This is a genomic window from Limnohabitans sp. (assembly GCF_034680285.1).
Lineage (GTDB): Bacteria > Pseudomonadota > Gammaproteobacteria > Burkholderiales > Burkholderiaceae_C > Limnohabitans_A.
Map to the genome: position 1 here is coordinate 283811 of NZ_JAXITC010000001.1, position 92075 is coordinate 375885.

A 92075-nucleotide genomic window follows, 5' to 3' on the forward strand; every position below is an offset into this window, starting at 1 on the left:
TGAGCCATGTCCTCAGGCAATTCGGAACGAAGATCAATGGTTTGCCCGGTGATAGGGTGAACAAAGGCCAAGTGCCAAGCGTGCAAGGCCTGACGCGCCATTCCAGCCGCCTTGGCACCACCGTAAACAGCATCTGCCAACAAGGGATGACCAATGTGCGCCATGTGCACCCGAATTTGGTGAGTGCGCCCCGTATGCAAGGTGCACTGCACCAAGCAGCCAAATGTATTTTGATCCAGCACCTCAATGGTCGTTGCAGCCGTTTTGCCCGCCTGGTAAGACAAATCGACCACGGACATGCGCAAACGGTTGGTCGGATCGCGCCCAATGGCCGCCTCCACCTTCGTGGGGGAAGGAGAAGTCCAAGATTTGTGCGCAATGGCCAAGTATTGGCGCTTGACATCTCGAGCGGCAATCAATTGAACCAGCGCATCCATGGCTTGGCGGGTACGGGCCACCACCATCAAGCCACTGGTGTCCTTGTCCAGTCGGTGAACAATGCCTGCCCTTGGCACATCCTTGGCCAAAGGGTCCAGTGCCAACAAACCGTTGAGCAAAGTGCCGCGCCAGTTGCCCGGGGCAGGATGCACCACCAAACCCGCCGGCTTGTTGATCACCCGTAAATGAGCATCTTCGTAGACCACATCGATGGGCATGGCTTCGGGCACAAAGGCCTGCGACTGAGGCGTTGCGCGCAACGTGACTTGCACCTGGTGCCCCAAACGGACTTTGGTCGACACTTTGGTCACCACACGACCGTCGATCAGGGCGTCACCTTGCTCGATCAATTGCTGCAAATAACTGCGTGAAAACTCAGGCACCATTTGGGCCATCGCTTTGTCCAGCCGCTGCCCGTGCAAATCGATCGGCACTTGGCTGGTGCGCACTTCCTCTTCCGAAACCTCAAGCGCACGCTCACCCTCGTCCATCAAGCCAGCGAGGTCATCCATTCCAGGGTCGGTCGATATAATCAAAGCGTTTAACAGTTCAAGGGTGTCACAGATGCGAAGCTTCAGATTATCGACGGTTCCCGCTGGCCTGGTTTTGGCAATGGGACTGCTCCTGTCGGGCTGCTCCAACACCCCCAAAGACGTCACTGCAGCTTGGACACCCGAAAAAATCTACGCCGAGGCACGAGACGAAGCCAACTCTGGCGCATGGGACAAAGCCATTGGCTACTACGAAAAGCTCGAAGGTCGTGCAGCGGGCACCGTGTTGGCGCAGCAGGCCCAGATCGACAAGGCATTTGCCCAATACAAAACCGGCGACAAAATTCAGGCCATTGCCACATTGGACCGCTTCATCCGCTTGCACCCCGCAAGCCCCGCGTTGGACTATGCCCTCTACCTCAAGGGCTTGGTCAATTTCAATGACAACCTGGGTCTGTTCTCATTTTTGACCCAGCAGGACTTGTCCGAGCGTGACCAAATGGCGGCGAAAGCCTCTTACGAGGCCTTCAAAGAGTTGACATCCCGTTTTCCCGACTCCAAATACAGCCCCGAAGCACGCCAACGCATGATGTACATCGTCAACGCACTGGCTTCGTACGAGGTGCATGTGGCGCGCTACTACGCCAGTCGAGGTGCCCACGTCGCGGCGGTCAACCGTGCGCAACAAGCCATTTCAGAATATCCGGGCGTGCCAGCTGTCGAAGAGGCTTTGGCCATTTTGGTGAGCTCTTACGACGCTTTGGGCATGAGCACTTTGCGTGACGATGCCAAGCGTGTGTTGGAGAAAAACCACCCACAGTCCACCATCCTGAAAGCAGGCGGCGTCAAGAAAACGTCCCCTTGGTGGCGTCTGTGGTGAGCTGAAGCAAAGTCTCCAAAAACTCTGGGTGCCCATTCAATCGGCGCATTTCAGGCAAACCCCTTACCAACCTGCGGCCATAAGACATGGTGGCCAAACGGGTGTCGCACACCACGAGTACGCCCCGGTCGGTTTCACTGCGAATCAAACGCCCAGCACCCTGTTTGAGGGAAACCGCTGCTTCTGGCAATGCATGGTCAGCAAAGGCGCTGCGGCCTTCACGGGTAATGCGTTGGCTCCTGGCTTCAAACAAAGGGTCGCCTGGTGGGGGAAACGGCAGCTTGTCGATGACCACCAACTGCAAGGCTTCCCCGGGCACATCAAAGCCCTCCCAAAATGAGGCCGAAGCGACCAGCACACAGCCTGCGCGACCATCGCCTGCGCCCTCCCTGAAACGCTCCATCAAGCGGCGCTTGGGGCTTTGCCCTTGCACCAAGACCTCCACATTCGCGGCTGGGTCCATGCGGGTCTGCAAATACTCACCAATGCTGCGCATGGCATTCAAGGTGGTGGTCAGCACCAAGGTTCTGCCGCCCAACAGCTGCACCGCCTCCACGACCAGCTGTGCCACATGCCCTGCATGACCGGGGTCACCCGGTTTTGGCAGATGTTCGGGCACATACAGGGCGGCTTGCCGCGTGTAATCAAAGGGGCTGGTAACTTGCATCACCTGCGCAGAAGTCAGACCGCAAGGCTCGGTGAACCAGCGCAAACTGGGCTCATCGCCCAAGGTGGCCGATGTGAAAATCCAGGCGCGCTGCCCGACACCCGACCCCACACCGGCTGCAGCCCCTGCCATGTCCTGTGGCCCGTGTCGGGGGTCACCCGCCATCAATGCCTCGAGGGAATCGGGATCGACGGCAGTGGGTTCGGCTTCGCCGGAAGGCCTGAGCTGCGCTGGACGCGTCAGTGCAGAAAAGGCTTGGGCGATGTCTAAAGGTGATTCGATCAAGCGCAGCTGCGCGCTGACTTCGGCCCATCGGACACCCTCAGGGTCAGGGACCTGGGAAAACAAATGCGCTTTTTGAGCCAGTTCGGTAGCCCGTTCGTGCAAACGCTGGAAGTCTGGGGCCAATTCGGTGACCATTTCCAAACCCGTTTGCAACTGCCCTAAAGACTGAACCAATTGCACAAGTGCGCTTGACCAATCTTCTGGTTCCACGCCTTCAGGCATTTCCTCCGTCCATCGCAAACGCACCGAGCCACGGTGCATGCCTGCTGCCAAACGCAAATCGCAAGAGGCTTTTTCCAGCTGATCTGCCAAAGCATGCCAATCCACCAAGCCACGCGCCAATTGCAGGCCAGTGGCCAGCACATCGCGTGACAACTCCAGCAATTGAACCGTCGACAATTGCTTGCCCAAGAAGTTCACGCCGATCTCGTTGAGCTGATGCGCTTCGTCAAATACCGTCACCCGCACCGTCGGCAACAACTCCGCCACACCGGATTCACGCACTGCCATGTCGGCAAAAAACAGGTGGTGGTTGATGACCACCACGTCGGATGCCATGGCCTCTTTTCGGGCCAGGTTGACATGGCATGCGCGGTAGCTGGGGCAGCTCGACCCCAAGCAGTTGTCGCGTGTGGATGTCACCAGGGGCCACAAGGAAGAGCGCTCATCCAAACCCGTCAACTCGGCCATGTCCCCCGTACGGGTGGACTGGGACCAGGTTTCGATCTTGGCCAGTGCCTTCTGTGCGCCCGGCTGGGCAGACTCTGCACTGTGACGGGCTTGCTGCATGCGGTGCAAACACAGGTAATTGGAACGGCCCTTGAGCAAGGCCACACGAATGGGCAGACCCAGAACCTCGACCAGACGCGGAATATCCCGTGAAAACAATTGATCTTGCAGTGCCTTGGTGGCCGTGGACACCAGTGCCCGCTGGCCACTGAGCAAAACCGGCACCAAATAAGCATAGGTCTTGCCCACACCCGTGCCCGCTTCGACCACCAACTGCCCACCCTGCTCCAAAGTCTGGGTGACCGCCATCGCCATGTCGGTTTGCCCCTCCCGAGGCTGAAAACCGAGTACCGCTTGGGCCAGCGAACCATGACTCGACAAGGTTTCTGCCACCCTTTGTTGCAACAAGCTCAAGCGGGCTCCTTGGGATCGATCATCCATTGCAACTGCGCCATTTGGTCGCGTAACGCCAGCCGCCTTTTTTTCAAGCGACGGAGCATCAACTCGTCCAGCGGCAAAGGGGCCATAACGGCTTGGTCAATCAATGCGTCCAAGTCAGCGTGTGCCATTTGGCACTCGATCAATTGACGCTGCGGTGAGCGCAGATCTTGCGACAGTTTGTCGCTCATGGTTGGCTGCGATTTTCTGGCTGCTTGCCTTCGAGTCGCAAGTCACGCTGCTCGGTTCGCCAAAGACGCTCTTGTGTGTTCAACACCAAGTCTTTTTGGCGCAAAGGCTCCAAGGCGGCGCGGCGTGCTTTGCGGGCGTCGCTCAAGCAATTGTTCACCGCAAACTTTTGCCAACAGCCCTTGGCAGCTTGTTCATAAGTGCTCATGACGACTTGACGGTCTTGTTCAATCGCTTCGCGCTGCACACGGATGAATTCTGGCTCGCCCACCAGACTCTGCGCACCCAACGGCATGCTGGTCAGCGAGTACAAAAACGTCAATGTGGCGAGCGCAAAGTGTTTCATGTGAGATGGGTGTCCACCGTGCGGTGCTCCAAGGCCAAAAATTCGCTGGACTGCATCTCGTGCAGGCGCGATACCGTGCGCGGAAATTCATGCGATATCGGGCCAGCGGTGTAAAGGGCTTCGGGTGCGACCGCAGCCGACATGATCAGTTTGACGCGCCGGTCATAGAGAACATCGATCAACCAGGTAAAGCGCCGCGCCTCAGAAGCCATGCTCACAGGCATTTGGGGCACATTGCTGAGCAATACTGTGTGGTATTGGGTAGCAATTTCCAGGTAATCGTTTTGCGATCGCGGACCACCACAAATGGCACGGAAGTCGAACCAGACCACATCACCCGCTCGTCGCTTGGCGCTGATGTCACGCGCCTCAATGTGCAGCACCGGGTCTTCATCCGGGCCTGTGGCCAGGCGGTTGAAAGCGTCGTTCATTTCGGCGTCAGCCTGTTCACCCAAAGGTGAGTGGTAGAGCTTGACCATCTCCAGCGTGCGACGGCGGTAATCAGTGCCGTTGTCCACATTCAGCACTTGCATCCGCTGGTTCAGCAAAGCAATCGCTGGCAAGATGCGGTCACGGTGCAGGCCATCGGGGTACAAGCCATCGGGCTCAAAGTTGGAGGTGGTGACAAAGCCCACGCCATTGTCGAACAGGGCCACCAAGAGGCGGTGCAAGATCATGGCATCGGTGATGTCGGCCACATGGAATTCATCGAAGCAAATCAGCTGGTAGCGTTTGGCCATGCGCTTGCCCAGCTCGTCCAGCGGATTGACCGTACCTTGGATAACAGCCAGCTCGCGGTGGACTTCGCGCATGAACTCGTGAAAGTGCAAACGGGTCTTGCGCTCAACGGGCACAGCTGCAAAAAAGCAGTCCATCAAGAAACTCTTGCCACGCCCCACCCCGCCAAACATGTAAACCCCCTTGGGAACTTCAGGGTGGCTGAATAACTTACCCAACAGTCCAGAGCGCTTCGACTGGTAGGCGGTCCATTCCTGGGCACAACGCTCGAGGGCTTCGATCGCCCGAAGCTGGGCCGGATCACTTTGATAGCCGCGTTTTTGCAACTCTTCTTCGTAAACTTCACGAACGGACATGGATGGCTTGCTCTTGAGTTCAATAACAAAACCCGGGACCAAGCCCGGGTTTGCAGGGATGAGGAACTTTACCCCAACTCACCCGAAACCACAGTTCCGGGCAGGTCATAGACTTAGAAGTTCAAGCTGCGCTTGTCCACGGCCAAAGCGGCCTCTTTGGTGGACTCGCTCAAGGACGGGTGAGCATGGCAAATGCGGGCAATGTCTTCTGAGCTGGCGCGGAATTCCATGGCCACCACAGCTTCGGCGATCAACTCAGAAGCCTGTGGGCCCACGATATGCACGCCCAAGATTTCGTCCGTCGTAGCGTCCGCCAGCATTTTCACCATGCCGGTGGTGTCGCCCAAAGCGCGGGCACGGCCGTTGGCCAAGAACGGGAACGAGCCCGCTTTGTAAGCCACGCCGTCGGCCTTGAGCTGCTGTTCGGTGCGGCCGACCCAAGCGATCTCGGGGCTGGTGTAGATCACCCAAGGGATGGTGTTGAAGTTGACGTGACCATGTTGGCCCGCGATGCGCTCGGCCACAGCCACGCCCTCTTCTTCGGCTTTGTGCGCCAGCATCGGGCCGCGCACCACGTCACCCACCGCCCAGACGCCGGGCAAGTTGGTTTTGCAGTCGGCGTCTACCACCACCGCGCCGCGCTCGTCGAGCTGCAGGCCCACCGCTTCGGTGTTCAAGCCGATGGTATTGGGCACGCGGCCGATCGAAATGATCAGCTTGTCGGCGTCCAACACCACAGCTTCGCCTTTGGCGTTGGTGTAGTTGACGGTGACGCCCTTCTTGCCGTTGACGATTTCGCCAACTTTCACGCCCAGCTCGATCTTCAAGCCTTGCTTGTCGAATGCTTTCTTGGCTTCTTTGGCGATTTGCTCGTCCACTGCGCCGAGGAATGTGGGCAGACCTTCAAGGATGGTGACTTCTGCGCCGAGACGACGCCAGACCGAACCCATTTCCAGACCGATCACGCCGGAGCCGATCAAGGCCAGCTTCTTGGGCACAGCGCCGACGCGCAAAGCGCCGTCGTTCGACAGCACGTTGACCTCGTCAAACGGGGTGCCGGGCAAAGCACGGGCGTTGGAGCCGGTGGCGATGATGACTTGCTTGGCCGTGATGGCCTCTTCGGCCTTACCCGCCACCTTGATTTCATAGCCGCCCTCAGCCTTGCCGACAAAGCTGCCACGACCGTGGAAGAACGTGACCTTGTTCTTTTTGAGCAGGTACAAGATGCCGTCGTTGTTTTGCTTCACCACGGTGTCTTTGCGGGCGATCATCTTGGCCACATCCATCTTCACGCCTGTGGCGCTGATGCCATGTTCGGAGAAATGGTGGTTGGCGTGGTCAAAGTGCTCGCTGGACTGCAGCAAAGCCTTGGAGGGGATGCAACCCACGTTGGTGCAGGTCCCACCGGGCGCTGGGCCACCGGCTGCGTTTTTCCACTCGTCGATACAGGCGACTTGGAAACCGAGTTGGGCTGCGCGAATGGCTGCAATGTAGCCACCGGGGCCACCGCCGATGACGACGACGTCGAATTGTTTGCTCATGGTATGTGTCTCTGGATGAAAAACGCCCCCTGGGCAGGGGGCATTCAAAACAAGGGGATTTAGATGTCGAACAGCAAGCGGGCTGGATCTTCCAGCGCCTCTTTCATGGCGACCAGGCCCAAGACAGCTTCGCGGCCGTCGATGATGCGGTGGTCATAGGACATGGCGAAATAGTTCATGGGGCGAACCACCACTTGGCCGTTTTCCACCATGGCGCGGTCTTTGGTCGCGTGCACGCCCAAAATCGCGGACTGGGGTGGGTTGATGATCGGAGTGGACATCATGGAGCCGAAGGTGCCACCGTTGGAGATCGAGAAAGTACCGCCGGTCATCTCTTCGATGCCCAGCTTGCCGTCTTTGGCTTTTTGACCAAATTCGGCAATTTTCTTTTCAATCTCGGCAAAGCTCATCTGGTCGGCATTGCGCAGGATAGGCACCACCAAACCGCGTGGCGAACCGACTGCGATACCAATGTCAAAGTAGCCGTGGTAGACGATGTCATTGCCGTCGACCGAGGCGTTGAGCACAGGGAATTTCTTCAGGGCGTGGACAGCAGCCTTGACGAAGAAACTCATGAAGCCCAGCTTGCAGCCGTGCTCCTTCTCGAAACGGTCTTGCATGCGCTTGCGCATGTCCATGACCGGGGCCATGTTGATTTCGTTGAACGTCGTCAAAATGGCGTTGGTCGACTGCGATTGCAGCAAACGCTCGGCCACGCGGGCACGCAGACGGGTCATGGGCACGCGCTGCTCTGGGCGATCGCCCAAGTTGACAGCGGGGGCAGCCACTTGGGCCAGTGCTTTGGTGGGCACGCCTGTGGGGATCACCGCAGCCGTGGACTTGACGCCACCGGCCACAGCCGACAGCACATCGCCCTTGGTCACGCGGCCATCTTTGCCAGAACCAGCCACCGAGCCAGCGGCCAGGTTGTTGTCGGCCATCAACTTCGCAGCGGCAGGCATGGCCACACCAGCCATGTTGCCACCTGTGACGGCGGCAGCGGCGGCCACAGGGGCAGCGGCAACGGGTGCTGAGGCAGCAGCGGCTGGTGCAGCGGCGGCACCGACTTTGCCGTCGGTGTCGATGCGGGCAATCAATTGCTCTGCAGCCACAGTGCCGCCATCGGCCACGAGGATTTCAGAGATCACGCCAGCGGCGGGCGCGGGCACTTCGAGCACGACTTTGTCGGTCTCGATTTCGATCAGGATTTCGTCGGCAGCAACCGATTCGCCGACTTTCTTTTTCCACTGCAGCATGGTGGCTTCAGCCACAGACTCGGACAGTTGGGGGACTTTGACTTCTACGATGGCCATGATATTTCCGTTATGCGTTGGTCGTTTGACGAGGGGTCTGACGCTGAACCTTCAGCGCCAGACTCGGGTTCACTTGGTCAGCACGAAGCCCTTGAGCTTCGCAAAAGCCGCTTCGATCAGTGCTTTTTGCTGGTCTTGGTGCAGGTGTGAGTAACCCACCGCTGGCGATGCGGACGCTGCGCGACCGGCATAACCGAGCTTTTGACCTTCAAGCATGTTCTCGTGGATGTTGTGCTGAATGAAGAACCAGGCACCCTGGTTCTGTGGCTCGTCCTGGCACCACACGATGTCGGTGGCGTTGGGGTACTTTTTCAGCTCAGCCGCGAAAGCCTTGTGCGGGAAGGGATAGAGCTGCTCCACGCGGATGATCGCCGTGTCGTCAGCGCCCTTGGCTTCACGTTGCTTGACCAAGTCGTAGTACACCTTGCCCGAGCAAGCGATGACGCGTTTGACCTTGTCGGCCTTGAGCGTTTTGTTCTCGGGGATCACGGTCTGGAAGCTGCCTTTGGTGAACTCGGACACCGGGCTGGTGGCGTCCTTGTTGCGCAAGAGCGACTTGGGCGTGAAGATGACCAGTGGCTTGCGCAGGTCACGCACCATCTGGCGACGCAACACATGGAAGATCTGGCTGGCCGTGGTCGGCTGCACGATCTGCATGTTGGTGTCGGCAGCGAGCTGCATGAAGCGCTCAACGCGGGCCGAGCTGTGCTCTGGACCTTGACCTTCGTAGCCGTGCGGCAGCATCAAGGTCAGACCGTTCACACGGCCCCACTTGACTTCACCGGAAGCAATGAACTGGTCAATCACCACTTGAGCGCCGTTGGCGAAGTCACCGAACTGGGCTTCCCAGATCACCAAGGTGTTGGGATCGTTGGAGGCGTAACCGTACTCAAAGCCGAGCACCGCTTCTTCGGACAGGATCGAGTCGATGACCACAAACGGCGCCTGCTTGTCAGAGACGTTTTGCAGGGCCACATAAGTGCCCGTGTCCCACTTTTCACGCTTTTGGTCGTGAATGACAGCGTGACGGTGGGTGAACGTGCCACGGCCGCAGTCTTCGCCGGACAAACGCACTGGGTAACCACTGGCCACCAATGAGGCAAAAGCCATGTGTTCGCCCATGCCCCAATCCACTGGCGTGTCGCCACGGCCCATGGCAGCGCGGTCGTCGTACACCTTTTTCACCAACTGGTGTGGCGTGACCGACTCAGGGATGGTGGAGATCCGTTCAGCCAAACGCTTCCATTCGGCCAAGGGGATCGAGGTGTCACCCGCATCGGTCCACTTCTTGCCCATGAAAGGCGCCCAGTCCACGGTGAACTGGGTTTTGAAGTTGGTCAACACGGGTTCGGTCGTGTTCTTGCCGGCGTCCAAAGCCGCGCGGTAAGCCTTGGCCATGTCGTCGCCTAGGGTTTCGCCCAGACCTTGGGTGGACAGTTTGTCGGCAAATAGCTTGCGCGTACCGGGGTGGGTCGCGATCTTTTTGTACATCAGCGGCTGGGTCAACGCAGGGGTGTCCTGCTCGTTGTGACCCAGTTTGCGGAAGCAGACCACGTCCAGCACCACGTCTTTTTGGAACGTCATGCGGTATTCCAAGGCCAATTGGGTGGCCAAAACCACCGCTTCAGGATCATCCCCGTTGACGTGCAGAACCGGCGCTTCGACCATCTTGACGATGTCGGTGCAGAACACGCTGGAGCGCATGTCGCGCGGGTCGGAGGTAGTGAAACCAATCTGGTTGTTGATGATGATGTGGACCGTGCCGCCTGTGGAGTAACCACGGGTTTGGGCCAAGGCCAGGGTTTCTTGGTTCACGCCCTGGCCGCCGAAAGCGGAGTCACCGTGCACCAACACGGGCAGCACTTGCTTGCCCAAGGGGTCGCCACGGCGGTCCATGCGGGCACGCACCGAACCCTCAACCACGGGGTTGACAATTTCCAGGTGAGACGGGTTGAAAGCCAGCGACAAGTGAACGGGGCCACCGGGCGTGGTGACGTCCGAGCTGAAGCCTTGGTGGTATTTCACGTCACCGGCTGGCAGCTCTTCAGGGGCTGTGTGGTCAAACTCGGCGAACAGGTCCGCAGGCAATTTGCCCATGGTGTTGACCAAAACGTTCAGACGGCCGCGGTGGGCCATACCAATCACGACTTCTTGCACGCCTTGGGCGCCGGCTTGCTGGATCAACTCATCCATGGCCGCAATGAAACTCTCGCCCCCTTCGAGCGAGAAACGCTTCTGGCCCACGTATTTGGTGTGCAAATAGCGCTCCAGACCCTCGGCGGCTGTCAGGCGGTCGAGGATTTGTTTTTTCTTGTCCGAAGTGAAATTGGGCTTGCTGCGGATGCTTTCGAGCTTTTGCTGCCACCAGCGCTTTTCAGCTTGGTCGGTGGTGTACATGTACTCGGCACCCAGCGTGCCGCAATAAGTCTCGCGCAGCGCATTGAGCAACTCGCGCAAGGACATGTTGTTCTTGCCGAAAAACGTGTTGCTGGTGTCGAACACGGTTTCCTGGTCGGCATCGGTGAAGCCGAAGAAAGCCGGATCAAGGTCAGGAATGTTGGGGCGCTCGGTGCGCTTCAAGGGGTCCAGGTCGGCCCAGCGTTGGCCCACATTGCGGTAAGCGGCGATCAGCTGCTGAACGGCGGTGCGCTTGCGGCCCATTTCGACATCGGCACTGGCCAAAACGACTTTGGTACCACCGGCTTTGGCGCGTTCGGCAAAAGCGTTGATGACGGGCTGGTGCGGCACATCTTTGGCATTGGAGCCATCGACTGCAGGAACGTGCTGGAGGGCATCGAAGTAGTCGCGCCAGGAGTCTGGGACGCTGCCCGGATTGGCCAAATAATTTTCGTACATCTCTTCGACGTAGGGGGTGTTGCCCCCGAAGAGATGGGTGTTGCCTGAATAGGCAGAGTAGACGGAATTTGTCTCGCTCATATTTCGCTGACCTCCGTTTCCCTCGGGGAAACATTAGTTGGTGGATTGTTACCTTCCGCGACACGGCTGGACCGGTTGGCGGATGCGACTGTGGCAGGGGAAGGGCCTGAGTACAGCGCGCATTGTGCCATGGCTTGTCCGATGTGTAACTTACAGTTGACGAAAGAGTCCCTTTGCAGAATAAAAAAAGGCCCCGACAATGCGGGGCCTTGGGGATCAGCCTTTGATCAGATCCACGATCTGCTGCAAAGCCGCTGGGTCGTCCATGGTGGTCAGGTCACCGGGGTCGCGCCCCTCGGCCACGGCCTGGATCGCCCGGCGGAGCAGTTTGCCGCTGCGCGTCTTGGGCAGGGCCGTGACAAACATCACCCGCGAAGGCCGGGCCACAGCGCCCAGCTGCGAGTCCACCACCTTCATCACCTCGGCCTCCAGCGCTTTGCGGGCCGCAGCATCGGTCAAACCCGAAGTGTCCTTGGCAATCGCAAACGCCATGGCCACCTGACCTTTGAGCTGATCGGCCACGCCGACCACCGCCACTTCGGCGATGTTGGGGTGGCTGGAAATGCTTTCTTCGATCTCGCGGGTGCCCAGGCGGTGACCGGCCACGTTGATCACGTCGTCGGTGCGGCCCAAAATGAAGAAGTAGCCATCTTCGTCCCGCACAGCCCAGTCAAAGGTGCTGTAAACCAGCTTGTTAGGGACGGTTTTCCAATAGGTTTTGACGAACCGCTCGTCGTCACCCCAGATGGTTTGCAGGTTGCCGGGGGGCAAGGGGCCTTCGATGGTCAACACACCTTTTTGGTTGGCGCCGGTCAACTCTTCGCCCGTCTGGTCGTCGACCAACTTGACGTTGTAGCCGTAAATCGCTTTTCCGGGCGAGCCGAACTTGCTGGGCGCTTTTTCAACGCCATTGCAAATGCTCAGAATCGGCCAACCGGTTTCGGTCTGCCAGTAGTTGTCGATGATGGCCTTGCCGCTCAGGCCTTCCGAAATCCATTTGGCCGTGGGTTCGTCCAAGGGTTCGCCCGCCAGGAAGAGTGCCTGCAGACTGGACAGGTCGTACTTGGACAAAAGCGCAGGGTCTTGCTTTTTGAGCACCCGGATGGCTGTGGGGGCGCTGAACATGACCTGGACCTTGTACTTCTCGACCAGGCTCCACCAGATGCCGCCGTCAGGGCGAATAGGCAGGCCTTCGTACAAGATGGTGGCCATGCCACCGATCAGTGGGCCATAGATGATGTAACTGTGGCCCACCACCCAGCCGATGTCGCTGGTGCAGAAAAAGGTGCCGCCGGGCTTGCCTTCAAATACGTTGGGGATGCTGGCGGCCAGGGCCACGGTGTAGCCCCCGGTATCGCGCTGCACGCCCTTGGGCTTGCCGGTGGTTCCCGAGGTGTAAAGCGTGTAGCTGGGGTGCGTGGATTCGACCCACACGCACGGCACGACCGCATCCATGTGCTTGGACCGCTCGGTGGCGTAATCCACATCGCGTCCGGCTACAGGGGTGAAGGCAGCCAGTTTGCGGTCCACCATGATCACGTTGGCCGGTTTGTGGGCCGAGAGCTTGATGGCTTCGTCCAGCAACGGCTTATAAGGTACACCCTTGCCGCCACGGGAGCCGGCGTCGGCGCTGATGATAACTTTGGGCGAGGCGTCCTCGATGCGGGTGGCCAGCGAATGCGACGCAAAACCACCAAACACCACCGAGTGAATCGCGCCCAAGCGCACGCAGGCCAGCATGGCAAAAGCCGCCTCGGCGATCATGGGCATGTAAATCAGCACGCGGTCGCCTTTGACCACGCCCAGGTCTTGCAAGATGGCAGCCATGCGCTGCACTTCGGCGTGCAGTTCACGGAAGGTGTAGGTTTTTTCCTGATCGGTCTCGGTCGAGACGAAGATCAAAGCAGGCTGGTCGGCGCGATCCGCCAAATGGCGGTCCACCGCGTTGTGGCAGAGGTTGGTTTCGCCTCCCACAAACCACTTGGCAAAAGGCGGGTTGCTGTAATCACAGATTTGCTGTGGCGGCACTTTCCAGTCCACCAACTTGGCCTGCTCGGCCCAAAAAGCGTCGCGGTCGTTGATCGAGCGTGCGTGAAAGTCAGCAAAGCTGCCCATGAAAGTCTCCTGAATGCCAGCAAATATGTAAACCGCGAGCTGGGACATCTTGGCAGACGCCCCACTCTTCTGAATTCATAATTATGGTGAAGGGACTTGCAAGAAGCTGACTTGTGAGGGGGAGGCCCCCTCAACTCACATCATTTGAAAAGCGATTGCAGCAGCTTGAAGTCCGGGTGCTCGGCCGTGCGCACCCACTCAAACGCCACCATCTCGGCGGTCACCAATTCGGCCCCTGCCCCGGCCAAGCGGTCGTAAGCAGCATCGCGATTCCGCTCGGTGCGTGAGCTGCAAGCATCGGTCACCACCCACACTTCGAACTCGTCTTCCAGCAAGTCGAGCGCGGTTTGCATGAGACAAATGTGAGCCTCGCAGCCGGCCAGCACAATGGTTTTGCGCTCCTCAGCGCCCGCTTGGGGCTTTTGCAGGTGGCGCGGCAAACTGCGGGCATTGCCACGCGGCGCTGGGGGCGCTTCGGGTTGCAGCCATTCGCCCAAGCCTTCTTCCACAGCGCTGAACTGCATTTTGGCAAGCACCTTGCGGCAGTGGCTGCGAATTTCAGGGGGCATCTCGCCCAAGCGAGACGGGTTTTGTTCGGTTCCCCAAGTGGGCAAATTGAGCGCTTGGGCCAAGGTGGCCAAGCGGGCGGCATTGGCCCACACCGCATCGGCGTCCAACATCACGGGCTTGAGGCGGGCTTGAAAATCCACCAACACCAGTTGGCTTTCGTCTGCATCGATCAACATAAGGGCTCCATTGAGAGTAGCCGTGATTGTCGCAGGCCCGCGCTGGGACAAAGGGGTAGGCATCCGTTATGCTCAGCGCCAACAATCAGCCCTAAAAAAATGAAAACCCAAATTGACCACCTCGTGGTGATGGCCTCCTCCTTGAACGAAGGCGTGCAGTGGTGCGAAGAGAGGCTTGGCATCACCCCGGGCCCCGGTGGCGAACACGAAAAATACGGCACGCACAACCGCCTCTTCAAAATCGCCTCGCCCAAATTCCCATTGGCTTATTTTGAAATCATCGCCATCAACCCGGCGGCCGTGATCCCCAAGCGCTCACAAGTGCCGCGCTGGTTTGACATGGACAACGCGGCTTTGCAAAAAGCCATCGCCCAAGGCCCTCGCCTCATCCACTTTGTCAGCAGCACCGACGACGTGAAAGCCGCCCGCCATGTGCTGCGCACCCAAGGTATTGAGCGCGGGCAAGTCGTGCACGCCAGCCGCAAGTCGGGCAAAGGCACTCTCAACTGGCAAATCACGGTGCGCGAAGACGGCGAACGCCTGTTCAACGGCACCTTGCCCACTTTGATCCAATGGGGCAAACCAGAGGCCACCGATCCGCTGCGCCTGCACCCACGCAACAGTCTGCCGCGCTCAGGCGTGACGCTGCAAAGCCTGAGCGTGAGCCACCCGAGTGCGGCCAAACTGCAAGCAGCCTACGAATCCATCGGACTGGAAGGCATCACCATTGAGGCAGGCGAAGCCAATTTGGTGGCAACACTGCAAACCCCCAAAGGCTTGGTGCAATTGCAAAGCATGGGGATCTGAGTCTCCACCTGAAACGGATCTCAAGGGCCTGATGAGAGGGACCGAATCGGACAGTCAGGATGATGGACGGACGCGTGCGAGACTGAGCACGACCAACTCACAGGGTTTTCACCCTCCCATGGACACTCTCAGAGCCCTAAAGTTGTTTCAAACAACCTGAGACAACCATGACCCAAGACGCCACCCAACACCCCACCCCAACCCCAAAATCCTCGCGCCTGAGAGGGTCTTCGATTGCTTTGCCGCTTCGCCGCAGCTTTGGTGGTTTGTTGCTGGGCTTGGGGGCTTTGAGTGCCGTTGGCGCTTCGGCGCAAACCTTCCCCACCAAACCTTTGCGCTTGGTGGTGACCTTTCCCTCAGGCGGTGCGCCCGACATCTTGGCACGCCTGTTCAGTGAAAAAGCGCAGCTGGGCTTTCCTGTGGTGATTGACAACCGACCCGGAGCGGGCGGCAACATTGGCGCGGACAACGTGGCCAAGTCGCCCGGCGACGGTCACACCTTGGTCATGGGCACCGTGGGCACCCATTCCATCAACGGAGCGCTCTACGAAAAAATGCCCTACGACATGGTCAAGGACTTCAGCCCCATCTCGCTGATCGCCTCCGCCCCCAACCTGCTGGTGGTGAACAACGCCCTGCCCGTCAAAAGCGTGCCAGAGCTGATTTCTTACATGAAGGCCAACCCGAACAAGCTCTCGTTTGGCTCCCCCGGCATCGGCACCTCGGTGCACGTCTCTGGCGAACTCTTCAAGTCGCTCACCGGCACCACCATGGAGCATGTGCCCTACAAAGGCCGTCAATTTGCCATTCCCGACCTGATCGGCGGCAGCATCCAGGTCATGTTTGACAACATGCCCTCGGCATTGCCCATGGCCAAGGAGGGTAAAATCCGAGCTTTGGCACAAACCACCGCCACCCGCTCACCGGCAGCACCCGATGTGCCCACCGTGGCCGAGACGGTGCCCGGCTTTGAGGCCACCACCTGGTTTGCCATGTTTGCCCCGGCCAACGTGCCCCGCCCCGTGATCGACAAGCTCAATGCCGAAGTGCTGCGTGTGTTCAAACTGCCCGAAGTGCAAGAACGCCTCAAAACCCTGGGCCTCGACCCGGTGCTGTCCAGCCCCGCAGAGCTGGCCCGCTACCAGGCGACTGAAATCACCAAGTGGGCCAAGGTGGTGAAGGATTCAGGCGCTAAGGCGCAGTGATGGTCCGAAGCAATCAGGCCACGATGACCTGCTCGCGCAGGGCCTGAATTTGAGCTGAACTGAGGCCCATCCCAGCCAGCACCGCATCGCTGTCTTGCCCCACACCCGGTGCATTGCGGCGGTGACCGCCAGGCGTACGTGACAGCTTGGGCACGATGCCCGGCACCATCAAATCACTCCCGTCGTCCATGTGCACCGTTTGCAGCATGTCACGCGCTTGGTAATGTGGGTCTTGCGCAATGTCGGCCACGGTGTAGATGCGTCCGGCAGGCACACTGGCGCGGTCCAGCGCGGCCAACACCTCGTCCACTGAGAGCTGTGCGGCCCATTGGCCAATCACCCCATCGATTTCGGCCACGCGGGCTACGCGGCCGGTGTTGTCTTTCAAGCCGGGGTCTTGGGCCAGGTCGTCGCGGCCGATTTCGGACATCAGGCGCTTGAAGATGCTGTCGCCATTGCCTGCAATCAGGGCGTAACCACCGTCCTTGCACAGGTAGGCGTTGCTGGGGGCAATGCCGGGCAAAGCGCTGCCCGCTGGGCCACGCACCGCACCAAAAGCGCTGTACTCGGGCAGCAGGCTTTCCATGCAGTTGAACATGGCTTCGTACAAAGCCACGTCGATCACCTGGCCCCGGCCCGAAGTCTTGCGCTCGTGCAGCGCCAGCAAAATGCCAATCACGCCATGCAAGGCCGCCAGCGTGTCGCCCAAGCTGATGCCCACACGCACTGGCACCCGGCCCGGCTCGGCCGTGAGGTGACGAATGCCGCCCATGGCCTCGCCCACCACGCCAAAACCCGGGCGGTCGCGGTAAGGACCGGTTTGGCCGTAGCCACTCACGCGCAGCATGATCAAACGCGGGTTGAGCGCCAGCAAATCGTCAGGCCCCAAGCCCCACTTTTCCATCGCGCCGGGCCGGAAGTTTTCAATCAGCACATCGCTCTCGGCGGCCAGTTGGCGCACGATGTCTTGGGCAGCGGATTGCTTCAAGTCCAGCGCCAAAGACTGTTTGTTGCGCGACTGCACCTGCCACCAGACCGATGTGCCGTCCTTGATCAAACGCCATTGGCGCAAGGGGTCACCCGCACCGGGCGGCTCGATCTTGACGACATCGGCCCCAAAGTCGGCCAGGGTTTTGGCTGCAAACGGGCCTGCAATCAACTGGCCCAGTTCGAGCACTTTCAGCCCGGCCAGCGGGCCAGTGGCCGGTAAAAAAGCTTGGGCGGTGGTCATGGTTTGGCAAATTCGGCATCCACCCAGGCTTGGGCGGTCTGGCGGTTGAGCTTGAAGCTGGCGGCCACCTTGACCTCGGCCAAAGCATCGCCGCCGTCGTCCTGCGCAGTCAGCATGGCGTAGGGGTTGTCCTCGTCGGGAACGATGCGCAACAACACCGTGATGCGACTGTCTTGGCCATTGACGGTGACGCTTTGGTTCAGCTGCGCATGCAACTGCTGCTCGCTGCGGCGCACAAATTCGCTGGCGGTTTTCACCAAGGTGATGAAGGCTGAGCCGTCCAGAGGCTTGGGGTTCTTTTTGTCCCGGCCCATGGTCCAAGGCCCCACGAGCGCTGGTTCACTTTCGCCATCTTTGTACATGGCCACCGCCCAACCATCGTCATCGTCATTTTTGATGACCTGGGCAGTCCACTTTTCGTTTTGCCAACGGCGTGGCTCTTGCACCAGCGGCTGGTCTTGCATCTCTTGCATGTCTGGGGTGTTGTCGTTCATCATTTTCTTCAAATCAAGCGCCGATCATGCCTCAAGGCCGACCTCAAGGTCTCAGGTGCAAAGCCAGCAAAAGTACCTGGCTGGCCCCTTGCTCGCGCAAGAGCGCTGCCGCCACCGTGGCCGTCCAGCGTGTACGCACATCGGTGGCCACCAACAGAACTGGCCCGGCGGGCATAGCGGCATCGGATACCAAGCCAATGCTCGACTCCAGATGCACCACCACCGGGGTGGAGGCCGCATCGTCTGGCGCAGGCCCACCCCTCCAACTGAACACGTCGTGCAAAGGCAAACGGCCCTTTTGGGCAATGTGCTCGGCCAAGCGCCGGTTCGAAGCCATGTCGGGTGCTGGCATGGGGACCACAGACACCGGGCGGGCAGGCCAGGTCTTGGCCCAGCGCCCGAGCAAGGCCACGGCTCCCGCCAAAATTTCGGCAGGCACATCCCCTGACGCAGCGGTATGCAAAGCCTGCAGCTCAGCCACCCAAGCCGGGTCGTCGGCAAAAGCCACGGCGCGGCCGACATCAAAACCTCGGATCGTCCCTTTGCGCCCCACCCCACTGGGCCAACGTTTGCGCGGCTCGATGTCCACGTCCATGCCGCGCAAAAAGTCTCGGGCAGCGATCAGTTTGTCGACTGAAGGCGACAGCCCCGGAAAAGGCAAATGCCCGGTGCACACCGAGCATCGCCCACATGGCGCGGGCGATGGGTCGTCCAATGCGGTTTGCAAATAGGCCATCAGGCATCCCTGGCCATGCGCGTACTGGCGCATGATGCCCGCCTCTTGCTGGCGCACTTGGGCCAACGCGGTCCATTTGGCGCTGTCGTGCACATAAGGCAAACCCGTGGCCCGCCAAGCGCTGCCGTCTTTGTCCACCACGCCTTCCACCGCCAGAATTTTCAGCAGCGCCTCCAGTCGCCCCCGGCGCACGCCCGTGTCGGATTCAATCTCGAGCAAACTGCGCCCATCGTTGCCCAGGCTTTGCAAGACCTTGTCAGCGGTCTGCGGGTCTGGAATCGACGCCGTGGCGAAGTAATCCCAAATGCGCTCATCGGCATCGGACGGCAGCAACACCCCTTCGGCATGCGCCACCGCCCTGCCCGCCCGGCCCACCTGCTGGTAATAGGCCACCGGGGTGGACGGTGAACCCACATGCACACAAAAGCCCAAATCCGGTTTGTCGTAACCCATGCCCAGCGCCGAGGTGGCCACCACCGCCTTGACCTGGTTGTGGCGCAAACGCTCTTCCACTTGCAAGCGCGTGTCGGCGTCGGTCTGGCCCGAATACGCGTCCACCGCGTGACCGCAGCTGCGCAAAAACGCGGTGAGCCGCTCAGCCTCGGCCACCGTCAGCACATACACAATGCCCGATCCGGGCAACTTTTCCAGGGCATCGGCAATCCAAGCGTAACGCTGCAAAGGCGACAAACCCGGCACCACCGACAGCGTGAGCGAGGTGCGGGCCAAGGTGCCACGAAAAGTGACCGTACCAGCGCCGAGTTGCTTGCCAATGTCCATAGTCACCCGCTCGTTGGCCGTGGCCGTGGTGGCCAGCACACTGGCGGTGGGCGTGGACAAAAGCGCCCGCGCCAGTCGCTGGTAGTCGGGCCTGAAGTCAAAACCCCAGTCGCTGATGCAATGCGCCTCGTCGATCACGATCAGCCCCACCCGAGCCAGCAAAGCGCCGAGCCGTGCCGAAAAACGAGGGTTGCCCAGCCGCTCGGGCGAGATCAGCAACACGTCGATGGCGTCGTCATCCAAGCGCCGGAACACATCGTCCCAGTCGTCATTGTTCGTGGAGTTGACCGTGGCCGCCTTCAGCCCCGCTCGCTCGGCCGCACTCACTTGGTCGCGCATCAGCGCCAGCAGGGGCGACACCACCAGCGTGGGGCCAGCGCCTGTGCTGCGGATGGCGTGCGTGGCCGCCCAATACACCGCCGACTTGCCCCAGCCCGTGGCCTGCACCACCAGCACGCGCGAGGCAGGTTGAAGCACGGCCTGCACCGCATCCACCTGGTCGGCACGCGGCACCGCACCCGGCCCGGCCAGGCGGGCCAAGATGGTGAGCATGTGCTGCTGGCCGAATTCGCGGGTATGCGGTACTTGTATCAGCGACTGAGAGGGTGTGTGCATGTGAGCTGATATTCGTTTGATTCGCTCTTTGATCGATCAATGGCCATTGTGCAATGCAGGGTCACTGCAACACAGATACTGAGTCCAAGAGGGTCATTCCTCTACGGGCCACAAACCGCATCGAGAGAAAAGTTTCTTTAAGCCGGCTCAGATGGCGTTTTATCTTCCGGCAAAGTGGCCAACAAAGCCATGCCCAGCAGCATCACCCCAGCCGTGAGCCACAGTGCCCCCTTGAAGGTGCCCGTAGCCTGCGCCATGGCCCCGGCCACCACGGGCGCAATCACTTGTGCCGCGCCATAACTCAAAGTCAGGCGGGCCATGGCTTTGCCCGGGTTGTTGGGGGCCCGTCGTCCCACCAGGGCCAAAGTCAAACTGACGATGCCGATGAACGTGGCCCCGTAACCCAGTGCGCCGCCCAATGCGGCCGCCAATGAACCTGAGAGTGCTGGCAAGATCACCGACACCGTTTGCAAGCCAAAGGCCAACAACAAGGCCCGCGTGTCTCCCCATCGCCGGGCCACCTTGTCCCACAAAAACACGGCTGGCATGGCGGCCAAACCCACCAGAGCCCAAGCCAGAGCGCCCTGCCCGGCCAAGGCCGGTTCGCGTTCGACGATGGCCACAGTGAAGGTAGCGCTGATGACGAAGCCCCAGCCTGCGGCGAAATAGCTACCCGCCATGGTGAGCATCCAGCGGCGTGAGACCTTGGGTGCATCCGTTGCACTGCTCGCGCTGAGCTGCGCAGGTGGCACAGGGGGCCGCCACAACCAGGCAGGGATAAAGAACACAAGCCCCATCGCGGCCATGGCCATCCACTGATCCGACCACTGAGGCCAGATTTTGGCGACGCCCCAAGCACCGAGTGCCGAGACCACGATGCCCAAACCCAAACCAATAAAAAGCACACCCAGCTCGGGACGGCGACCTTGTCGCATCAACCAACCCAAAACCAAACCAGCCCCCAGCAGCATGCCTGTGGCCCCGCACAAACCACCCAAATATCGCCACAGTACCCAGTTGGGCATCCAGGTCGACAGGGCCATGCCAGCCACCGACAAGAGCGATAGCCACAGGCCCAGGCTGTAAAGACGATGCCGCCAGCGAGCACCGTCAATCCAGGCTGCGGCCAGAGCACCCGACATGTAGCCGACGTAATTGATGGCGGCCAAACCGCCAGCAGCCGCATCGCTCAGGCCGGTTTGCAACTGGAGCTGTGGCAACAGAGGCGTGAAAGCAAAGCGCGCCAGGCCAATGGACAGAACCAGTCCGCAAATACCACCCACCATGACTTGCCAGGGTTTCAGGGTGGATGGAAATTCTTTGCTCATGTGCTGGCCATGTTAGCGGTAAGTGACCAGTGCATCAGTCACTTTGGCAGACGCAGAAACTGCATAAAAACCACGATCGACCATTGATTTCAATGATTTCTATAAATTATTTGTCAAAATCATCGAAAACATCCCCAATTGGGGATGTTCGTCGTAATTTATTTTATTGAAAATTAAAGAAATGACTTTTATGGCTTTTATTTAATAATTATAAATAGTTATTTAAATGAATTAAAAACCAAAATTCAATTAAAAATCAAGACAATGGCCGAAACGACAAAACACGAGAACGACAGCGCCAACGCTGAATTTTTAACCAGCTCCCAAGCCGCCAAGCGTTTAGGCTTGTCCATGGCGACGATTCAAAAATTGGTCGACAACAATGTCTTGCAAGCTTGGAAGACCTTTGGTGGACACCGCCGTATTTCACTGGCTTCGGTCATGAATTACCAAAGCTCCAACAACTTTTTGGAGTTGCCCCGACTGACCGCAGACCGAAGCGTCAAAGTGATGCTGGTGATCGAGTCACCCGATCTGACGGTGCGTCTTAAAAAAGACATCGGGCAGTGGCATCTTCCTTTGCAGGCAGCGTTTCAAGACTCCTTGACCGAGGCCCTGCTGGAACTGCTGAACGACAAACACGATTTGCTGGTCCTGCAGTTGAGCGGCTTGCGAAAGCAACAAGAAAAAGTATTGGAGATCTTGCAAAAGTTCATGAGCTCGCGGCACACGGTGGCCCACACCCTGATCATGACCCAAGAGCCAGATTTGGAGCTACCCACCAAGTCAGCCGCTTCACCCGCCAGCATCCAGGTGCTCAACAAAGAGCTCTCACCGCTGTGGCTATCGGCCTATTTATCAGGGTTTGTGGCGCAACGGCGGCCGTGAAAACGCGTTAAGCAAAAGTCAATGCCTACAGGCCACTCAAATGTGGCCCCAAACCATCAGCGCGTCACGCCCTTCGGTGACCAAGTCCACCTTAGCGCCCACGGGCAGCAGCACCTTGGTCTCCACATGGCCAAAGGGCAGGCCAGTTAGCACAGGCGCCTTGATCTGGCTGCGCAGCCAGTCGATCACGGTGGCCAGCTTGAAGCCCTTGTCGTGCGTGGGCACCAGCTTGTACTTGCTGAATTGCCCGATCAGCACCGCTTTTTGCTGGGCCAACACGCCCGCGAGCAGCAGCTGCGTGAGCATGCGTTCAACGCGGTAAGGGTGCTCGCCCACGTCTTCTAAAAACAGCACGCCACCTTTGACTTGCGGAAAGTACGGTGTGCCCAGCAAGGACACCAACACCGACAAGTTGCCGCCCCACAGCGGCGCGTCTTTCACCAGGACGCGGCGCTCGGCCTCGGCTTTTGACAATTGCCAGCCGGTGCCTTCGCCTTGCTCCAGAATCAGGTCGTCAAAGCAGGCTTGCATGATGTCGTCGGGCTCATCTTCTGAGCCAAAGTCTTCGCCCAGGGCCGGGCCTTGCCAGCTGATGCGGCCGGTTTTGGCGAACACCGCTTGGTTGAAAGCGGTGAAGTCGCTCAGGCCCACAAACTGCATGCCACCATCAATCGCTTTGGCGATCTGTTTGTAGGGCAGCGCGGGCAAGATGCGCGTGAGGCCATAGCCGCCGCGCGAGATGAGGGCCACATCCGCACCGCTGGCGGCAGCACGAGTGATGGCCGCGATGCGCGTGGCGTCGTCCCCCGCAAAGCGCATGTGGGTGTCGAGGGCCGATTCGTCCACTTCCACTTCGTGGCCTTGGGCTTTGAGTCGCTTGATGCCGCGGCGAAAAGCGGCTTTGTCGCGCACAGCGCTGGAAGGGGAAAAAATGTAGATGTGTGCCATGCGGGTGTTCTTGATCAGGGCTTGAAGTGTCGCACAGCGGCCTCGGCAATCGCCCTGCCCTGCTCCTGCACAAAATGCCCCGCATCGGGCAGCAGCATCGGCTCTGGGCAGCCCAAAATCCGGCTTTGCAAATGGCGCATCACGGCCTCGCCCAGCACAGGGTCTTGCTGGCCAATGGCCATGAAGCTCTGGCCTTGCCAATCATTGCGCCAGAAATCGCGCGCTTGCCTGGAGATCGCAGCGCCAGGCGAATCAGCAAACTCCGGCACCATGGGCGGAAAGGCCCGAAGCGCGGCGCGAAATCCTTTATCAGGGAACGGGGCGTTATAGGCGGCAGTCTCTGCGGGCGTCATGCCGGGGTTGCCGCGCTTGAACAACTTGCCCACGTCGAAAAGTGGCTGGCTTTGGCACCAATCTCGCCAAGCCAAAAAGCCCGCACTCAGGGGCTGCTCGCCCGTGGCGAGGGTCGTGTTCATGACCAGCAGGCCCTTGTAACGCTCGGGTGCGACCATGGGCAAAGTCAGTCCCAAAATACCGCCCCAGTCCTGCACCACCAGCACCACGCGCTGCAAATCCAGACGCTCGATCAGGTCCAGCAAAGACTGGCGGTGCGTTTCAAACTGGTGAAAACTGTCCTTCTTGGGCTTATCGCTCTTGCCAAAACCGATCAGGTCGGGCGCCACCACGCGGTGCCCCGCCGCAAGCCAGACCGGGACCATCTTGCGATAAAGGTAACTCCAAGCCGGGTTGCCGTGCAGGCACAGCCAGGTCAGTGGGGCATTCGCATCGCCCTCGTCCAAATAGTGCATGCGCAGGCCCGCGATGCTGGGCAGGTCGTTCACGTAATGCGGCTGCCAGGGGTAATCGGGCAATGCTGCAAACGCGTCGTCGGGGGTGCGCAGCGCGTCTTCTCTGAGGGGTTGGGCGTTCATTCTTTTGGGCCTGAAAAAATCCTTGAGCAATTGGCCGCATTCCTCGGCCAGCACACCGCCCGTCACCTGCGTCTGGTGGTTCAGCTGGGTGTGGCCAAACAGGTTGAGCACAGACCCCGCCACACCGGTGCGCGGGTCCGGCGCACCAAACACCACACGATCCACCCGTGCGTGGAGCATGGCGCCGCTGCACATGGCACAGGGCTCCAAGGTCACATACAGCGTGCAGCCGTCGAGCCGGTAGTTGCCCAGCAGGCGGGCTGCTTCGCGCAGGGCCACCACCTCGGCATGCGCCGTCGGGTCGTGGCTGACAATCGGGGTGTTGCGGCCCGTTGCAATCACCTGGCCGTTTTTGACGACCACTGCGCCCACCGGCACCTCACCCGCAGCGGCGGCCTGGCGGGCTTGCGCCAGGGCCAAGCCCATCCAGTGCGCGTCTTGGCTTGGTGTGTCCACGGTCACGCCACCATGCCCAGCCGCTGCATCCACTGGGCGAGTGCCTGCTCTTGTTCGCCGCCTTGGGCATAGGCGGCGTGCATGGCCGCGTGCGACTCGGGGCGGTGTTGGTTGATCTTGACCTTGGTCTGCAAGTCCAGAATCTTCAACTCAAACGCCACAATGCCATTGAGCATGCCGTGTGCGTAACTCTCGGGCAATGCACGCCACTGATCGGCATAAGCGGGTTCGTGATCGGCAATCATCTGCTTGAGCATGGCGTCTTTGGCATCGTCGCCATCCAACATGCGGGCTTCTACCCGGGCATGCACAGCCAAATAAGTCCAGGTCGGCACACGCAACAAATCGGGGTAAACGGCTGGCGACATGTAAGCCTGCGGTCCCATGAACGTCACCAACGCCTGCGGACGCGCTTGCAAAAATCCGGCATGCGGATTGGCACGGGCACAATGCCCGAGCAGCGCCACAGGCTTGCCGCCCTCTTCGATCAACTTGAGCGGTAAGTGCGTGACAAACGGAAAACCATCACCGTCCGTGGACACCAAACTGGCGAACGGGTGCTCGCGCATGATGACCGAAGCGTGTTGGGGGTGGTTGAATTGCTGAGGCAGGTACATGGCGATGAATGTACCAAACCATGCTTAAGCGGGTCGATACAGGAGCCCTTGATTGAATCAAAAATTTCCTTGACGTATAACGTCTGCCGTTATATGCTCCACATCATGATTCGGTCGTTTAGATGCAAAGACACCCATGCATTATTTGCAGGTCAAACAGTTGCTCGGTTCGTCAACTTAGGCACAGTGGCCGAACGCAAACTGGCCATGTTGCACCGATCGATACGACTAGAAGATTTGAGAATACCCCCGAACAACCGGCTCGAAGCCCTCAAAGGCAATCGCAGTGGTCAATTCAGCATCCGCATCAATGACCAGTGGCGCATTTGCTTCAGATTTGAAAATGGCCATGTGTTCGATGTTGAGATAGTGGACTATCACTGAAAGGAGTTGAAATGAAAGTTGAAGAAGCCACCCCAGCCTACCTCGTTCCAGTCAACGGCATGCGCCCCATTCATCCCGGCGAAGTGCTGAGGGAAGAGTTTTTGACGCCCTACCAACTCACGGCTCATGCCCTGTCAATGGCGCTGCAAGTACCAGCCCCGCGTGTCAACGACATCGTGCGCGAAAAACGGGCCATCACCGTAGACACCGCCTTGCGCTTGGCCAAGTTCTTTGGCAACAGCGCCGAATTCTGGATGGGCTTGCAAACCGACTACGACATGGCCGTGGCGCGACAGTCGATGCAAGATGCACTGGACAGGATTCGGGAGTATCAGCCTGCTCAGGCCCAATAAAACAAAGGCACCCGAAGGTGCCTTTGTTTTTATTCCCATTCGATCGTCGCCGGTGGTTTTGAACTCACGTCGTATGTGACTCGGTTGATGCCGCGCACCTCGTTGATGATGCGGCCTGACACTTTCTTGAGCAGCGCATATGGCAGCTCGGCCCAGTCGGCGGTCATGAAGTCGCTGGTTTGCACGGCACGCAGCGCCACAACGTAGTCGTAGGTGCGGCCGTCGCCCATCACGCCCACGCTTTTCACGGGGAGGAACACGGTGAAGGCTTGGCTGGTCAGGTCGTACCAGGTCTTGCCCGATTCGTCGGTGAAGTTGCGCAACTCTTCGATGAAGATGGCGTCCGCACGGCGCAGCAGATCTGCGTATTCTTTTTTGACTTCACCCAAGATGCGCACGCCCAGACCCGGGCCAGGGAAGGGGTGGCGGTAGACCATCTCGCGGGGCAAGCCCAGCGCCACACCCAGCTCACGCACTTCGTCTTTGAACAGCTCGCGCAGCGGCTCCAACAGTTTCAGGCCCAGCTGCTCGGGCAAGCCGCCCACGTTGTGGTGGCTCTTTATGGTGACGGCTTTCTTGCTCTTGGCGCCGCCTGACTCGATCACATCGGGGTAAATCGTGCCTTGGGCGAGGAAGGTCGCGCCCTTGTGGCCGCCGTCGCCCGCTTTGAGCTTGGCCGCTTGTTCTTTGAACACATCCACAAACAAACCGCCAATGATCTTGCGCTTGGCTTCGGGCTCGCTCACGCCAGCCAGTTTGCCCAAGAATAAATCGCTGGCGTCCACGCGGATGACTTTCGCGTGCAATTTGCCCACGAACATCTCCATGACCATGTCGCCTTCGTTCAGGCGCAGCAGGCCATGGTCCACAAACACGCAGGTCAGCTTGTCGCCAATGGCGCGATGGATGAGTGCGGCTGCAACGGAGGAATCCACACCTCCCGACAAGCCCAGGATGACTTCTTCGTCACCGACCTGCTCGCGGATTTTGGCGACGGCTTCTTCGATGTAGTCGCCCATGATCCAGTCTTGGCGGGCTTTGCAGATATCGAGCACGAAGCGGTTGAGCAGCGCCTGGCCCTGCACAGTGTGCGTGACCTCGGGGTGAAACTGTACCGCGTAAAAATGGCGCGATTCATCGGCCATACCTGCGATCGGGCAAGCCGGGGTGGAGGCCATGACCTTGAAGCCTTCGGGCATTTGGGTGACCTTGTCGCCGTGGCTCATCCAGACCTTGAGCATGCCATGACCCTCGGGCGTGGCGAAGTCTTCAATGCCTTTGAGCAGTTCGGTGTGGCCGTGCGCCCGCACTTCCGCATAGCCAAATTCGCGTGTCGTGCCCGCCTCGACCTTACCGCCCAGCTGCTGCGCCATGGTTTGCATGCCGTAGCAAATGCCCAGCACGGGGATGCCCAATTCAAAGACGGCATCCGGTGCACGGTCGTCAACTTCGTAGACGCTGGCGTGTGAGCCCGACAGAATGATGCCTTTGAGGTTGCCGTCCTTGGCGTACTCGCGCACCCAGTCACTGTTCACATCACAAGGATGCACTTCGCAAAACACATGCGCTTCGCGCACGCGGCGGGCAATCAGCTGGGTGACTTGCGAGCCGAAGTCGAGGATCAGGATTTTGGAGTGCTGCATGGCAGGCGCCGTTCTAAAGAAATGAAAAGGCGTCTGGGGTGCAGACGCCTTGGAGGTCAGTGGCAGATTTTACTCAGCCCGGTAGTTCGGAGCTTCCTTGGTGATCTGCACGTCATGCACATGGCTTTCGCGGATGCCCGCAGCGGTGATTTCCACAAACTGCGATTCATTGTGCATGGCCTCGATCGTCGCGCAACCGCAGTAACCCATGCTGGCACGCAAGCCGCCCGCCATTTGGTAAATGATGGAAACGACCGAGCCTTTGTAAGGCACGCGGCCTTCGATACCTTCGGGGACCAATTTATCCGCGTTCGGGTTGCCAGTGCTCGACTCTTGAAAGTAACGGTCTGCGCTGCCTTGCTGCATGGCGCCAATCGAGCCCATGCCACGGTAGCTCTTGTAGCTGCGGCCCTGAAACAACACGATTTCGCCGGGTGCTTCTTCGGTACCGGCAAACATGCCGCCCATCATCACGGTTCCCGCACCCGCGGCGATGGCCTTGGCGATGTCGCCGCTGTAGCGGATACCGCCGTCTGCGATGAGGGGCACGCCTGTGCCTTTGAGGGCTGTGGCCACAGAGTCCACCGCCATGATTTGCGGCACGCCCACGCCTGCCACGATGCGGGTGGTGCAGATGGAGCCAGGGCCAATGCCGACCTTGACACCGTCTGCGCCCGCCTCGACCAAAGCCAAAGCGGCAGCGCCCGTGGCGATGTTGCCGCCGATGACTTCGATGTGCGGGTAGTTTTGCTTGACCCAACGCACGCGGTCGAGCACACCTTTGCTGTGGCCGTGTGCGGTGTCCACCACGATGGCGTCCACGCCTGCGCGGGACAGCGCTTCCACGCGCTCTTCGGTGCCCTCGCCCACACCCACAGCCGCACCCACGCGCAATTTGCCAGCGCCGTCGCGAGCAGCGTTAGGGAAGTTCAGCTGTTTGGTGATGTCTTTGACCGTGATCAAGCCCTTGAGTTCAAAGGCGTCGTTGACCACCAGCAGGCGCTCGAGTTTGTGTTTGTTGAGCAGCTGCTTAGCTTGCTCAGGAGTGGTGCCATCGGGCACGGTGATCAGGCGCTCGCGCGGCGTCATGATTTCGCTGACCTTTTGGTCGTAGCGAGTTTCAAAGCGCAGATCGCGGCCGGTCACGATGCCGACCACCTTACCGCCGTCGCAGACCGGAAAGCCCGAAACGCCCAATTCATCAGACAGGGCCATGACCTGGCGCACGGTGGTGTCGGGGGTGATGACGACTGGGTCGCGCAGCACGCCGGACTCGTAACGCTTGACCTTGGCCACTTGTGCGGCTTGCTCTTGCGCGGTGAGGTTTTTGTGGACGATGCCAATGCCGCCTTCTTGTGCGATGGCGATGGCCAAACGCGCTTCGGTCACGGTGTCCATGGCAGCGGACACAAGGGGCAGATTCAGGCGGATGTTTCGGGTGAATTGCGTCGCAAGCGACGTGTCCTTGGGCAGGACTTGGGAGTAAGCAGGGACGAGGAGAACGTCGTCAAAAGTCAGGGCTTTACCGAGTAGGCGCATAAGCTAAGGCTCCAAAAAATGGATTGTACCCGCGCCTATGAAGAGCAATCGTTGATTCACCTGAGATCAGATCGCAGGATCACCGGAGTGAAATAGATCGAATTAACTCAGTAACTAATGCCAATCTCTTAGGAATTCTGTCAATTAAAACGAATTCTTCATCTGACGAATGGTAATTGCCTCCGGGCAGCCCCAAAGATTCAACCACCGGTTTGCCCGATTGCGCTGCCCAAGCAGCGTCGGTTCCACCATAGGTACGTGGCCACAAAATCAAACGCCCCCCCATATCTGCATAAATAGTCCTTGCCAACTCTGCCAGTTGTCGTCCCTCAGCATTAGCGTTGTAGGCTGGAAAACCAAGCCCTGATTGAATTTGTACACTGTCCGTTGTGAATTTTTTGGCATTCAGCAATTCACGTGTGCGAGTCGCCAATCGCTCATAAGCCAGTTCATCCGGAACTCGCATATCCGCCGAAGCAAAAACAGTGGGTGCACTACCCGTACTTTGAAAAGGTCCCTCTTTGAAGTCAATTTGAACTTTTGAGCCGTTGAGCCAAGTTTTTTCAGCTGCACTTGTGATCGCCTTGACAATTTCTGATCGGTCAACCTGTGACCCCGTCGACAACTCCATCACCAATGTTGACTCGTTCGGGATGATGTTGGTCACCACGCCGCCATGCCAATATCGCCAGTGCCATGCCAAGCCAGGGATTGGGGATACATTGGACCCAACACGCCGAATCAGGTCTGCCGCTTCAGTCAATGCATTGACACCCAAGTGCGGGTTGACACCCGCATGAGATGCTCTTCCCTGAACACGAAAAGTCGCCGTCATATCAGGTTTGGGCATTCGATCAATCCGACGGGTATCTTCGGCTTTGGCAATCGTCCAATTCATGCGAGTCTCTGGAACCTGAGCAGAAACCTCGCGGGTGCGAAGCATCATATCGGCCAGTTCCTCGATGGGTCTCGACTCCTGACTGACGCCAAAACCAGAGGACGACATCCTGACCGAGAGCCCTGCGACACCAGAAGTGCCCAGAACAATCGCCTCTTCAACGGCTGTAGGCTCTCCGCTGAGCACGACATCATGCTCTTGGGCTCGTCGGCGGATTAGATCGCGTGAACCCAATGATCCACGCTCCTCGTCACTGGTAAAAAGCAATGTGATTTGTCCGAAATCTTTGAAATCGCGCTGTTTAAGTAATTTCATTGCATGCATAAAAAGGGCAATCCCGCCCTTATCGTCTGCAATGCCTGGCGCAATGGCACGCGAACCCTCTAGACGGAACGCTCTGGCTGCGGCTGTGCCAGCTGGATAAACAGTGTCCATGTGAGCGATCATCAAGATATTTCGCTTGCCTTGACCTTTAAATTTCAAAGCAATATTCGGCCCGACGACATTGGCTGAAGGCTGGATTCGCTCTGTTTGAGCACCCAATTGTTGTCCGAATTGCTCAATCCATTCCACAACTTTCAGCATACCTTGAGCCTGGCCCGTGCCAGAGTCATGACGAGTGAGCTCTTTAAGACTGGCTAAAACTTGTGACGTTTCAAGTTCCGCCAATTTCAAAATTTCTGGGTCTCTAGGAACATGGTTTTGGCTCCAGACTGGACAGCTCAACACAGTCAACAGACTGCAAATCCATGGAATGATGGGTCGCATCAAAGATGTGTGTAAGGGCATGGTCGTCCGAACGGTTCGTTAAAAATCCACGTGGGATGAATTGCAATCAATCACATTGTTGCAAGTGAATTGTAAAAAACCGTTAAGTCTTTTGGTAATGCAGCACCTTGAGCGACTTTTCTGGGTCGATGTCGGCAAAAGGCGCGGGATTGGCCAAACGTTCCACAAAGCGCAAGCCGGGGGCCGCTTCGGCCACCTGGGCGTGCAAAAAAGCCGTGTCCAATTCAGGCGCGTTCAGGCACAGCAGCACATGACCTTGGGGTTCGAGCAAATCCGGCAAGCGGCGGATCAGCTTGATGTAGTCCTTGGTGGCGATGAAGCTGCCCTTTTGGTAACTGGGCGGGTCGATCACGATCACGCCATAAGGCCCCATTTTGTTGATCTTGCCCCAGGTCTTGAAGATGTCGTGCCCCAAAAAGCGGGCTTTGGCGGGCAACTCATTCAGGCGGTGGTTTTGCTGGCCCACCGCCAGGGCACCCTGACTCATGTCGAGGTTTACCACCTGCGCCGCCCCACCCTGCAAGGCCACCACCGAAAACGCGCAGGTGTAGGCAAAGAGGTTGAGCACGTTTTCATGCAGGGCGTGCTGCTTGAGCCATGCCCGGCCGTTGGCCATGTCCAAAAACAAGCCGTGGTTCTGACCGCGCAGCACATGCACCAAGTACTGGGCGCCCTGCTCGGTCACCACATGCGGCTCGGGCACGCTGCCAGCCATGAGGCGGGTTTGTGCTTCGCCCTGCGCTCTGCACTGGAACACCCAGTTCAGCGGCACGCCAGGGGCAAGGCTGGCCCAGCGCTGCGCCAGCGCTTGGTGGCACAGGGCCAGCTCGTCTTCGCTCACGGGTTTGAAGCTGGTCAAGACCCAAACGGGCGCATACCAGTCCAGCGTCCAATGCTCGCAGCCGGGGTACAGGCCGCCACGGCCGTGGAACACCCGGTGCGCGTCGGTGGTGTTGTCCATCTGGGCGATGGCGCTCAAAAGGGCTTGCATGGGGGCCTCAATACCCGGCAGCCGAGCCGCTCTTGCGGTTGGCAAAAAGGCCCGTGCGGCCTTTGCCTTGGCGTTTGAATCGCTGTCGGCGTGCGACCTTGGGGTCCACCTTGAGCGGGCGGTACAACTCAATGCGGTCATCCGCTTTGACAAGCTGTGTCCAGGGCACTTTTTTGCCCCAAATGCCGGGTTGTTGAAACTGCAGGGACGACAAAGTGGCGCTGTCGCTCGAAGTTGGGTGTTGCAAGCTGAGGGCAACGCCCTGCTCCAGCACGTCTTGTACGGTGCTGCCCACGGACACTTGCAAACTCACCTCATGGACCTGCCGGGCCGCCATGCTCCAGCAGAGTGTGACGCCAATGAGCTGCTCAGCCATAAACCGCTTCGGCGCGTTTGACAAAAGCATCCACCAAGCTGGCCGCGATCTTGTCAAAGACAGGGCCCACCAGCGCTGCCAGGGTTTTGCTGGAAAAGCCGTACTGCAAATCCAGCTCCACTTTGCAAGCGCGTTGCGTGCCGTCGCCCACAGGCGTGAAGCGCCACATGCCGCTCAGGTTGGAAAACGGGCCTTTGACCAGGCTCATGCCCACTGAGCGCCCTTCTTCGTGGGTGTTGCGGGTGGTGAAGGTTTGCTGGATGCCGCCCAGGCTGATGCCGACCTCGGCCACCATGCCTTGGGCATCGGTTTCGAGCACGCTGGCACGGTCACACCAAGGCAAAAACTCGGGGTAACGCGCCACGTCGGTCACGAGGCGAAACATTTCCTCTGGCGTGTACCAGATGAGGACGGACTTGTGGATATTCTTCATACAATGCACCGATTGTAGTTTTTCGATTCGCCGCTTGGCTTGACGCCAAACTGCACGCCCTTGCGAACGGCCGTGCCGTCCTTATCTGCTCCTCATGGCCACCACCAAAAAGTCCCCTGCTGCCCCCGTTTTTGCCAAGATTGCCGAGAACAAAAAAGCGTCGTTCGACTATTTTTTTGAAGAGCGCTACGAGGCAGGCATGGTGCTGGAAGGCTGGGAAGTCAAGGCGATTCGCGAAGGCAAGGTGCAGCTGACCGATGGTTACGTGGTCATTCGCAATGGCGAGTTGTTCATCATCGGCTGCCTGATCAACCCACTCAAAACCGCGTCCACCCACATCAACCCCGAAGCCGCACGCACGCGCAAGCTGCTGCTGAACAAGGAAGAGATCAAGCGGTTGATCGGCAAGATCGAGCAAAAGGGCTACACCCTGGTGCCGATCAATTTGCACTGGAAATCGGGCAAGGTCAAATGCGACATCGCGCTGGCCAAGGGCAAGGCCGAGCACGACAAACGCGACACCATCAAAGACCGCGAAGGTAAACGTGAAGTCGAACGCGCGATGAAGAGCCGCCACCGAGACCGGTGAAACTCACCGTTGAGCCTCAGCTTTCAGCCCAAGTCGCGCAGGGGGTGGTGGTCTGATGGCCAAGGACTGACAAAGAAACGCGCCGCTTCTGACAGATCCACTTCTTCAACACGCGTAGGTTTCCAGTTAGGGCTGTGGTCCTTGTCAACCGCCAAGGCACGGATGCCTTCCACCGTTTCACTGTCGGCCACCGAGCGCAGGTGGAAGCAGTGGTGCACCATGTCGCGCTCCATGCGCAGGTCGTCGGCCAGGCTCATTTGACGTGCGCGGCGAATTTGCTCGAGCACCACATGCAGCATCAAAGGGGACCGGTGACGCAAGGCGTGAGCCGTTTTCTGGCTCCACTCATCGGACGCCGACTCCAATCGGGTCAACATGTCTGCCACAGTGGGCAAGCCAAATACCTCGTCAATCTGCGGCTGAGGCGTGAGCTTTTCAGGTGTCATGGCACCGGCTTGGGCCAAGACCCAACGCTCCACCGATTCAGCGTTCTCAAAAGGGCTGCTGATCAAGGTTTGCCAGATGGGCTCCAGCATGCCGCTGGGCAGTGCGATGTCGGCCAACTTGGCGGCTACGGCTTGTGCGCCGCTCAGCATCTGACCTGTCAGGCCCAGGTATTCGCCCAGACGGCCCGGGCAACGGCTGAGGAAATAACCGCCGCCCACATCCGGAAACAAACCGATGTTGGTTTCGGGCATGGCCATTTTGGTGCGCTCGGTCACCACACGCACGCTGGCGCCTTGGCTGATGCCCATGCCGCCGCCCATGACGATGCCGTCCATGAAAGCGATATAGGGTTTGCTGTAGGTGTGGATCAGGTGGTTGAGGTGGTACTCTTCGGTGAAAAAGTCATCCAAAGACGCGTCGCCTGCAGTGGCCGCCTGGTGAAAAAATCGGATGTCGCCGCCCGCACAAAATGCACCAAATGGACCTTCTTTGCCCGTACCGCGTACCGCCACGGCCAGGACTTGGGGATTGGCTTGCCAATCGAGCAAAGCCCGGGTCAAGGCCCGCACCATGTCGAGCGACAAAGCATTCAGTGCCTTGGGACGGTTGAGGGTAATGCAGCCGATACGGCCTTCAATCTGCGCGATGACATCAGACATTGTTTTGTTTCCAGCCTAACCATTCATTGAAAAGCAAGGCACCCAAGACCAAGGCACCCCCAAAAAGCACGCTCAGTTGCGGTGCTTCGTTTGCGCCCCACCAAGCCAAAGCAATGCCAAAGACGATTTCAAGCAAGGCCAGCAAAGCCACCTCTGGGGCTTTGAGCACCCTTGCACACACCACTGACAAAGCACATGGAATGGCCAGCTGGAACAAGCCCAGCAACGCCAGCAAACCCACATCATGAACCGAGGCCTGAAACGGCATGGACAAAGGCAAGGTCAGCAAAGTCGACATGAGCGCGCCCAGCATGACGCTAGGCACCAGGTCAAGGTTTTGACCCTCGCTTTGGCTTTTTTGCGTCAGCGTCCACTGCACAGAGCCTGCAATGGGCACGCACAAGGCCACCAAAGAACCGATCAAGAAATTAGGATCGCCCAAGCTCAGCTGAGAGCCGTACATCCAGGCAATGCCAATGCCAGCCAGCACGATGGCCACCCAAGTGCGGGCAGGCAAACGATGCCCCAAAAACACCCGAGTGATCAAGGCGGTGAACAAAGGCCCCACTGCCATGGTGATCAACACGTTGGCCACCGCGGTCAGGGTGAGCGCCACCATGAAGGCGGTGAACATGACACTCCAGCAAATGCCGGAGTACCAAAAGTAACGGCTGCGCAAAGGCAGCCGTGACCAAACACCTCGGCCCTGCCACAAGGGCAGGATGATCAGCAAGGACACGACAGTGAAGAAGCTGCGCCAAAAGGTCACTTCAAAGCTGCGGGCTTCTTCGAAATGCCGTGTCACCACCCCGGCCATGGACCACAGGGCGGTGCAGCCCACCATGGTCCAAACGGCCAAACCGTGTGTCATGCGCATGGTGGTCAACCGATCACTTGTTGCGCTTGCGGTCGCTTTCTTTCAAATAACGCTTGCGCAGACGCACGCTCTTGGGGGTGATTTCGACCAGCTCGTCGTCCTCGATGAATTCGACGCCGTATTCCAGGGTCAGGTCGATTGGGGGCGTGATCTTGATCGCGTCTTCCTTGCCGGACACGCGGAAGTTGGTCAACTGCTTGGTGCGTGTGGCGTTGACCACCAGGTCGTTGTCACGGCTGTGGATGCCCACAATCATGCCTTCGTACACCGGATCGTTGGCCTTGACGAACATGCGGCCACGGTCGTCCAACTTGCCCAGTGCGTAGGTGAAGATTTCACCGTCGTCCATGGAAATCAGCACGCCGTTTTTACGGCCGCCGATTTCGCCTTTGTGGGGCTCGTAGCCGTCAAAGATGTTGGAGATCAGGCCGGAACCACGGGTCAAGTTCAGGAATTCGTTGGTGAAACCGATCAGGCCACGGGCTGGGATGCGGTATTCCAAACGGACACGACCACGGCCATCGGGTTCCATGTTGACCAACTCGCCCTTGCGCTCGCCCAGTGCCTGCATGACGCCGCCCTGGTGGTTTTCTTCGATGTCGGCAGTGACCAACTCGATGGGTTCATGGCGCTCGCCATTGACGTCGCGGTAAAGCACACGTGGCTTAGAAACGGCCAGCTCGTAGCCTTCACGGCGCATGTTTTCAAGCAAGATGGTCAAGTGCAGTTCGCCGCGACCGGCCACTTCAAAAATACCGTCTTCGTCGGTCTCTTTCACCCGCAGGGCCACGTTGTGTTGCAGTTCTTTTTGCAGGCGGTCCCAGATCTGGCGGCTGGTGACGTACTTGCCTTCACGACCGGCCAAAGGCGAGGTGTTCACGCAGAAGTTCATGGTCAGCGTGGGCTCGTCCACCTTGAGCATGGGCAAAGGCATAGGGTTGACGGGGTCGGTCACCGTCACGCCAATGTTCAGGTCGGCAATGCCGTTGATCAGCACGATGTCGCCAGGACCGGCTTCGGTCACTTGCACACGGTCGAGACCTTGGAAAGTCAACACCTGGTTGACACGGCCTTTGATGGTCGAGCCGTCCGGGCCTTCCATCACGACCACGTCCATGTTGGGTTTGACGGTGCCTTGGCTGATGCGGCCCACGCCGATGCGGCCCACAAAGGTCGAAAAATCGAGCGCAGAAATTTGCAGCTGCAACGGCGCTGCAGGGTCGCCCGAGTTGGGCTTGACGTGCTTGAGCACGGTGTTGAACAGGGCCGACATGTCGGGGCCCCACTGCTCACCGGGTGCGCCCTCATCCATCGAGGTCCAGCCGTTGATACCGGAGGCGTAAACCACGGGGAAGTCCAACTGCTCGTCGTTCGCGCCGAGTTTGTCGAACAAGTCAAAAGCGGCGTTGACCACTTTGTCAGGGTTGGCACCGGGCTTGTCGACCTTGTTGACCACGACGATGGGCTTGAGGCCCAAGGCCAAAGCCTTTTTGGTGACGAAACGGGTCTGAGGCATGGGGCCTTCTTGTGCGTCAATCAGCAAGACCACACCGTCGACCATGGACAAAGCGCGTTCCACTTCACCACCGAAGTCCGCGTGACCGGGGGTGTCAACGATGTTGATGTGGGTGCCTTCCCAGCTCACGGCGCAGTTCTTGGCCAAAATGGTGATGCCACGCTCGCGTTCGATGGCGTTGTTGTCCATCACGGTGTCCACGATTTTCTCGTGTTCGGCAAACGTACCGGACTGACGCAGCAGCTGGTCCACCATGGTGGTTTTACCGTGGTCAACGTGGGCGATGATGGCGATGTTGCGAATTTGCTTGGTCATGCTTTCTCTTCCTTTAAACCTGCTCGGCCAGCAACGGCTCGGTGGCAGGTGATGTTTCTAAAATCTGTTGAATTTCCATCGGGCTCAACAATCGACCCGGAATCAATTCGCCGCCATGCACAACTGCTGTTCCCAGCAAGGCACGAGGATGTTCTCCATACACGGCGACTTGATCACAATGACCCCAAGGGCCGCGTCTGCGCACCCCATTCAAAAAACGATCTGCACTGTCTTTGTCCAGCTGCACCTCGGTGTAACCCGGCAGCAAAACATCGACCGGCTGCAACGCAGCCAAGCGCTGAACTTCATCCATGGCCTCGAGTTGCGCCAATGACACACATTCGGCTTCTGCAAAAGGGCCTGTCACCACACGGCGCAAGGCGATGAGGTGGCCACCACAACCCAAAGCTTCGGCAATGTCCTCGCCCAGGGTGCGGATGTAAGTGCCTTTGCTGCACCGCACACGCAAACGCAAATAAGGCGACTCGCCTTGCAGTTGCATGTCGAGCAAATCCAGATCATGGATCACCACGTTGCGCGCTTCGCGCTCAACGGTTTCGCCCTCACGGGCATATTCGTACAAGGCCTTGCCGTCCTTTTTCAAGGCACTGTGCATCGGCGGCACTTGGCTAATTGGTCCCATGAAACGATCTAAAACCTCCACCACCATACCAGCCGAACATGACACTTCTCGGACAGAGATCACATCGCCTTCGGCATCTCCGGTGCTGGTTTTCAAACCCAAACGAACCGTGGTTTCGTAGGTCTTGTCGGCATCCAGATGCTGCTGGCTGAACTTGGTGGCAGCGCCAAAACACAAAGGCAAAACCCCTGTTGCCAAGGGATCCAAAGTGCCGGTGTGGCCTGCTTTTTCAGCCCGCAGCAACCATTTGGCTTTTTGCAAAGCTTGGTTGCTGGAGAGACCCAGCGGTTTGTCGAGCAAAAGCACCCCGTGCACAGGGCGCCGCTGCACCCTGGTGCGTGGCGCGTTCATGCTCAGTCCTCCTGGGCGCGAGAAGACACGGCCTTGGCGATCAGTGCGTTCATGTCTGACGCACGCTCAGTGGTGCGGTCGAACAAAAAATGCAGTGTCGGCACGGTGTGGATGTGCAAACGCTTGAACAAACCATTGCGCAGGAAACCTGCAGCGGCATTCAGGCCTTCTGTCGCCTCTTCGGGGTTGCCCGTCAAAACACTGAAATAGACCTTGGCGTGCGCGTAGTCGGGCGTGACCTCGATGGCATTGATCGTGACCATTCCCACCCGCGGATCTTTCAATTCGCGCGCAATCAACTCGGCCAGATCACGCTGGATCTGGTCGGCCACGCGGAAACCGCGGTTGGGCACAGAGGACTGCTTTTTACGCGCCATTTACAGCGTTCTCGCAATTTCCTTGACGTCGAAGAATTCGAGGTAATCGCCTTCTTTGATGTCGTTGTAGTTCTTGAGCTTGATACCGCACTCGAAGCCTTCTTTGACTTCGCGCACGTCGTCCTTGAGGCGTTTGAGCGAGTCGAGTTCACCGGTGTAGATGACCACGTTGTCGCGCAGCAAACGGAATTTGGCGCTACGGGTGACTTGACCCGAAGTGACCATACAACCTGCAACGGTACCAATCTTGGAAGCCACGAACACGGTCCGAATTTCGGCCATACCCATGATTTCTTCGCGTTGCTCGGGTGCCAACATGCCCGACATCGCTGCCTTGAGCTCATCCACAGCGTCATAAATGATGTTGTAGTAATGAAGATCAACGCCATTGCCTTCGGCCAATTTGCGCGCACCGGCATCGGCACGCACGTTGAAGCCGATCACGATGGCCTTGGAGGCGATCGCCAAGTTGATGTCCGACTCGCTGATACCGCCCACGCCGGAGTAAACCAACTGGACTTTGACTTCTTCGTTGGACAGCTTGAGCAAGGACGCGCCCAAAGCTTCTTGCGAGCCCTGCACGTCGGCCTTGATGATGATCGGCAGCATCTTGACTTCGCCCGCCGACATGTCGGTGAACATGTTTTCGAGCTTGGCGGCTTGCTGCTTGGCCAGTTTGGTGTTGCGGAACTTGCCAGCACGATAAGTCGCGATTTCGCGGGCACGGCGTTCGTCGCCCATGACCATGAATTCATCACCCGCTTGCGGCACTTCTGTCAAGCCTTGAATTTCCACCGGGATCGATGGCCCTGCCGACTTTATGGCGGCGCCGTTTTCGTCCAGCATGGCGCGCACGCGGCCGAATGTTTGACCAGCCAACACAACGTCGCCCGTATTCAAAGTGCCAGACTGCACCAAGATGGTGGCCACAGGACCGCGGCCCTTGTCCAAACGGGCCTCGATGACCAGACCCTTGGCAGCGGCTTGCACCGGGGCTTTGAGTTCCAGCACTTCGGCCTGCAGTAGCACTTGCTCCAGAAGGTCGTCGATGCCCATACCTGTTTTGGCGGACACGGACACAAAGGGTGCATCGCCACCGAATTCTTCAGGCACGACTTCTTCGGCAATCAATTCACTGCGTACACGCTCGATGTTGGCATCGGGCTTATCCATCTTGTTGATGGCGACCACGATCGGCACACCTGCTGCTTTGGCGTGCTTGATGGCTTCTTTGGTTTGGGGCATGACGCCGTCGTCACCAGCCACCACCAAGATGACGATGTCAGTGGCTTGTGCACCACGGGCACGCATGGCCGTGAAGGCCTCGTGACCGGGCGTATCCAAGAATGAAATCATGCCGCGAGGCGTTTCAACGTGATAAGCGCCAATGTGCTGCGTGATGCCACCGGCTTCACCCGAGGCCACTTTGGCGCGGCGGATGTAGTCGAGCAGCGAAGTTTTACCGTGGTCAACGTGACCCATGACAGTCACCACAGGTGCGCGTGGCAGGGCTTCAGCATGTTGATCCAACACTTCGTCATCAGTGAACGCTTCTGGATCGTCCAAAGCCGCGATCACCGCTTTGTGACCCATTTCTTCCACCACGATCATGGCGGTGTCTTGGTCCAAAGGCTGGTTCATGGTGGCCATTTGGCCGAGTTTCATCAAGTGCTTGATGACCTCAGAAGCCTTGATGGCCATTTTGTGGGCCAACTCGGCCACGGTGATGGTTTCGGGAACGTGCACTTCCAAAACGCGCACTTCCACGGGCGCTTGCTGGCTGTGACCTTCGTCGCGGTCGCGTTCATTGCCTCGTCGACCACGGGGACCGGTGCGCCAGTTGTTACGACCCACACCACCACTGGTATCGCCACGGGTTGGAATGGCTTTCTTCTTGGCCGGATCTCCTGCCCAGCTGGAAGACAGCTTGGCGGATTTGACTTCTTTGTTTCCACCAGGCGCAGTAGGAGCGGCTGTTTGAGCGGCGGCAGCGCGTGCACCCGGCGCAGGCGTACCTGCAGGCTTGTGCAAAGTACCTTTGACCGCAGCTTTGGCCTCGACCTTCGGCTCTTCTTTCTTGGCGACCAACACCTTTTTAGGGGCATTCATCATGGATCGGATGGCTTCGGCTTCAGCCAATGCCTTGCGTCGGCGTGAATCCAAATCAGCGGCACGGGCGGTGTCTTCGTCGGCTTTGGCCTTCGAATCGGCAGCGGCCTTCAAAGCCACGGCTTCACGGGCTTCTTGATCGGACTTGGCTTTGGCCACAGCCGCTTCGGCAGCTTCGACGGCCTTGGCCGCAGCCACATTTTCAGCGGAAATCGTTGGCGAAGCAGATGCAGGCTTCACCTGTGCAGCTGCATTGATGCTGGCGGCTTCTGCACGGGCCAATTCCTGGCGCTCATCGCGGCTCAATGTCGGCTTGGCAGGCACAGCTTGACCAGCCGCCAACGCAGCAGCGTCGGCGAGCGATTGAACCTCGGCGCGAGCTTGCGCTTCTTGGGCCTGCAACTCACTGCGCTGCTTGGCCTCTTGCTCTTCGCGCAGACGACGTTTCTCAGCCAACTCTTCTTCTTGACGGCGAATCAGCTCGGCTTGTCGACGGGCTTCTTCTTCACGTCGGGCCAAGTCAGCGTGATCGATCACGGGCTCTTGTGGTTCCTCAGCTGGTGCTTCTTGCACAGGCTCATCATCGCGTTTGATCAAGGTGCGTTTCTTGCGCACTTCCACTTGGATGGTGCGGGCCTTGCCTGAAGCATCGGCCTGCTTGATCTCACTGGTTGACTTTTTGACCAGGGTGATTTTTTTGCGATCTGCGGTCACAGTGCCGTGACTGGCTTGCAGGTAACTGAGCAATTTTTGCTTGTCAGCGTCGTTCAGCGTATCGCTGACGGAGCTTTTGACGACGCCAGCTGATCGCAATTGATCGAGCAAAACGTCGGCAGATTTTTTGAGTTCATTTGCGAACTCGGCAACAGTGGTACTGGACATATTGTGTTCAAGCCTCCATAGCTTCAGGCCTGGCCTGCGAACCAATGTTCGCGGGCTTTCATGATCAGGGCGGTCGCCTCTTCAGCAGTCTGAGCAGTGATGTCAGTCAGTTCGTCGGTGGCCAAGTCAGCCAAATCGTCACGGGTGTGGATGCCCGCTTCAACCAGCTTGGAAATCAGCTCAGGCGTCAGGCCTGGCAGGTCACGGAGGTCTTGCGACACGTCTTCAACGCTCTCTTCGCGTGCAATTTCGAGGGTCAGCAACGCGTCTTTGGCGCGCGTGCGCAGCTCGTTGATGGTGTCTTCGTCGAAGCTTTCGATCTCCAGCATTTCCTGGATCGGCACATAGGCCACTTCTTCCAGGCTCGTGAAACCTTCGCCGATCAGGATGTCTGCAATTTCTTGGTCGACGTCCAGTTTTTCCATGAACAACTGGCGGATACCCGTGGTTTCTTCCGCTTGCTTTTGGGCAGATTCGGCTGCGTCCATGATGTTGATCTTCCAACCCGTGAGGTCAGAAGCCAAACGCACGTTTTGGCCACCGCGGCCAATCGCAATGGCCAGGTTTTCTTCGTCGACCACCACGTCCATGGCGTGCTTTTCTTCGTCCACCACGATGGACTGGACATTGGCCGGAGCCAAGGCGCCGATCACGAACTGGGCAGGGTCCTCGCTCCACAACACGATGTCGACGCGCTCGCCAGCCAATTCATTGGTCACGGCATTCACTCGGGTGCCGCGCACACCGACGCAAGTCCCAATAGGATCAACGCGCTTGTCGTGCGAGAGCACAGCGATCTTGGCGCGTGAGCCTGGGTCGCGGGCGCAGGTTTTGATTTCGAGCAGGCCTTGCTCGATCTCGGGCACTTCCTGGCGGAAAAGCTCAATCATGAACTCGGGAGCCGAACGCGACAACAAGATCGGGGCACCACGCAAGGTCAAGTCCACTTCCATGATCATGGCGCGAACACGGTCACCACTGCGCAGATTTTCCTTGGGGATCATTTCGCTGCGACGCAAGCGGCCTTCGATGCGGCCAGACTCACAAATGATGTCGCCCTTGTCCATGCGCTTAACAGTACCGACAAAAATCTTTTCGCCACGCGACATGAAGTCGTTCAGCAGCATTTCGCGCTCAGCGTCACGGATTTTCTGCAAAATGACCTGTTTGGCTGCCATGGCACCAATACGGCCAATTGGCAAGGATTCGATCGGTTCTTCGATGTACTCGTCGACTTCGATGTCCGGAATTTGCTCTTTGGCTTCGAACAACAAAATTTCTTGTTCGGGCAACTGCAGACCGGCCTCATCGGGAACCACATGCCAGCGGCGGAAGGTTTCGTAATTGCCATGGTCACGGTCGACAGAGACGCGGATGTCCACCTCGCCCGAATACAATTTTTTGGTGGCTTGGGCCAGTGCGGCCTCAACAGCACCAAACACCACGTCGCGCTCAACGTTCTTTTCACGTGAGATGGCTTCAACCAACATCAACATTTCGCGATTCATGAATGACTCTCCTGTTCCACTGGGTCCATGATTCAGACCCGATAAAAATGCTCAAAACCCGACACCCGGTCAGGCTTCAACCTTTGGCTTGCGCCCTTTGAAATCCACCACGGGGGCCAATCGGGCCTCGCGCAATTCGTCCAATGTGAAACCCAACGCGTTCAAAGGCGCTGGGATCCGTTTTTTGCTGATTCTTTGACCGGGTTTACCTACGGGCTCATCGCTCCAGACGATTTGCCAGCCGTCGTTGTTGACCGTTCGCTCCAGAGTGCCCCGGAACTTTTTGCGGCTGGCACTGACCAAACCGACAGCGTTTTCACCCATGGGCGCTTTGAGGGTGATGTCGATCAATTCACCAGCAAAGCGTTCAAAATCTTTTTCATGGCGCAATGGACGATCAATGCCGGGAGAAGAAACCTCCAGCCGGTTGTACGTGACGCCATCGACCTCAAGGGCAAACTGAAGTTGCCGATTGACTTTCTCGCAGTCTTCCACATTGATGAACAGCTCTGTGCCTGGTTGCCAGGGAAAATCGATGGTGATGCGCAACAAACCGCCCGCTGTGCGGTCAATTTCGACCAGGTCATAGCCCAGGCCGGTCACGGTTTCTTGAACAATTTGCTGCAATGCCACAGAGCTTCGAAATTTCAACGTTAAAAAAGAAAGACCCAAAAAAAACGGGCGGTGAAAACCCGCCCGTTTGGTCGTGAAGCCGATATTCTAGCTCAAAAACGTGCTAAGTGCGTGATTTTGAAGGAAAACACAGTGCAAGCTGAGTGGGTCAGCGGAGCCCATCAGACAAAGGCTTCGAGCAAACTGCGGGTGTACTCGTGGGCAGGATCGTTCAAGACCTGAAGGGCATCTCCAGCCTCCACCACCTGCCCGGCCTTCAACACCAGCACCTGGTGCGCCATGGCCCGCAACACATCGATGTCATGGGTGATCAGCAAGTAGGCCACCCGGCGTTGAGATTGCAAATTCTGCAGCAATTGGAGAATTTGCTTTTGAACAGTGACGTCCAAAGCACTGGTCGGCTCATCCAAAACAATTAAATTGGGTTCAATCACCAAGGCACGCGCTAAAGCAATGCGCTGTCTTTGACCACCGGAAAAGGCATGAGGGTAACGGTTCAGCAAATCAGGAAATTCATCCACCGACAAACCCACCTCGGCCAATGTGCTCAACACCGCCGCCTGAATTTGTGGCTCGGACTTGTGGGGGGCATGCCAGCGCAAGCCTTCCGACACGATTTCCCCGACCGTCATGCGAGGCGATAAACTGCCATAAGGGTCCTGGAACACCACTTGCACCCTTTGGCGCAAAGCCTTGTCTTGGGCTGGTGCATTGTGCCAAGTTTGCCCTCCAAACGACAACTGCCCCGCAAAGGGAATCAAACCCAGAACCGCTTGCGCCAAACTGGATTTGCCGGAGCCCGACTCACCCATCACGCCCAAGGTCGTGCCCGGTGTGATGCTGAAGTTGGCGCCTTGCAAGGCGGTGAAATGACTTTTTCGAAACCAGTTCCGAAATCCGGCTTTGTCCATGGGATACCGAACCTGAAGGTTTTGGGCCTCCAGCAAAGGTAAGGCCAGAGGCACATCAAGACGGGCATCTGCCAACCCCTCCCGGCTGGGACGGCTGTCCAGCAACTTTTGGGTGTAGGGATGCTGCGGATTTGAGAAAACCTCTGACAAGGTGCCCTGCTCAACCAATCGACCCTTTTCCATGACCGCCACACGGTCTGCAAAATGACGCACCAAAGACAAATCGTGGGTAATCAAGAGGACAGCCATGCCGGTTTTTTGTTGCAGCTCGGCCAGCAGCTCAAGCATCTGCAATCGCAAACTGGCATCCAAGGCTGTGGTCGGTTCATCTGCCAGCAACAATTGGGGTTCAGAGGCCAAGGCCATGGCCATCATGGCGCGTTGGCGCTGTCCGCCAGACAATTGATGGGGATAAGCCGAGAAACGCCGATCTGGATCGTCGATGCCGGTATCGGCCAGCCATTGCACGGCACGGGCGTCGGCTTCACGGCGAGGCAACAACTTTTTGAGCTGCAAGACTTCTGAGATTTGCTGCCCCACCGTCATCAGCGGGTTGAGCGCCGTCATCGGCTCTTGAAAGATCATTGCGATCTCGTCGCCACGGATGCTTTGCATCTCGTCGGATGAGCGTAAAAGCAAATCCCCTCCATGCCAAAGCACCTGCCCAGTCAACTGAGCGGATTCGAGCAAACGCAACACCGACAAAGCGGTGACAGATTTACCAGAGCCAGACTCGCCCACCAAGGCCACCCGTTCACCCGCTTGGATGCACAGATTGAGACCGTGCACGACAACTTGACCACCGAAAGCAATGCGCAGGTCTTTCAATTCCAACAGCGTGGGTGGGGTGTTCATGCTTGGGCCTTTCGAGGATCCAGCGCATCACGCAGAGCATCCCCCATGAAGGTCAGGAGCAGCAAAGTCACAACCAGAACGCCGAAAGTGGACAAGGAAATCCACCAAGCGTCGATGTTGTTTTTGCCTTGCGCCAACAACTCACCCAAAGAAGGCGTCCCGGGCGGAACGCCCAGACCCAAAAAATCGAGCGAAGTCAGCGCCAAAATGGCGCCACTCATTCGGAACGGCAAAAAAGTAACGACCGGGGTCATGCTGTTAGGCAAGACATGCCGCCAAATGATTTGCCAGTGCCCCAAACCCAGCGCACGGGCCGACTTGACGTAATCAAGCTGGCGGTTGCGCAAAAATTCAGCCCGCACATAGTCTGACAAACCCATCCAGCCAAACAAACTGAGCAACACCAACAACAGTCCCACACTGGGTTCAAACACCGCTGAAAAAATGATGAGCAAATACAGCTCAGGCATGGCACTCCAAATTTCAATGAAGCGCTGAAACACCAAATCGGTCTTGCCCACGAAAAACCCTTGTACCGCCCCGGTCAGGACACCCAGCAGCACACCAAAGAGCGTGAGGGCCATCGCAAACAAGACAGACACACGAAAACCATAAATCAAACGCGCCAAGACATCGCGCCCTCGGTCATCGGTGCCCAGCCAGTTGCGGCTTGTGGGGGGTGCGGGGTTGGGCAAAGGCGCAAAGTAATCGAGCGTGCTGTGGTGATAAGGGTTGGGCGCATGCAAAGCCCAGTTGCCACTTTTGTGCAGTTGTTGCTGGATGAAAGGGTCAAGGTAGTCGGCAGGTGTTTCAAAGTCACCGCCAAACACTTTCTCTGGCAAGTTTTGCACAACGGGGAAATACCACTGCCCATCAAAACGCACCAGCAAGGGCTTGTCATTGGACAAAAATTCTGCGCCCAGACTCAGCAAAAAAAGTGTGATGAAAACGATCAGGCTCCCAAAGCCCAAGCGATTGCGGCGAAAGCGCTGCCATGCCCGCGCAGAGGGTGAGAGCTGCGCTGGAGCAATCGGCGAAGACGTTTTAGAAACTTGAGGCATGTTGGGTGAGGCCAATGGATGTGAACTCATGCGTCAAACTTCACGCGGGGGTCTACCCACAGATAGCAAAGGTCGCTGATCAATTTGGTGACCAAACCGATCAGCGTGAACAGATACAAAGTACCCAGCACCACAGGGTAGTCCCGCCGAATGACGGCTTCATAGCTGAGCAAACCCAAGCCATCGAGTGAGAACAGGGTTTCGATGAGCAAAGAGCCCGTGAAAAAAGCACCGATGAAGGCCGCGGGGAAACCAGTGACCAAGGGAATCAAGGCATTGCGCATGACGTGGCGGTACAGCACGCGGTTTTCACTCAAGCCTTTGGCGCGGGCGGTGAGCACATATTGCTTGCGGATTTCCTCCAGGAAAGCGTTTTTGGTCAGCATGGTGATGACCGCAAAAGAACCCAGCACACTGGCCGTGACCGGCAAGGCGATGTGCCACAAATAGTCGACCACTTTGGCCCCCCAACTGAGCTGTTCCCAGTTGGATGAGGTCAGGCCCCGAAGCGGAAACCACTGCAGTTGCCCGCCAAAGATCACCAGCAGTGCAACGCCCAACACAAAGCCCGGAATCGCGTAACCCACCAGCACCAGCAAACTGGTGAGCGTGTCAAAGCGCGTGCCAGCCCGCACAGCCTTGGCGATGCCCAGGGGCACCGATATCAGATAACTCAGGAAAAACGTCCACAGGCCCAGACTGATGGACACCGGCAGCTTCTCTTTGATCAAGCTCCAGACGTCTTTAGGGTAGAAAAAGCTCTTGCCCAAATCAAACTGCGCAAACTGCTGGAGCATCATCCAAAAGCGCTCGGTGGGCGGCTTGTCAAAGCCATACAAAGTTTTGATTTCGGCAATGCGGGCGGCATCAACGCCCTGACGGCCTCGGTAGCCACTGCCCGCAGCAGCAGCGCCCTCCCCGCCTGTGTCTCGCCCCTGCAACTGCGCCACCATTTGTTCGACCGGGCCACCGGGCACAAACTGGATGACCACAAAGGTCATCAACAAAACCCCGAACAGGGTCGGAATCATCAGCAGCAAGCGTTTGAAGATGTAGGCCAACATGGTTCAGGGGGCTTTCGGGGCGGCTGGATCTGAAGCTTGGGGGCGTGCCGCAGCTGGTGACCACCACACCGAAGTCACCAGTTTTTCAGGTTGGTAAAAACGGGGCAGATCGGCAGGGCGCTCAAACGCAGCCGCACGCCAAGACACACGGTGAACCGCACCGTACCAATGCGGCACCACATAGTGGCCATGACGCAGCACCCGGTCGAGTGCCCGCAGGCGGGTGACCAGTTCGGGTCGGGTGGTGGCGCTCACCGCTTTGTCAAGCAATGCGTCGACTGCGGGGTCTTTGAGGCCCAAAATATTGCCCGAACCCTCCACGTCGGCCGACTTGGAGCCAAAGCGTTCGAGCAATTCCGTGCCCGGTGCCTCGCTGCCCACGGTGCGGTTGCTCACGATGTCAAAGTCAAACACGTCCATGCGCTTTTGCAAAAGTGCAAAGTCAATCACTTTGTAGCGAACCTGAATACCGAGTTTTTCAAGGTTCTTGGCAAAGGGCGTGACTACCCGCCCCATGGAGCCCGAACTGTCCAGAAACTCGATGGTCAAGGGCTGCCCCTTGGCATTTCGCAACGCGCCATCGCGGTAGTTCCATCCAGCGGCTTGCAGCAAGTCCCGAGCTTGGCGCAAATGGTCGCGCAGGGTATGGCCCGATGCGGGGTCGAGCGCAGTTTGTGGCGGCTGGGGCACGGCTTGGTCAAACACGGCGGCAGACAGTTGCCCGCGCAAGGGCTCCAACAGGGCCAACTCGTCAGGGCCTGGCAAGCCTTTGGCCTCGAAATCGCTGGCCACAAAAAAACCGCGTACCCGGCTGTAGGCGTTGTAGAAAAGCTGTCGGTTCAGCCATTCAAAATCCATGGCCAAGGCAATCGCTTGGCGCACCCGCACATCTTTGAACTGTTCGCGCCTCAGATTGAACTGAAAGCCCTGAAAGTCACCGGCATTGCCATGGGGCAGCTCGGCTTTGATCAATGTCCCGCGCTCAAACGCCCTGCCGGTGAAAGCACGCGCCCATTCACGGGCTACAAAGGACTGCATGTAATCGAACTCGCCCGCCTTGAAGGCTTCGAGCTGGGCCGTGCTGTCTTTGTAAATTTTGTAGGTGATGCGGTCAAAGTTGAACTGGCCCTTGCGCACATTCAGGTCTTGGGCCCAATAAGCCGGGTCGCGCTCATAGGTGATGTCTTTGCCAAACTGAACGCGGCCAATGCGGTAGGGGCCGGATGCGATCGGGATCTCCATGACCATTTGGTCGAAAGCTTTGTGCGAGTTGCCTTGCAAACCCCACTTGCGACTGAACACGGGCATCGCCCCCACAATCAAGGGCAGTTCACTGTTGGGCCGCACAAAATCAAAACGGATGCTGCGCTCGGCCAATACCGTCGCGCTTTTGACCTCGCCAAAATAAGTGCGGTATTGGGGCGCGGCCTGTTTGCTGGTCAGACGTTCAAAGGCATGGCGCACATCAGCGGCCAGAACCGGGTCACCATTGTGAAAACGGGCTTGCGGGTGAATCTGAAAAACCACCGACATGCGGTCGGCGGCCACCTGAATGTCGGATGCCAGCAAACCATAGGCCGTGGTTGGCTCGTCCATATTGCTCACCAGCAAGGTGTCGAACAACATGTTCAGCATGGCCGGCGGCGCACTGCCTTTGAGCGTAAAAGGGTTGTACTTGTCGAAGTTGGTCTGCCGGGTGGGCGGCACCAAAACGATCTCGCCGCCTTTGGGCGCAACAGGGTTGACATACGCGAAATGGGCAAAACCTGAGGGGTATCGGATGTCGCCAAACTGCGCATAGGCATGTGCAGCCCACGCATGACCCGTGATGCAAAACCCAAAGGCCAGCAAGCAGAGTGTCCAGATTCGGGCCATGGGTCTTCGCATGCGACAATTCTGCACACATTTTTGAGGAGTTGAGGACATGACAACAAAAACAGGATTTCTGTCGGGGAAAAAGCTGCTGATCACAGGCGTGCTGTCCAACCGATCAATTGCTTACGGCATTGCCAAGGCTTGTCACGCACAAGGCGCCGAGCTGGCTTTCAGCTACGTGGGTGAACGCTTCAAGGACCGCATCACCGAGTTTGCTGCCGATTTTGACTCCAAGCTGATTTTTGATTGTGATGTGGGCAGCGACGAGCAGATTGAAAAACTGTTCACCGACTTGTCGGCTACTTGGCCCAAGTTCGATGGCTTTGTGCATGCCATCGGCTACGCACCGCGCGAAGCGATTGCAGGCGACTTTTTGGATGGCTTATCGCGTGAAGGCTTCAAAATCGCCCACGACATCAGCGCTTACAGCTTCCCTGCCATGGCCAAGGGGGCCTTGCCCTACCTGAATGACAAGTCGGCAGTTTTGACCCTGACTTACCTGGGCGCGATCCGCACTGTCCCCAACTACAACACCATGGGCCTGGCCAAAGCCAGCTTGGAAGCGTCGGTGCGTTACTTGGCCGAATCACTGGGCAGCCAAAACCGTGGCCTGCGTGCCAACGGTATCTCGGCTGGCCCCATCAAAACTTTGGCGGCCAGCGGCATCAAAGGTTTCGGCAAAATTTTGTCGGTGGTGGCTGAAGCCTCGCCCATTCGCCGCAACGTGACCATTGAGGACGTGGGCAATGTGGCGGCCTTCTTGCTCAGCGACTTGGCTGCGGGTGTGACCGCCGAGATCACTTATGTGGACGGCGGCTTCAGCCAAGTGGTAGGCGGTATTGCGGAACCAGCGGCTGCGGCTTGATCTCAAGAGTTTCGGAATTTAAAAAAACGGCAAAAGCCGCTTTTTTTATTCTCCCACGCAGGTGAGGCAGGGCCCTGTGCGGGGGCGATGTGGCAAAGCGAAGCGCCTCTGAGCCCCTGCACAGGGCCCTGCCTCACCTGCTTCTCAAACAGAACGCTACACACAAGAAGCGTTAAGCCTTCACGCAATCCGCAAAATACCGCTTCTTGCCTTCCTCGTCCACGATCTCCACCAAGCCATGGATGTCTGTTTCAAAGCCCGGGCACTTCTCGTTGAACTCGCGTGCGAACTTGAGGTAATCCACGATCTTTTTGTTGAAAACTTCGCCTGGAATCAACAGCGGAATGCCGGGTGGGTATGGCGTGACCAAACCCACCGTGATGCGACCTTCCAAGTGGTCGATCTCCACACGTTCGGTTTTGCGTTGGGCAATGTGGGCGTAAGCGTCTGAAGGACGCATGGCTGGCGCCAAGTCCGACAAATACATGTCTGTCGTCAAAATGGCAATGTCGTACTTGGCGTACATCTCGTGCACATGCTGGCACAGATCGCGCAGGCCCATGCGCTCGTAGCGCGGGTGCTTCTGGCAGAACTCCGGCATGATTTTCCACATCGGCTGGTTCTTGGCGTATTCGTCCTTGAACTGCTGCAAGGCCGTGAGCAAACTGTTCCAGCGGCCCTTGGTGATGCCGATGGTGAACATGATGAAGAAACTGTACAAGCCTGTCTTCTCGACCACCACACCGTGCTCGGTCAAGAACTTGCTGACAATCGATGCAGGAATGCCCGTCTTGTCGAACTTGCCATCCAGGTCCAAACCCGGCGTGACGATGGTCGACTTGATCGGGTCCAGCATGTTGAAGCCATCGGCCAATTGCTGACCAAAACCATGCCACTTGCTGGCTTTCTTGCGAGGGTCGTTGCGCAAGATCCAGTCATCCGCGCGGCCAATGCCTTCTTCGGCAAACTTCTCGGGCCCCCAAACCTTGAACCACCAGTCTTTGCCGTACTCGGCATCGATCTTGCGCATGGCGCGGCGGAAGTCCAGCGCCTCTGCAATGCTCTCTTCCACCAGGGCGGTGCCACCGGGCGGCTCCATCATGGCAGCCGCCACGTCGCAGCTGGCAATGATGCTGTACTGCGGCGAGGTCGAGGTGTGCATCAAATAGGCCTCGTTGAAGAGTGGCCTGTCGAGTTTGACGCTTTGAGCGTCTTGCACCAGCACATGGCTGGCCTGACTGATACCGGCCAGCAATTTGTGGATGGACTGAGTGGCGTACACCATCGACTCTTTAGGCCGAGCGCGTTTTTTGCCCATCGCATGGTAAGGACCATAAAACGGGTGAAACGCGGCATGCGGCAACCAAGCCTCGTCGAAATGCAGGTTCTCCACATAACCGTCGAGCATCTCCTTGATGGTTTCGGTGTTGTAGAGCACGCCGTCGTAGGTCGACTGGGTGAGTGTCATTACGCGCGGCTTGACCTTTTTAGGGTCTACGCCTTTGAGCAAGGGATTGGCCTTGATCTTGGCCATGATGGCCGCAGGCTCGAACTCGCTTTTGGGGATCGGGCCGATGATGCCGAAATGGTTGCGCGTGGGCTTCATGAAAACAGGCACCGCGCCGGTCATGATGATCGCGTGCAAGATGGACTTGTGACAGTTGCGGTCCACCACCACCACATCGCCCGGGGCCACAGTGTGGTGCCAAACGATCTTGTTGGAGGTGCTGGTGCCGTTGGTCACAAAGAAACAATGGTCGGCATTGAAAATGCGGGCGGCATTGCGCTCGCTCTCGCCAATGGCGCCGTTGTGGTCCAGCAGCTGGCCCAACTCTTCCACCGCGTTGCACACGTCGGCGCGCAACATGTTCTCACCGTAAAACTGGTGGTACATCTGGCCCACGGGGCTCTTCAAAAATGCCACGCCACCCGAGTGACCGGGGCAGTGCCACGAATACGAACCGTCTTCTGCGTAATCGAGCAAGGCCTTGAAAAACGGTGGCTGCACACCCTCCAAGTAGCTCTTGGCCTCGCGAATGATGTGACGCGCCACAAACTCGGGCGTGTCCTCAAACATGTGGATGAATCCGTGCAACTCGCGCAGGATGTCGTTGGGCAAATGGCGCGATGTTTTGGTTTCGCCATAAATGTAAATCGGCACATCGGCGTTTTTGCGGCGCACTTCGTCAATGAAGGCGCGCAAATTGATCACGGCCGGATCCAGATCGGGACCAGGCGTGAACTCTTCGTCGTCGATCGACAAAATGAACGCACTCGCCCGGCTTTGCTGCTGGGCGAACTGCGACAGGTCACCATAGCTCGTTACGCCCAAGACCTCCAGTCCCTCGCTGACGATGGCGTCTGCCAAAGCGCGAATGCCCAGACCCGAAGTATTTTCGGAGCGGTAATCTTCGTCAATGATGACGATGGGGAAGCGAAATTTCATGGGCTTGTCGGGCTGTGCGCCAATAAAGGGACAAAGGAATTCGTTGAGAGGCGAAGTTTAAGGACAAAAAGACGTGCTGGCGCTGTGAGGAAAAGAAATCGTCAAGAAACCTCCTCGACCAGCCTACATCAACCGTGTGACAAGAATTCAACAGAGGGGCCAATTAGGTGTTTTTCCCCTGCTACAATTCACGCCTTCGGAGCGGTGGATGAGTGGTTTAAGTCGCACGCCTGGAAAGCGTGTGTGGGTTAATAGCCCACCGCGGGTTCGAATCCCGCCTGCTCCGCCAAAACCAAAAAAAGCCTGCACATGTGCAGGCTTTTTTTCGTCTGTTCATCTCGAAGGCTGTTCAAAACACCCTTCGAAAATCAGCCCCCGTCCAACGAGGGCCGTCAGATCAGCGGACCACAGCGATCTGTGAACGCTCGCCACCTTTGTAGGTGTACAGCGTCAAAGCGCCGTTCTTGATGTCGCCTTTTTCGTCAAAAGCGATATTGCCTGTCACGCCCTTGTAGTTGATGGCTTTCAACACAGGCAGGTACTTGGCTGGGTCAGCAGAGCCAGCAGTCACCATGGCTGTGGCCATGACTTTGACAGCGTCATAAACGTAAGGGGCATAGACTTGGACGTCAGCGTTGTATTTGGCCTTGAAGTCGGTGCGGAACTTGTCCATGCCAACTTTCTGCTCGCCTTCCACGCCACCGGCTTCAGCGCAAACCACGCCTTCGTCTTTCATAGCGTCGCCAGCCAACTTGGCCAACTCGGCAGTGCAGATGCCGTCACCGCCCATGAACTTGGCTTGGATGCCCAAGGATTTCATTTGACGCAACATGGGGCCAGCAACAGCGTCCATACCGCCGAAGAACACGACGTCAGGCTTTTTGGCCTTCAAAGTGGTCAAGATGGCGTTGAAGTCAGATGCCTTGTCTGTGGTGAACTCGTGACCCACGATGGTGCCACCAGCCGCAGTTGCGCCCTTTTTGAACTCTTCAGCCACGCCTTGGCCGTAAGCGGTGCGGTCATCGATCACGGCGATGTTCTTGCCCTTGAGGGTTTCCACGGCGTACTTGCCCAAAGTGCCACCCAAGTGCACATCGTCAGCCACAACGCGGAATGCACCAGCGTAACCCTGACGTGTGTACTTGGGGTTGGTGGCCGATGGAGAGATCTGGGGAATGCCAGCCGTGTTGTACAGCTGTGAAGCGGGGATGGTGGTGCCGGAGTTCAGGTGACCGATCACGCCGTTCACTTTGGCGTCGACGAGCTTTTGTGCAGCTGCAGTACCTTGCTTAGGATCGGCAGCGTCATCTTCGGCCAACAACTCAAATTTGATGGCTTTGTCGCCGAACTTCAGGCCGGCAGCATTGAGTTCTTCAATGGCCATGCGGGCACCGTTTTCGTTGTCTTTACCCAGGTGGGCGATGGCACCACTGACAGGACCAACGTGACCGATTTTGATCACTTGGGCATCAGAAGCGGCTTCTTTCTTGCCGCAAGCTGCCAAAACCACTGCAGCAACAGCCACAGACACCAAAGTCAAAGTACGCGTACCAGAAAATTTCATGGAAACTCCGAAAAATAAATTGCTTCAATCAAGCAAGCTGTAAAGATACTGCAAAACAAGGCATTTTGCAGTTAGGGAAAACCAAAATCCCAGAAAAAGCGGGTATCCGTCTAGTACGCGTCGGTCAATCCAACCCATTTGCGTGTTTACGCCAAGCCTCTAGAAGGCTGGCTCGCACCAGTTCAGTGGTCAAACGCTCCATTTCGGGGCGCAAAGCATGGAGCAAATGCGACTCCAAGGACATCCAATCCGCCTTTCTCTGTGCACGCGCATCCAACGCATCACGCAAGGCTTGAGAAACCGCCACCTCCGACATGACCGTTGTCAGAACAGGGATGCTCCCTGAAGGCATGCTCGGTGGACATGAGTCACTGGGGACTGACGGATTCAAGTCGGTCATGTGGCCACGGCCTTGGACAAGTCGTGTTGTTTTAAGGCATAACCTTGGGCGGTGTAGTGCCGCCAGCGCTGGCGCGCGGTCATGCGCCCATGGTCATCGGTGGCCACGATCTCAATGAGGCGTCCAAAAGATTCAAAACCTTGGGGCACCTCGTCGCCAAGGTTCACCAACACATCCATACCGCTGAGCTGGACAGGGTCCATGTGCAAGCGAATAGGCGATGCGACTTGTACTTCCAGGCCGTCGGCAGCGCAGCTGTGCGGTAAAAAATCAGACTCAGAGAACGACCACAGTGCCGCATCAAGTTGTCGAAGGCTGGCTTCTGACCCCACCACGCCCACGCGGAGCTGTCGGGCATGGGCTTTCCTTAAGAGCCTGCAGGTGTACTGCAAGCGTTCCGTGGTGTTGAAGTGAAACTCAATCTGGGTCATAAAACCCATCACTTGCGATGGCTGGATGGCAACTTGAGCGTTTTTTGTTCCGCCTGGATCAACAAGTAACTCAAGAGCAAGGAGACTGGCCTACCCGTAGCCCCTTTGGCCGCGCCGCTGCGCCACGCGGTCCCGGCGATGTCCAAGTGTGCCCACGGGTATTGGGATGCAAAGCGCTGCAAAAACTTGGCTGCAGTCACCGCCCCGGCTTGCCGACCTGCCACGTTGGCCACATCGGCAAAACGCGACTTCAAACCTTCCGCGTAGTCATCGTCCAAAGGCATGCGCCAGCAAGTGTCGCCCGATGACTCACCCGCTAAATGCATCATTTCAGCGAGGGCGTTGTCACTGGTGAAAAGTCCTGAACGAACCCCACCCAAGGCAATCACGCAAGCGCCTGTCAATGTGGCAATGTCAATCACAGCACGAGGCTTGAAGCGCTCTGCGTAGGTCAAGGCATCGCACAAGACCAATCGCCCTTCGGCATCGGTATTCAAAATTTCGATCGTCTGGCCACTCATGCTGGTCACCACATCGCCCGGTTTGACAGCGGAGCCATCGGGCATGTTTTCGGTGGCGGGGATCAAACCCACCACATTGATGTTTGGCTTGAGTTCACTCAAGGCTTTGAACACACCCAAAACGCTGGCGGCCCCGCACATGTCAAACTTCATTTCATCCATCTCAGGCGCAGGCTTCATAGAGATGCCACCCGTATCGAAGGTGATGCCCTTGCCCACCAGCACCACAGGCGCTTGCGACGAAGCAGCCCCGTTGTAGCGCATGACGATGAAACGCAAAGGCTCCACAGACCCCCGAGCCACGGCCAAGAAAGCCCCCATACCCAGCTTGGTCACCTCTTTGGGCCCCAACACCTCGCATTTGAAGGACGCACCTTTGGCGATGGCCTTGGCAGCATCGGCCAGCATCGATGGCGTGGCGTGGTTGGCTGGTCGATTGGCCCACTCTTTGGCCAATTCAATGCCGGACACCAAGGCCTGCGCATGGGCCACTGCCGCACGATGCTCAGCATGGACCTGTGGGGTACTGAAAACAAGCCATTTGAGTGACCGAGGTTTGGGCTGACTCAAGGTGCTCGTGTAGCTGTAACTAGCATCGGCCAATGTGGTTGCCGCCACTTGCAGGGTTTTGGCCGTCAGGTCAAATGCGGCGTGAACACCCATGCGCTTGACTTTGACGGACTTCAATACCGACCAAGCCGCATTCACAGCCGTGCGAACTTGGGCCGGGCTGACATCAGCCACTGAAACGATCACGAGATGCCTGGTTTTCACGCCCACTTGCGCATACAAAGTCAGTGTAGAACCCGCTTTGTGCTCAAAGTCACCGTGCTGGACGGCGGACTTGACCAAGGCTGCGATGGGATCTTTGCCGACCATCAACTCGGCGTCATGGCTGGGCCACAAGACCACCAAGGCATCCAGATCGTCACGAATCACGGTGGAGAGAGCGCGTTTTTGGATTTCGAAGTTCATAATTCAGCTTTTCCTTCGTCCCGATGTTATTCCATTCCTCTTTACGCAAAGACCTGGCCCGTAATTTCGGGGCCACGCTGGTGGTTTTGATCACCATCGTGATCACCATCATCTTGATCCGAACATTGGGTCAAGCCAGCCGGGGCAGTGTCAACCCCTCTGAAGTCCTGCTGGTGATGGGATTCAGTGTGCTCAGCCAACTGACCACCATAACCACCTTGAGCCTGTTCATCGCGGTGGTGGCCACTCTGTCGCGGATGTACAGCGACAGTGAAATGGTCATCTGGTTTTCCAGCGGTCAGGGTTTGGGGCAATTTATTCGGCCTTTGTTTGGATTTGCATGGCCCATCTTGTTGATCGTGGCTTTGTTGGCCATTTTTGCCTGGCCTTGGGGTAATCAGCAGATTCAGGACTTGAAACAGCGCTTTGAAAAGCGCAACGACATCGAACGTGTTTCACCTGGGCAATTTCAGGAGTCCTCCGGAGGACAACGGGTATTTTTCATTGACAAGGACACGCCAGACAACCGTTTCGGTCGCCATGTATTCATCTCGAGCCAAGAAGGTTTCATGGAAAGCGTCACCACCGCCCAACAAGGCCGCATTGAGCTGACAGGCAATGACCGCTTCCTGATTTTGGACAAAGGCCAGCAATGGCAAACCAATCAGCAAACGGGCGAAACACGGTTGACACAATTTGAGAATTACGAATTGTTGATCGACGAAGACGTGAACTTGCCTTCATTGGACACGTCCAGTCGGCTGTCCACGACTTGGCGACTGATCCAAAACCCCAGTCGTGAAAATTGGGCTGAGTTGTCTTGGCGCTTCGGACTGGGGCTCGCTGGCATCAACTTACTCCTGATCGCTTTGGCTGTGTCCGCTGTCAACCCGAGGGGGGGGCGAAGTTACCACCTGGCCTTGGCCTTGTTTGTGTTCATCGCGTACTACAACATGCTCAATGTGGGTCAAAGCTGGATCCGCACTGGCCGTGTTGACTTTGCAGCATTCATGCTGGTTGTGCATGGCGGTGTTTTTGGGGTGGCCATGCTGTGGCTCGGCATTCGGCACGCCAACTGGTCGTGGCGTTTCTTGCTCCCGTCACGCCTGACAGCCGACAAGGACATGCCATGAAAACCGTTCGTCGATTGCTGCATGGGGAAGTCGTTCGGGCCGTGAGCTTTGTGTTGGTGGGCTTTCTGGCCTTGTTCTTGTTTTTTGACGTAGTCGACGAATTGCAGAACTTGGCCAATTTGGCCAGCCAAGGTTACAAGCTGCACCACGCACTTTTGTTTGTTGCGCTCAAAACCCCCTCTCACATTTATGAGTTGATGCCCATTTCTGTGCTGATCGGCTGCATTTTTGTCATGGCACGTCTGGCCCAAAGCTCCGAGTTCACCATCCTACGCACCGGGGGCTTGACCCCACTGAAAGCCTTGAGCACCCTGCTCCAATTGGGTTTGGTTTTTGTATTCATGACTTTTCTGATCGGGGATTACGTGGCGCCCTGGGCAGACCGGCAAGGGGTACTGGTCAAGGCTCCATTCCAAGGCAACTTAACTGTGGGGCGGACGGGGGCCTGGCTCAAAGAACGTCAGGACAAGCGTCACTTTGCGGTCAACGTGCGCAGTTTTGACGGCATCAGCCGCATGCAAAACATTCGAATTCACGAATTCAACGAAGCTGGCCAGCTGCTTGCCATCACTTCAGCGCCCCAAGCTGATTTTGGCGAAGGGGAATGGCTACTCCATCAGGCAGAAGAAAAAACTTTGAAGGTCAACGCTGCCGACAAAACAACCCAATACCAGTCCCGTCAACAGGCCCAATTGGCTTGGCCCACGGGCATCAGTGCGGACATGGTGACGGCTGCAGTGCTCAGTCCAGACCGCATGAGAACTTGGGAACTGTTCAATTACATGCGCCATTTGTCCAACAACAACCAAAATGGACAGCGCTACGAAATCGAGTTCTGGCGGAAAGTGTTTTACCCCTTGAGCTGCCTGGTGATGTTGGTTATGGCATTGCCTTTTGCTTACGTGCACTTTCGTTCGGGTCAAATTTCCGGCTATGTCTTTGGCGGTGTCTTGGTGGGCATCAGTTTTGCGCTTTTGAACAATTTATTTGGTCACGCTGGAAACTTGCAAAACTGGCAGCCGTGGCTCACTGCAGCGGCACCCTCTTTGATATACAGCGCCATTTCTTTGCTGGGTTTTTGGTGGATGGTGTTACGACGATGACAATGAACTTGAAGCCTGAAACGGCCGTGATTTTGTTTGCCCACGGCTCTCGTGACCCGCTTTGGCGCCTTCCCATTGACGCTGTGGGCCTCGAAATGGCCAGGCAATGGCCAGGCTTGTCTGTGGCCTGCGCATTTTTAGAACTGACCACGCCCGACTTGCCCACCACGGTTGAAAACCTGATGATGCAAGGCAAGACCCATTTGCGGATCGTGCCCATGTTTTTGGGAGTGGGTCGGCACGCTCGAGAAGATTTACCTAAATTGGTAGACGACTTGGTACAAGCCTACCCCCAAATGCATTTTGAATTGCTACCCTCCATCGGGGAACACCCCGCCATGACGCAACTCATGGCCCAAATAGCCGCCGATGCCCCAGTCGTTCATAGACCATTTAAAGCATAATGACGACAGTCAATATGGCATTTAATGTATGAACCTTCATCAGTTTCGTTTTGTCCAAGAGGCTGCTCGCCGCAACCTGAACCTCACAGAAACGGCCAAAGCGCTGCACACATCACAACCGGGCGTCTCCAAAGCGATCATTGAGCTGGAAGAAGAGCTGGGGATCGAGATTTTTGCCCGCCACGGCAAACGGCTCAAACGCATCACAGAGCCGGGCCAGCATGTGCTGCAAAGCATTGAGCTCATCCTGCGTGAAGTTGGCAACTTGCGCAAAATAGGCGACCAATACAGCGCACAAGACAATGGCACCTTGTCGATCGCCACGACGCACACGCAAGCGCGCTATGTGTTACCTCTGCCCGTTGCCAAGTTGCGTGAAAAATACCCCAAGGTGAACATCAGCCTGCACCAAGGTGCGCCAGACCAAGTGGCCAAAATGCTCTTGGACGATACCGCCGAAATCGGCATCGCCACCGAATCCTTGTCGGCCTACGAAGAGTTGGTGACTTTGCCTTGCTATGAATGGCAACACGTTTTGGTACTGCCACTGGATCACCCTTTGGCCAGAAAAGAGCATTTATCGCTGGAGGACATCGCCAGCGAACCGCTGATCACCTACCACCCCTCATTCACGGGCCGTGGACGCATTGACCAGGCTTTTGCCGCCAAAAAACTGCACCCACGCATTGCGCTGGAAGCCATCGACTCGGACGTCATCAAAACCTACGTTCGCTTGGGTTTGGGCATCGGTATCGTGGCCGAGATGGCCGTCAAAGAAGACCCGATCAAAGACCTCGCGATTCGCCCTTTGGGCCAGTTGCTGGGGAAAAATGTCGCTCGCGTCGCCTTCAAGCGCGGTGCTTACCTGCGCCAATTTGTGTACCACTTCGCCGAGCTGTTGAGCGACCGTCTGACGGCCCCTCTGATCACCAAGGCCATGACAGGCCATGTCAACGATTACGAACTGTGATCGCTCACGCTCTGCCGCTGATTTCAAATTCATCCTAACCGCCATGAACGCTCGTACCCCCAGTCTCGTTTCCAAAGCGCCCCACATGGGCACCACGATTTTCACCGTCATGTCGGCGCTGGCCACTGAAAAAAATGCGGTCAACCTGGGTCAAGGCTTCCCGGATTTTCCGTGCGACCCCCAGCTGCTTGATTTGGTCAACGACGCCATGCGTGAAGGGCTGAACCAATACCCGCCCATGACCGGTGTGGCGCCGCTGCGCGAAGTGGTGTCTCGCAAAATTGAAACCCTGTACGGGCGTCACTATGACCCAGTGAGCGAGATCACCGTCACCGCAGGCGCCACCCAAGCGATCTTGACCATCGTGCTGGCCATCGTGCACCCCGGTGACGAAGTCATCGTGCTCGAACCCTGCTACGACAGCTATGTACCCAACATTGAGCTGGCGGGTGGCGTGGTGGTACGCGTGCCGCTTACTCCCGGCACATTCCGTCCTGACTTCGACAAAATCCGCGCCGCCATCAGCCCCAAGACCCGTGCCATCTTGATCAACTCACCGCACAACCCCAGCGGCATGATTTGGTCCCAACAAGACATGCTGACCTTGCAAGAGATCTTGGCCCCGACCCACATCGTGCTCATCAGCGATGAGGTTTACGAGCACATGGTCTACGCACCCAACCAACATTGGAGTGCGGCTCACTTTGAGGGCTTGGCTGCTCGGACCTTCATCGTCTCGAGTTTTGGCAAAAGCTTTCACGTCACGGGCTGGAAAATTGGCACCGTGGCCGCGCCTGCCGCCTATACCGCCGAGTTCCGCAAGGTGCACCAGTTCAACGTGTTCACGGTGAATACCCCCATGCAGCATGCTTTGGCCCGGTACATGGCCAACCCAGCACCGTATTTGGAACTGCCCGCGTTTTACCAACGCAAGCGGGATCTGTTTCGCCAAGGTCTGGCGCAAACCCATTTCAAGCTCTTGCCCGGCGAGGGAACCTACTTTCAGTGTGTCGACATTTCGGGGCTCCAAGTACCCGAGAAGAACCTGAGTGATGCCGATTTTTGCAAATGGCTCACCGCCGACATCGGTGTCGCAGCCATTCCGCTTTCGGCCTTTTACGGCAATGGCTTTGACCAGAAAGTCATCCGTTTTTGCTTCGCCAAAAAAGACGAAACATTGAAGCTGGCGCTGGAAAAGCTCGCCAAGCTGTGAGTTTTCTGGAGCGATGAGATTTCGGGCGCTGTGAGTTTGTAGGCGCCGCGCCCTCGCGGCGATGGACCCGTGCATCGCCTATGGCCAGAGCGACTTCAATCGTCTTCAGCCGAGCTGATGCCCGGGAACAGCACCTCGGTAAAACCAAACTGCGTGAAATCGCGCACCCGCATGGGGAAAAGCTTGCCGATCAGGTGGTCGAATTCGTGCTGCACCACCAGGGCGTGAAAGCCTTCCACGGTGCGGTCAATGGCCTGGCCTTTTTCGTCAAAGCCCGTGTAGCGCACACGTGAACAGCGGGGAACCAAGGCGCGCAGTCCTGGTACCGACAGGCAACCTTCCCAGGCTTTCGCTTCATCGCTGCCCATCGGCGTGATGACCGGGTTGATGAGCACCGTGGGCGGCACCAGTTCCCGGTCAGGGTAGCGCGGGTTGATGGTGGTGCTGCCAAAAATCACCACCTGCAGGTTCACCCCGATTTGTGGCGCTGCGATGCCAGCGCCATTGGCCGCGGCCATGGTGTCACGCAGGTCGGCCAGCAGCGCATGCAGCTCGGGCGTGTCAAACGCCTGCACCGGCTCGGCCATGCGCAGCAGTCGGGCATCGCCCATTTTCATAATTTCACGCACGGTCAAGGTTTTTCTCCATTGAGCAACACAGACAAGCCGGCATCGTCCAAAACCGGGACACCGAGCGATTGTGCCTTGTCGAGCTTGCTGCCCGCCTCAGCCCCAGCCACCACGTAATGGGTTTTCTTGCTGACCGATCCGGCCACTTTGGCCCCCAAGGCTTCCAATTTTTCTTTGGCTTCGTCGCGGCCCATGCTTTGCAAAGTGCCCGTCAATACCACCGTGATACCGGCCAAGGGCATTTCGGTGGGTGCCAGGGCATCGCCTTCCAACCAAGTCACACCTGAATCGCGCAACGCTTGCACCACCTCCCGATTGTGTGGTTGGGCAAAAAAGGTGTGAATACTGTGCGCGACCACGGGGCCCACATCGGCCACTTGCAGCAAAGCGTCTTCACTGGCTGACATGACAGCGTCGAGCTGTCCGAAATGGCGTGCCAGCTCTTTGGCGGTGGCCTCACCCACATGGCGGATACCCAAGCTGAACAAAAAGCGGCCCAAGGTGGTGCTTTTGGAAATTTCCAGCGCCTGGAGCAAGTTGACCGCCGACTTTTCGGCCATGCGGTCCATGTTGGAAAGGGTCTCGAGTTTCAGGTGGTACAGATCAGCCAGCGTTTTCACATGTCCGGCATCCACCAGCTGGTCCACCAGTTTGTCACCCAAGCCATCCACGTCCATGGCGCGGCGGTGGGCAAAGTGCCAAATCGCTTGCTTGCGCTGGGCGCTGCAAAACAGCCCGCCCGTGCAGCGGTGGTCGGCTTCGCCCTCTTCGCGCTCGGCCATGCTCCCGCACACCGGGCAGTGCGTCAACATGGTGAACTGCGGCGCATCAGGTGGGCGGCGGTCCAGCACGACCGACACCACCTCGGGAATCACGTCGCCTGCGCGGCGCACGATAACCGTGTCGCCCACCCGCACATCCTTGCGGCGAGCTTCGAGTTCGTTGTGCAGCGTGGCGTTGGTGACCGTGACACCGCCCACAAACACCGGGGCCAGTTTGGCCACAGGCGTGAGCTTGCCAGTGCGGCCCACCTGCACGTCGATGGCTTGCACCGTGGTCATTTCTTCTTGCGCCGGGTATTTGTGAGCCACCGCCCAGCGCGGCTCGCGGGTCACAAAACCCAGTCGGGCTTGCAGCGCCAGGTCATTGACTTTGTAGACCACGCCATCGATGTCGTAGGGCAAAGCGTCGCGCTCGGCCGCGATGCGCTGGTGAAAGGCGACAAGGCCTGCCGCGCCTTGCACGCACGCCGTTTGCTCAGCAACAGGAAATCCCCATGCTTTGAGCTGCATCAGCATGTCGTGGTGCGTCACCCACTGCGGGCCGCCTTCTGCAGCGGGCGTGAGGTCGCCCAAGCCGTAGGCAAAAAAGCTCAGAGGCCGCTCGGCGGCGATGCCCGAATCCAACTGACGCACGGCACCTGCGGCAGCATTGCGCGGGTTGACGAAGGTTTTTTCACCCTTGGTACCCGCGGCGATGCGGTGGCGTTGGCGCTCGTTCAGGGTTTCAAAATCGTCCCGGCGCATGTAAACCTCGCCGCGCACTTCCAGCACGCTGGGGGCACCAACAGGCAATCGCAAAGGAATTTGTCCAATGGTTCGAATGTTGGCGGTAACCTCTTCCCCGGTTTCACCATCGCCCCGGGTGGCTGCCTGCACCAGCACGCCGCTCTCATAGCGCAGACTCATGGCCAGACCGTCAAATTTCAGCTCACCCACATACGTGACGGGCTCATTGGATTCACTCAAGCCCAATTCCTTGCGGATGCGGGCATCAAAAGCTTCGGCCCCACTGGCCTCGGTGTCGGTTTCAGTGCGTATGCTGAGCATGGGCACACGGTGCGTGACTTGCGCAAAGGCGTCGAGCACCGCACCACCGACCCGCTGCGTGGGCGAATCGGGACTCAGCAGTTCGGGGTGGGCAAGCTCCAAGGCCTGGAGCTCGCGAAACAAGCGGTCGTATTCGGCATCGGGTACTTCTGGGGTGTCGAGCGTGTGGTACGCGTGACCATAGCGGTGCAGGACGCTGCGAAGGTCAGCGGCACGCGCTGCGTCGGCAGGCTTACCCTCTGGCAGATCGCCAAACAAATCTGGATGCGACATGTTGACCGCGCCGACTCAGGAGAACAGCCGACGGGCCTGCGCAGAACCTGCCGACAACTCGCGAGAAGCCAATGCGTCATACAACTGCTGCAGATCACTCGCAATTTGGTCCAACACGTCGTCACCCAGCATTTGGTCATTGCCATCGGTCACCACGCCATCCATGTTCTGGGCCAACAAACGGGCGCATTCGCGCAAACGCTCAAAGGGTTGGTCCTCGCGGGCGATTTGGGGCACATCCAGGCTGAGCGAAAACTCGCGAATGGCGGACAAGGCCGGGTCTTCGGCCATGGCCGCTTGGGTGTCGAAGGTCAGAGACAAAATGGGTGGGAAACCGACCACAGCGGCAGGTATCACCATGCGGCCTGGGATCACCCCAGCCACAAAGCCCAAACGGGCAGCATGTTGTTGGATGTAACCGGGACTCCAAGCAGAAGCCCGTGCGCACAGCGTGAAACTCAGCTGCGCATCGTGAGCGCTGGCAAATTGGTCCAATTCACGGGCCCGGGCCACCTCTTCCAACATGTCGCTGAAAATGGGGCTACCGCCCACAGCATCGGCAAACGCCTGGGTTTTCACCACAAATTCAGAAAATTCGATGTTGTTGAGGGCGCCCACACGGTTGGCCAATTGCACCCCCGCTTGGAAAGCAGAGTAACGACGGCCCGCAGCCAAGGCCTCCCATTCACCGTTTTCGTCACTGCACCCTTCCACATGGAAGGGCTTGGTGCCCACCCGGCGGGTGGTGGGCAAAGCGGCCAAGGCCGCATCACCCGAGACGGGGTGGTCGACTTCGATCGTGGCGATCACGTCGATCAAAGCGTCCAGTTGAGGTTTGCGTTCGGGTTGTGGCAAACGGGCAAAGTCGTCGGTCAAGACAGGTTCTGTCTGCTCAGCGGGGTCTGACAAGTTGCCGACGGTTTCACCCAAGGGTTCAATCTGTGGCTCAGCCTGTTTGGGCGCGTTCTTGCGCGATGTCCAGTAATTGAACAACACCACAGCACCCAAAGTGAGGGCCCCCACGGCGGCCAAACTCAACTGCAAAGAACTCATTGATTCCAACATAAGGTCCTCAAGCCATGTCGGCCATAGAAACGGCAGACTCCATGTCCACTGCCACAATGCGTGAAACGCCCTGCTCCTGCATGGTCACACCGATCAACTGCTCGGCCATTTCCATGGCGATCTTGTTGTGGCTGATGAACAGGAACTGGGTCTCTTTGCCCATACCCGCCACCAGCTTGGCATAGCGCTCCGTGTTGGCGTCGTCGAGCGGCGCGTCCACCTCGTCCAGCAAACAAAACGGGGCCGGGTTGAGCTGAAAAATCGCAAACACCAGCGCGATGGCCGTCAGGGCTTTTTCACCGCCCGAGAGCAAATGGATGGTCTGGTTCTTTTTGCCGGGCGGCTGCGCCAGCACCTGCACACCCGCGTCCAAAATTTCGTCGCCGGTCATGACCAAGCGGGCATTGCCACCGCCAAACAGCTCGGGGAACATGCGGCTGAAGTGCTCGTTGACGATCTTGAACGTGCCAGCCAACAGTTCGCGGGTTTCGGCGTCGATCTTGCGGATGGCGTCTTCGAGCGTGTTCATCGCATCGGTCAGGTCGGCGCACTGCGAGTCGAGGAAGACCTTGCGCTCGCGAGAGGTGGTCAGCTCCTCCAGAGCAGCCAGGTTGACCGGGCCAAGGGCCGTGATTTCCCGGTGGATGCGGTCGATCTCGCCTTGCAGACCCGTCACACGCACCTGACCCGCCTCAATCGACGCGGCCACGGCCTCGAGGTCTGCTTGGGCATCGGCCAGCAGCTGGGTGTATTGCTCCAGACCCAAGCGCGCAGCTTGTTCCTTGAGCTGCAAATCGGTGATGCGTTGGCGCAGCGGGTCCAATTCGCGCTCAAAGCTCACGCGGCGCTCGTCGCTGGCGCGCAGTTTGGCGGTCAGGTCGTCGTAGGCACTGCGGCAAGCGCCCAGCGCTTGCTCGCGCTCAAGCTTGACGGCCAGCACGTTTTGCAAACCCGCTTGGGCAGCGGCATCGGTCAGACGGCTGAGTTCATCACGCGCACGATGCATTTCGGCATCGATGCTGGTCACCTGCTGCTGCGCCGTCTCGATCGTTCGGTTCAGCTCGGCGCGGCGGGCGTCCAAGCTGCGCTGCGAGAACTGCGCCTCTTGCGCCCGGCGCTCCAAGCTGCGCTGCTGCTCGCGGCACTCGGCCAGCTTGCGCTCGGCCTCGATCACGCGTTCGTCCAGCTGGGCGTGGCGCTCTTGCGTGTCGGCCAGCTGCATGTCCAGCTCTTCAAAGCGGGCTTCGGCCGTCACACGGCGCTCTTGCAGCTCGTCCAGCAAGGCCTCGACTTCGGCCAGGTCGTTGTTGATTTGCTCGCTGCGGGCACGGGTTTGAGCCACCAGCTGCGACAATCGCAGGGTCTCGACCTGCAGCTCGTGCGTGCGCGACTGGCTTTCGCTGGCTTCGCGTCGCACCGTGATCAAGCGCTGCGAGGCGTCGGAATAGGCCGCTTCGGCCCGCACCAAGGTGCTGCGGCTTTCTTCGGCAATCAGTGTCTGGGCGCGCAGTTGCTTTTCAAGGTTTTCGATTTCTTGGGCGCGGCCCAGCAAACCGGCTTGTTCAGAGTCTTGCGCGTAAAACACCACACTGTTGCGGTCCACAGCGTGACCAGCCTGCACGAACAATGTTTCGCCCGCTTGCAGCTGAGGGCGCCATGACAGTGCGTCTTCGATGTTGGGGGCGGTGAAACGGCCTTGCAGCCAGTCGGCCAAGAGGGCCGACAAACCAGCATCGTTCACGCGCAACAACTCGGCCAAAGGCTTGCAGCCTGCGGGGAGGCCACTGCGCTGCGCGGCTTTGGCGGCCAAAGGCGGGCTGAAAAAGCTCAGCTTGGCAGGCGGCGCGTCGTTGGCAAAAGCACGGACCATCTCCAAACGGGAGACTTCCAATGCCGACAGGCGCTCACGCAGAGCCGATTCGAGCGCATTTTCCCAGCCGGGTTCAATATGGATGCGGCTCCAAAGGCCTTCCAACCCGTCCATGCCGTGCTTGGCCAGCCAGGGTTTGAGCTTGCCGTCGGTGCGCACTTTTTCCTGCAAAGCCTTGAGCGCGTCGATGCGGGCGCTCAGGTCAGCAAGTTTGGAAGACTCTTGGTTCACTGCGGTTTGGCGTGTGCGGCGGTCTTCATCCAGTGCGGGCACTTGGCTTTGCAGGTCTTGCAAGCGAGCTTCAGCCTCGGCCGACAAGGCCTCGGCCTCGGCGAGTTGTTCTTGCAGATGGGTGAGACGCACCTCATCGGGCGCTGCCAAAGCGTTGCGGTCGGACAGCAACCGTTCGCGACGGGTGTCGAGTTGGCGCAATTGCTCTTCGACGTTGCGCTGGTCTGCAGCCAGCACGCCAATTTGCTGCTGCACCTGAACGACGCTGGCACGCTGGGCGGTGGCGTCGGTTTGGGCTTTGCGCAGGGCTTCTTCCAGGTCGGGCAAGGCCATGGCCTGGTCTTCCACCTGCGCGGCCAGCGTCATGCTCTGGTCTTCGGCCATGGCCGCTTGTTCGGACAGGGTTTCCAACTCGGCTTGGGCGTCTTGGCTGCGGGTGCCCCACTGAGCGGTTTGCTCGATCAGCTGTTGCAGGCGCTGCTCGGCGCGCTGGCGGCCTTCGACCACAAAGCGGATTTCGGCTTCGAGCTTTCCGACCTCGGCACTGGCTTCGTACAGTTTGCCTTGGGCTTGGTTGACCTCGTCACCTGCGGCGTAATGCGCTTGGCGGATGGTTTCCAGGTCGGCCTCGACGTGGCGCAAATCGGCCATACGGGATTCCAGCGCATTGACGGCTTGGTCCACATCCAACTTCATTCGGCCTTGGTCAGCTTCGGCGTCACGGCGCTTCAAAAACCACAGCTGGTGCTGTTTCAGGGTGCTGTCGGCTTGCAGTGTGTTGTAGCGCTGGGCCACTTCGGCCTGCTCTTCGAGCTTTTCCAGGTTGGTGTTCAGCTCGCGCAGGATGTCGTCAACCCGGGTCAGGTTTTCACGGGTGTCGGACAGGCGATTTTCGGTTTCGCGGCGCCGCTCTTTGTATTTAGAGACTCCTGCGGCTTCTTCGAGGAACAAGCGCAGCTCTTCGGGGCGCGACTCGATGATGCGGCTGATCGTGCCTTGGCCGATGATGGCGTAGGCGCGTGGGCCGAGGCCCGTACCCAAGAACACGTCTTGCACGTCGCGGCGACGCACCGGCTGGTTGTTGATGTAGTAACTGCTGTTGCCGTCGCGGGTCAGCACGCGCTTGACGGCGATTTCGGCAAACTGGCCCCATTGGCCGCCTGCGCGGTGGTCTTCGTTGCTGAACACCAGCTCGACGCTGGCGCGGCTGGCGGGTTTGCGGGTGTTGGTGCCATTAAAGATGACGTCCTGCATGGACTCGCCACGCAACTCCGACGCCTTGGACTCGCCCAACACCCAACGCACCGCGTCCATGATGTTGGATTTGCCGCAACCGTTGGGGCCAACCACACCCACCAACTGCCCAGGCAGCAGGAAGTTGGTCGGTTCGGCAAACGATTTGAAGCCTGAAAGCTTGATGGAATTGAGGCGCACGGCGGTGTCGAATCGGTGTCAGATCGGTTGGAGATCAGCGTGATGGGCCAGCCCAAAGGGCCAACACACAGCAAAACGTCAATATTAACTGACAGGAATGGCAAAAAGACCTGGGTCCAGTCCTCGGGGCCGCAAAAGCCTCCCCCATGAATTCAGCCCAGGCTTCCCGGATAATCGAGGGATGAATCCTCTTCTTGCCAAGCTGCAACCCTATCCTTTTGAACGGCTCAAACAGCTGTTCGCCAGCGTCACGCCCAACCCCGCCCTTCGCCATATCAGTTTGGGCATTGGGGAGCCCAAGCACGCCACGCCCGCTTTCATCCAAGAAGCGCTCAAGGCATCAGTCGCCAATGGCCTCTCGGCTTACCCAGCGACCGCAGGCGAACCCAGCCTGCGCAAGGCCTGCGCCGCTTGGATCCAAACTCGCTACAGCCTGACCCTGGACCCACTCACGCAGGTCTTGCCCGTGAACGGCTCTCGCGAAGCCCTGTTTGCCCTGACGCAAACCGTGATCGACCCGACCCGACCCGGTGCCACGGTGGTCAGTCCCAACCCCTTTTATCAAATCTACGAAGGCGCGGCCTTGCTGTCAGGAGCTGAGCCCTATTACGTGCCCAGCGACCCGGCCCGCAACTTTGGCAACGACTGGGACAGCGTACCCGCCGAGGTCTGGGCCCGCACGCAATTGTTGTTCGTTTGCTCGCCCGGCAACCCCACGGGCGCGGTCATGCCTCTGTCCGAGTGGGAAAAGCTGTTTACCCTTTCGGATCAACACGGTTTTGTCATCGCTTCGGACGAGTGCTACAGCGAGATCTATTTCCGCGAAGAAGCCCCGTTGGGGGGCTTGGAAGCCGCCTACCAACTCGGTCGCACGGATTTCAAACGCCTGATCGCCTTCACGAGCCTGTCCAAACGCAGCAATGTGCCCGGCCTGCGCAGCGGCTTTGTGGCGGGTGACGCGGCCATCATCAAGCAGTTCCTGCTGTACCGCACTTACCACGGCAGCGCCATGAGCCCCGTGGTGCAAGCCGCCAGCGTGGCAGCTTGGGGCGACGAAGCCCATGTGGTGGACAACCGCAACCAGTACCGCACCAAGTTCGCCCAAGTCACGCCCGTGCTGGCCGAAGTGCTGGACGTGAAACTGCCCGACGCCAGCTTTTACCTGTGGGCAGGTGTGCCTGCGGGTTGGCAGGGCGACGACGCAGCTTTTGCCCAAGCGCTTTACCAAGCAGAACATATCACCGTGCTGCCTGGCAGCTACTTGGCTCGGGACTTCAAGGGCAGCAACCCTGGCCGGGGCCGCATCCGCATGGCCTTGGTCGCTGAAACGGCCGAGTGCCTGGAAGCGGCAGAGCGCATCGCCCGCTTTGTGCGTGCCCACCCGAACAAGGTCTGAGCCATGAACGCCACCACCTGTCACGACACCCTGCGCCTGGCCGAGCAGCTGATCGCCCGACCCTCTGTCACGCCTGAGGACGCAGGCTGCTTGGACCTGATCAGCGAGGCTTTGAAACCTCTTGGTTTTGTCTGCGAGTTCATGGATTCGGGCCCGGACACCTTCCGCGTGCGCAACCTCTGGGCCAAACGTGCAGGCACCTCTGGCCAGACCTTGGCGTTTGCGGGACACACCGACGTGGTGCCCACCGGGCCGCTCACGCAATGGGACAGCGACCCCTTCACCCCAACCCACAAGGACGGCAAACTGTTCGGGCGCGGCGCAAGCGACATGAAAACATCGCTGGCGGCCATGGTGGTATCGGTGCAGGAGTTTCTTGCCAGCAACCCCAACCCGGCATTGGGCATCGCGTTTTTGCTGACCAGCGATGAGGAAGGCCCGGCCCTTGACGGCACCGTGGTCGTTTGCGAAAAGCTGCAAGCCCGTAGCGACGCGCCGCAATTCTGCATTGTGGGAGAGCCCACTTCGGTGCAGCAGACGGGCGACATGATCAAAAACGGTCGACGCGGCACCCTGAGCGGCAAGCTCACCGTAAAGGGCGTGCAAGGCCATATTGCTTATCCGCACTTGGCCGACAACCCTATCCACCGCCTGGCCCCGGCGCTGGCCGAACTGGTCAGCATCCGGTGGGACGAAGGCAACGCCTTTTTCCCGCCCACCAGCTGGCAGGTGAGCAACTTCCACGCGGGCACAGGCGCGAGCAACGTGATCCCGGGCGACTGCGTGGTCGACTTCAACTTCCGCTTTTGCACCGAATCAACCCCAGAAAGCCTGCAGCAGCGGATGCAAGCGGTACTTGACCAACACGGTCTGAAGTACGAACTCAAATGGACGCTGGGTGGCCGCCCCTTCCTCACCACCCCCGGTACGTTGGTCAAAGCGATTGAAAAAGCCATCACCGACGAAACCGGTTTGAAAACCGAGCTGTCCACCACAGGCGGCACCAGCGACGGCCGCTTCATCGCGCAAATCTGCCCGCAGGTCATCGAGTTCGGCCCTCCTAACGCGACCATCCACAAGGTCAACGAGCATGTGGCGCTGGCCGACATCGCGCCGCTCAAAAACATCTACCGCCGCACCTTGGAACAACTCAACGCAGGTCTGCCCGCATGAGCGCCATGAGCCTGTCAGCGCTGATCGAACAAGTTGCGCAACGCCTGGAAGAAGCGGGCGTGGCCTTTGGCCACGGTACCCAAAGCGCTTTCGACGAAGCCGTCTGGCTGGTGCTGTGGCGCTTAGGCTTGCCGCTTGACACCGAGCTGGACGAAGTGTCGCAGCAAACCGTGACACCAGAGCAGCAGGCGCAGGTGCATGACTTGATCAACGAGCGCATCGCCACCCGCAAACCTGCGGCTTACCTCACCCGTGAGGCCTGGCTGCAGGGCGTGTCCTTTTACATCGACGAGCGGGCCATCGTGCCGCGCAGCCTGATCGCGGAGGTGCTGGCCGACGGCACCATTGACGCTTGGCTGAGCGACCAGACCACGCGCGTGCTGGACCTGTGCACCGGCAACGGCAGCTTGGCCGTGCTGGCGGCGCTGGCCTGGCCGGAGGTACAGGTCACCGGGGCCGACATTTCCGATGACGCTCTGGCCGTGGCGACCATCAACGTGGAGCGACACAACTTACAAGAGCGCGTGACGTTGGTGCACAGCGATGGCCTGCAACATTTGCCCGGCCTGTTTGATCTGATACTTTGCAACCCACCGTATGTGTGCAAAGCCAGCATGGACACCCTGCCCGCCGAATACCGTGCTGAACCCGTGCTGGCTCTGGCAGGCGGCACCGATGGCATGGACTTTGTGCGCCAGCTGTTCAAGGATGCACCATCTCGTATGACTGAACACGCGGTAATGGTGCTGGAAATTGGCAACGAGGTGGCACACTTCGTTGCCGCCTTTCCCGAACTCGAGGTTGCTTGGCTGGACACCAGCGCGGGTGATGATCAAGTTCTTCTGATCACCCGCGAAGCCCTTCTCAGCCTGTGAAGTCCCTCCCCGCGCGGCGAGGAAACGGAAAAACTTTCAACGTGCCATCTCCCCGACACGCACATCGGCGAAAATGGCGGGTTACGCCCTTTGACATCAGCCCTGAGGCTGACTGAGCCCCCTCTTACCGGAACCTGTCCGGTCACTGCTTTTTCATGATCAACCTCAAAAACGTCACCCTCCGCCGAGGCACCAAGGTGCTGCTGGACCAAGCTTCGGTCACCCTCAATCCCGGAGAGAAAGTGGGTCTGGTCGGGCGCAATGGTGCGGGCAAATCCACCTTGTTTGCCCTCTTCAACGGCAGCTTGACCGAAGACGGTGGTGACTTTGAGATGCCGCGCCAGTGGCGCATGGGCCAAGTCGCTCAAAACATGCCCGAAACCGACCAGCCCGCTTCTGACTTCGTACTGGAAGGCGACACCCGCTTGGCCGACCTGCGTCAGCGCTTGGTCGCAGCCGAAGCCAGTGGCGATGGCATGGAGATGGCGCACGTTTACACCGATCTCGCCGATGCGGGTGACCACGACGCCCTGCCCCGTGCCGAGGCCTTGATTCTGGGTCTGGGCTTTCGGGTGGATGAGCTGAACAATCCGGTCAACAGCTTCTCGGGTGGCTGGCGCATGCGCTTGCAGCTGGCCCGGGCGCTCATGTGTCCGTCGGACATTCTGATTCTGGACGAACCCACCAACCACTTGGACTTGGATGCGCTCGTCTGGCTGGAAGCTTGGCTGCAGCGCTATGCGGGTACCATGATCGTGATCAGCCACGACCGAGAATTTTTGGATGCGGTCACCAACGTCACCTTGCACATCGACCACGCGAAACTGACCCGCTACGGCGGCAACTACAGCGCGTTTGAAATTCTGCGTGCCCAACAAATGGAACTGCAACAGGCTTCTTTTGCCAAGCAACAAGACAAAATAGCCCACCTGCAAAAATTCATCACCCGCTTCAAGGCGCAAGCCAGCAAGGCCAAGCAGGCACAAAGCCGGGTCAAGGCGCTCGAGCGCATGGAAAAAGTGGCTCCACTGCTGGCCGATGCCGAGTTCACCTTCGGCTTCAAGGAACCCAACAACCTGCCCAACCCGATGCTGGCCATCAGCGAAGCCAGTTTTGGCTACGTGGTCGATGAACAGCCTAAATCCATTTTGCAAGGCGTGAGCAAATCGGTGTTGGCCGGTCAACGCATCGGCATTTTGGGTGCCAACGGTCAGGGCAAGTCCACTTTGGTGAAAACCATTGCCCGCACCATGCCGCTCCTGGCAGGCACACTGACCGAGGGCAAGGGCCTGAACATCGGCTACTTTGCCCAGCAAGAACTCGATGTGTTGCACCCACAGGACAACCCGCTGGAGCACATGATCCGCCTGGCCAAAGAGCTGGGTCCGAACAGTGGCGAGCCAAGCCGCGAGCAAGACCTGCGCAACTATCTGGGCACTTTCAATTTCACGGGCGACATGGTCAAGCAAGCCGTGGGCACCATGAGCGGCGGTGAAAAAGCCCGCCTGGTACTGGCCATTATCGTGTGGCAGCGCCCTAATCTTTTGCTGCTGGACGAACCCACCAACCACTTGGACTTGGCCACACGCGAGGCGCTCTCGATGGCGCTCAATGAGTTTGAAGGCACCGTCATGCTGGTGAGCCACGACCGTGCTTTGCTGCGCGCGGTGTGTGATGAGTTCTGGATGGTGGGCCGGGGCAAAGTCGAGCCGTTTGATGGCGACTTGGACGACTACCAGAAGTATTTGCTGGAAGAATCCAAGCGCTTGCGCGAAGTGGCCAAAAACTCAGCCCGCGACACGGCCACCCCAATTCAAAGTGTGGCGGCAGAACCTTTGGCGCCTGTGATCGAGGTGCATCAAGCGCCTGTTATGCCCACAACCACGGGGCTGAGCAGCGCCGAACAACGCAAACACGATGCCCAAAAACGCCAGCAACTGGCCGCCCAAACCCGCCCCTTGAAGCGCGAGCTGGAACAAAACGAGCAGCGCATGGCCAGCATCGAAACCGAAAAGAACCAGTTGGAACAGCTGTTGACAACGCCCATCTCCCCATCGGACATGGCCGACGCAGGTCGACGCCTGAAAGCTCTGGCTGACGAAGTGGCCCGCCTTGAGGAGCGCTGGCTCGAGCTCACCCAACAGCTGGAAGCCAGCGTTTAAAGCTTGGGCTGGCGCACCACCGACCAGCCAACGTGCTGGTTGGCTTTGTTGTTTTCGTATTCCCAAGCAGCGCCACAACGGTCACACAGGTAAGCAGTGATGGTTGCTTGACCAGACTCCCGCTGTTCTTTGCGATTGGCCCCTTGCACGAGTTCGGCATGGCCTGGCGCTCGCCGCCAGTTGCGCTGAATCCCCGAACAAGGCTCGCAAAGCGCCGAAATTTTGGTGTCATGGGCGTGATGGGAATCGGTCATCAAAGGTCTTTCGGGAGAAGGTTCGGGCCACCTTGAGCGCGACCATGAAAAAAGCACTTTGTACCGAGGTACAAAGTGCTTTTTTGTTTTTCTGGTGGGACCAGCGGGGGTCGAACCCACGACAAACGGATTAAAAGTCCGCTGCTCTACCAACTGAGCTATGGTCCCTTTGCTACTGAGCGTGTGCACTGCAGCAAGCCTTGAATTATAGCCTTATTTTTGGGGCTTCAAATCAGCAGCGGCCAAAAAGTTCAAAATTTCTGAGGCGGCACACATGCCGAAGGTGGCCGTGACGCTGACCACCGATCCATAGCCGTGGCAATTGAGTGAGCCATCCCCTTCGACCGCACAGCTTGCATCGGGAGGAGCTACTGCTTCACGACTGAACACGCCCTGAATGCCCATGCGTTTGTCACCACGGGCTGCACCGTGGTGCTTGCGCAAACGGTAGCGCAATTGAGCCAACAAGGGGTCGTGGGTGATTTTGGACAAATCGTCGACATCCACTTTGTGCGCCAATCGCTTGCCCCCAGCGGCGCCCACTGTGATGAAACCCACTTTGTTTTGCATCGCCCAATGCGCCATGGCCACTTTGGCACTGACCTGGTCACAGGCATCGATCAGTGCATCCGGCTGCCCCCTCAAAAGCGCTGGCCAGTTGTCGGGGCTGACAAACTCATCGATCGCATCGACATGGCAATCGGCATGGATCAAAGCAATGCGATCACGCATGGCCTGAACTTTGGCTTGACCTGTGTTGGTGCTCAAGGCATGGATCTGGCGGTTGATGTTGGACTCTGCAATGTGGTCCATGTCGATCAGGCTCAAACGGGCAACACCACTGCGGGCCAGTGCTTCGGCCACCCAAGAACCCACACCACCGATGCCCACCACCGCCACATGGGCTTGGCGAATGCGTTGTGCCCCCAGCACACCATACAAGCGTTCCAGTCCACCAAAACGGCGTGCGCCAGCAGCCCGCTCGTCCTGCCCCACGTTCATACCGATGCCTCCGCTCGGTGCTGCTGCCAACTCAATGCGGCCACGCCACCAGCCACGATGCCCAAAACAGCGAGGAAACTGCCCAAACTCAGGGTGGACAAACCCGACAGCCCCTGACCGATGGTGCAACCCATGGCCAAAACACCACCCATACCCATTAAGGTGCCCCCCAGCAAATGCAGCACCAAATCTTCCGTTTGTTTGAAACCTTCCCAGCGGAAGTCACCCTGCCAAAAAGCATGGGCCCAAGCACCCAACAACAAGCCCAGGGCAGAGGCCATGCCCAGCGACAGTTTTTTGGTGCCGTCACTGAAATACATCAAAGCATCCCACCCATAGGCGACGGGTGCTGTCAAGCTCATGGATTCCATGCGACCACTGGCGGAGGCCAAAAAAACAGGCTCTAAGGTCTCAGGATGCTCTGGTAGGAATCCCATGACTCCACTCACCCACCAAAGCCCCACCACCAAAACACCTATGCCTGCGCCAGAAACGACTTCGGGCCATGCGATCGATGACCGGTCTTTGAAAACCCAGAAAATGACCGAGGCAGACACCACACAAGCGGCCATAAAACTGGACACAGGTGTGCCCCACTCGGTGACACTGGCCAACCATTGCCCCACAAAGGGGCCGGGGCCGGTACCGATGCTGACGGGGTCCAATGCATTCACACGCCAAACGGCTGTGAGGCCACGCAGAGTGGCCAAGGCTGAGATGCCCATGGCCATCAAAACCACCAAGGACTTCAGATTGCCCCCACCCAATCGCACCAAGGACTTGCTGGCACAGCCCGAGCCAAGCACCATCCCAACGCCAAATAAAAAACCACCCAACAGGAGAGAAAGCCAACTGAGCTGTGGATTGGCATAAATGGTGTTGAAGGGACTGATCACACCTCGCCAAGACAAAAAGCCAAAGCCCAAAACGGCCACAGCAACCGCCATGGCCCATTGCTTGGCACGTTGGGTGTTCCCCATGATGACCCAGTCACTGATCGCACCCATGGTGCAAAAGTGACTGCGGTGAAACAGCGCCCCGGCCAAGGTGGCCAACAAAAAAGTCAGCCCCAATACCCCATTCGTTTGTAGCTGTAACTGTTCTAGGCTGATCACCGATGGCCCCGCACTTCAGCGCAAACGCGTCAAGCGATCGCGTGCCGTGGCTGCGGTTTCGGAGGCGGGATAGGCTTTGACCAACTCTTCCATCGTTTTGCGGGCCCCTTTGAGGTCCTTCAATTCAATTTGAACGTTGGCCACAGCCAACATGGCCTCAGAGGCCCTGGGGTGGGTCGGAGCCGATTTCAGCAGCTTCTGGAAATTCGCCATCGACTCTTTGTAATCCTTGTTGGCGTACTGGGCGTTACCCAACCAAAACAAGGCCGAATCGTTGTAACCGCTGGTACGGTAACGCTGAATGAATGCATTCAAGGCCACTTGAGCCGCTGCAAAATCCCCTTTGCGAAAGGTCTCCATGGCGGCATCGTAGTCACGCTTTTCAGCGGGCTCCGCCATGAACTCGACCCCCTCCAAAGTCACCTTCACAGGATCGAAGCGGCGTAAGCGGTCTTCCACGCCCTGGGCCAAGTCTTTTTGGCGAATCTGCGACTCAGACAAGGCTCGGGCCAATTCCGCCTGGGTTCGCATGGATTGCTCTTGGGCACCACGGCTTTGTGATAACTCCGATTTCAGCCCATCAATCTGGCCTTGAAAATCAAGCAAGGCACGGCGCAACTGGGCATTTTCATCCGCCAGGCCTTTGATGGCCGCATTCGATTGCTCCACCCGTTGGCGCAAATCCAAAATGGCTTTACGGGCCTCATCATCTCCAAAAAGAGCCGCCTGAGCGGCGCCCATCCAAGCGAACAGGCCCCACACGAAAACCCATCTTGAACAAGTCAATGCAGACATGGTGCGCGAGCTCATGCGGTTCAATACCGGATTTCAACGCGGCGGTTTTTAGCCAAGTCGGCTTCTGCTGAGCCTTGGGCTGCAGGTTTTTCCTTGCCGTAACTCACGGCTTCCAGCTGGCTCTCGGGGACACCCATCAGGCTCAAGGCCTGACGGACGGCTTCAGCACGCTTTTGACCCAAAGCCAGGTTGTATTCACGGCCACCGCGTTCGTCGGTGTGGCCTTCCAAATTGGCTTTGCGTTGCTTGTTGGCCTGCAAGAATCGTGCATGGCTTTCGATCACTGGACGGGCTTCAGCGCGCACCACAAAGCTGTCATAGTCAAAAAAGACCACATGGGCGACCCCCACAGGACCGATGCCTATGCCCGACTTGTCGACCACCACGCTGGCCACGCCAGTTTGTGCACCACTTGGATTGGTGCCAATGCCCTGCGTCGAACCCCCCGAAGATGTGGCCGACTTGTCTTCCACAGGCACATCGTCCAACTTCACACCAGACGCGCAACCCGCCAAAAGTGCCACCATCAAAGCGCTGGCCAAAAATTTAGTCGTCATGTTTTACCTCATCAATTAACAAAAAGAATTTTCCAAAATCATTTACGCATTGGTCCCCAATGGGGCTCCCGAATGTCGCCACCCTGACCCGCCAAGCGTGCTTTGACTCGGCCATCTAATGTGGTGGTCATCAAGGATTCACGCCCCTGAAAAATCGAAGCGTAGACCAACAGTCGGCTATTGGGGGCAAAACTGGGGCGCTCATCGGCGTTGGTGTCGGTCAGCGCGGTGACCTGTCCAGAAGACAACTCCATCAGGTGCAAGCGGTATCCACCACCCATGCGCGATACATAGGCCAGCCAACGGCCGTCTGGACTCACCGCAGGGGAAATATTGTAAGTGCCAGAAAAGGTGACCCGCTCCGCTGGGCCGCCTTGGGCAGGCATGCGGTAGATCTGAGGGCTACCACCACGGTCACTCACAAAAAACAGCGCACTGCCGTCCGGAGAAAAAGCGGGTTCCGTGTTGATGCTGCCCGACTGGGTCAAGCGGCGTGGCTCACCACCTTGCAGGTCGATGCGAAACAACTGGGAGCCGCCATCGCGACTGAGTGTGGCCGCCAAGGATTTGCCGTCAGCACTCCAAGCCGGGGCGCTGTTGGAGCCCTTGAAATTGGCCACGGCTCGGCGTTGCCCTGTGGCCAACTCATGCACATAGACCACGGGTTTGCGCTGTTCAAACGACACATAGGCCAACTGACTCCCGCTGGGCGACCAAGAAGGCGAAATGATGGGCTCAGGGCTCGTCAGGGCAGATTGGGCGTTCTCACCATCGGAATCGGCAATCCACAAAGAGTAGCGTCCACCCGACTTGGTCACGTAACTGATGCGCGACGCAAAGGCGCCCGGCGTCCCTGTCAACTGCAGATAGACCCAATCGGCAATGCGGTGCGCTGACAGACGCAACTCGGCGGCACTGACCGTGTCCTTGAAATCACCTTTGTCTTGGCCCTTGACCACATCCCACAAACGGGCTCGCACGTCATAACGGCCGTCGGCCAAACGCGTGACCGAACCTGCCAGCAGCGCTTCGGCTGAAAGTTGCCGCCAAGGTGACCAATCGGGACGACTCGACTCATCCATCAGGGCTGAGCCAGCAGGCAAACCCTTGAACTGTCCGCTGCGCTCCAAGTCGGATTCGACAATGTTGGCCAATTTTTGCGGCGCTGCCGCCTCGCCTTTGAACGGGACCATCACCACGGGCAATTGGGTCATGCCCACACCCGTCACTTCGACGCGAAACTGCGCCCAAGCAGGGATGGCCAGGAGGCTTAAAAGCAGCAGGTGGATCAAGCTGGACAGCAGGCCCATGCGCAAAAAAACAAGCTTCATGAGGGGCAAAAGATTCGTTGTGATGATAAAGCCGTGATCGTACACCGTAGAAACGCATTTTCTCTGGGCCAAAGAGCTCAACTACTTACAATCAGGCGGATGCGTGAGCCACATCCCCAAACCCCTTCAACCTTGAGCATTCCCCAAAGAATGCGCAAATTGGCACCCTATTTTGGCAACCAAAAAGGCATTTGGGCGGTGGCGGTTTTGGCCACTTTGATGGCTGCTTTGACCGAGCCGATGATTCCAGCCTTGTTCCAGCCGCTTTTGGACAAAGGTTTTGCCGAAAACAAACTGCCCCTTTGGGCCATACCCGTGGCTGTAGTGGGCCTGTTTACGGTGAGGGGCGTGGCCAACTTCGTCTCTCAGTACGCCTTGTCCAGGTTGACCAACGATGGCATGGAAAAACTCCGCTCTGAACTGTTTGGGCGACTCATGAAAGCCGATTTGTCGCTTTTCTCCAAACAATCGGCCAGCGCTTTGTCCAACACCATCGTGTACGAGGTGCAAAACGGCGCCTCCCAATTGGTCTCAGCTGTCATTGCTTTGGCGCGAGATGGTTTCACACTGATCGCTTTGCTCAGTTATTTGATGTGGCTTAACTGGAAGCTCACCTTGGTGGTGTTTACCGTGGCCCCAGGCTTGAGCTGGATCATGAAGGCGCTTTCTCGGCGGCTTTACAAATTGACCAAGGAAACCCAGAGCGCGACCGATGACTTGGCTTATGTGGTCGAGGAAAATGTGCTGGCTCACCGCGTGGTGCGTCTGCAAGGCGGCCAATCTCACCAAATGGATCGTTTTGACCAACTGGCCAAGGTGCTGCGCCGTTTGGCGTTGAAAACCACTGTGGCCTCGGCCGCCATGTCCCCGCTGACACAAGTCATGGCCGCTTTGTCCTTGTCCATGGTGCTGGTGATCGCCCTACACCAAAGTCAAAATGGTGCTTCTGGGGCCACTGTGGGCGGCTTCGTCGCCTTCATCACGGCCATGCTGATGCTGATTGCCCCCATCAAGCGGCTGGCTGAAATCTCCAGCCCCATCACCCGTGGCTTGGCTGCGCTCGAAAGAGGCCTGACCCTCATGCACGAAGCCCAAGAAGAATCCCAAGGGACCCATACCAGCCCCCGTGCCGAGGGCTCTGTTGAATGGCGCGGTGTGCATTTGCAATTCAGCCCAGATGGCCAGCCGGCCTTGTCGGGCGTTAGTCTCAAAGTCGAACCGGGCGAAACGGTGGCTTTGGTCGGCACATCGGGCGCTGGCAAAACCACCTTGATCCAATTGCTACCGCGATTTGTCGAGGCCACCTCTGGCGAGGTCCTCATCGATGGAGTCCCCATCCAGCACTGGCGTTTGGACAGTTTGCGCCGACAGATCGCCATGGTCAGTCAAGATGTGGTCATGCTCAACGACACCGTGGCTGCCAATGTGTGTCTGGGACATCATGCCGACCCGCAGCGCATCCAGGCCAGCCTTGAAGCCGCCAATCTGTGGGGTCATGTGTCGCTCATGCCGCAAGGCATGGACACGCTTCTGGGTCACAACGCCAGCCAGCTCTCAGGCGGACAGCGCCAGCGTTTGGCCATTGCCCGCGCTCTTTACAAAGATGCGCCCATTTTGATTCTGGATGAGGCCACCTCGGCACTGGACAACGAGTCCGAGCGCTTGGTTCAAGACGCCCTGCAAAAACTCATGCAAGGACGCACAACCTTGATCGTGGCGCACCGACTGTCCACCATTGAACACGCCGACCGGGTCGTGGTGATGGAAAGTGGCCAGATTGTTGAACAAGGGGCCCCCGGCGAGTTGCTGGCCCAAGGTGGCGCTTACGCGCGGCTGCACCACCGGGGAGAGTGGGCCAGCGAAGAAGGCGTTCAGACCAAGCCACTGGCCTGAAAATTTTCAGAGCAACACGATGTCGTACTGCTCAGGCCCCATGGCGGACTCGACCTGCAAGGAAATGGGCTTGGCGATGAAGTCAGACAAACCCGCCAGGTGCTGGCTTTCTTCGTCCAGCAGCAAATCGATGACCGCCGAGGCCGCCACGATTCGGAACTCGCGCGGGTTGAACTGGCGTGCCTCGCGCAAAATTTCTCGCAGAATGTCGTAGACCACCGAGCGCGGTGTTTTGACAATGCCCTTGCCCTGACAGCTGGGGCACGGTTCGCACAGCATGTGCGCCAAAGACTCGCGGGTGCGTTTGCGTGTCATCTCCAGCAAACCGAGCGATGAAAAACCGCCGGCCATGGTCTTGACGCGGTCACGAGCCAGTTGTTTGCGGAACTCGGCCAGCACGGCCTCCTGGTGCTCGGTGCGGGACATGTCGATGAAATCGGCAATCACGATGCCGCCCAAGTTGCGCAACCGCAATTGACGGGCAATGGCTTGGGCAGCTTCCAGGTTGGTCTTGAAGATCGTGTCCTCAAAATTGCGTGCACCGACATAACCGCCCGTGTTCACGTCCACCGTGGTCAGCGCCTCGGTCTGGTCGATGATCAAATACCCGCCCGATTTCAACTCGACCCGGCGGCCCAGCGCCTTGGCGATTTCCTCATCAATGGCATACAAGTCAAAAATCGGTCTTTCGCCTTTGTAGAGTTGCAGGCGTTCGGCCGCTTTGGGCATGAATTCCTGGCCAAAGGCTTGCAACTGGGCAAACTGCTCTTGTGAATCGATGCGAATGCTTTGCGTCGCGTCACCCACCAAATCGCGCAGAACCCGCTGCAACAGTGTCAGGTCCTGGTGCAGCAAGGACGCGGGTGGCAAGCGCATGGAGGCTTCCTTGATTCGGGCCCATGTCTTGCGCAGGTAGGCAATGTCGTCGCTCAACTCTTCATCGCTGGAGTCTTCGGCGTTGGTGCGCAAAATGAAGCCGCCCCCGGCTGGGCCCACCAAAGCCTGCAGCCTTTGGCGCAGTGCATCACGTTGGTCGGCCGGTATTTTTTGGGACACCCCAATGTGGTCGTCTTGCGGCAAGAACACCAAATGACGACCCGCGATGCTGATTTGCGTGGACAAGCGGGCACCTTTGGTGCCCAAAGGGTCCTTGATGACCTGGACCATGATGGCCCGTCCCTCGAACACCTGCTTCTCGATCGGTACCAGAGGCTGGCCTGTGCGGGCGGCTGCAGCCTCCCCCTCAGCATGCTTTTGCCAGACATCGGCCACATGCAAAAAAGCCGCTTTGTCCAAGCCAATGTCAATGAAGGCCGATTGCATGCCGGGCAAAACGCGGGCCACTTTGCCCAAATACACATTGCCGACGAGGCCCCGCTCGAGCGTTCGCTCCACGTGCAATTCTTGAACTGCGGCGAACTCCACCACCGCCACACGGGTTTCCTGGGGTGACCAATTGACCAAAATATCTTGTTGCATGGAGGGCATCAGATCGGGAGAGATGAAAACAAGACGGAGAAAGGCAAAGCACCATCAGCGCACCACTGGGCGCCAAGCCTCAACAGCGCACGCCGATCGATCGCAGCAAAGTGGCGGTCTCGAACAGCGGCAGTCCCATGATGCCTGAATAACTGCCCCGTATCTGTTCAATATGAGCAGCAGCACTGCCCTGCACCCCGTAAGCACCGGCTTTGCCCATGGGCTCTCCCGTGGCCACATAGGCACGAATTTGTGCGAGGGACATGGGCGCGAAGCGCACCCATGACTCTGAGACCGAAGAAACGCGTTTGTTTGCCTTTTGGACGGCCACGGCCGTCAACACCCGATGCGACTGGCCTGCCAGCCTCTGGAGGATGCGCACGGCATCGGCTTGGTCGGCAGGTTTGCCTAAAATGTCCCTTCCCACGCACACGGTGGTGTCGGCGCACAGCACAGGCGCAGCAGGCAAACCCTGACGCTTGCGCCGCTGCAAAGCAGCATCGAGTTTTAGACCCGTAACCCTTGCCACATAACGCGACGGCGCTTCTGCGCCATGGACGTCCTCCAAAGACTCGGCATCTTCGTCAGGCCCGGCCAAGAGGAGCTTGTGGGCCACGCCAATTTGGTCAAGCAGTTGACTGCGCCGGGGACTTTGGGAGGCCAGGTAAATGAAATCGCTCATTCGCGGTGGTAGGGATGGTTGGCGTTGATGGACCAAGCGCGGTAGAGCTGCTCGATCAAGAGCACCCGGGCCATGGCGTGAGGCAAAGTCAGGTCAGACAAGCGGATGCGCTCGTGCGCGTTTTGCCGGAACTCGGGCTCGAGCCCGTCGGGTCCACCAATGACCAAGGCCACATCGTCGCCGCCCAGCTGCCAGCTGGTCAAACGCGAAGCCAGCGCTTGGGTGGTCAAATTGGTACCTCGCTCGTCGAGCACCACAATGCGGGTGCCGCGAGGAATGGCCGCTTCGATGCGCTGACGCTCCGCAGCATAGAGCGTAGGCAGGGTTTTGGAGCCGCGGGGCTCGGTTTTCACCGCCTTGAGCTCGACTTTGAGCTCAGGCGGAAAACGTTTGGCGTAGTCGTCCCAGGCCGTCTGGGCCCAGTCGGGCACACGCAGGCCGACCGCAACGATCAGCAGCTTCATGCAGGATCAATCGGCTTTGCGGCGGGTGGCAGCTTGCACGGCTTTGCGGGCCGGGGCCTTTTTGGCCGCAGGTTTTGCAGAGGTCTTGGCGGCTGTCTTGGCGGCTGGTTTGCCCACGGTTTTGATGGTGGGTTTGCTGGTTTTAACCGGCGTTTTAGCCACAGGCTTGGCCGTCTTCTTGGCGGCCGAGGGGGCTGCCGACTTGCTTGCTGTTTTGGCAGCCGTCTTGGTCGCTGGCTTGACCGACTTGACCGGGGCTTTCAATGCAGGCTTGGCCTTCGCTGCTGGTTTGACCGCAGCAGATTTGGATGCCGTGGTTTTGGCTGCAGTGGTTTTGACGCTGGCTTTTTTGGCCACAGAGTTCTTGATGTGGCCTTTGACCTCGCCTGTGGACACCGGTTTAGGTGCACCGAATTTCAAGCGAACAGGCGTACCGCCCCAGATTTCTTCCAGGTTGTAATAAGTACGGATGGTCGGCTGCATGATGTGCACCACGGCCGGGCCGCAATCCACAATGATCCATTCTCCGTTGTCTTCGCCCTCGATGCGGGGCTTGCCAAAACCAGCATTGCGAACTTTATCGCGCACGCTGGCAGCCAGCGCCTTGGTCTGACGGTTCGAGGTGCCTGAGGCGATGATGACCCGCTCAAACAAGGAAGAGAGATGCTCGGTGTCAAACACCTGGATTTCTTGGGCCTTGACGTCCTCCAAGGCATCGACGATGGCCCTCTGGAGTTTTTGGATGTCTTTTTTGGCTGCGTTTTCGGTCATCAAAGGGGCCTGTAGAGGTGGTGGTCGTGAATATAGCGCTCAATGGCGGGGGTGACCAGACCGGTCAAGGTCTGCTCCTGGGCCGCCAGCACACGGATGTCCGTGGCACTGTGGGGCATCAGCGGCATGTCCAGAGTCAGGATGCGCGCTTGCAGCGTGTCAGTAAGTTTTGCTGGTGACGCGGGCGAGTCCAAATTCTCATTCCAGGCTCGCACTGCCATATCACGGCCTGCGGCGCAGATTATAGCGATGCGACCAATTTCGTCGATCTGATGCCACGATGGCAAAGACCTGCGCTGGTCATCCCCGAGCAACAAATAGATCTGAGCCTGCGGATATTCGGTTTGCAGCGCTTTCAAGGTGTCTACGGTGTAGCTGGGGCCCTCACGAAGAACTTCACGCTCGTCCACCACCACCTGGGGCAAATGCTCAAAAGCCAAACGGGTCATGGCCACCCGATGTCGGGCATCGGTCAAACCACGTGTTTTATGCCAGGCCTGCCCGGTGGGCACCACATGCACGCGGTCCAAGTGCAACTGAGCCATAGCCGACTCGACCACTGCCACGTGCGCGGGGTGTGGCGGGTCAAACGATCCACCAAAAACACCCAGACGCTGGACGCCTGCATGGCTGGAAGTGGCGTTCAGGGACAGAGTCAAACCCAAGCCTTGGGCACCAAAAAGTGACTGAGCAAACGCGCCTCGGGCGAGCCCGCCTCGTCTTGGCGCTGGTAAGACCAACGAACCTCGGGCGGCATCGACAGCAAGATCGATTCGGTGCGGCCGCCAGACTGCAAACCGAAATGCGTACCCCGGTCCCAAACCAGGTTGAATTCCACATAACGTCCACGGCGGTAGAGCTGGAAGTCGCGCTCGCGCTCGCCATAGGGCGTGTCCTTGCGGCGCAGCACCAGAGGCATGTAGGCTGACAGCAAGGCATCCCCCACGCTTTGCATCATGGCAAAGCTTTGGTTCATGCCCAACTCGGAAAAATCGTCGAAGAAAATGCCACCCACACCGCGTTGTTCATGGCGATGTTTGTTGCAAAAATAATCATCACACCAGGTTTTAAAACGCGGGTGCAAGCCTTCACCAAACGGGCTGAGCGCATCCTTGCAAGTCTGGTGGAAATGCACCGCGTCTTCGTCAAAACCGTAATAGGGCGTCAGGTCCATGCCACCACCAAACCAGGCCACTGGCGCCCTGCCCTCAGGCTTGGCCGCAATCATGCGCACGTTCATGTGCACCGTGGGCACATAAGGGTTGCGCGGATGAAACACCAGTGACACACCCATGGCCTCAAAAGCCGAGCCCGCGAGTTCGGGGCGGTGTTGGGTGGCCGAGGGTGGCAATTGTGGACCGGTGACATGCGAAAACCCGCAACCAGCGCGTTCAAAAATCGGCCCACCTTCCAGAATCTGGGTGATGCCATTGCCCTGGAGTTTTTCGCCCGGGTCTTTCTGCCAGACATCGGTCAGAAAGGGGGTGCCATCGAGGTCGGTCAAGGCCCCAGTGATGCGGGACTGCAAGCCCACCAGATATTCTTTGACAGTGCCGAGTGCGAAGCTATTGCTCATGGTGGGTAGGAACGTTGAAAAGTTTCAGGAAATGGACTGTGTTTCTGACGAGGTGGGTGGCGTTGGCTGTCCAGGGCTCCACGGAAGAATCGGTCCCATCTGGTGTGCATGAAAACCCTGCACGCCTTCGAAAATTTCAGCCATGTGGGCGTAATCCTGCTCTATTTGGCCTGAGAGATCGTAAAAATCAACCACGCTGAAGCGGCGTTGCCCCCAGTCGAGCTTGACGAGCGCCAGAGGCACTTTAGCCCCCAGGGCCAACTGGTAAAAACCGCTGCGCCATCCCGGAGTGAGGCTGCGCGTCCCCTCCGGGGCCAGGCCCAACCAGAGCAACTGGTCATTTTGCTTGTGCTGCTCGAACACATGGACCATCTGCCCGACCACGCCGCGAGATGAGCTGCGGTCAATGGGGATGCCGCCTACCCAGCGCATCCACGAACCGACCAGAGGAAACTTGAACAAGGAGTCTTTGCCCCAAAAGTGGGCTGGAATCCCCAGTGCCCATTTGGCCAGCATACCGATCGGGAAGTCCCAATTGCTGGTGTGCGGGTACACAATGGCCACACCCTGCCGGGTTGGAAAGCCCTCGAAATCCAAGCGCCAACCCAACATTTTCAAAATCCAACGGGCCAGACGAGAGCCCTTGAAAGTCACTGGATGGTGGGTTTGCTTGCTCATGAAGACTTGTTGTACTTCAATTTTTGATGGCGCGGTAACCAATGTCCAGGCGCATTTGCATGCCGTCAAAGACAATCGGGCTGGCGGTTTGGTAGGCCTTTTGCTGGGCTTGCTTGACCGAGTCGGCCAGCGCCGTGACACACAGCACGCGCCCACCCGAAGTCCAAATTTGACCGTCTTTTTCGCTGGTACCCGCATGGAACACCATGGCATCGTCCTGATCCTTGGGCAGGCCAGTGATGGCATCGCCTTTGCGTGGGTTCATCGGGTAACCGGCCGCAGCCATGACCACGCCCAAGGCCACGCGACGGTCCCATTCCATCTCAAAGGTATCCAAACCTTCTGAGGTCGCAGCCAACAGTACGTCCAACAGGTCCGACTTCAGCCGCATCAGGATGGGCTGGGTCTCAGGATCACCCATGCGGCAGTTGAACTCCAAGGTCTTGATGCGGCCTTGCGGATCGATCATCAAGCCCGCGTACAAAAAACCGGTGTAGGTGATGCCGTCTTTTTCCATGCCACGAATGGTGGGCATGATGACCTCACGCATAGCGCGCGCGTGCACCTCGGCCGTGACCACGGGCGCGGGTGAATACGCCCCCATGCCGCCGGTATTGGGGCCCTCGTCGCCGTCCAACAACCGTTTGTGGTCTTGGCTGGTGGCCAAGGCCGCCACATTCTTGCCGTCACACAGCACCATGAAACTGGCTTCTTCGCCTTGCAAAAACTCCTCAATCACCACCCGTGCGCCGCCTGCGTTGTGGGCCACACCGAGGGTGTTGTCCAAAAGCATGAAGTCAATCGCCTCGTGGGCTTCGGCGAGGGTCATGGCCACCACCACCCCTTTGCCCGCCGCCAGGCCGTCGGCCTTGACTACGATGGGGGCGCCTTGGCGGTCTACATAGGCGTGCGCCAGAGCCGCATCAGTGAAGGTCTCAAACACGGCCGTGGGGATGCCGTGGCGCTGCATGAAAGCTTTGGAAAAGGCCTTGGAACTTTCCAACTGGGCAGCCGCTTGAGTGGGTCCAAAAATGCGCAGGCCATGGGTCCGGAAATCGTCCACAATGCCTGCAGCCAAAGGGGCTTCGGGGCCGACCAAGGTCAGGCCGATGCCGTTGGCTTGGGCCCACTGCCGCAAGGCCGCTAAATCGGTGATGGGCACATTGACCAAGTTTTTGTCTTTGGCCGTGCCGCCGTTGCCGGGGGCCACATAAACCTGCTGGACTTTGGGCGACTGCGCCAGTTTCCACGCCATGGCGTGCTCGCGGCCACCACTGCCGACTACCAATACTTTCATCCAACTTCCTTAATCTTCAAATTCGGCGTTGTGGAACACGTTTTGAACGTCATCCAAATCTTCCAACACATCCAGCAATTTTTGCATTTTGGCAGCATCATCACCGGACAGAGTCACACTGTTCTCGGGGCGCATTGTCACTTCGGCCACCTCAGCCACCAAGCCCGCTGATTCCAATGCATTTTTGACCGACTCAAAATCCGTGTACGCCGAGAGCACCTCAATGGCGCCGTCAGTGTCGGTGATGACGTCCTCAGCACCCGCCTCGAGTGCCACGGTCATGAGCTGGTCTTCATCGGTGCCTGGCGCGAAGATCAATTGTCCGCAATGCTTGAACTGAAACGCGACCGACCCCTCTGTGCCCAAATTGCCTCCGTGCTTGCTCAAAGCATGTCGCACTTCGGCCACAGTGCGCACCCGGTTGTCGGTCATGGTGTCCAAGATGATGGCTGCGCCACCGATGCCATAGCCTTCGTAACGGATTTCTTCGTAGCTCACCCCTTCCAGGTTGCCGGTGGCTTTGTCGACGTTACGCTTGATGGTGTCGGCCGGCATGTTGGCCGCTTTGGCCTTTTCAATGGCCAAGCGCAACCGAGGGTTGGCACTGACATCACCGCCCCCTGTGCGGGCCGCGACCATGATTTCACGCACCACCCGGGTCCAGATGCGCTGGCGTTTTTCGTCCTGCCGCCCCTTGCGGTGCTGAATATTTGCCCATTTACTGTGGCCAGCCATCGGGAATTCCTTGAATGTTGATTTAACCTAGAGCTTGGATTTTACTTTTCACCGACAGGAGAAATCGCAACATGGCCGATCCGATGCTGATTGCACTCAATTCACAGGCTCAATGCCACCTGCTGCCGAACTTGGCCAACCGGCACGGTCTGATCACTGGTGCTACCGGGACCGGTAAAACGGTGACTTTGCAAACCTTGGCCGAAAACTTTTCTCGTCTGGGGGTCCCGGTTTTCATGGCCGACGTGAAAGGTGACCTGAGTGGTATCAGCCAGAGGGGGAAAATCGGCGAAAAACTGGTGGCTGTGCTGAAAGAACGCGGCATGGCCGTGCCTGAACCAAGGGCCTGCCCCACCACCTTGTGGGACGTTTTTGGCGAGCAAGGCCACCCGGTGCGGGCCACCATCTCCGACATGGGCCCTTTGCTGCTGACACGCATGCTGGGCCTTAACGAGACACAAGCGGGGGTGTTGAACCTGGTGTTCAAGATCGCCGACGACAACGGTTTGCTGCTGCTGGACATGAAAGACCTGCGGGCCATGCTGCAGTTCGTGGGGGACAATGCCAAACAGTTCACCACCGAGTACGGCAACATCAGCGCGGCCAGCATCGGGGCCATCCAGCGAGGCTTGGTGCAAATCGAGACCCAGGGTGGAGACCAATTCTTTGGTGAGCCGATGCTCAACATCGAAGATCTCATGCAGACCGATGCCCAGGGCCTGGGACTGGTGAACATCCTGGCCGCAGACAAGCTCATGAACTCGCCGCGCCTGTATGCCACCTTCCTGCTGTGGATGCTGTCCGAGTTGTTCGAGGTACTGCCCGAAATCGGCGACCCTGAAAAACCCAAGCTGGTGTTCTTCTTTGACGAAGCACACTTGCTTTTCAAAGACGCCCCCACTGTCTTGATCGAGCGCATCGAGTTGGTGGTCCGATTGGTGCGATCCAAAGGCGTAGGGGTGTATTTCGTGACCCAAAACCCCCTGGACATTCCCGACAGTGTGCTGGGCCAGTTGGGAAACCGGGTGCAGCATGCCTTAAGAGCCTACACACCCCGCGACCAAAAGGCGGTGGCTTCTACTGCACAAACGATGCGCCCCAAGGCTGGGCTGAACATTGAGGCAGCCATCACCGAGTTGGCCGTGGGCGAGGCCCTGATCAGCTTTTTGGATGGCAAAGGCCGCCCGTGTGAAACCGAACGGGTGTTTGTGCTGCCACCCGGAAGCCAGCTGGGGCCCATCACCCCGGAGCAACGCCAAGCACTGCTTCAAGACTCATTGGTGGCCGGGGTGTACGAACAAGCACAAGACCGCGAGTCTGCGTTTGAAAAGATCCGAGGTTCAAGCGCTGGTAACACGGCCACAGCTGCAAGTGGTGGCGGCTTACAGGGCCAAGCCCCTGCCCCATCAGAGACCGGGAGCAGCGGCATGATGGGCGGTCTGTCAGACCTGCTCTTTGGCAGCAAGGGCCCGCGTGGTGGGCAACGCGATGGTGTGGCCCAAATGGTGGTCAAAAGCGCCGTACGCACTGTGGGTTCGGCCATTGGCCGTGAAATCGTGCGCGGGGTGTTGGGCGGCCTGCTGGGTTCAAGTCGCCGTCGCTGATGGCAGACGAAAAAAAACCGCAGGGTATTTGCCCTGCGGTTTTTCGAAGTGTCTGACGACGTCAGGCAGTATCAGGCCGTTTCGCCCAGCACTGTCACGGTCACATCAACCACCACGTCGGTGTGCAAAGCCACAGCCACGGTCGACTCGCTGACGGTCTTGATCGGGCCCAAAGGCATGCGGATCTGGGACTTGAGCAGTTTGTAGCCTTGCTTGTTCAGCGCTTCGGCAATGTCGTTGTTGGTCACGGAACCAAACAAACGGCCATCCACACCGGCTTTTTGTGACAATTTGACCACCGTGCCGGACAGCTTTTCGCCTTGGGCTTGGGCTTCGGCCAATTTGGCAGCTGCGGCTTTTTCGAGTTCAACGCGGCGAGCTTCGAACTCGGCCTTGTTGGTTTCTGTGGCGCGGCGTGCGCGGCCTTGAGGAATCAGGAAGTTACGGGCATAACCGTCTTTGACTTTGACGATATCGCCCAGATTACCCAGGTTCACAACCTTTTCGAGCAGAATGATTTGCATGGTTGGACTCCTTAGACTTTGTGCTGGTCGGTGTAGGGCAACATGGCCAGGAAGCGAGCACGCTTGATGGCTGTGTTGAGCTGACGCTGGAAAATGGCGCGGGTGCCAGTCAAGCGTGCAGGGATGATCTTGCCGTTTTCGGCGATGAAGTCACGCAAAGTGTCCACATCTTTGTAGTCGATTTCTTCGACGCCAGTGACTGTGAAGCGGCAGAAACGCTTGCGCTTGAACAGCAGTGACTGGGTGTTGCGCTTAGGGCGCTTGTCTTTGTTGAATTTTTTGAACGTGGCCATGGGGCCTCCTGAAATTAATCTTGCTGAAACTCTTGAATGTGCAACACGACACTTTTGCCTTGTCGAGGGGTAGCCAAAAAGCCTTTGAATGTCCAAACACTGCCCACCGATTGCTTGACCAGTCTTTCCGCCAGCGACCCGAAGGCCAAAGCACGAAGTTTCAACTGGACTTTGCGAATTTGCCCAACCTCTTCTACTTCAGAGGCATGCTCCAGAATCAAATCCAGAGCTGGTAAACCAGCGGGGGTGTATCGCAAAGCAGCTTGCTCGGCAATACAGGCGGTCAGTTCGGTACGGTTCACTCCTCAACAGGAACGTGTCAAGCGGCGAATTCGGCTTGTTGTGACTTGCGGGCTTCTTCGCGCTCGACCGTCTTCATCATGGACGAAGGACCGGTGTCGGCTTTTTTCTTCAGCACAGTCAGGTGACGCAGAACGGCATCGTTGAACTTGAACGCGTGCTCGAGTTCGGCCATCACAGCCTGATCGGCTTCGATGTTCACGCACAGGTAGTGGGCTTTGCCCAACTTGTTGATCTGGTATGCCAGCTGGCGGCGGCCCCAGTCTTCAACACGGTGGATAGAACCACCGCCGGCAACGATCATGCCTTTGTAACGCTCCAGCATGGCTGGAACTTGTTCGGACTGATCGGGATGGATCAGCAAAATGATTTCGTAATGACGCATTGAGACTCCTTGCGGTTAACCCAAAAGGTTGGAAAAGCCGCCCCCAGCGTCTGT

82 protein-coding genes and 2 tRNA genes (1 of these 84 cut by a window edge) are annotated in these 92075 nt (G+C 58.2%); 20 read left to right on the plus strand and 64 right to left on the minus strand.

Annotated features, from left to right (window positions below):
* Nucleotides 1-950, minus strand: the 5' portion of a protein-coding gene (locus SWE17_RS01340; protein WP_322991337.1) for an RluA family pseudouridine synthase. The gene continues 43 nt to the left of window position 1, outside the view; only the first 950 of its 993 coding nucleotides appear in the window; the start codon lies at nucleotides 948-950; its stop codon lies beyond the left edge, outside the window.
* Between the two features lie 100 nt (nucleotides 951-1050).
* On the opposite strand from SWE17_RS01340, the gene SWE17_RS01345 reads away from it, so the two are divergent.
* Nucleotides 1051-1809 (plus strand): outer membrane protein assembly factor BamD, encoded by a 759-nt coding sequence (locus tag SWE17_RS01345; protein WP_322991338.1) that lies wholly within the window; start codon nucleotides 1051-1053, stop codon nucleotides 1807-1809.
* Here the strand turns inward: SWE17_RS01345 and SWE17_RS01350 are convergent.
* The 9 genes from SWE17_RS01350 to SWE17_RS01390 form a co-directional block, all read right to left on the minus strand.
* On the minus strand, nucleotides 1775-3931 hold the full coding sequence (locus SWE17_RS01350) for an ATP-dependent DNA helicase (RefSeq protein WP_416234944.1): 2157 nt from the start codon (nucleotides 3929-3931) through the stop codon (nucleotides 1775-1777). The genes SWE17_RS01345 and SWE17_RS01350 overlap by 35 nt on opposite strands.
* Nucleotides 3901-4107, minus strand: coding sequence for a YdcH family protein (locus SWE17_RS01355; protein ID WP_322991415.1), 207 nt, complete (start codon nucleotides 4105-4107; stop codon nucleotides 3901-3903). The genes SWE17_RS01350 and SWE17_RS01355 overlap by 31 nt, the downstream gene beginning before the upstream one ends.
* A gap of 8 nt (nucleotides 4108-4115) precedes the next feature.
* Nucleotides 4116-4463 (minus strand): hypothetical protein, encoded by a 348-nt coding sequence (locus SWE17_RS01360; RefSeq protein ID WP_322991339.1) that lies wholly within the window; start codon nucleotides 4461-4463, stop codon nucleotides 4116-4118.
* Nucleotides 4460-5557 (minus strand): cell division protein ZapE, encoded by a 1098-nt coding sequence (gene zapE / locus SWE17_RS01365; RefSeq protein ID WP_322991340.1) that lies wholly within the window; start codon nucleotides 5555-5557, stop codon nucleotides 4460-4462. Before zapE ends, SWE17_RS01360 begins: the two co-directional genes overlap by 4 nt.
* 113 nt (nucleotides 5558-5670) lie before the next feature.
* A complete protein-coding gene (lpdA, locus tag SWE17_RS01370; RefSeq protein ID WP_322991341.1) occupies nucleotides 5671-7098 on the minus strand; it encodes a dihydrolipoyl dehydrogenase in 1428 nt (475 codons plus the stop codon).
* Nucleotides 7099-7157: 59 nt separating this feature from the next.
* Entirely contained in the window at nucleotides 7158-8411 is a 1254-nt protein-coding gene (gene odhB / locus SWE17_RS01375; RefSeq protein ID WP_322991342.1) for a 2-oxoglutarate dehydrogenase complex dihydrolipoyllysine-residue succinyltransferase, read from the minus strand.
* A gap of 69 nt (nucleotides 8412-8480) precedes the next feature.
* Complete coding sequence (locus tag SWE17_RS01380; RefSeq protein WP_322991343.1) at nucleotides 8481-11348, minus strand: 2-oxoglutarate dehydrogenase E1 component; 2868 nt, start codon at nucleotides 11346-11348, stop codon at nucleotides 8481-8483.
* 216 nt (nucleotides 11349-11564) lie between these two features.
* A complete protein-coding gene (locus SWE17_RS01385) occupies nucleotides 11565-13463 on the minus strand; it encodes a propionate--CoA ligase (RefSeq protein WP_322991344.1) in 1899 nt (632 codons plus the stop codon).
* A gap of 140 nt (nucleotides 13464-13603) precedes the next feature.
* Complete coding sequence (locus SWE17_RS01390; RefSeq protein WP_322991345.1) at nucleotides 13604-14209, minus strand: isochorismatase family protein; 606 nt, start codon at nucleotides 14207-14209, stop codon at nucleotides 13604-13606.
* Between the two features lie 99 nt (nucleotides 14210-14308).
* Here SWE17_RS01390 and SWE17_RS01395 point away from each other — a divergent pair, with 99 nt between their 5' ends.
* Entirely contained in the window at nucleotides 14309-15016 is a 708-nt protein-coding gene (locus SWE17_RS01395; protein WP_322991346.1) for a VOC family protein, read from the plus strand.
* Between the two features lie 167 nt (nucleotides 15017-15183).
* Nucleotides 15184-16221 (plus strand): tripartite tricarboxylate transporter substrate binding protein, encoded by a 1038-nt coding sequence (locus tag SWE17_RS01400; protein ID WP_322991347.1) that lies wholly within the window; start codon nucleotides 15184-15186, stop codon nucleotides 16219-16221.
* Between the two features lie 13 nt (nucleotides 16222-16234).
* Here the strand turns inward: SWE17_RS01400 and SWE17_RS01405 are convergent, their stop codons facing one another.
* From SWE17_RS01405 to SWE17_RS01420, 4 genes are all read right to left on the minus strand, one after another.
* Complete coding sequence (locus tag SWE17_RS01405; RefSeq protein WP_322991348.1) at nucleotides 16235-17452, minus strand: CaiB/BaiF CoA-transferase family protein; 1218 nt, start codon at nucleotides 17450-17452, stop codon at nucleotides 16235-16237.
* Nucleotides 17449-17946 (minus strand): hypothetical protein, encoded by a 498-nt coding sequence (locus tag SWE17_RS01410; RefSeq protein WP_322991349.1) that lies wholly within the window; start codon nucleotides 17944-17946, stop codon nucleotides 17449-17451. The genes SWE17_RS01405 and SWE17_RS01410 overlap by 4 nt, the downstream gene beginning before the upstream one ends.
* Before the next feature lie 43 nt (nucleotides 17947-17989).
* Nucleotides 17990-20077: a RecQ family ATP-dependent DNA helicase gene (locus SWE17_RS01415; RefSeq protein WP_322991350.1), complete on the minus strand. Its 2088-nt coding sequence runs from the start codon at nucleotides 20075-20077 to the stop codon at nucleotides 17990-17992.
* Between the two features lie 137 nt (nucleotides 20078-20214).
* Nucleotides 20215-21405, minus strand: coding sequence for a YbfB/YjiJ family MFS transporter (locus SWE17_RS01420; protein WP_322991351.1), 1191 nt, complete (start codon nucleotides 21403-21405; stop codon nucleotides 20215-20217).
* Between the two features lie 264 nt (nucleotides 21406-21669).
* Between SWE17_RS01420 and SWE17_RS01425 the strand changes: the two genes are divergently transcribed.
* Nucleotides 21670-22293 (plus strand): excisionase family DNA-binding protein, encoded by a 624-nt coding sequence (locus SWE17_RS01425; protein WP_322991352.1) that lies wholly within the window; start codon nucleotides 21670-21672, stop codon nucleotides 22291-22293.
* 36 nt (nucleotides 22294-22329) lie between these two features.
* Here the strand turns inward: SWE17_RS01425 and SWE17_RS01430 are convergent, their stop codons facing one another.
* Genes SWE17_RS01430 through SWE17_RS01440 form a run of 3 tightly spaced genes read right to left on the minus strand, consistent with a single transcriptional unit; the run spans nucleotide 22330 to nucleotide 25246 of the window.
* Entirely contained in the window at nucleotides 22330-23241 is a 912-nt protein-coding gene (locus SWE17_RS01430) for an LD-carboxypeptidase (RefSeq protein WP_322991353.1), read from the minus strand.
* A gap of 14 nt (nucleotides 23242-23255) precedes the next feature.
* Nucleotides 23256-24629 carry a tRNA adenosine(34) deaminase TadA gene (tadA, locus tag SWE17_RS01435; protein ID WP_416234945.1) on the minus strand — a complete coding sequence of 458 codons (1374 nt, stop codon included), beginning with the start codon at nucleotides 24627-24629 and terminating at the stop codon, nucleotides 23256-23258.
* A gap of 2 nt (nucleotides 24630-24631) precedes the next feature.
* A complete protein-coding gene (locus SWE17_RS01440; protein WP_322991354.1) occupies nucleotides 24632-25246 on the minus strand; it encodes an FMN-binding negative transcriptional regulator in 615 nt (204 codons plus the stop codon).
* Between the two features lie 105 nt (nucleotides 25247-25351).
* Between SWE17_RS01440 and SWE17_RS01445 the strand changes: the two genes are divergently transcribed.
* Together SWE17_RS01445 and SWE17_RS01450 are read left to right on the plus strand one after the other, a co-directional pair.
* On the plus strand, nucleotides 25352-25630 hold the full coding sequence (locus tag SWE17_RS01445; protein ID WP_322991417.1) for a type II toxin-antitoxin system RelE/ParE family toxin: 279 nt from the start codon (nucleotides 25352-25354) through the stop codon (nucleotides 25628-25630).
* Nucleotides 25631-25641: 11 nt separating this feature from the next.
* Nucleotides 25642-25983 carry a HigA family addiction module antitoxin gene (locus tag SWE17_RS01450; RefSeq protein WP_322991355.1) on the plus strand — a complete coding sequence of 114 codons (342 nt, stop codon included), beginning with the start codon at nucleotides 25642-25644 and terminating at the stop codon, nucleotides 25981-25983.
* A 29-nt stretch (nucleotides 25984-26012) separates the two neighbouring features.
* Here SWE17_RS01450 and guaA read toward each other — a convergent pair whose 3' ends face one another.
* From guaA to SWE17_RS01480, 6 genes are all read right to left on the minus strand, one after another.
* Nucleotides 26013-27626, minus strand: a complete 1614-nt coding sequence (gene guaA, locus SWE17_RS01455; RefSeq protein WP_322991356.1) for a glutamine-hydrolyzing GMP synthase — start codon at nucleotides 27624-27626, stop codon at nucleotides 26013-26015.
* A gap of 69 nt (nucleotides 27627-27695) precedes the next feature.
* Nucleotides 27696-29165 carry an IMP dehydrogenase gene (gene guaB, locus SWE17_RS01460; protein WP_322991357.1) on the minus strand — a complete coding sequence of 490 codons (1470 nt, stop codon included), beginning with the start codon at nucleotides 29163-29165 and terminating at the stop codon, nucleotides 27696-27698.
* A gap of 79 nt (nucleotides 29166-29244) precedes the next feature.
* Complete coding sequence (locus SWE17_RS01465; protein WP_322991358.1) at nucleotides 29245-30831, minus strand: M20/M25/M40 family metallo-hydrolase; 1587 nt, start codon at nucleotides 30829-30831, stop codon at nucleotides 29245-29247.
* A 103-nt stretch (nucleotides 30832-30934) separates the two neighbouring features.
* Entirely contained in the window at nucleotides 30935-31843 is a 909-nt protein-coding gene (locus SWE17_RS01470; protein WP_322991359.1) for a class I SAM-dependent methyltransferase, read from the minus strand.
* Nucleotides 31844-31850: 7 nt separating this feature from the next.
* Nucleotides 31851-32219 (minus strand): RnfH family protein, encoded by a 369-nt coding sequence (locus SWE17_RS01475; protein WP_322991360.1) that lies wholly within the window; start codon nucleotides 32217-32219, stop codon nucleotides 31851-31853.
* Nucleotides 32212-32652, minus strand: a complete 441-nt coding sequence (locus SWE17_RS01480) for a type II toxin-antitoxin system RatA family toxin (RefSeq protein WP_322991361.1) — start codon at nucleotides 32650-32652, stop codon at nucleotides 32212-32214. Before SWE17_RS01480 ends, SWE17_RS01475 begins: the two co-directional genes overlap by 8 nt.
* A gap of 94 nt (nucleotides 32653-32746) precedes the next feature.
* Between SWE17_RS01480 and smpB the strand changes: the two genes are divergently transcribed.
* Nucleotides 32747-33241: an SsrA-binding protein SmpB gene (gene smpB, locus SWE17_RS01485; protein WP_322991362.1), complete on the plus strand. Its 495-nt coding sequence runs from the start codon at nucleotides 32747-32749 to the stop codon at nucleotides 33239-33241.
* A 23-nt stretch (nucleotides 33242-33264) separates the two neighbouring features.
* Here smpB and SWE17_RS01490 read toward each other — a convergent pair whose 3' ends face one another.
* The 12 genes from SWE17_RS01490 to SWE17_RS01545 all read right to left on the minus strand — a co-directional run bounded on the left by SWE17_RS01490 (nucleotide 33265) and on the right by SWE17_RS01545 (nucleotide 49324).
* Complete coding sequence (locus SWE17_RS01490) at nucleotides 33265-34347, minus strand: enoyl-CoA hydratase/isomerase family protein (protein WP_322991363.1); 1083 nt, start codon at nucleotides 34345-34347, stop codon at nucleotides 33265-33267.
* Nucleotides 34340-35224: a DMT family transporter gene (locus SWE17_RS01495; protein ID WP_322991364.1), complete on the minus strand. Its 885-nt coding sequence runs from the start codon at nucleotides 35222-35224 to the stop codon at nucleotides 34340-34342. Before SWE17_RS01495 ends, SWE17_RS01490 begins: the two co-directional genes overlap by 8 nt.
* Before the next feature lie 13 nt (nucleotides 35225-35237).
* Nucleotides 35238-37055 carry a translational GTPase TypA gene (gene typA, locus SWE17_RS01500; RefSeq protein WP_322991365.1) on the minus strand — a complete coding sequence of 606 codons (1818 nt, stop codon included), beginning with the start codon at nucleotides 37053-37055 and terminating at the stop codon, nucleotides 35238-35240.
* Between the two features lie 13 nt (nucleotides 37056-37068).
* Nucleotides 37069-38049 carry a tRNA pseudouridine(55) synthase TruB gene (gene truB / locus SWE17_RS01505; protein WP_322991366.1) on the minus strand — a complete coding sequence of 327 codons (981 nt, stop codon included), beginning with the start codon at nucleotides 38047-38049 and terminating at the stop codon, nucleotides 37069-37071.
* A gap of 2 nt (nucleotides 38050-38051) precedes the next feature.
* Nucleotides 38052-38426, minus strand: coding sequence for a 30S ribosome-binding factor RbfA (rbfA, locus tag SWE17_RS01510; protein ID WP_108286996.1), 375 nt, complete (start codon nucleotides 38424-38426; stop codon nucleotides 38052-38054).
* Nucleotides 38427-41417 carry a translation initiation factor IF-2 gene (gene infB / locus SWE17_RS01515; protein ID WP_322991367.1) on the minus strand — a complete coding sequence of 997 codons (2991 nt, stop codon included), beginning with the start codon at nucleotides 41415-41417 and terminating at the stop codon, nucleotides 38427-38429.
* Between the two features lie 23 nt (nucleotides 41418-41440).
* Nucleotides 41441-42925, minus strand: coding sequence for a transcription termination factor NusA (nusA, locus tag SWE17_RS01520; protein WP_100119782.1), 1485 nt, complete (start codon nucleotides 42923-42925; stop codon nucleotides 41441-41443).
* Between the two features lie 69 nt (nucleotides 42926-42994).
* Nucleotides 42995-43558, minus strand: coding sequence for a ribosome maturation factor RimP (gene rimP, locus SWE17_RS01525; protein WP_322991368.1), 564 nt, complete (start codon nucleotides 43556-43558; stop codon nucleotides 42995-42997).
* Nucleotides 43559-43719: 161 nt separating this feature from the next.
* The gene (locus tag SWE17_RS01530; RefSeq protein ID WP_322991369.1) at nucleotides 43720-45324 is read right to left on the minus strand and encodes a dipeptide ABC transporter ATP-binding protein; all 1605 of its coding nucleotides are present in this window, start codon (nucleotides 45322-45324) and stop codon (nucleotides 43720-43722) included.
* Entirely contained in the window at nucleotides 45321-46415 is a 1095-nt protein-coding gene (locus SWE17_RS01535) for an ABC transporter permease (protein ID WP_416234946.1), read from the minus strand. The genes SWE17_RS01530 and SWE17_RS01535 overlap by 4 nt, the downstream gene beginning before the upstream one ends.
* Nucleotides 46412-47449 (minus strand): microcin C ABC transporter permease YejB, encoded by a 1038-nt coding sequence (locus SWE17_RS01540; protein ID WP_322991370.1) that lies wholly within the window; start codon nucleotides 47447-47449, stop codon nucleotides 46412-46414. Before SWE17_RS01540 ends, SWE17_RS01535 begins: the two co-directional genes overlap by 4 nt.
* Nucleotides 47450-47452: 3 nt before the next feature.
* Nucleotides 47453-49324, minus strand: a complete 1872-nt coding sequence (locus SWE17_RS01545; RefSeq protein ID WP_322991371.1) for an extracellular solute-binding protein — start codon at nucleotides 49322-49324, stop codon at nucleotides 47453-47455.
* Nucleotides 49325-49373: 49 nt separating this feature from the next.
* Between SWE17_RS01545 and fabI the strand changes: the two genes are divergently transcribed.
* Entirely contained in the window at nucleotides 49374-50189 is an 816-nt protein-coding gene (fabI, locus tag SWE17_RS01550) for an enoyl-ACP reductase FabI (protein ID WP_322991372.1), read from the plus strand.
* Between the two features lie 172 nt (nucleotides 50190-50361).
* On the opposite strand, the gene SWE17_RS01555 is transcribed toward fabI, so the two are convergent.
* The gene (locus tag SWE17_RS01555) at nucleotides 50362-52635 is read right to left on the minus strand and encodes an arginine/lysine/ornithine decarboxylase (RefSeq protein WP_322991373.1); all 2274 of its coding nucleotides are present in this window, start codon (nucleotides 52633-52635) and stop codon (nucleotides 50362-50364) included.
* 198 nt (nucleotides 52636-52833) lie between these two features.
* Here SWE17_RS01555 and SWE17_RS01560 point away from each other — a divergent pair.
* A tRNA-Ser gene (locus SWE17_RS01560) sits at nucleotides 52834-52924 on the plus strand.
* A 108-nt stretch (nucleotides 52925-53032) separates the two neighbouring features.
* Here SWE17_RS01560 and SWE17_RS01565 read toward each other — a convergent pair.
* The 4 genes from SWE17_RS01565 to SWE17_RS01580 all read right to left on the minus strand — a co-directional run bounded on the left by SWE17_RS01565 (nucleotide 53033) and on the right by SWE17_RS01580 (nucleotide 56526).
* Nucleotides 53033-54199, minus strand: a complete 1167-nt coding sequence (locus SWE17_RS01565; RefSeq protein ID WP_322991374.1) for a branched-chain amino acid ABC transporter substrate-binding protein — start codon at nucleotides 54197-54199, stop codon at nucleotides 53033-53035.
* Nucleotides 54200-54323: 124 nt separating this feature from the next.
* Complete coding sequence (locus SWE17_RS01570) at nucleotides 54324-54551, minus strand: hypothetical protein (protein ID WP_322991375.1); 228 nt, start codon at nucleotides 54549-54551, stop codon at nucleotides 54324-54326.
* A gap of 44 nt (nucleotides 54552-54595) precedes the next feature.
* Nucleotides 54596-55039 (minus strand): DNA polymerase III subunit chi, encoded by a 444-nt coding sequence (locus SWE17_RS01575; protein WP_322991376.1) that lies wholly within the window; start codon nucleotides 55037-55039, stop codon nucleotides 54596-54598.
* Entirely contained in the window at nucleotides 55039-56526 is a 1488-nt protein-coding gene (locus SWE17_RS01580; protein WP_322991377.1) for a leucyl aminopeptidase, read from the minus strand. Before SWE17_RS01580 ends, SWE17_RS01575 begins: the two co-directional genes overlap by 1 nt.
* A gap of 23 nt (nucleotides 56527-56549) precedes the next feature.
* Here SWE17_RS01580 and lptF point away from each other — a divergent pair, with 23 nt between their 5' ends.
* From lptF to SWE17_RS01605, 5 genes are read left to right on the plus strand one after another with little or no spacing between them, the layout of a single operon-like run.
* Complete coding sequence (gene lptF, locus SWE17_RS01585) at nucleotides 56550-57659, plus strand: LPS export ABC transporter permease LptF (protein ID WP_322991378.1); 1110 nt, start codon at nucleotides 56550-56552, stop codon at nucleotides 57657-57659.
* Nucleotides 57656-58762 (plus strand): LPS export ABC transporter permease LptG, encoded by a 1107-nt coding sequence (gene lptG, locus SWE17_RS01590; RefSeq protein ID WP_322991379.1) that lies wholly within the window; start codon nucleotides 57656-57658, stop codon nucleotides 58760-58762. Before lptF ends, lptG begins: the two co-directional genes overlap by 4 nt.
* Nucleotides 58759-59166, plus strand: coding sequence for a CbiX/SirB N-terminal domain-containing protein (locus SWE17_RS01595; RefSeq protein WP_322991380.1), 408 nt, complete (start codon nucleotides 58759-58761; stop codon nucleotides 59164-59166). The genes lptG and SWE17_RS01595 overlap by 4 nt, the downstream gene beginning before the upstream one ends.
* Before the next feature lie 28 nt (nucleotides 59167-59194).
* A complete protein-coding gene (locus tag SWE17_RS01600; RefSeq protein ID WP_322991381.1) occupies nucleotides 59195-60136 on the plus strand; it encodes a CysB family HTH-type transcriptional regulator in 942 nt (313 codons plus the stop codon).
* Nucleotides 60137-60179: 43 nt separating this feature from the next.
* A complete protein-coding gene (locus tag SWE17_RS01605; protein ID WP_322991382.1) occupies nucleotides 60180-61349 on the plus strand; it encodes a pyridoxal phosphate-dependent aminotransferase in 1170 nt (389 codons plus the stop codon).
* A 95-nt stretch (nucleotides 61350-61444) separates the two neighbouring features.
* Here the strand turns inward: SWE17_RS01605 and def are convergent, their stop codons facing one another.
* From def to smc, 4 genes are read right to left on the minus strand one after another with little or no spacing between them, the layout of a single operon-like run.
* Nucleotides 61445-61984, minus strand: a complete 540-nt coding sequence (gene def, locus SWE17_RS01610; protein WP_322991383.1) for a peptide deformylase — start codon at nucleotides 61982-61984, stop codon at nucleotides 61445-61447.
* A complete protein-coding gene (gene ligA, locus SWE17_RS01615; protein ID WP_322991384.1) occupies nucleotides 61981-64080 on the minus strand; it encodes an NAD-dependent DNA ligase LigA in 2100 nt (699 codons plus the stop codon). The genes def and ligA overlap by 4 nt, the downstream gene beginning before the upstream one ends.
* Nucleotides 64081-64095: 15 nt before the next feature.
* Nucleotides 64096-65133: a cell division protein ZipA C-terminal FtsZ-binding domain-containing protein gene (locus tag SWE17_RS01620; RefSeq protein ID WP_322991385.1), complete on the minus strand. Its 1038-nt coding sequence runs from the start codon at nucleotides 65131-65133 to the stop codon at nucleotides 64096-64098.
* 19 nt (nucleotides 65134-65152) lie between these two features.
* A complete protein-coding gene (gene smc, locus SWE17_RS01625) occupies nucleotides 65153-68680 on the minus strand; it encodes a chromosome segregation protein SMC (RefSeq protein WP_322991386.1) in 3528 nt (1175 codons plus the stop codon).
* Nucleotides 68681-68861: 181 nt separating this feature from the next.
* On the opposite strand from smc, the gene dapC reads away from it, so the two are divergent.
* From dapC to SWE17_RS01645, 4 genes are all read left to right on the plus strand, one after another.
* Nucleotides 68862-70076, plus strand: a complete 1215-nt coding sequence (gene dapC / locus SWE17_RS01630) for a succinyldiaminopimelate transaminase (RefSeq protein WP_322991387.1) — start codon at nucleotides 68862-68864, stop codon at nucleotides 70074-70076.
* A 3-nt stretch (nucleotides 70077-70079) separates the two neighbouring features.
* Entirely contained in the window at nucleotides 70080-71249 is a 1170-nt protein-coding gene (gene dapE, locus SWE17_RS01635; RefSeq protein ID WP_322991388.1) for a succinyl-diaminopimelate desuccinylase, read from the plus strand.
* Nucleotides 71246-72124 carry a 50S ribosomal protein L3 N(5)-glutamine methyltransferase gene (gene prmB, locus SWE17_RS01640; protein ID WP_322991389.1) on the plus strand — a complete coding sequence of 293 codons (879 nt, stop codon included), beginning with the start codon at nucleotides 71246-71248 and terminating at the stop codon, nucleotides 72122-72124. The genes dapE and prmB overlap by 4 nt, the downstream gene beginning before the upstream one ends.
* 155 nt (nucleotides 72125-72279) lie before the next feature.
* Nucleotides 72280-74286, plus strand: a complete 2007-nt coding sequence (locus SWE17_RS01645; RefSeq protein ID WP_322991390.1) for an ABC-F family ATP-binding cassette domain-containing protein — start codon at nucleotides 72280-72282, stop codon at nucleotides 74284-74286.
* On the opposite strand, the gene SWE17_RS01650 is transcribed toward SWE17_RS01645, so the two are convergent.
* The 7 genes from SWE17_RS01650 to tolB form a co-directional block, all read right to left on the minus strand.
* Nucleotides 74283-74540 carry a hypothetical protein gene (locus tag SWE17_RS01650; RefSeq protein ID WP_322991391.1) on the minus strand — a complete coding sequence of 86 codons (258 nt, stop codon included), beginning with the start codon at nucleotides 74538-74540 and terminating at the stop codon, nucleotides 74283-74285. The two genes, SWE17_RS01645 and SWE17_RS01650, sit on opposite strands and share 4 nt — an antisense overlap.
* Before the next feature lie 92 nt (nucleotides 74541-74632).
* Nucleotides 74633-74708: transfer RNA gene (locus tag SWE17_RS01655), tRNA-Lys, on the minus strand.
* A 45-nt stretch (nucleotides 74709-74753) separates the two neighbouring features.
* Nucleotides 74754-75542 carry a tRNA threonylcarbamoyladenosine dehydratase gene (locus SWE17_RS01660; protein WP_322991392.1) on the minus strand — a complete coding sequence of 263 codons (789 nt, stop codon included), beginning with the start codon at nucleotides 75540-75542 and terminating at the stop codon, nucleotides 74754-74756.
* Nucleotides 75539-76549: a YeeE/YedE family protein gene (locus tag SWE17_RS01665; RefSeq protein WP_416234947.1), complete on the minus strand. Its 1011-nt coding sequence runs from the start codon at nucleotides 76547-76549 to the stop codon at nucleotides 75539-75541. Before SWE17_RS01665 ends, SWE17_RS01660 begins: the two co-directional genes overlap by 4 nt.
* 123 nt (nucleotides 76550-76672) lie before the next feature.
* On the minus strand, nucleotides 76673-77452 hold the full coding sequence (gene ybgF, locus SWE17_RS01670) for a tol-pal system protein YbgF (RefSeq protein WP_322991394.1): 780 nt from the start codon (nucleotides 77450-77452) through the stop codon (nucleotides 76673-76675).
* Nucleotides 77453-77472: 20 nt separating this feature from the next.
* Entirely contained in the window at nucleotides 77473-78009 is a 537-nt protein-coding gene (pal, locus tag SWE17_RS01675; protein ID WP_322991395.1) for a peptidoglycan-associated lipoprotein Pal, read from the minus strand.
* Between the two features lie 38 nt (nucleotides 78010-78047).
* Complete coding sequence (gene tolB / locus SWE17_RS01680) at nucleotides 78048-79319, minus strand: Tol-Pal system beta propeller repeat protein TolB (protein WP_322991419.1); 1272 nt, start codon at nucleotides 79317-79319, stop codon at nucleotides 78048-78050.
* Nucleotides 79320-79439: 120 nt separating this feature from the next.
* On the opposite strand from tolB, the gene msbA reads away from it, so the two are divergent.
* Nucleotides 79440-81233, plus strand: a complete 1794-nt coding sequence (msbA, locus tag SWE17_RS01685) for a lipid A export permease/ATP-binding protein MsbA (RefSeq protein WP_322991396.1) — start codon at nucleotides 79440-79442, stop codon at nucleotides 81231-81233.
* Between the two features lie 6 nt (nucleotides 81234-81239).
* On the opposite strand, the gene rng is transcribed toward msbA, so the two are convergent.
* The 9 genes from rng to SWE17_RS01730 form a co-directional block, all read right to left on the minus strand.
* Entirely contained in the window at nucleotides 81240-82712 is a 1473-nt protein-coding gene (rng, locus tag SWE17_RS01690; RefSeq protein ID WP_322991397.1) for a ribonuclease G, read from the minus strand.
* 79 nt (nucleotides 82713-82791) lie between these two features.
* On the minus strand, nucleotides 82792-83394 hold the full coding sequence (locus SWE17_RS01695; RefSeq protein WP_322991398.1) for a Maf family protein: 603 nt from the start codon (nucleotides 83392-83394) through the stop codon (nucleotides 82792-82794).
* On the minus strand, nucleotides 83391-83858 hold the full coding sequence (gene rlmH, locus SWE17_RS01700) for a 23S rRNA (pseudouridine(1915)-N(3))-methyltransferase RlmH (protein WP_322991399.1): 468 nt from the start codon (nucleotides 83856-83858) through the stop codon (nucleotides 83391-83393). Before rlmH ends, SWE17_RS01695 begins: the two co-directional genes overlap by 4 nt.
* Nucleotides 83859-83864: 6 nt before the next feature.
* Nucleotides 83865-84629: a ribosome silencing factor gene (gene rsfS / locus SWE17_RS01705; RefSeq protein WP_322991400.1), complete on the minus strand. Its 765-nt coding sequence runs from the start codon at nucleotides 84627-84629 to the stop codon at nucleotides 83865-83867.
* Nucleotides 84629-85294 (minus strand): nicotinate (nicotinamide) nucleotide adenylyltransferase, encoded by a 666-nt coding sequence (nadD, locus tag SWE17_RS01710; protein WP_322991401.1) that lies wholly within the window; start codon nucleotides 85292-85294, stop codon nucleotides 84629-84631. The genes rsfS and nadD overlap by 1 nt, the downstream gene beginning before the upstream one ends.
* A complete protein-coding gene (hemF, locus tag SWE17_RS01715; protein WP_322991402.1) occupies nucleotides 85285-86205 on the minus strand; it encodes an oxygen-dependent coproporphyrinogen oxidase in 921 nt (306 codons plus the stop codon). Before hemF ends, nadD begins: the two co-directional genes overlap by 10 nt.
* Nucleotides 86206-86229: 24 nt before the next feature.
* Nucleotides 86230-86883 (minus strand): 1-acyl-sn-glycerol-3-phosphate acyltransferase, encoded by a 654-nt coding sequence (locus SWE17_RS01720; protein WP_322991403.1) that lies wholly within the window; start codon nucleotides 86881-86883, stop codon nucleotides 86230-86232.
* A gap of 16 nt (nucleotides 86884-86899) precedes the next feature.
* The gene (gene purD / locus SWE17_RS01725; RefSeq protein WP_322991404.1) at nucleotides 86900-88180 is read right to left on the minus strand and encodes a phosphoribosylamine--glycine ligase; all 1281 of its coding nucleotides are present in this window, start codon (nucleotides 88178-88180) and stop codon (nucleotides 86900-86902) included.
* 9 nt (nucleotides 88181-88189) lie between these two features.
* A complete protein-coding gene (locus SWE17_RS01730; RefSeq protein WP_322991405.1) occupies nucleotides 88190-88915 on the minus strand; it encodes a YebC/PmpR family DNA-binding transcriptional regulator in 726 nt (241 codons plus the stop codon).
* 71 nt (nucleotides 88916-88986) lie between these two features.
* Here SWE17_RS01730 and SWE17_RS01735 point away from each other — a divergent pair, with 71 nt between their 5' ends.
* Nucleotides 88987-90519 (plus strand): DUF853 domain-containing protein, encoded by a 1533-nt coding sequence (locus SWE17_RS01735; protein ID WP_322991406.1) that lies wholly within the window; start codon nucleotides 88987-88989, stop codon nucleotides 90517-90519.
* A gap of 71 nt (nucleotides 90520-90590) precedes the next feature.
* Here the strand turns inward: SWE17_RS01735 and rplI are convergent, their stop codons facing one another.
* Genes rplI through rpsF form a run of 4 tightly spaced genes read right to left on the minus strand, consistent with a single transcriptional unit; the run spans nucleotide 90591 to nucleotide 92021 of the window.
* Complete coding sequence (gene rplI, locus SWE17_RS01740) at nucleotides 90591-91043, minus strand: 50S ribosomal protein L9 (RefSeq protein ID WP_100119749.1); 453 nt, start codon at nucleotides 91041-91043, stop codon at nucleotides 90591-90593.
* Nucleotides 91044-91054: 11 nt separating this feature from the next.
* Complete coding sequence (gene rpsR / locus SWE17_RS01745; RefSeq protein ID WP_019427495.1) at nucleotides 91055-91336, minus strand: 30S ribosomal protein S18; 282 nt, start codon at nucleotides 91334-91336, stop codon at nucleotides 91055-91057.
* A gap of 14 nt (nucleotides 91337-91350) precedes the next feature.
* Nucleotides 91351-91638: a primosomal replication protein N gene (gene priB, locus SWE17_RS01750; protein ID WP_322991407.1), complete on the minus strand. Its 288-nt coding sequence runs from the start codon at nucleotides 91636-91638 to the stop codon at nucleotides 91351-91353.
* 17 nt (nucleotides 91639-91655) lie between these two features.
* Nucleotides 91656-92021, minus strand: a complete 366-nt coding sequence (gene rpsF / locus SWE17_RS01755) for a 30S ribosomal protein S6 (RefSeq protein ID WP_322991408.1) — start codon at nucleotides 92019-92021, stop codon at nucleotides 91656-91658.
* Nucleotides 92022-92075: the final 54 nt, after the last annotated feature.

What these genes read in the sequence shown, in the direction of transcription:
- SWE17_RS01345 (WP_322991338.1), top strand. Translation starts at nt 1,051, where the DNA reads ATGGGACTGCTCCTGTCGGGCTGCTCCAACACCCCCAAAGACGTCACT.
- SWE17_RS01350 (WP_416234944.1), bottom strand. Translation starts at nt 3,931, where the DNA reads ATGGATGATCGATCCCAAGGAGCCCGCTTGAGCTTGTTGCAACAAAGG.
- SWE17_RS01360 (WP_322991339.1), bottom strand. Translation starts at nt 4,463, where the DNA reads ATGAAACACTTTGCGCTCGCCACATTGACGTTTTTGTACTCGCTGACC.
- zapE (WP_322991340.1), bottom strand. Translation starts at nt 5,557, where the DNA reads ATGTCCGTTCGTGAAGTTTACGAAGAAGAGTTGCAAAAACGCGGCTAT.
- lpdA (WP_322991341.1), bottom strand. Translation starts at nt 7,098, where the DNA reads ATGAGCAAACAATTCGACGTCGTCGTCATCGGCGGTGGCCCCGGTGGC.
- odhB (WP_322991342.1), bottom strand. Translation starts at nt 8,411, where the DNA reads ATGGCCATCGTAGAAGTCAAAGTCCCCCAACTGTCCGAGTCTGTGGCT.
- SWE17_RS01380 (WP_322991343.1), bottom strand. Translation starts at nt 11,348, where the DNA reads ATGAGCGAGACAAATTCCGTCTACTCTGCCTATTCAGGCAACACCCAT.
- SWE17_RS01385 (WP_322991344.1), bottom strand. Translation starts at nt 13,463, where the DNA reads ATGGGCAGCTTTGCTGACTTTCACGCACGCTCGATCAACGACCGCGAC.
- SWE17_RS01390 (WP_322991345.1), bottom strand. Translation starts at nt 14,209, where the DNA reads ATGTTGATCGATGCAGACGAAAGCCAACTGGTGTTGGTGGATTTTCAA.
- SWE17_RS01395 (WP_322991346.1), top strand. Translation starts at nt 14,309, where the DNA reads ATGAAAACCCAAATTGACCACCTCGTGGTGATGGCCTCCTCCTTGAAC.
- SWE17_RS01400 (WP_322991347.1), top strand. Translation starts at nt 15,184, where the DNA reads ATGACCCAAGACGCCACCCAACACCCCACCCCAACCCCAAAATCCTCG.
- SWE17_RS01405 (WP_322991348.1), bottom strand. Translation starts at nt 17,452, where the DNA reads ATGACCACCGCCCAAGCTTTTTTACCGGCCACTGGCCCGCTGGCCGGG.
- SWE17_RS01410 (WP_322991349.1), bottom strand. Translation starts at nt 17,946, where the DNA reads ATGAACGACAACACCCCAGACATGCAAGAGATGCAAGACCAGCCGCTG.
- SWE17_RS01415 (WP_322991350.1), bottom strand. Translation starts at nt 20,077, where the DNA reads ATGCACACACCCTCTCAGTCGCTGATACAAGTACCGCATACCCGCGAA.
- SWE17_RS01420 (WP_322991351.1), bottom strand. Translation starts at nt 21,405, where the DNA reads ATGAGCAAAGAATTTCCATCCACCCTGAAACCCTGGCAAGTCATGGTG.
- SWE17_RS01425 (WP_322991352.1), top strand. Translation starts at nt 21,670, where the DNA reads ATGGCCGAAACGACAAAACACGAGAACGACAGCGCCAACGCTGAATTT.
- SWE17_RS01430 (WP_322991353.1), bottom strand. Translation starts at nt 23,241, where the DNA reads ATGGCACACATCTACATTTTTTCCCCTTCCAGCGCTGTGCGCGACAAA.
- SWE17_RS01440 (WP_322991354.1), bottom strand. Translation starts at nt 25,246, where the DNA reads ATGTACCTGCCTCAGCAATTCAACCACCCCCAACACGCTTCGGTCATC.
- SWE17_RS01445 (WP_322991417.1), top strand. Translation starts at nt 25,352, where the DNA reads ATGATTCGGTCGTTTAGATGCAAAGACACCCATGCATTATTTGCAGGT.
- SWE17_RS01450 (WP_322991355.1), top strand. Translation starts at nt 25,642, where the DNA reads ATGAAAGTTGAAGAAGCCACCCCAGCCTACCTCGTTCCAGTCAACGGC.
- guaA (WP_322991356.1), bottom strand. Translation starts at nt 27,626, where the DNA reads ATGCAGCACTCCAAAATCCTGATCCTCGACTTCGGCTCGCAAGTCACC.
- guaB (WP_322991357.1), bottom strand. Translation starts at nt 29,165, where the DNA reads ATGCGCCTACTCGGTAAAGCCCTGACTTTTGACGACGTTCTCCTCGTC.
- SWE17_RS01465 (WP_322991358.1), bottom strand. Translation starts at nt 30,831, where the DNA reads ATGCGACCCATCATTCCATGGATTTGCAGTCTGTTGACTGTGTTGAGC.
- SWE17_RS01470 (WP_322991359.1), bottom strand. Translation starts at nt 31,843, where the DNA reads ATGCAAGCCCTTTTGAGCGCCATCGCCCAGATGGACAACACCACCGAC.
- SWE17_RS01475 (WP_322991360.1), bottom strand. Translation starts at nt 32,219, where the DNA reads ATGGCTGAGCAGCTCATTGGCGTCACACTCTGCTGGAGCATGGCGGCC.
- SWE17_RS01480 (WP_322991361.1), bottom strand. Translation starts at nt 32,652, where the DNA reads ATGAAGAATATCCACAAGTCCGTCCTCATCTGGTACACGCCAGAGGAA.
- smpB (WP_322991362.1), top strand. Translation starts at nt 32,747, where the DNA reads ATGGCCACCACCAAAAAGTCCCCTGCTGCCCCCGTTTTTGCCAAGATT.
- SWE17_RS01490 (WP_322991363.1), bottom strand. Translation starts at nt 34,347, where the DNA reads ATGTCTGATGTCATCGCGCAGATTGAAGGCCGTATCGGCTGCATTACC.
- SWE17_RS01495 (WP_322991364.1), bottom strand. Translation starts at nt 35,224, where the DNA reads ATGCGCATGACACACGGTTTGGCCGTTTGGACCATGGTGGGCTGCACC.
- typA (WP_322991365.1), bottom strand. Translation starts at nt 37,055, where the DNA reads ATGACCAAGCAAATTCGCAACATCGCCATCATCGCCCACGTTGACCAC.
- truB (WP_322991366.1), bottom strand. Translation starts at nt 38,049, where the DNA reads ATGAACGCGCCACGCACCAGGGTGCAGCGGCGCCCTGTGCACGGGGTG.
- rbfA (WP_108286996.1), bottom strand. Translation starts at nt 38,426, where the DNA reads ATGGCGCGTAAAAAGCAGTCCTCTGTGCCCAACCGCGGTTTCCGCGTG.
- infB (WP_322991367.1), bottom strand. Translation starts at nt 41,417, where the DNA reads ATGTCCAGTACCACTGTTGCCGAGTTCGCAAATGAACTCAAAAAATCT.
- nusA (WP_100119782.1), bottom strand. Translation starts at nt 42,925, where the DNA reads ATGAATCGCGAAATGTTGATGTTGGTTGAAGCCATCTCACGTGAAAAG.
- SWE17_RS01530 (WP_322991369.1), bottom strand. Translation starts at nt 45,324, where the DNA reads ATGAACACCCCACCCACGCTGTTGGAATTGAAAGACCTGCGCATTGCT.
- SWE17_RS01535 (WP_416234946.1), bottom strand. Translation starts at nt 46,415, where the DNA reads ATGAGTTCACATCCATTGGCCTCACCCAACATGCCTCAAGTTTCTAAA.
- SWE17_RS01540 (WP_322991370.1), bottom strand. Translation starts at nt 47,449, where the DNA reads ATGTTGGCCTACATCTTCAAACGCTTGCTGCTGATGATTCCGACCCTG.
- SWE17_RS01545 (WP_322991371.1), bottom strand. Translation starts at nt 49,324, where the DNA reads ATGGCCCGAATCTGGACACTCTGCTTGCTGGCCTTTGGGTTTTGCATC.
- fabI (WP_322991372.1), top strand. Translation starts at nt 49,374, where the DNA reads ATGACAACAAAAACAGGATTTCTGTCGGGGAAAAAGCTGCTGATCACA.
- SWE17_RS01555 (WP_322991373.1), bottom strand. Translation starts at nt 52,635, where the DNA reads ATGAAATTTCGCTTCCCCATCGTCATCATTGACGAAGATTACCGCTCC.
- SWE17_RS01565 (WP_322991374.1), bottom strand. Translation starts at nt 54,199, where the DNA reads ATGAAATTTTCTGGTACGCGTACTTTGACTTTGGTGTCTGTGGCTGTT.
- SWE17_RS01570 (WP_322991375.1), bottom strand. Translation starts at nt 54,551, where the DNA reads ATGCCTTCAGGGAGCATCCCTGTTCTGACAACGGTCATGTCGGAGGTG.
- SWE17_RS01575 (WP_322991376.1), bottom strand. Translation starts at nt 55,039, where the DNA reads ATGGGTTTTATGACCCAGATTGAGTTTCACTTCAACACCACGGAACGC.
- SWE17_RS01580 (WP_322991377.1), bottom strand. Translation starts at nt 56,526, where the DNA reads ATGAACTTCGAAATCCAAAAACGCGCTCTCTCCACCGTGATTCGTGAC.
- lptF (WP_322991378.1), top strand. Translation starts at nt 56,550, where the DNA reads ATGTTATTCCATTCCTCTTTACGCAAAGACCTGGCCCGTAATTTCGGG.
- lptG (WP_322991379.1), top strand. Translation starts at nt 57,656, where the DNA reads ATGAAAACCGTTCGTCGATTGCTGCATGGGGAAGTCGTTCGGGCCGTG.
- SWE17_RS01595 (WP_322991380.1), top strand. Translation starts at nt 58,759, where the DNA reads ATGACAATGAACTTGAAGCCTGAAACGGCCGTGATTTTGTTTGCCCAC.
- SWE17_RS01600 (WP_322991381.1), top strand. Translation starts at nt 59,195, where the DNA reads ATGAACCTTCATCAGTTTCGTTTTGTCCAAGAGGCTGCTCGCCGCAAC.
- SWE17_RS01605 (WP_322991382.1), top strand. Translation starts at nt 60,180, where the DNA reads ATGAACGCTCGTACCCCCAGTCTCGTTTCCAAAGCGCCCCACATGGGC.
- ligA (WP_322991384.1), bottom strand. Translation starts at nt 64,080, where the DNA reads ATGTCGCATCCAGATTTGTTTGGCGATCTGCCAGAGGGTAAGCCTGCC.
- SWE17_RS01620 (WP_322991385.1), bottom strand. Translation starts at nt 65,133, where the DNA reads ATGAGTTCTTTGCAGTTGAGTTTGGCCGCCGTGGGGGCCCTCACTTTG.
- dapC (WP_322991387.1), top strand. Translation starts at nt 68,862, where the DNA reads ATGAATCCTCTTCTTGCCAAGCTGCAACCCTATCCTTTTGAACGGCTC.
- dapE (WP_322991388.1), top strand. Translation starts at nt 70,080, where the DNA reads ATGAACGCCACCACCTGTCACGACACCCTGCGCCTGGCCGAGCAGCTG.
- prmB (WP_322991389.1), top strand. Translation starts at nt 71,246, where the DNA reads ATGAGCGCCATGAGCCTGTCAGCGCTGATCGAACAAGTTGCGCAACGC.
- SWE17_RS01645 (WP_322991390.1), top strand. Translation starts at nt 72,280, where the DNA reads ATGATCAACCTCAAAAACGTCACCCTCCGCCGAGGCACCAAGGTGCTG.
- SWE17_RS01650 (WP_322991391.1), bottom strand. Translation starts at nt 74,540, where the DNA reads ATGACCGATTCCCATCACGCCCATGACACCAAAATTTCGGCGCTTTGC.
- SWE17_RS01660 (WP_322991392.1), bottom strand. Translation starts at nt 75,542, where the DNA reads ATGAACGTGGGGCAGGACGAGCGGGCTGCTGGCGCACGCCGTTTTGGT.
- SWE17_RS01665 (WP_416234947.1), bottom strand. Translation starts at nt 76,549, where the DNA reads ATGGGTGCGATCAGTGACTGGGTCATCATGGGGAACACCCAACGTGCC.
- ybgF (WP_322991394.1), bottom strand. Translation starts at nt 77,452, where the DNA reads ATGTCTGCATTGACTTGTTCAAGATGGGTTTTCGTGTGGGGCCTGTTC.
- pal (WP_322991395.1), bottom strand. Translation starts at nt 78,009, where the DNA reads ATGACGACTAAATTTTTGGCCAGCGCTTTGATGGTGGCACTTTTGGCG.
- tolB (WP_322991419.1), bottom strand. Translation starts at nt 79,319, where the DNA reads ATGGGCCTGCTGTCCAGCTTGATCCACCTGCTGCTTTTAAGCCTCCTG.
- msbA (WP_322991396.1), top strand. Translation starts at nt 79,440, where the DNA reads ATGCGTGAGCCACATCCCCAAACCCCTTCAACCTTGAGCATTCCCCAA.
- rng (WP_322991397.1), bottom strand. Translation starts at nt 82,712, where the DNA reads ATGCAACAAGATATTTTGGTCAATTGGTCACCCCAGGAAACCCGTGTG.
- SWE17_RS01695 (WP_322991398.1), bottom strand. Translation starts at nt 83,394, where the DNA reads ATGAGCGATTTCATTTACCTGGCCTCCCAAAGTCCCCGGCGCAGTCAA.
- rlmH (WP_322991399.1), bottom strand. Translation starts at nt 83,858, where the DNA reads ATGAAGCTGCTGATCGTTGCGGTCGGCCTGCGTGTGCCCGACTGGGCC.
- rsfS (WP_322991400.1), bottom strand. Translation starts at nt 84,629, where the DNA reads ATGACCGAAAACGCAGCCAAAAAAGACATCCAAAAACTCCAGAGGGCC.
- hemF (WP_322991402.1), bottom strand. Translation starts at nt 86,205, where the DNA reads ATGAGCAATAGCTTCGCACTCGGCACTGTCAAAGAATATCTGGTGGGC.
- SWE17_RS01720 (WP_322991403.1), bottom strand. Translation starts at nt 86,883, where the DNA reads ATGAGCAAGCAAACCCACCATCCAGTGACTTTCAAGGGCTCTCGTCTG.
- purD (WP_322991404.1), bottom strand. Translation starts at nt 88,180, where the DNA reads ATGAAAGTATTGGTAGTCGGCAGTGGTGGCCGCGAGCACGCCATGGCG.
- SWE17_RS01730 (WP_322991405.1), bottom strand. Translation starts at nt 88,915, where the DNA reads ATGGCTGGCCACAGTAAATGGGCAAATATTCAGCACCGCAAGGGGCGG.
- SWE17_RS01735 (WP_322991406.1), top strand. Translation starts at nt 88,987, where the DNA reads ATGGCCGATCCGATGCTGATTGCACTCAATTCACAGGCTCAATGCCAC.
- rplI (WP_100119749.1), bottom strand. Translation starts at nt 91,043, where the DNA reads ATGCAAATCATTCTGCTCGAAAAGGTTGTGAACCTGGGTAATCTGGGC.
- rpsR (WP_019427495.1), bottom strand. Translation starts at nt 91,336, where the DNA reads ATGGCCACGTTCAAAAAATTCAACAAAGACAAGCGCCCTAAGCGCAAC.
- rpsF (WP_322991408.1), bottom strand. Translation starts at nt 92,021, where the DNA reads ATGCGTCATTACGAAATCATTTTGCTGATCCATCCCGATCAGTCCGAA.